We start from the raw sequence: 113764 nt of genomic DNA on the forward strand, positions 1-113764 counted from the left end.
GCGAATCGGCGGGAGCCTCGTAATCGGCGGGGGCCTCGTCGGGCGTGAACTCGTGCTCGGCGGGGATCGGTTGGGCGTACGCCTCGGGCGAGTGATCCCCGGCCGGGAAGGGCTCGGAATCGTAGGACCCGGTGTCGTAGGGCGAATGCTTGTACGTTTCAGCAGCCTCGTACGCGTCCGGCGCTCCGGGCGTGTCCCCGGCTTCGTACGCCCCGAGCGCGTCGTGCGTCCCGAGAGTGTCGTGCACCTCGGTGGTGCCGAACGCCTCATGCGTCCCGGTGGTCCCGGCCCCGTACGTCATGTCCTGGCCGCCGGAGTTCCACGCAGTCGCGTCGTACGCGCCGGTGTCGAAGGCCTGCGTCTCCCACGGGCCGGTCTGCTGCGGCTGGTTCCAGGCGGTGGCGTCCCACTGGCCGCTGGTGTCGGGACCGGACTGGGCCGGGATGTCGGCGGAGAGGTGCTGATAGCCGCCGGTGGACCACATCGCCGTGGTGTCGTAGCCGCCGGTCTCGTACCCGCCTGTGTCGTACGCGGCCTGGTGCTGCGCGGCGTACGGGTCGTAGTTCAGCGTCTGCTGTGTGCCCGTCGTGGCCCACTGGCCGGTGTCGTACGAACTGCCGGGCATGTCGCCGAAGAGCGGGTCGGACGCGAAGCTTCCGGTGTCGGGACCGGCCGCCGCATAGCTGCCCGTGGTGTCGAAGCTTCCGGTGGAGAAGCCGTCGTATCCGGCATAGGCGCCATGCGGGGTGCTCTGCTGGTCATACGCCGCGTAGGGCGCATAGTCGGCGGGTGCCGAGGCCGGGGGTGTCGAGCTCCCCGACGGGTGACGGTCGTTCACCAACTTCTCTTTCGCCTCGGCAGCAGGGGGCAGAGCAGTGCGGCGACTGTACCCGGCGGTATGCGGGCGCGACAATCTTCGTCAGGTTTCACGCTCTCAGGAAACGGGCATTCGGACGTCTTTCGGCGGACTGCGGGCACAGCTTTGGCCCTGCGTTCGAAGTCCGTTCGACAAATTCGCTGCTCCGCGAGGTGCGGAACCACCCCTCAGGCCACGGTCAGTCCGTTCTCGGCACCCGTCGCGGGGGCTCCCGGGGAAGGCAGATCGAGGGCCTGGCGGATTCCTGCGGCGACCGCGGGGTGCACGGGCAGGGCGAGATGACCGATACCGGAGACTCGTACGTTCTGCGCGATCAGGTCGGGATGGTTGACGCAGGCCGTTTCGAGGGGGGCCATCAGCTGGTCCAGGTCGCTCCAGAAGCTCACGAACCGCGTCCGGCACTCCGGCGCGGGCTCGCGCAGCTCCTCGATCACGTCCGAGCCGGGGCGCATCTGGCGCACGATGGGGTGCGCGTCGGCCAGCGGCACGACCCGCGTTCCCTCATGTGGGGTACCGAGCGTGACCAGTGTGCGCACGCGGGCGTGGCCGCCGAGGCGCTGCGCGTAATAGCGGGCTATCAGGCCGCCGAGGCTGTGCCCGACGATGTCGACCTGGTGATGGCCCGTGCGCTCGCAGATCTCCTCTATGTGGCGGCCGAGCAACTCGGCGGCGGTGCGGATGTCGCACGTGAGAGGGGAGTAGTTCAGGGACTCCACGTGCTGGCCGCCGTGCTGGGCCAGGGAGCGGCGCAGCAGGACGAAGACCGAGCGGTTGTCGATGAAGCCGTGCAGCAGGACGACCGGCGGCCGGCTCTCCGAGGGGAGCCGGGGGGCGTCGGACGGCGGCAGTTCGGCGGCGATCCTGCGTTCCTGGACGATGCCCGACGGGTAAAGGAGGAGGTGGCCGGCGAGGATCGCCACCTCGAGTGCGGTCGCTTTCAGCAGAGCCATGGAGAGTCCCGCCAGTCTGGCGGGCGAGATAAGGCACGGCGGACGAAAGGGCAGGACCCTCGTGATGGTCATGGTCGACCTCCCGGTCGGCACGCGAGAGGACGGCTCTGTCCCCCGTGTGCCCGTAGTGGGGAGGCGTGGCAGAGGCCGTACGGCGGTGCGTGGTCAGCGCCGGTGGCGCCCTGCATACCGGCGCGATCGCCGATGTGCCGCGTCACCACGGCGCGCGGAAGCGGACGGCGCGGTGGCACGGCGACCTCGTTGCGGCTCCCCTTGCGCCGTCCCCGGGGCGGTCCGTGGACCGCTGTATGCGGGAGTGGCGCGCAGCGAACGTGTCCCATCGTGTGATTTCCCCCTCGCTCCACACCGTGAAACTGCCGGGTGCGAGATGCTGGGGATAACGTTCGTTCACTTCCCCGGCCGGTGCGGCACGGGATACCAGTGCTCGGACAGATGGATATCGGTACATGGAGGCAGTGATGGGTGTGGCAGCCGGTCCGATCCGCGTGGTGGTGGCCAAGCCGGGTCTCGACGGTCATGATCGCGGGGCCAAGGTGATCGCGAGGGCACTGCGTGACGCGGGTATGGAGGTCATCTACACCGGCCTGCATCAGACGCCCGAGCAGGTGGTGGACACCGCGATCCAGGAGGACGCCGACGCGATCGGTCTGTCCATCCTCTCCGGTGCCCACAACACGCTCTTCGCGCGCGTGATCGAGCTCCTCAAGGAGCGTGACGCGGAGGACATCAAGGTCTTCGGCGGCGGCATCATCCCCGAGGCGGACATCCCGCCGCTCAAGGAGAAGGGCGTCGCGGAGATCTTCACTCCCGGTGCGACGACGGCGTCGATCGTGGACTGGGTACGGGCGAACGTCCGTCAGCCCGCGGGAGCCTGACGGCCGACGCGCCGCGGCGGGGGCGTCCGGCCTGGCCGGCCTTCCCCGCTCCGGGGTGACGGTGTCCGGCTTTCGCTGCTCCAAGCCTTGCGCCGGGGTGAGGGCTGATGGCTGCTTTCGCCTCGCGGAGGGCGCGGCGAGTGCAGAGGGCGCGGAGAGCGCGGAGAGCGCGGAGGGTGTTGAGGCGCAGCCGTCGGCTGGGGCAGCCGGGTGCCTCAGCTTCTCGGTGGGGTTGCCTGACATCACGGCACCTCCCGGTTTCCCGGCGCCGTGCCCGGCCGCCACGGCTCCGCGCCCAGCTCCGCCCGCATCGCCGCGCGTAGACGCAACGTGCTGACCAGGCGCTGGAATGCCTCCGACCAGTACCCGCCCGCGCCGGGCGACGCGTCCTCCGGTTCGTCCGGTATCGCGGTCAGTACGTCGAGACGGACCGCCTCCGCCGGGTCCAGGCAGCGCTCGGCGAGGCCCATCACGCCGCTGAAGCTCCAGGGGTAACTCCCGGCGTCGCGGGCGATGTTCAGTGCGTCGACCACGGCCCGGCCCAGCGGCTCCGACCAGGGCAGCGCGCACACGCCGAGCAGTTGGAACGCCTCCGAGAGGCCGTGTGTCGCGATGAACCCCGCGACCCATTCGGCCCGCTCCCCGGCCGGTAGCGCGGCGAGGAGTTTCGCGCGCTCGGCGAGCGACGCCGCGCCGGGTCCCGCCGCATCAGGAGACGAAGGGGGCCCGAGCAGCGCACGCGACCAGACCGCGTCACGCTGCCGCACGGCCGCGCGGCACCACGCTGCGTGCAACTCGCTCTGCCAGTCGTCGGCCACGGGCAGCGCCACGATCTCTGCGGGGGTCCGGCAGCCGAGCCGCTCCGGCCAGATGCCGAGCGGGGCGGCCTCCACCAGCTGGCCCAGCCACCACGACCGTGCGCCCCGGCCGGCAGGCGGCTTCGTGATGACGCCGTCGCGCTCCATGCCGGCGTCGCACTCGTGGGGCGCCTCCACCGTGAGCGTCGGCATGCTCTTCGTGCCCTGCGCAAGGTCGATGGCCACGCAGGACGCCGCCCGGTCCGCCATACGGGCGGCGAGGGCGGACGCGGGGAGCGCGGAGAGGAGCTCGGCCGCCGTGGCGCGGACGTTGCGGCTGCGGTCGGTGAGGGCCTGCTCCAGGAACGGCTCGTCCGCGTCGCACAGTTGCGTGCGCAGGGAATCGAGGAACATCAGGCGGTCCTCGGCCCGCTCCGTGCTCCAGGTCGCGGCGAGCAGATCCCGCGCCGCCGCCGGGTCATGGGCCCGCACCGCGCCGAGCAGGGCGACGCGTTCGGCGAAGAGGCCCTCCTCCCACAACTGTGTGACCAGCGCCTTCTCCTCCGGGGCCGGCAGGGTGACCCCGCCGCCCGGAGCGGAGCGGAGTGCGAACTTCCAGTCCGGGTTGAGCCGCGCGAGCCACAGGGCCCGCGGTCCCGCGAAGGCGAGGGCCTGCGGCCGGAGGTCGGTGCGTCCACGGGCCGCGTTCAGGAGGGCCGGGAGCAGTTCGGGCGGTGCCGCGAAGCCGCGGTCGTTGGCCATCGCCAGCCACTGGGGCAGCAGTTCCATCAGGTCGGGCACCGCGCCCCGGCGTCCTCCGCTGCCCGCGCCGGGGTGATCGGTGAGCAGGGTGGCGAGCCTGCGCCGGGCCGTGGGCGGCACCGGGGGCCTGGGGTCGTCCGCGGCGGGCTCGGGAAGCGCGGCGGCGGGCGCGGGGCGGAGTCCGGCTCTGCGCCTGAGGGTCTGTACGGCTGCCGCGTCCAGGAGGGCGGCCGGCGCGGCCTTGTCCCCGGTCCGTACGGGGGGTGTGCGGCGGTCGGTGCCGAGGAGCGCGGCGGTGACCAGGTCTTCCCAGGGGGCGACGGTCGCTTCGGTGAGTGCGGTGGTGCCGGTCATGTGGACTCCTCTCTCGGGCGGATCTCCCGGTTCTCGGGTGAACCTCCCGGTTCTCGGACGGATCCGGGTTCGCGGGTGGATCCCGCTCTTCGGGCCGATCCCCGTTCTCCGGTGGGTACCGGTTCCTCGGTGGGTCCCGGTTCTGCGGTCACTCGCGGTTCTGCGGTGGGCCTCGGTTCTCCGGTCGATCCCGGTTATCCGGTAGGCCCCGGCTCTTTGGTGGGTCCCGGTCCTAGGGCGGGCCTCTCGGTCCTTCGTGTGGATCTGCCGTCCTGGATCTGCCGGAGGACGTTGCTCTGCACTTGTGGCGCTTTCTGCGGGTGCTGTCAGCGGGTGCTGCGGTGCTGTTGCTGCCGCAGTGCTCCGCCCGGCCCTGCGCCGCGCTGTGCGGACCCGGCTCCGCGCATACGCGGCAGAGCTCTCTGGGCGCACATCGGTGACCACAGGGCGGTGGCGGTGCGACGGCGGTGAGGCGTGGTGCTCAGCACAGGGGCACCGCCTCTCCCACTCCGCGCGGCCAGGCCGTCAGAGGGGTGAAGCCCTCGTGGCCACACTCACCGAAGACCGTCACGGGAGCGCCTCCGGAGAGTGACACCAGCCGCCACAGGCCCGCTCGAGCCGCCGCGGAAGGGGTGATGGGCAGGGCCATGCCGCCTTCCGCATCCGCCAGTTGCCAGCCGTCGGACGCGGGGCCCTGGAGCGGGGTCGGTATCACCTCGCCCAGCGTCACCGGCCAGGAATCCAGCCACGGGTCCTCCCTCAGCACCTCGCCGTAGAGGTGCGTGGCCTGTTCCGTTCGTACGCCCGGCGGACGGGCCGCCGTCGACGCGGGGGCACCGAACTGTTCGCCCAGATCGGCCCGTAGTTGCCCGGCGCCCGGATACGCGGTCAGCTCGGCGTCCAGCGCGAGGCCGACCGGCAGCGCGAGCGCGGGCGCGCGGCCCGCGGCGCCGTACGACAGGAGCAGGGCCGTCCGTCCCGACTCCGCGCCGTACAGCCATATCCGGCGGGTGGTGAGCTTGCTGTCCGCCGTGTCGTACTGCGCGAGCACCAGCCAGTGGTCACGCACCGGCCCGCCCGCAGCCGACGTGGGCAGGCCTATGCGGGAGCGGACCGTGGCCGCCAGAGCCTGCGGCAGTTGCTCGCGGCGCAGCCAGCCCTGGTCGAGGAGGTGGAGGAGCGCACACTCCTCCAGCATCCGCACCGGCCAGCCCGGCCCGGAGGAGGGAATCGCGCCCAACTCCCGCACCCTCGCGGCCAGTCCGGGAGCTTGCGCGTCGACCATGCGGGCCGCCGTCTCCTCCCACAGCCCGTACCCGGTCTGTTCTGCGGAGGCCATGCCGCCGCGCAGCAGATCGGAGAGGCGCTGCTCCAGCTCCGTCACCCCCGCCGTGACCCGCTCGGCCCGCCGCTCCGCCCTGCGGCGCGCGGCCTCGGGATCAGCGGGCGCCGAGCCGGGCGCCGCGTCCGAAGTCCGCTTCGTCTCCGCTCTCTTACGGCGCCCCGTCAGCCACTCCTCCGCCCAGGCCGGCGGCTGCCCGTCCGGCACGGCACCGACCGTCCCGTCCTCGCCCGCCCAGAGCAGCAGCAGTCCGAGCGCGTGTTTGCACGGGAACTTGCGGCTCGGGCAACTGCATTTGTACGCCGGCCCCGCGGCGCCGGCGATGTCCGCTATGTCGACGACCGTCTGATACGGCTTGCTGCCACTTCCCTTGCACAGGCCCCACACCGTCCCCTCGCCCGAACTGCCCGCCTCCGACCATGGGCCGGCGACGCCGAGTTTGCTTCCCGCCTTGCGTGACGGGGCGTCAGGTGCCAATGCAAGGACCTGATCCGCCGTCCAGCGCACCCCCTGCTGAGTCATGTAATCGAAGGTAGATCCCACCACTGACAATCGGCCCCTCGCTCGATGTCTGCGCAGGTCAGCGGCGTGCGGAGGTCGATTGTCAGTGGCGTGGTGCACGGTTGGAATCACATCCGGGCCAGATGCGCTCGGACGAGTTGGAGGGGGATCGCTCCATGACCGTGTCCGTCGATTCGACGACCTCGACGACCGAGAACCAGCCCGCGCCCGTATCCACATCCACACCCGAATCCACACCCGCGTCCGCGGCCGTGCCCGCGGGTGAGGCGGAGGCGCTGCGACCGCATGCCGAGCATGCTTTCGCCGCCGAACTGGCCGCGCTCGCCGCACAGGACGACCGGCCCCGGCCTGCCCGCTGGCGGCTCTCGCCATGGGCGGTCGCGACCTATCTGCTCGGCGGGACGCTGCCCGACGGGACGGTGATCTCGCCGAAGTACGTAGGCCCGCGCCGCATCGTCGAGGTCGCCGTCACCACCCTCGCCACGGACCGCGCCCTGCTCCTGCTCGGCGTGCCGGGCACCGCGAAGACCTGGGTGTCCGAGCATCTGGCGGCCGCCGTCAGCGGCGACTCGACGCTGCTCGTGCAGGGCACGGCGGGGACGCCGGAGGAGGCGATCCGGTACGGCTGGAACTACGCGCAGCTGCTCGCGCACGGACCGAGCCGCGACGCGCTGGTGCCCAGCCCCGTCATGCGGGCCATGGCCGACGGCATGACGGCGCGGGTCGAGGAGCTGACCCGTATCCCCGCCGACGTGCAGGACACGCTGATCACGATCCTGTCGGAAAAGACACTGCCCATACCGGAGTTGGGACAGGAGGTGCAGGCGGTCCGCGGCTTCAACCTGATCGCCACGGCCAACAACCGCGACCGCGGCGTCAATGACCTGTCGAGCGCGCTGCGCCGCCGCTTCAACACGGTGGTGCTTCCGCTGCCGGAGAGCGCCGACGCGGAGGTCGACATCGTCTCGCGGCGCGTGGACCAGATCGGGCGCTCGCTCGATCTGCCCGCAGGGCCCGAGGGGATCGACGAGATCCGCCGCGTCGTCACCGTCTTCCGCGAGCTGCGGGACGGCGTCACGGCCGACGGCCGTACGAAGGTGAAGTCGCCCAGCGGCACGCTCTCGACGGCCGAGGCGATCTCCGTGGTGACGAACGGCCTCGCGCTGGCGGCCCACTTCGGAGACGGCGTGCTGCGGCCCGGCGATGTCGCCGCGGGCATCCTCGGCGCCGTCGTCCGTGACCCGGCGGCGGACCGCGTGATCTGGCAGGAGTATCTGGAGGCGGTGGTCCGTGAGCGGGACGGCTGGAAGGACTTCTACCGCGCGTGCCGTGAGGTGAGCGCGTGACGGGGGCGGGTGTGACGGCCGTGGGCGTGATGGGCGTGGGCCTGATGGGCGCGGGAGTGACGGTGGCTGGTTCGTGTGAGCGCGGGAGGGGCGGACATGGGCGACGAGGTGCGGGGGACGATTCGGGCTGGCGAGGGGCCGCTGTTGCTCGGTGTGCGGCATCACGGGCCGGGGTCGGCGCGTGCGGTACGGGCCGCGCTTGAGGCAGGCCGGCCGCGTGTGGTGCTGATCGAGGGGCCGCCGGAGGCCGACGCGCTGGTGGGGCTCGCGGCGGACGAGGCGATGCGGCCGCCGGTCGCGCTCCTCGCGCATGTGGTGGACGAACCGGGCAGGTCGGCGTTCTGGCCGCTGGCCGACTTCTCGCCGGAGTGGGTCGCCATCCAGTGGGCCGCGGACGCCGGGGTCCCGGTCCGGTTCATGGACCTTCCGGCGGCGCATTCGCTGGCGCAGGCGGAGGCAGAGGCGGAAGCGGGGGACGCGCCGGAGGGGGAGCCGGGCGAGCCCGGGGCTCCGGGGGACGCGGACGCGGTGCGGATCGACCCCCTCGCGGTGCTCGCGGAGACCGCCGGGTACGACGACCCCGAGCGGTGGTGGGAGGACGTCGTCGAGCACCGGGGCGGGGGCGGTGACGTATTCGCGCCGTTCGACGCGCTCGGCGAGGCCATGGGGGTGCTGCGCGAGGAGTACGGGACGGGCGGGCACGACCGTGACCTCGTGCGCGAGGCGTACATGCGGATCCAGGTGCGTTCCGCCCAGCGGGAGTTCGGGGCGGACGACGTCGCGGTCGTGTGCGGGGCGTGGCATGTGCCGGCGCTGCGGCAGAAGGTGACCTTGGCGGCCGACCGGGCGCTGCTCAAGGGGCTGCCCAAGGTGAAGGTCGACATGACCTGGGTGCCCTGGACACACCGCCGCCTCTCGCGGGCGAGCGGGTACGGAGCGGGGATCGCGTCCCCCGGATGGTACGGGCATCTGTTCAGCGCGCCGGACCGCCCCGTCGAGCGCTGGCTGACCAAGGTCGCGCGGCTGCTTCGGGACGAGGACAGGCTCGTGTCGTCCGCGCACGTCATCGAGGCGGTACGGCTCGCGGACACGCTCGCCGCGATGCGGGGGCGTCCGCTGCCGGGGCTAACTGAGACCACGGACGCGGTCCGTGCGGTGATGTGCGAGGGCTCCGACGTGCCGCTCTCCCTCGTGCACGACAAGCTCGTCGTCGGGGACGTTCTCGGGGAGGTGCCGGACTCCGCGCCTGCGGTGCCGTTGCAGCGCGATCTCACGCGGATCCAGCGGAAGCTGCGGCTCAAACCCGAAGCTCTGGAGCGGGAGTTGGAGCTCGACCTGCGCAAGGAGACGGATGCGGCGCGCAGCCGGCTGCTGCACCGGCTCCGGCTGCTCGGGATCGGCTGGGGCGAGCCGGCCGTGTCGCGGGGTAGCACGGGGACGTTCCGGGAGACCTGGCGGCTGCGGTGGGAGCCGGAGCTTTCCGTGCGGGTGGCCGAGGCGGGCGTGTGGGGGACGACCGTGGTGGCGGCGGCCACCGCCCGGGCGCAGTCCGATGCCATCGGTGCCGGGGCGCTCGCCGATGTCACGGCGCTGGCCGAGCGGTGTCTGCTGGCCGAGCTGCCGGACGCGCTGCCGGTGGTGATGCGGGTCCTGGCGGACCGGGCGGCGCTGGATGCGGACGTCGGGCATCTGGCGCAGGCGCTGCCCGCGCTGGTGCGGTCCCTTCGGTACGGGGACGTGCGGGGCACGGACACGGCCGCGCTCGGTGAGGTGGCCGTGGGACTTGCCGAGCGGGTGTTCGTCGGGCTGCCACCCGCGTGCGCGGGGCTCGACCAGGACGCGGCCCTCGAGATGCGGGGGCATGTGGACTCGGTGCACCAGGCGGTGGGGCTGCTGGGGGAGTTGGGTGGCTCGGGGTCTGCGGATGCGGCTTCGGCTGCGCCTTCGACCGCGGGTGCGGATACGGCTGCGGGCGCGGACACGGCTGCGAGTGCGCCTTCGGGGGATGGGGGGACGGCACGTTCGGGTGGAGCGTCCCTGGTGGGCGCCGGTATACGGGGCCGGTGGTTCTCCGTGCTGAGGGTGCTGGGGGAGCGGGACAGCATCGCCGGGGTGGTGCGTGGGCGGTGCGTGCGGATTCTGCTGGACGGCGGGGAACTGGCGGAAGGAGAGGCCGCCCGGTTCATGGGGCTTGCCCTGTCCCGGGGTACCGAACCGGCTGAAGCCGCCGCCTGGATCGAGGGGTTCGTGGGCGGTGGGTCCGGGGGCGGCATGTTGCTCGTGCATGACGAGCGGCTGCTCGGGCTTGTCGACGACTGGCTGAGCGGGGTTCCCGACCGGGCGTTCACCGACGTGCTGCCGCTGCTGCGGCGCACCTTCTCGGCGTACGAACCGGGAGTGCGGAGGACTCTGGGCGAGCTGGTGAGGCGCGGGCCGGCGGTCGGGAGCGGTTCCTTGGCCCTCGCCGGCGGGATACCCGGCTTCGGTCCGGAGCTTGACGCCGAGCGCGCGGATGCCGTTCTGCCGGTGCTGAGTCTGTTGCTCGGGGCTGAGATCGGAGTCGGGACCGAGGCCGGTTCCGGGGGCGGGGCCGTGCCCGGTGCCGGTGCCGGTGACGGCAGAGGTGACGGTAACGAGCTTGTGGGGGTGGGCTGATGATGCGGGACGAGCGTGACGTGGGCCGGGGAATGGCAGGGGGCGCGACCGCGGGGGCGGGGCGGGGAGCGAGGGCGGCCGTGAAGCAAGACGGGGCAGCGGGCGTTCCTAGGGGCGGTACGGCAGGCGGCGTGGCGCACGGCGGGGCGGTGGGTGCAGCTCAGGGCGTGGAGTCGGCCGTTGCTCGAGTCGGGGGAGCAGCAGACGCAGGGGGAACTGCGGCTCAGGACCCTGTAGGGGTGGTAGCAGAAGGAGGGGCGGGGGCCGTGGTCCGTGCTCGGGCAGCAGGGGCGGGGCGCGGGGAGGCGGAGGCTGCCGTGCGAAGCGGGGGAGCAGCCGGAGGACGAGGCGGAAGCGGGGGTGTGGTCGGAGGGCGCGGCGGGGCAGGGGGAGAAGTGTCAGAGGGCGTAGCGGGCGTTTCTCGGGGCGGGATGGCAGGCGGCGCGGTGCGCGGAGGGGTGGTTGGTGTGGCTCAGGGTGTGGGCGGTGGTGCTGGGGATGGTGTGGCGGATGTTGCAGGTGGGGGTGTTGGGGGCTCTGTGGGGGAGCGGATGCGGCGGTGGCGGCTTGTGTTGGGTGGGGGTGCCGGTGATGGGACGGGGTGTGAGCTCGCCGGGCGGGATGCGGCGATGGACGGGGCGCTCGGGGCGCTGTACGGGGGAGGGGGCGCGGGGAAGAAGGATCGGTCGCGGGATCGTTCGGCGGGGCTCGGGGCGTCCGCGCCGTCCGTTTCGCGCTGGCTCGGGGACATCCGGAAGTACTTCCCCTCGTCCGTCGTGCAGGTCATGCAGCGTGACGCGATAGAACGCCTCGGGCTGTCCACGCTGCTCCTGGAGCCGGAGATGCTCGAGGCCGTGGAGGCCGACGTGCACTTGGTGGGGACCCTGCTCTCCCTGAACAAGGCCATGCCGGAGACGACCAAGGAGACCGCGCGGGCCGTCGTGCGCAAGGTCGTCGAGGACCTGGAGAAGCGGCTCGCCACACGCACCCGCGCCACCCTCACCGGCGCGCTCGACCGCAGCGCACGCGTCAGCAGGCCGCGCCACCACGACATCGACTGGAACCGCACGATCGCGGTCAACCTCAAGAACTACCTGCCGGAGTACCGGACGATCGTGCCCGAGCGGCTCGTCGGGTACGGGCGGGCGTCGCAGTCCGTGAAGAAAGAGGTCATCCTCTGCATCGACCAGTCGGGCTCGATGGCCGCGTCGGTCGTCTACGCCTCGGTGTTCGGCGCCGTGCTCGGTTCGATGCGCTCGCTCAACACGCGGCTCGTCGTCTTCGACACGAACGTCGTCGACCTCACCGATCAGCTCGACGACCCGGTGGACGTGCTGTTCGGCACACAGTTGGGGGGTGGCACCGACATCAACCGGGCGCTCGCGTACTGCCAGTCGCAGATCACCCGGCCCGCCGACACGATCGTCGTGCTCATCAGCGACCTCTACGAAGGGGGGATACGCGACGAGATGCTGAAGCGGGTCGCGGCGATGAAGGCGTCCGGGGTGCAGTTCGTGACGCTGCTCGCGCTCTCCGACGAGGGGACGCCCGCGTATGACCGGGAGCACGCGGCGGCGCTTGCTGCGCTGGACGCACCTGCCTTCGCCTGTACCCCGGATCTCTTCCCGGAGGTGATGGCGGCGGCGATCGAAAAGCGCCCACTGCCCATACCGGACATGAATACGCATCAGTAACAGGGGGCTTGCGCAAGGGCGGGCGGCCCGTGCGAGGATCGGCGGGCTCAACTTCCGGAGTATTGCGCTCCGTGTATCACCGCCTCGCCCGCCCAGTACCGGCCGGGTGCCAGCCCAGTAGAGGAACTTCCTCGTCTTGACTTCCGCAGCCGTCGTTCTGCCCGGTGCCGCTGTGCGCATGCTGCGCGCGGTGGCCGGGCGGCGTGCGCTGCAAGTGGTGCTGTTGCTGGCCGGGTTGCTTGCGCTCGGGTTCCTCTGTGGTGAGCGTGCGCATGCGGTGGACGGCGTGCCGGCTCCGGAGCGTGTGGAGTCGGCGCGGGCTGCGGGGCCGGCGGGGTCGGCACAGCCGGTGCGTGAGCGGGTGGCCGAGTCTGTGCGGGACGGTCGCGAGACCATGCGGAACGGTCGTGAGGCCGTGCGCGAGGCGGCGGTCGAGCCTGCGGCCGATGCCGTGGAGCCCGTGGTCCGGAGCGCGCGGGGTGTTGTGCGGCCGGTCGTGGACGGGGTCACCGGAGTTGTCGAGGGCGCGCCCCAGCGGGTGCTGCCCGAGACACCCGACCTGCCGGGCGCGCCCGGCGTCCCCGGCAGCCCCGAGCAGCCTGGCCCCGGCCATGGTGCGGGCGCAGGTGACGAGGCCCGGGCCCCGAATGCCGGGCAGGGTGAGGTGACAGCGCGGGCGCACGAGGCTCGAGCCGAGTCCTCGTACGGCACCGGCACCGGCACCGGCATCACCTACGCAGCCGGTCAGCAGGCACGCGGCAGCGCGCCGTTCAGTGACGGCTTCGGCTCCGGCGCCTCCGACGAAGCGCGCCGCACCGGACACGGGCCCATCCCGTTCCCGTTCCCGTCCGCGCCCGGTGATCCGGGGCGGACGCTGGGCGGGCAGTCGGCCGGTGACGGGGGTTCGACGCGGCACGGCGATCCGTGTGCCGCCTCGTACGGCAGCCGTGCGCCGGTGCGGCTGCTGCCTGGTGCCGGGGCCGTCCAGGTCTCCGCGCCGGTCCGCGAGCGACACCGGGACATTCTCGAATTCCCTGGCTAGGGCAGCCCTTTCCCCGCGAAGACCTGCCGCGCGGGGGTGGCAAAGGTCTGCCCGCCGACCGGACACGGACACGTCCGGGTCGGTTTCATCGCCAGAATTCGAAGGATCTGAAGCACGCATGAACAAGAACATCCGTCGTTCCATCGTCATAGCCGCCGGTGTCACGGGAGCCTGGGCGCTCGGATCGGCCGTCGCCAGCGCGGACGAGCTGCCGCAGCACTCCATCGCCCTGCCGGACAACACGTCCGACGCGGTCGCCGACGTCACGGGAGATGTCGCTGACGTCACCGACGCTGCTGACATCACCGATGCCGCCGATGTCACCGACGTCCGGGGCAAGGCGAAGTCCGCCGCGGCCGACGCGAAGGCCACCGTCACCGACGTCCGGGACAGCGCGAAGTCCACCGTCGCCGACGCGAAGTCCACCGTCTCCGACGCGAAGGCCACCGCGCCGAAGCACGCCGCCCCCAAGGCCCCCGAGGTCACCACCCCGCACGTCACCACCCCGGACATCACCACCCCCGAAGACTCCGTCGACTACCTCTTCGGTCCTCTCTCCGCGTTCGCCTCGGACCTCGACGACACCAGGGCGACCGCCACCCCCATCGCCGACGAGACCGCCGAAGCCGTGCTGCCGCCCGTCGCCGCCACCGCCGTCGACGGTGTCGTGCCGGTGGCCGGGCAGGCGGTCGGCGACGTCTCCTACCTGGCGCAGGGCGTGGCCGGTGACGTGACGCCGTTCGCGGGCGGGGTCGTCGGCGAGGTCCCGCCGTTCGCGCAGGGTGTCGTCGCGGAGGACGTGCAGCCCTTCGCGGGCGGTGTCGTCGGTTCGGTCTCGCCGCTCGTGGAGACCGTCGCCGACCAGGTGCGGCCCGTCGTGCAGGGCGTCGGCGGCAGCGTGGACGAGCTGGCATACGGCGTCACGGGTGACGTTCGGCCGTTCGCCGGTGGTGTCGTCGGCCAGGTCTCGCCCTTCGCGCAGGACCTGACCGGCACCGTCGCCCCCGACGCGCGCTCCCTCGCCGGGAACGCCGTCACGGGCGTCCACGGCGTGGCCGACTCGGTCACCCCGAGCTACCTCTCGACGTACGCCGTCTGACAGCTGGAGCAACAGCTGGAGCAACAGCTGGAGTGAAGGCCGGAAAGACAGCTCGCGCGGCGGTGCGAGCTGTGGCTCCACCAGTCGTAACAGGAGCAAACGGGCGGTCCCTGACACCCCCGGGGGCCGCCCTTCCCCCGCTCGCATCCGTGATCTGTGACAGTCATCACCGCCCAAATGTGATCTGCGATTTAGGGACCTACGGCCCACGGCGATAACCTGCGAGACGGACATGCCGCGTATCGGACTCCGTCCTACGCCTCCCTTGTGACAGCGCAGTCACGTTGCCCTCCGCGGCACGCCCACGCAGACAGCTGACCACAAAGCAGCGAGATCGCAGCGAGATCACGGAAAAGGGACGGACGCGCGTGGACCTGTTCGAGTACCAGGCGAGGGACCTCTTCGCCAAGCACGGTGTACCGGTGCTGGCCGGTGAAGTCATCGACACGCCTGAGGCGGCGCGCCAGGCCACCGAGAAGCTGGGCGGCAAGTCGGTCGTCAAGGCACAGGTGAAGGTCGGTGGCCGCGGCAAGGCCGGCGGCGTGAAGCTGGCCGCCAACCCGGACGAGGCCGTCGCTCGCGCGACGGACATTCTCGGGATGGACATCAAGGGCCACACGGTCCACAAGGTGATGATCGCCGAGCTGTCCCCGGAGATCGAGGCGGAGTACTACGTCTCGTACCTCCTCGACCGCACCAACCGCACCTTCCTCGCCATGGCGTCGGTGCAGGGCGGCATGGACATCGAGGAGGTCGCGGAGAAGACCCCCGAGGCCCTCGCGAAGGTCCCGGTCAACGCCGTAGAGGGCGTGAACATCGAGAAGGCCCGCGAGATCGTGGCCCAGGCGAAGTTCCCGGCCGACGTGGCCGAGGGTGTCGCCGAGGCCATGGTGACCCTGTGGGAGACCTTCGTCGCCGAGGACGCGCTCCTCGTCGAGGTCAACCCGCTGGTCAAGACCAAGGACGGCCGCATCCTGGCCCTGGACGGCAAGGTCTCGCTCGACGAGAACGCCGACTTCCGCCAGGCCGACCACGCGGCGCTCGAGGACAAGGACGCAGCCAACCCGCTCGAGGCTGCTGCCAAGGCCAAGAACCTCAACTACGTCAAGCTCGACGGCGAGGTCGGCATCATCGGCAACGGCGCGGGTCTCGTCATGAGCACCCTCGACGTCGTCGCGTACGCCGGTGAGAACCACGGCAACGTCAAGCCGGCCAACTTCCTCGACATCGGCGGCGGCGCTTCGGCCGAGGTCATGGCGAACGGCCTGGAGATCATCCTCGGCGACCCGGACGTCAAGTCCGTCTTCGTCAACGTCTTCGGCGGCATCACCGCCTGCGACGAGGTCGCCAACGGCATCGTCCAGGCGCTCGAGCTGCTCAAGTCCAAGGGCGAGGAAGTCACCAAGCCCCTGGTCGTGCGCCTCGACGGCAACAACGCGGAGCTGGGTCGCAAGATCCTGAGCGACGCCAACCACCCGCTCGTGCAGCGCGTGGACACCATGGACGGCGCGGCCGACAAGGCCGCCGAGCTCGCGGCCGCACGGTGACATTGCGCGTCTCCGACACGACAAGGGACTAGGTAAAGAACAGCCATGGCTATCTTCCTCAACAAGGACAGCAAGGTCATCGTCCAGGGCATGACCGGTGCCACGGGCATGAAGCACACCAAGCTCATGCTGGGTGACGGCACCAACATCGTCGGCGGTGTGAACCCGCGCAAGGCCGGCACGTCCGTCGACTTCGACGGCACCGAGGTACCGGTCTTCGGCACCGTCGCCGAGGCGATGGAGAAGACGGGCGCCAACGTCTCCGTCCTCTTCGTGCCGCCGGCCTTCTCCAAGGCCGCCGTCGTCGAGGCGATCGACGCCGAGATCCCCCTCGCCGTCGTCATCACCGAGGGCATCGCCGTCCACGACTCCGCCGCCTTCTGGGCGTACGCGAAGTCGAAGGGCAACAAGACCCGCATCATCGGCCCGAACTGCCCCGGTCTCATCACCCCGGGCCAGTCGAACGCCGGCATCATCCCGGGCGACATCACGAAGCCGGGCCGCATCGGCCTGGTCTCGAAGTCCGGCACGCTGACGTACCAGATGATGTACGAGCTCCGTGACATCGGCTTCTCGTCGGCCGTCGGCATCGGTGGCGACCCGGTCATCGGCACGACGCACATCGACGCGCTCGCCGCGTTCGAGGCCGACCCTGAGACCGACCTGATCGTCATGATCGGTGAGATCGGCGGTGACGCCGAGGAGCGTGCGGCGGACTACATCAAGGCCAACGTGACGAAGCCGGTCGTCGGCTACGTCGCCGGCTTCACCGCGCCCGAGGGCAAGACCATGGGCCACGCCGGCGCCATCGTCTCCGGCTCCTCCGGTACGGCTGCCGCGAAGAAGGAAGCGCTCGAGGCTGCGGGCGTCAAGGTCGGCAAGACGCCGACCGAGACGGCGAAGCTTGCGCGAGCGATTCTCGCGGGCTGAGTTTGCCTGAACCGTTTTGAAGTGGGCCCGCATCTCTCTTGCGAGAGGTGCGGGCCCACTTTGCTTGCCTGTCTGCGGGCGGGCTGCGGCTGGTCGCGCAGTTCCCCGCGCCCCTGAAGGATGCGCAGTTCCCCGCGCCCCTGAAGGATGCGCAGTTCTCCGCGCCCCCGCAGGGGCTCTCCTCATCTCGCCAGCGGTGTCAGTCTCTCCGGGCCGTTCGGCAGGGCATCGCTGAGCTTCTTGTGGAGGATCTGGTCCTGGTACGTCAGGCTGCCCGGGCCCATTCTCGGGGGGACTCCGCTGATGGCCTTGCCGGGGGCCCTGGGCGGTTCGTAGTGCGTGGGGGCCGTTCGCAGGGTGAGGGCCGTCGCGCCGACGATCAGGGCGGTGAAGGCGATGGCCGCGCGGGTCCAGAAGCGGGCGCGCTGCTCGCTGCCGGTGCGTACCCGGCCCGGGTTCGGGGGCCGCAGCTTCTCCGCGCCGCAGAGCTCGCCGAGTCGCTGGTGCAGGGCGTCGGGCGTCGCCGCCTGTTCGGGGAGCTTCTCGGCGACGAGTTCGCGGGCGTGCAGCAGCCGGTTGGCCGTCGCGGGCGTGCTCGCCTCCGTCTCGGCCGCCGTCTCGGGCAGATCGAGGCCGACGCCGTCGTAGAGCAGCAGGGTGCGGCGCTGCGCGGGCGGCAGGCTCATCAGGACGTCGAGGAAGGCGCGGTCGTCCGGTGCGGCGGGCGGGGCGTCCGGCTGCCGGAGGGCGGGGCGCAGCCGGTGCCAGGGGGACATCGCGTACTCGTACGCCGCCGCGCGCACCCAGCTCTCGGGGTCGCGGTCGACGGCGACCTCGGGCCAGCGCTGCCAGGCGAGCTGGAAGGCGCGCTCCACGGATTCCTGGGCGAGGGTGCGGCGCCCGGTGAGGAGATAGGTCTGGCGTACGAGGCCGGGGGCGCAGGTCGAGCAGAGGGCGTCGAAGGCTTCCGCGGGGGTCGCCGGGGCAGCGAGCCCGGACGGCTCGGCCTGCGGGTCGGCGGCCTGAGCGGCGGCGGCCTGAGCGACTGCCGTCGTCGGCCCGGCAGACACATCAGCCCCGGCAGACACATCAGCCCCGACAGACGCATCAGGCACGGCAGACGCGACAGCCATGGCCGACGCATCAGCCCCGGCCGACACAGCGGGTTCCGGCCGGGTGTGGCCGTTCATCGCGGCGCCGACCGGGATGCGCGCGGGGGATTTGCCGCCCTTCGTGTCGAGGGCGGGCGGCAGATCCTCGGTCCAGCTGTTCCGCCGCGTCGAACGCTTGCCCGCTAGGGTCAGCTCGTTCGCGATCTCGGCGAGGAGCTCCGCGTACGCCGCCCGTCTGCGGCCGCGCGGCGTCGAGCGGCCCGACTCCCAGGAGCGGACCGTCTCCCGTGAGACGCCCACCTTCGCGGCGATCTCGGCCTGGCTGAGGGATTTCGCCGCGCGCAACCGCCGCCGTTCCTTGGGGGGTGGCAGCGGAGGGGGTCCCGCCTGGGGAAGGGGAGTCGAGCGCTTGGGGGCGGCAGGGCTCTGGGTCATGTGGGACTCTCCGCGCCGTGGGCCATGGGCCTTCGTGCGGCGGGCGGCCGGGCGTGACTGACCCGTCGTACGAAAAAGTACATAAACGTATATTGAGCGACACATCCGATATTCGCTTGTTACGGGGAGAAAGCGCGTGTCGTTGGGAGCATGGCGGCGTGACTCAAATCACCCACCGCAGCTCACCGTTGCCGCGCCTGCGGCCGCTGATCGAGCGGGTACGTGACCGCTCACCCGGACTGGCGACCTGCCTCTTCGGAGGGGCCGTCGCGGCCGGGCTCGGGCTCGGCTCGTGTGCCGTCCTGGTGATGGTCCTCTGGATCAGCTCGCCCTATCCGGACAGCGGGCCCAGCGGGGCGCTGCATGTCGCCGCCGCGGTGTGGCTGCTCGCCCACGGCACGGAGCTGATCAGGACGGACACGCTCTCCGGGGGGCCGGTGCCGCTCGGCGTCACGCCCATGCTCCTGATGGCCCTGCCGGGCTGGCTCGCGCACCGGGCGGCGCGGGACGCGGCGGATCCGGAGGAGCGGGGGATGGCGCCGCGGACCGCGTGGTGCGGGGTGGTCGGCGGCTACCTCCTGGTCGGCGTCGCCGCGACGCTGTACGCGGCCGGTGGTGAGCTGCGGCCGTTGTGGCCGAGCGTGGTCCTGCATGTGCCGCTGCTCGTGGGGGCCGCGGCGGCGGTGGGGGTCTGGACGGCGCTCGGCAGGCCGGGCGGGCCGCTGCCGCTCCTGGTGCGGGTCGGTCTGCGCGCCCTGCCGGCGGCCGTACGTCCCTTCTTCGTACGTCGCTACGTCAGCGCCGTCACGCGGGCCGGAGCGGCGGGGGCGGTGGTGCTTGTCGGCGGGGGAGCGTTGCTGGTGGCGTTCTCCCTCGTGCTGCACGGCGGATTGGTGCGGGCGTCGTTCGCGCAGGTCACGGACGTGTGGTCGGGGCGGTTCGCGGTGCTGCTTCTTGCCATGGCGCTGGTGCCGAACGCGGCGGTGTGGGGCGCGGCGTTCAGCCTGGGCCCCGGTTTCACGCTGGGCGCCGGGAGCGCGGTGGGGCCGCTCGGCGTGACCGCGGGGCCGCTGCTGCCCGCGTTCCCGTTGCTCGCGGCGGTTCCGGAGCCGGGGCCGGGGTCGCCGTTCACGTGGGCGGCGGGGGCGGTGCCGCCGGTCGCGGGGCTGGCCGTCGGGTGGTTCACGGCGCGGGCGGCGGCGCCTGTTCTCGGTCAGCGCGAGCGGGCGTGGACACGCAGGCGTACGGCGCTGGTGGCGCTGGTGGCGGCGGCGTTGTGCGGGGTGATTCTCGCGGTGCTCGCGGCGCTGGCGGGCGGGCCGCTGGGCGTGGCCGCCCTGGCCGACTTCGGTCCCGCGTGGTGGCTGACGGGGCTCGCGGCGCTGGGATGGACCGGGGCGGTGGGGGTGCCGGGCGCTCTCCTGGGCCGGGCGTGGCGTGTGCGGCCCCGCCGGGTGAAGCCGCCCCGGCCTCCGCGGTTCAAGCGGCGTCAAGCGAAACCGCCTCGCGCGAAGCAGCCGGGGGGTGTGCTGCGCCGGCTCACCCTGCGCAGGGCCGCTGCCCCTGAGGCCACGACACCGGGAGCGACCCCGCCCACGGCCGCGCAGCCCGCAGCCGCAACGCCTGGAACCGCGCAGTCCGCAGCCGCATCGCCCAACCCCGCATCGCCCGGAGCCGGGCAGCCCGAATCAGCGCCGCCCAAGGCACGCCGGGCCTGGCTCAGGCTGCCGAAGCCGCGCGTCCCCCGGTTGCGGGGCCTGCGCCCGCGTCGCCAGGACCCGCCGCCCCCGGTGCCTGCGGACGCGGAGCCGTTCGAGCCGTACGACTTCCTGCCGGACGCACCTGCCGTGGACACGGCGGACTGGGGCGTCGCGGACTGGCACGACGAGGCGTCCCGCGAGACCCGCTGGGCGGCCCTGCGCGACGCCACCGCAAAGGAACCCCCACCGGGCCCCTGACCCCCCACCCACCACTCGGCCGACCCCGGCCCTGCACCACCGGGCCGGGCCCCGCTTTATGCCGCCGGGCTGGTCCGCGGCCCTGCACTGCCTCGCCGGGCCCTGCTTTGTGCTGCCGGGCTGGTCCGCGGCCCTGCACTGCCTCGCCGGGCGCCGTCCTGCGCTGCCGGTCTGGTCCACGGCCCTGCGCTGCCTGGACGGCCCCGCCTTGCGCTGCCGGGCTGGGTCACGTCCCCGCACCACCTGGTCGAGTCCCGCCTTGCGCTGCTGGGCCGGCCCACGGCCCTGCACTGCCTCGCCGGGCGCCGTCCTGCGCTGCCGGTCTGGTCCACGGCCCTGCGCTGCCGGGCCGGGCCCCGCCTCGCGCTGCCGAGCTGGGTCACGTCACCGCGCCGCCTCGCCGGGCCCCTGCCCGGCACCCCCGCACCGCCCCGCCGGCCCACGGCCCAGCACCCCCGCACCGGGCCCCGCCCCGCCCCCGCCGAGCAAAGCCCCAACGCGGGGCAAGGGCAAGGCCCAGCGTCGAGCCCCAACACGGAGCAAGCCAAGGCCCAGCGCCAAGCCCCCCCCGGCAGCCGGGACCGGACTAATCGCGCTCGCTCAGAAGTGGGCGCAGCTGCTTGGGCAGGAGGTTTTCGCATTCCTGTTGTGACTGGCTCGTGAGCGCATCGCTCACGCACGTGTAGTAGTCGCGGTACACCAGCTGCGCCGCGAACGTCGCCGCCACCATCGCGAGCGCGAGCGACGCCGTCACCAGGCCGCTGATCGCCGCCGTCCGCTGCGGCTTCCCGCCCGCGGGGTCGGCCGCGGGCTGCTGCGCGGCGGGCGTCGTCGGGTCCGGCTGCTTCTGCTTGGCCCGCAGCGAGCTGATGCCCCAGTTCAGGGCGAGCGCGCCCAGGAGCAGGGCCACGTACCGCCAGCCGAAGAGCGCGAAGAAGAACGCCCACATGCCGGAGAGCAGTGCGTACCGCGCGCGGCGCTGGGCCGGATCGGTCGGGTCCCAGCGCATCCCGCTGCCAGGCCCTGACCCGGAGCCGGACGGCCCGTCGGGGCCCTGCTGGCCGGGCCGGTCGCCGAAGCCGCCGCCCTGGGAGCGGCCGGGCTGCCGGTCGCTCCACTGGCTGCCCCAGGGGGAACGCCCCTGGTCGTCGGAGCCGTCGGAGCCGTCGCCGCCGTTGCCGGGGCGGGGCCGCCACGGCTGGTCCGGCGTGCCCTCCGGCGGCGGCGCGAAGGGATTGTCGTCCTTCTTCCCCGAGCTCCCCGAGCTCCCCGAGCTCCCCGAGCCCGGCGATTCGGCGTCCCCGGAGTCGCCCGAGTCCGGGGAGGAACCCTGCGGAGGGGACGACGGGCGGCCGTCGCGCAGCAGCGTCGAGCCGCGCTCCCCTCCGTGCGTCAACCCGAACGCGAAGGACAGCGGGAGGCGGAGGCTACGGTCCGGCATCAGGTGTGCGTCTTCCCCTTGGTCGAGCGAGCTTCTTAACGGTGTCCGGGACGGTGCTCTGGACGGTGTGACGCCATGTGACGTCTTGGTGCAGACGCTACCTTCCGGCCGCGCCCCCGTCCCGTGAGGGGCCGCACCGTGTGCCGGTATCGTTGCTGACGGTCGGCCGCTTCGTAGAGTTCCCCGTATCGCGAGGCACGAAGCTTTTGTACGACCGTACAAAGCCTCGCCGCACAGAGCCTCACCGTGCAAAGCCGCACCGTACGAACACGCACCTCGCGAGAAAGGGCCCCGCTGTGGCCAAGAGCCCTGTGGCCAAGCGCCTCGTCGTGCTGGTCTCCGGATCAGGTACGAATCTGCAGGCTCTGCTCGACAAGATCGCGACGGACGGTGCGGCGGGCTACGGCGCCGAGATCGTCGCGGTCGGCGCCGACCGCGACGGCATCGTCGGGCTGGAGCGCGCCGAGAGCGCCGGGATTCCCACCTTCGTCTGCCGGGTGAAGGACCATGCGACGCGTGACGAGTGGGACGCGGCGCTCGCCGAGGCGACCGCCTCGTACGCACCCGATCTGGTCGTGTCGGCCGGGTTCATGAAGATCGTGGGGAAGAAATTCCTCGCACTGTTCGGCGGCCGGTTCGTCAATACGCACCCCGCCCTGCTGCCCAGCTTCCCCGGGGCCCACGGTGTGCGCGACGCGCTCGCGTACGGCGCGAAGGTCACGGGATGCACCGTCCACTTCGTCGACGACGGCGTCGACACCGGCCCGATCATCGCCCAGGGCGTGGTCCCGGTCGGGGATGAGGACGACGAGAGCGCTCTGCACGAGCGCATCAAGGAAGTCGAGCGAAGGCTGCTCGTCGATGTCGTGGGGCGTCTGGCCCGTAACGGCTACCGCATTGAGGGACGAAAGGTATTTATCCCGTGACCGCCGAAGGTACGCACGCCTCGCAGCGCCCCATCAAGCGCGCGCTCATCAGCGTCTATGACAAGACCGGGCTCGAAGAGCTCGCGCGCGGGCTGCACGAGGCCGGCGTCGAGCTCGTCTCCACCGGTTCGACCGCCGCGAAGATCGCCGCCGCCGGGGTGCCCGTCACCAAGGTCGAGGAGCTCACCGAATTCCCCGAGTGCCTGGACGGCCGGGTCAAGACGCTGCACCCCCGCGTGCACGCCGGGATCCTCGCCGACCTGCGTCTGGACGACCACCAGCGCCAGCTCGCCGACCTCGGCATCGAGCCGTTCCAGCTGGTCGTGGTGAACCTCTACCCCTTCAAGGCGACCGTCGCCTCGGGCGCGACGCCCGACGAGTGCGTGGAGCAGATCGACATCGGCGGCCCCTCGATGGTCCGCGCCGCCGCCAAGAACCACCCCTCGGTGTCGGTCATCACGAGCCCCGACCGGTACGCCGACGTGCTCGCCGCAGCCCGCACCGGCGGCTTCGACCTGACCGCCCGCAAGCGCCTGGCCGCCGAGGCGTTCCGCCACACCGCCGAGTACGACCTCGCGGTCGCCTCCTGGTTCGCGGACGACTACGCCGCCGACGACAGCTCGGACTTCCCCGGGTTCATCGGCAGCGCGTACGCCCGCAAGAACGTCCTGCGCTACGGCGAGAACCCGCACCAGGGCGCCGCCCTCTACGTCGACGGCAATGGCGGCCTCGCGGAGGCCGAGCAGCTGCACGGCAAGGAGATGTCGTACAACAACTACACGGACACGGACGCCGCGCGCCGTGCCGCGTACGACCACGACGACCCCTGCGTCGCGATCATCAAGCACGCCAATCCCTGTGGCATCGCGATCGGTTCGAACGTCGCAGAGGCGCACCGCAAGGCGCACGCCTGTGACCCGCTCTCCGCGTTCGGCGGCGTGATCGCCGTCAACCGCCCGGTCTCCAAGGAGATGGCGGAGCAGGTCGCCGACATCTTCACCGAGGTCATCGTCGCGCCGGAGTACGAGGACGGCGCCCTCGAAGTCCTCACCAAGAAGAAGAACATCCGCGTCCTGCGCGCCCACCAGGCCCCGGCCAACACGGTGGAGGTCAAGCAGATCGACGGCGGTGCGCTCCTCCAGGTCACCGACCGCCTCCAGGCCGAGGGCGACAACCCCGCCAACTGGACGCTCGCCACGGGCGACGCGCTGAACGCGGGCGAGCTGGCCGAGCTCGCCTTCGCCTGGAAGGCGTCCCGCGCGGTGAAGTCCAACGCGATCCTGCTCGCCAAGGACGGCGCCTCGGTCGGCGTCGGCATGGGCCAGGTCAACCGCGTCGACTCCGCGAAGCTCGCCGTCGAGCGGGCGGGCGAGGAGCGGGCGCACGGCGCGTACGCCGCCTCGGACGCGTTCTTCCCGTTCCCCGACGGCCTGGAGATCCTGACCGCCGCGGGCGTCAAGGCCGTGGTGCAGCCGGGCGGTTCGGTCCGTGACGAGCTGGTCATCGAGGCCGCGAAGAAGGCGGGCGTGACGATGTACTTCACGGGTACGCGGCACTTCTTCCACTGAGCACCAGCAAAAACCCACGGGCCGTGCCCCCTGTCGAGGGGGCACGGCCCGTGGGTGTGTATCGCCTGAAACGCCTCAGTAGCGAGGCCGGTTGAACCACGCGGTGCCGCTGGGCACGACCGGGGCGATCGTGATGATGACGGCGAACGTCACCCAGATCAGCGGGCCGATGATGGCGGTCGCCAGACCCGAGTCGAGGCCGATGAACAGCATGATCAGGCCGACGACGCCGCCGAGCGCGCCGTAGACGACCGTGGTGATCCGGACGCCCTGGCCGCCGCGGCTGAACTTCACGCCCAGCATGATGGAGAGGACCGCAAGACCGGCCGCGATGAGCGCGCCGATGACCGCGATACCGGCCACGGCGTCACCTGCCTCGCCCATGCCGGTGAGGCCCAGGTCCTCGCCGCTGTCGCCGGCGTCGCTCGCGATCGCACCCACGTAGAGGTAGATGATCGCGAAGAGGATCTGCACCGCCGAGATCAGGAACAGGAAGACGCGCGCGGTGACCAGGAGCCCCGGCATCGACTGCTGCATCATGTTGCCGCCCGGGTAGCCGGGGTAGGCCGGCTGCTGCGGGTAGCCGTAGCCCTGCTGCGGCGGGACGCCGGGAGGGGCCTGGGGGTAGCCGTAACCGGGAGCGGCCGGGGGCTGCTGGGGCGGCTGCCCGTAGGGGTTGTTCGGGTCGCCGTAACTCATGGCGGTCTTCCTCCGTCGGGTAGTGCGGGGACGACGCGGCACATCACGGAGGAAAGTTCTACAGATGCGGTCCGTCCCCCCGACACTGCCCGCGGCACTGTGTCGCATATCGTTCTTTAAGCCAGGCTTATTTGTCCAGCCGCATTCACTATGTGTTGTGCAAGTGCAACAGAGCTGGTCAGGTCCCGGGACACAGCTGGGACACAGCCGGGCCGCAGCGCCGCCCTGATTGGTACCGGGCGGGTCTCATCCGGGAAGATGGAGTCATGACCGCCCAGATTCTCGATGGCAAGGCCACCGCAGCCGCGATCAAGTCCGAACTGACCGCCCGCGTGGCGGCCCTGAAGGAGCGGGGCCTGACCCCCGGCCTCGGGACTGTTCTGGTCGGTGACGACCCGGGCAGCCAGAAGTACGTCGCAGGCAAGCACCGCGACTGCGCGCAGGTCGGCATCGCCTCCATCCAGCGCGAGCTGCCCGCCACCGCGACGCAGGAGGAGATCGAGGCCGTCGTCCGCGAGCTCAACGACGACCCCGCCTGCACCGGCTACATCGTGCAGCTCCCGCTGCCCAAGGGCATCGACGAGAACCGCGTCCTCGAACTCATGGACCCGGCCAAGGACGCCGACGGCCTGCACCCGATGAATCTCGGCCGCCTCGTCCTGAACGAGCCCGCGCCGCTGCCCTGCACGCCGTTCGGCATCATCACGCTCCTGCGCCAGTACGGCGTGGAGATCAACGGCGCCGAGGTCGTGGTCGTCGGCCGCGGTGTGACGATCGGCCGCTCGATGCCGCTCCTGCTCACCCGCCGCTCGGAGAACGCGACGGTGACGCAGTGCCACACCGGCACGCGCGACCTCGCCTTCCACCTCCAGAAGGCCGACATCATCGTGGCCGCCGCCGGAGTCCCGCACCTGATCAAGCCCGAGGACGTCAAGCAGGGCGCCGCGGTCCTGGACGTCGGCGTCTCGCGCGACGAGAACGGCAAGATCGTCGGCGACGTGCACCCCGGCGTCCGTGAGGTCGCGGGCTGGATCTCGCCGAACCCCGGCGGCGTCGGCCCGATGACCCGCGCACAGCTGCTCGTCAACGTCGTCGAGGCGGCCGAGCGCGCCGCGTCCGCCGCCGCGAGCTGAAACGGGAAAGGGTGAGCCCATGAGCGCAGAACCTGACCAAGGGGCATCGCGGGCCGACGTGACGGAGGCCGACGTGAAGGAGGCCGGGGCGGTGGAGGACACCGAGGCCAAGGGCGCCGTCAGCGCCCCCGCCCCCGGCGGTCCGAAGAAGACCACCCGGCGTTTCCCGCTCCTGACCCGGGACACCGCGCGCCCCGAGGGCGGCGGCCGCGCCGCGGGCGGCGACGCCCCCGCACCCGCCCGGCAGTGGCCGCTGCTCAGCGTGCTCTCGACGGTGGGGATCGGCCTGCTGCTCACGGCCTTCGACGTGTTCCGCGTCGGCACGATCCTGGTCGGCCTCGCGCTGATCGGCGGCGCCGTCCTGCGCTGGGCGCTGCCCGGCGTCGGCATGCTCGCGGTGCGCTCGCGCTTCACGGACATGGTCACGTACGGCGGCCTCGGGGCCGTCATCGTCCTGCTCGCGCTGATGGCGCAGCCGAACGGCATGCAGGTCCCGTTCCTCGACGGCATCCTGCACTTCACGATCAGCAGCTAGCGCCCGGACCGGCCCGCGGCGTTCGCTCGTCCTCTCCCCCGCGGGAGGACGAGCGCGCCGGTGCAAGAAGTTACGGCTGCGGGGGCGGGGGCGTCGTCCCGCGCCGGGTTGATGTCCGGGTACGCCCCGCGGAGTACGGCCGTGGTTCCTGCAACTTCCGCGGTACCGCGGAAGTTTGACGTATCGCTGCCCGCACCGGGGCTACGCTGCGGCGATGCGGATCCGCCCCCTCGTCGCCGACACGTCGATCGCGGTCGCCCTGACCACGGTCGCCGTACTCCTCGGGCAGGAGTCGGCGCGGCAGGGGTGGCCCGAACTCGACGCGACGGGCTATGCGTTGGTGGCGCTGGCCAATGTGCCCGCCGTGTTCCGCTCCAGGGCGCCGCTCGCGGTCCTGCTCCTGGTGCACGCGGCGTGGGTCGTCTATGTGACCGCCGGCTACTGGCCCGTCGTGAACACCTTCGCGCCCATGCTCGCCGTCTACACGGTCACGGCCCTGCGGCCCGCCCGCGTCTCCGTCCCCTGCGGCGTCCTGATGAGCGCCGTCTGGATCTACGCGGGCGTGGTGAGCGAAGGGTCGTCGATGGCGTCCGTGATCGGGCAGGCCATCGGCTTTCCCCTGGTCATCTGGCGGTTCGGGTACGTCGCCCGCCGGTCGGCCGAGCTGGCCAGGCAGCTGAAGCGCGAGCAGGACGAGCGGGCGCGGCGCGAGGTGGCCGAGGAACGCGGGCGCATAGCGCGGGAGTTGCACGACGTCGTCGCCCACCATATGTCCGTGATCTCCGTGCAGGCGGGGCTCGCGAAGTTCGTCTTCACCTCCGACCCGGCCACCGCGCACGCCGCGCTCTCCACCATCTCCGGCACCAGCGGCGAGGCCCTTGAGGAGCTGCGCCGCATGCTGCGGGTGCTGCGCGCGCAGGAGGACGAGGGCGACGGCGCGCCGGACGCCCCGATGCCGGGGCTCGCGCGGCTCGGCGAGATGGTCGAGCGGGTGCGGTCCGGGGGAGTCGCCGTCGACCTGCGCGTCGAGGGGACGCCGAGGCAGCTCGCGCCCGGCGTCGAACTCTGCGCGTACCGCGTGGTCCAGGAGGCCCTGACCAACGTGCTGAAGCATGCGCGGGGCGCTGGTGCTGCGGTCGAACTGCGTTATGAACCACAGCACGTGACGGTCTCCGTCACCAACGACGGGAAGGGGGTGATTCCGGACAGAGTGCGTACAGGAAGCGGCCATGGGTTGATTGGGATGCGGGAGCGGGCCAAGCTCTACGGCGGGACGATCAGCATCGGCCCGCTGAGCGAGGGAGGGTTCGCCGTGCGCCTGACCCTGCCGACCTCCGCTCAGGCCGCATCGCAGGGGGACGACGCGACTTAAAATGACCAGGGTGCTCGTGGTCGACGACCAGTTCCTCATCAGGGCGGGCCTTGTGGGGCTCCTGCGGGCCGCGCCCGGCATCGAGGTCGTCGGTGAGGCGGGTGACGGAGCGGAAGCCGTCGAACTCGCCGCGACGACCCGGCCCGACGTGATCCTGATGGACATCCGCATGCCCGGCATGAGCGGCATCACGGCCACCGAGAAGATCCTCGCCGAGGCCACCGAACCACCGCCGCGCGTCCTGGTCCTCACGACGTTCGATCTCGACGAGTACGTGTACGGGGCGCTGCGGGCCGGAGCGTCGGGCTTCCTGCTCAAGGATTCGGGGCCCGAGCGTCTGCTCGCCGCGGTGGCCGCCGTCGGCGGCGGCGACGCGCTCTTCGCGCCCAGCGTCACCTGCCGCCTGGTCGAGGCCTTCGCCCGGCAGGCCGGTCCGGTGGCCGGCGGGTCCGCCGAACCGCCGCCCGATCTGCGGTCGCTGACCCTGCGCGAGGTGGAGGTCCTGAAGCTGATCGCCACCGGCCAGTCGAACGCGGACATCGCGGAGCGCCTCTACATCAGCGAGGCCACCGTCAAGACCCACCTGAACCGCACGATGACCAAGCTCGACCTGGACAGCAGGGCGCAGGCGGTGGTGGTGGCGTACGAGACGGGCCTCGTCACGCCGGGCGGCGGCGGTCGCTGAACGCGACCCGCGACCCGCGGCCCGGCGGAACGAAGACGGCGCCCGTCCTCTCCCCCGTGGGAGGACGGGCGCCGCCGGTTGGTGGGGAGGCCGTTCCAACGAGATCCAGCGTCACGCCCTTACGAATTCCATACAAGGGCTGCCTTGTTCCTGTGGCACGGAGGTGACCATTCCGCCATGCTGTCCCCGACCCCGGAACAGCGATGGGACACTGGACGCCGGACCGCTGGGAGTGCGACGGTGCACGCCAGTGGCCCGAACGCTCCCGTACGCCCCCGGTCCGGGAACTGACATCCTGACTTCTGGCATCCCTTTGGGTAGCCCATGACAGGGAGCAGCGGGGGCTGCCTCATGGGCAGAGCGGGGGGAACCACGCGCGGGGGCAAGTTGGCACGTACGGGGGGAATAGGGGGAGTAATGCCTCGTTGGAAGGCGCTACCGGATGAGCTCGACCCGCAGGTCAGGGAGTTCGCCAGTCAGCTGCGCAGGCTCGTCGACCGAAGTGGCCTGAGCATCGCAGCGGTGTCCGACCGCACCGGGTACAGCAAGACGTCGTGGGAGCGCTATCTGAACGGGCGCCTCCTCGCCCCGAAGGGTGCGATCGTCGCGCTTGCCGAGGTGACGGGCACCAACCCCGTGCACCTCATCACCATGTGGGAGCTCGCCGAGCGCGCGTGGAGCCGCTCGGAGATGCGGCACGACATGACCATGCAGGCGATCCGGATCTCCCAGGCGCGGGCCGCGCTCGGCGAGCTGGGACCGAACCCGACCCAGAGCAAGGGCAAGGGCAAGGAGAACGGCGGCACGGCACGCAACGGCGCGCCGAACGCGGGTGCCGGTGCCGGCGTCGGTTCCGCCGACCGCCCCGGCCGCGGCGGCGGCAGCGTCACCGGGGTCGCGGGACCCGCGGGCGGCGCACCCGCGGCCCCGCCGCAGACACCGTCGTACGGACCCCCCGGCGCGGGCGGCGGCGACCTCGGAGTCGTCACGCCGCCCCCCGGCGCGCGGGGACCGGGCCGCGGCGGGGATTCCCCCGACCGGCAGCGGCGGCGCAGGAAGCTGACGATGTTCCTCGCGGGCGTCGTCGGCGCGCTCGTCGTCATAGCCGCCGTCATCTTCCTGACGGACTTCGGCAAGGACGACAAGGGCGACGAGAGCGCCAAGCCGTCGGCGTCGCCGAGCACCAGCGACAAGGACCTGCCCGCGGGCGTCGAGTGCAGCGGCAAGAGCTGCACCGGCAAGGACCCGGAGACCATGGGCTGCGGCGGCGAGCTGGCCAGCACGACGACACGCGCGACGGTGGGCAAGGCCCTGGTCGAGGTCCGCTACAGCAAGACGTGCGGTGCGGCCTGGGCGCGCATCACGCAGGCGGCGCCGGGCGACAAGGTCACGATCACCGGCGAGGGCGCGGCCAAGCAGAACGGCACCGTGAACGCGGACTTCGACGCGTACACCCCGATGGTGCCCGTCAAGGACGGCACGTCGGCGGAGGCGTGCGCCACGCTCAAGGCGGGCCAGACGGGCTGCACGAAGTAGGCGTTGCCCTGGACGGGCGGTAAAGGGGTGGCCCCGCCGGGGGGAGGGGGCGGCCACCACAGGGGGGGGGAGCGTGGTGGCCGCCCTGGGGGTGTGACCACTCCCGTGGGGGTACTGCTCCGTGTGCCCGGAGTTACGGGAGCCATGCCTGTCTCATTCCAAGATTTTTTACGAGGGTCCGGCAGGGCCTGCGGAGCGCCGCCGGGCAGCCGGAACGGATCTCTGTGGGGTGGGCCACACCCTCCCGGGGTCCGGGGTCAGGCGGGGCGCGATAGCCTGACGGCGGATCTCTCTTGATGCCAAGAGATCGATCATCGAGAGGCGATCGACGAGGGCGTCGGCAGGGGATCCAGCACAAGGGGCAGGGACCCCCACCGCCAGCTTTCTTACGGAGATCGCCATGACCCGCACTCCCGTGAACGTCACCGTCACCGGCGCGGCCGGCCAGATCGGCTACGCGCTGCTCTTCCGCATCGCCTCCGGCCACCTGCTCGGCGCGGACGTGCCGGTCAATCTGCGACTGCTCGAGATCACGCCGGCCCTGAAGGCCGCCGAGGGCACCGCCATGGAGCTCGACGACTGCGCCTTCCCGCTGCTGAACTCCATCGAGATCAGCGACGACCCGAACGTCGCCTTCTCCGGCGCCAACGTCGCCCTCCTCGTCGGCGCCCGCCCCCGCACCAAGGGCATGGAGCGCGGCGACCTGCTCTCCGCCAACGGCGGCATCTTCAAGCCGCAGGGCAAGGCGATCAACGACAACGCCGCGGACGACATCAAGGTCCTCGTCGTGGGCAACCCGGCCAACACCAACGCGCTCATCGCGCAGGCCGCCGCCCCGGACGTACCGGCCGAGCGCTTCACCGCGATGACCCGCCTCGACCACAACCGCGCGCTGTCGCAGCTGTCGAAGAAGACCGGCGCCCCGGTCTCCGACATCAAGCGCCTGACCATCTGGGGCAACCACTCGGCCACCCAGTACCCCGACATCTTCCACGCGGAGATCGCCGGCAAGAACGCCGCGGACGTCGTGAGCGACCAGGCCTGGCTCGCCGACGACTTCATCCCGACCGTCGCCAAGCGCGGCGCCGCGATCATCGAGGCCCGCGGCGCGTCCTCGGCCGCCTCCGCCGCCAACGCCGCCATCGACCACGTCCACACGTGGGTGAACGGCACGGCCGCCGGTGACTGGACCTCCATGGGTATCCCGTCGGACGGTTCGTACGGCGTTCCGGAGGGCCTCATCTCCTCCTTCCCCGTCACCACCAAGGACGGCAAGTACGAGATCGTCCAGGGCCTGGACATCAACGAGTTCTCGCGCACGCGCATCGACGCGTCCGTCAAGGAGCTCACCGAGGAGCGCGAGGCGGTCCGCGGCCTCGGCCTCATCTAGTACGGCCTGGCGTACGGCTCCGCCCGTACGCGCGCATCTTCGCTTCGCCCCCGGCAGCCGCTCGACCGGCAGCCGGGGGCGACGTGCGTCCCGGCCCGTGACGCTCGGCGATGCCGGTGAGCCTCACTCGTCCGACGGCTGAGAATTCACTTGTTCGTGGGGCATAGTCACCTTTCTGTGGCCCCGGCGCGCACTCTCCGTTACTCTCCAATTCCTCTTTGTGCAGGAGGAGTTGGCCATGGCAGGAAGTACCGAGGCCACGCGACTGCTGTGCGCCGGCGTCCACCTGGACGCGGTGTTCCGCAGAAGAGTCGTCTCAGAGCTCGTCGGTCACGCGGAGCGTCCCGTGGCGCCGCCGCTCGGCGCCGACGTGCTTCCGGTGCTCGCGCACGCGCTGCGCGCCCGGCGCGAGGAACTGTTCACGGCGCTGCTCCTGGCAGCCGTGTGGATCGGGTTCCTCGTCACCGACGCGGTGATGACCTGGGACGCCCTCGAGGACTCCCTGGGCGGCGAGTCGGGCGTCTCCGGCGCGGACCTCGCGCTGCTCGCCTTCGACCCGGACGACCTCGTCGACTCCGGCCCCGACGGCACGTTCGGCTCCTTCGTGCCGGGCGGCTGGGCGATCGCGTACGCCGTGGTGGTCCTGCTGCTCTGGTTCGCGCGGGTCGTCTCGGGCCGGGGCACGGACGGCGGAATCCTGCGGCAGATGGAGCTGCCCGCACCCCTGGCCTGGCTGCGGCGCAGGATCGGCTGGCTGGTCACCGCGTTCGTGTGGTGGTGCGCCGCGTCGTACGGCTTCTCCGCGATCTCCGTGATCAAGGACACCCCGTACCCCGTGATCTTCCCGCTGCTGATGGCGGCCGTGGTGTGGCGCCACCAGTTCCTGCGCAAGCGCACCCTGCGCACGCAACTCGCCCGCCAGGCCTTCGCCGAGACGCAGCAGCCCGCCATCCCGCGGCGGTTCTCCCGCATCGTCGACTGCATCCACCGCGAGCAGAACGCGCCCGTCACCCTCTACGACGCGAACCGCCCCTTCGTGGGCGCGGGCAAGCCCCGCAAGCCGTGGTCGGTCGTGCTCGAACTCCAGCGCGCCGAGACGGAGAAGGACGGCGGAATCGGCGTGGTGCCCTCCCCGCGGGCGTACGAACCGCTCGCCGCGCGCGAGGTCATCAAGATGATCGAGCCGCGCCTGAAGGACCTGCGCCGGTCCGCCGCCGCCACCAGCGTGGACCGCCTGCGGGACCTGGAGATCGAGGAGTTCGTCTACCTCCCCGCGGGCGCGGGCCGCGACGAACAGCTCTACACCGGTCAGGGCTACGAGACCGCCGGGCTCTACGACGCCGGGCAGGTCGCCCGGCATCTCGAACGGGCGGCGGGCGAGGGCGGCGAGGCGCGGCGGCACTTCCTGCGGATCCGGGTCGGCGCGTGGAACGAACAGGTCGTCGTCTCGCTCCTGGTCAGGGTGCACACGCAAGGAGGCATGCTGGTCCTCGAAGTGGTGCCGCACGTGCTCGGGCCGATCGTGCCCGAGTTCCGCGCGGTCGACACGATCGTGGCCAGTGAGCCGGAGGGCCCGGTCCGCGACGCCCTGCGGGCCTGCGTCGACGGACCCGCGGTGGGTGTGGCGGTCGGCATCGCGGCCCTGCGCGCACTGCCCTCGCTCATCCCCTCGTTCCGGCTCTGGCTGGCCCAGCCCGAGGACACGACCGAGCCCGCCGCGGCCCCCGCGCGCACCCTGCGGTCCCTGTGCGCCCGGCTCGGGCTCGGCGGGCCCGCGCAGCCGCCGCCGGACGCCCCGCTGGTCAGCCTGCGGCAACTGGCGAGCACCGACGACCTCTCGCTCTTCCAGGAGATGGACGTCGCCCGCTACACCCGCACCCTCCAGGACCGCATCGGCGAGGGCGTCCGCGACGCGCTGCGGGCCGGCGGCTTCCGCACGGACCGGCTCGAACAGAACATCACGCAGATCAACAACAGCGGGGTCTACATCTCGGAGATGTCCGGCGGCGCGCTCGCCACCGGCTCCAGCGGCCAGGCCACGCACACCACCGAGAGGAGCACGGCATGAGCGGCGACGGGGACACGGGCGGGGGAGCGCACGTCCAGATCGGTTCGATCACCGGCGGCTCGCAGGCCTTCGGTTCGCACGGCAAGGCCGAGTCCACCAACCACACGGTGGTGGTGTCCGACCCGAAACAGCAACAGCTGCTCGGCAAGGTCAGGGTGTTGCGCGGCGAGCTGAGCCGGGCGCCCGAGCTCACGGCCGACGACCGGGCCCTCGACGCCGAACTGGACGAGGTGGAGCGGGAGATCACCCGCGCGGGCCACGGCGGCAGCGGACTGCTCGGCAGGCTCCGTACCCGCCTGGAGCAGTACGGCGCCGCCGCCGCGACGGCCGCGTCCGTCACGGCGGTCCTCCAGGCGATCGCCCAGATCACGGGCTGAGTGACGAGCGGTGCGCATCTTCGACGACGACCGCCAGGAGTGGGTCGGCCTTGAGCAGGAACAGCGGATCGCCGAGCTGCACGACCGGGACGCGGTGCGTCAGGGCAAGGCGCTGCGCGGCGCCGTGACCGTCCTCGCGGTGGGCGGCCTGGCCTTCGGCGCCTGGGCGCTCGGCTGGAAGGACGAACCCCGGCCCACGGGGTACCTCACGGTGGTCGAAGGGGCCCCGCGGAGCACGGACGCGGATGCGGACGAAGGCACGGACGGGGGAGACATGGATGCCGAGGGCGGGGACACCGCGGCGCCTTCCCCCGAGGGCGTGCCGCCCGCTCCGTACGAAGAGGTGTCCGACCAGGAGGGCTACCGGCTCGCGGTGCCGCGGGGCTGGATCCGTGACGCGGTCACGGGCCAGGACTCGACGGTCGTCAACTACCGCAGCCCGAAGGGGGACCGGCGGCTCCAGGTGTACCGGGTCGCGGAGTCGTCCCCGTATGCGTCGCTGCGGCTCTGGCTTGACGCGGAGGGCAAGCCCGGCGGCTTCGACCAACTGGGCCCGGTGGAGCGCACGGACGACGGGGGCCGCCCCGCGGCCCGGCTCGACTACACGGCCGACCGGTTCAAGGGCGAGCCGGACATCGGCACCTGGCACGTCGTCGACCACCGCTTCCAGGCGGTGGACGGCGAGCTGTACGCCCTCGCGGTGTACGGCTCCGACGCGGACGGCAGGGACGACGAGGAGGACTTCATGACCACCGCGCTTTCGTGGTTCTGCCCTCCGGACGAGATCTGCCCCGAGCCGGGCACGCACTGACCGGCTGGCCGCCTGACTGACCGGCTGGCTATAGACACCCTTACATTGCGCACCTGCTCACAGATGTAGTACTTCTTATACATGAGCGAGCAGGTGCACAACAGGTTGGCGATGGTGCGCGCGGAGCGGAAAGTGTCGCGCCAGAGCCTGGCCGAGGCGGTGGGGGTCCACTACCAGACCATCGGCTACATCGAGCGCGGGCAGTACAACCCCAGCCTCGACCTGGCACTGAAGATCGCGGGGTTCTTCGGGCTGCCGGTGGAGGCGCTGTTCTCCCTGCAGCCGTTCCGCCCGCTCACGGACGAGGTCTACGGGAGGAGTCAGTGATGACACAGGGAATGACCGGGTACGACCGGCGGATGCTGGCGCTCATGAACCGCCGCGAGGGAGCGCCCATGTACGCCACCGCCGCGCGCAGGCGCCTCGCGGTCGGCGCCCACATCGCGCTGACCGTGGCGAGCGTCGCGGCCTGGCTGCTCACGGTCGTCGGCGACCAGCGCTGGGCGATGTGGACGATGCTCGCGCTCCTGCTGCCGTGGTGCGTCGCCACCGGCGTCATCAACGCCGCCACCCGCGGCCTCCTCGAACTGCGCGAACGCGCCCTCGACGAGCGGCAGCGCGCGGAGCGGGTCCGTGTCGCGGCACGCGCCCGGCAGATCATGCTGTGGCTGCTCCTGGCCGCCGCGGCCGGTGCGGGCATCGCCGCGCAGCAGGGCTGGGGCACCGAGGGGCTGCTCTTCCCGGTGCTCTTCACCGCTTTCGTCGTGCACTGGCTGATGCCGCTGTGGGTGGCGGGACTCGCCGTCCAGGACGACCCCGCGGACCTCGATTTCGACGCCGCCGACGAGTAGGAGGCGAGCAGGAGACGAGTGAGAGACGAGCGGGACGCGCAAAACAGTCCTTCCGCGTACCTTTCGTACCAAGTTCCTGCACGCGCAGTGACACAGAGCACTTTCGGTTATGTAATGCGCATGGTTTCTCTGCCTCAGGGCAGGTGGACCCGGCTCCCGCGGGTGACAGGCGGGGCGTATGACAGGAACGGAAGGCAAACGGGACGTGTCCGCACAACAGACCATCCATGTGGGCGGAGAGTGGCGAAACGCGCTCTCCGGCGCCACGCGCGAGATCATCGACCCGGCTGATGCCAAGCCGTTCGCACTGATCGCCGAAGGCGGCACCGAGGACACCGACGCGGCCATCGCCGCCGCACGCGAGGCGTTCGACCACGGACCGTGGCCCGCCACGCCCGTCGCCGAACGGGCCGCGCTGCTGCGCCGCGTGGCCGACCTCCTCGTACGCGACCGCGAGAAGATCGGGCTCCTGGAGAGCCGCGACGCCGGCAAGACCGTCGAGGAGGGCCGCGTCGACGTCGACTGCGTCGCCGACGCCTTCCGGTACTTCGCCGACCTCGTGATCGGCGAGGGCGCGGGCCGTGTCGTCGACGCCGGCTGCGACGACATCCACAGCGTCGTCGTGCACGAGCCGATCGGCGTCTGCACGATGATCACGCCCTGGAACTACCCGCTCCTCCAGGCCAGCTGGAAGATCGCCCCCGCGCTCGCCGCGGGCAACACCTTCGTCATCAAGCCGAGTGAGGTCACTCCGCTGACGACGGTCGCGCTGATCGAACTGCTCGTCGAGGCGGGCCTCCCGGCCGGTGTCGCCAACATCGTGACCGGCCCCGGCCACACCGTCGGCGCCCGCCTCTCCGACCACCCCGACGTCGACCTGGTCTCCTTCACCGGCGGCCTCGTCTCCGGCACCAAGGTCGCGCAGGCCGCCGCGCTCGGCGTCAAGAAGGTCGCCCTCGAACTCGGCGGCAAGAACCCGAACGTCGTCTTCGCCGACGCCTGCGCCACCGAAGAGGGCTTCGACACCGCCGTCGACCAGGCGCTCAACGCCGCCTTCATCCACAGCGGGCAGGTCTGCTCCGCCGGTGGCCGCCTCATCATCGAGGAGTCGGTGCGCGAGCGCTTCGTCGCCGAACTCGCCCGCAGGGCCACGAAGATCAAGCTGGGCCGCGGCACCGAGGACGGCGTCGAGTGCGGCCCGCTCGTCTCGCAGCAGCAGCGCGAGAAGACCGAGTCGTACGTCGCCTCCGCACTGGAGGAGGGCGCGGTCCTGCGCTCCGGCGGCAAGCGCCCCGAGCCCAGCGAAGTCCGCCCCGCGACCGGCTACTTCTACGAGCCGACCGTCCTCGACCAGTGCCACCGCGAGATGCGCGTCGTGCGCGAAGAGGTCTTCGGCCCGGTCCTGACCGTCGAGACCTTCCGCACCGAGGACGAGGCCGTGGCCCTCGCCAACGACACCGAGTACGGTCTCGCGGGCGCCGTCTGGACCAACGACGCGGGCCTCGGCCGCCGCATGGCGCGGCGCCTGCGCCACGGCACGGTCTGGATCAACGACTTCCACCCCTATCTGCCGCAGGCGGAGTGGGGCGGCTTCGGCAAGAGCGGCGTCGGGCGCGAGCTCGGACCCGCCGGGCTCGCCGAATACCGCGAGTCCAAGCACATCTACCAGAACCTCGCACCGCAGCCGGTCCGCTGGTTCGCGGGCTGAGGCCCGACTCACCGAAGCGTGCGCGGGGGCGGCAATCCCGTCGCCCCCGCGCACGTGTATGTCCGTACGTCCGAGCACCCCCCGCTCTATACGCGCAAGCACCTTGCACCACACCTCGCAGGAAGAGGAGCAGCACGCATGGCTGAGACCACCGAGTACGACTACGTCATCGTCGGCGGCGGTACCGCAGGGTCGGTGATCGCGTCCCGGCTCACCGAGGACCCCGGCGTGACCGTCGCCGTCATCGAGGGCGGCCCCAGCGACATCGACCGCGAGGACGTCCTCACGCTGCGCCGCTGGCTCGGCCTCCTCGGCGGCGACCTCGACTACGGGTACACCACCACCGAGCAGCCGCGCGGCAACTCGCACATCCTGCACAGCCGCGCCAAGGTCCTCGGCGGCTGCTCGTCGCACAACACCCTGATCTCCTTCAAGCCGCTGCCCTCCGACTGGGACGAGTGGGAAGAGGCGGGCGCCACCGGCTGGAACGCCAAGGCGATGGACCCCTTCTTCGGCAAGCTGCGCAACAACATCGTGCGCGTCGCCAAGAAGGACCAGAACCAGATCGCCACGGACTGGGTCGAGGCCACGAAGACCGCGCTCGGCGTCCCCGAGGTCGTCGGCTTCAACGACAAGCCCTTCGACGAGGGCGTCGGCTTCTTCGACCTCTCCTACCACCCGGAGAACAACAAGCGTTCCTCCGCGTCCGTCGCCTACCTCCACCCCCACATGGAGGCCGGCGACCGCCCGAACCTCCGCCTCTTCCTGGAGACCTGGGCCACCAAGCTGGAGCTCGACGGCACCACCGCGCGCGGCGTCCACATCCGTACGAAGGACGGGGCGGAGCAGCTGCTCACCGCCCGCCGCGAAGTCCTCGTCTGCGCGGGCGCCGTCGACACCCCGCGGCTGCTCATGCACTCCGGCATCGGCCCCGCCAAGGACCTCGAAGCACTCGGCATCCCCGTCGTGCACGATCTGCCGGGCGTCGGCGAAAACCTCCTCGACCACCCCGAGTCGGTCATCGTCTGGGAGACCAACGGGCCGCTGCCCGACAACTCCGCGATGGACTCCGACGCGGGCCTCTTCGTGCAGCGGGACCCGGACCACAAGGGCCCTGACCTCATGTTCCACTTCTACCAAATCCCGTTCACGGACAACCCGGAGCGCCTGGGCTACGAACGCCCGGAGCACGGCGTGTCGATGACGCCGAACATCCCCAAGTCCCGTGCGCGCGGCCGTGTCTATCTGACGTCCGCCGACCCCGAAGTCAAGCCCGCTCTCGACTTCAAGTACTTCGAGGACGATGGTGACTACGACGGGCAGACGCTCGTCGACGGCATCAAACTGGCCCGCAAGGTCGCGCAGGCCGAGCCCTTCGCCAAGTGGCTCAAGCGCGAGGTCTTCCCCGGCCCCGACGTCACCGACGACGCCGAGATCAGCGAGCTGGTGCGCAAGGCCGCCCACACCGTCTACCACCCGGCAGGAACCTGCCGAATGGGTGCTTCCACTGATGAACTTGCCGTAGTCGACCCGGAGCTGAAAATTCGGGGCCTCCACGGAATCCGAATCGCGGACGCATCCGTCTTCCCGACGATGCCTGCCGTGAACCCGATGATCGGAGTACTCATGGTCGGGGAAAAGTGCGCTGAACTGCTGACCAGGAGTGATGTCCGATGACCACCACCACTGACAAGACGCCCGCGGCCGAGTCCGCGGCACCCGTCTTCGCCGTCCGCGACCTGTGGAAGGTCTTCGGACCCAAGGCCGACCGCGTCCCCGGCAACGACGAGTACGCGAGCCTCTCCGCCGCCGAACTGCGCGAGCGCACCGGCTGCACGGCGGCCGTGCGGGACGTCAGCTTCGACGTCAAACGCGGCGAGGTCTTCGTCGTCATGGGCCTCTCCGGATCGGGCAAGTCCACGCTGGTGCGGACCCTGACCCGGCTCATAGAACCGACCAGCGGCTCCATAACCATGGACGGCCAGGACGTCCTCGGCATGGACAAGAACCAGCTGCGTGACCTGCGCCGCCACAAGGCCGCGATGGTCTTCCAGAACTTCGGCCTCCTTCCGCACCGTTCGGTCCTGGACAACGTCGGATACGGCCTGGAGATCCAGGGCGTGGCCAAGGCGGAGCGCCGGGCCAAGGCCATGGAGGTCGTCGCCAAGGTCGGCCTCGAAGGCCTGGAAGAGCGCCGCCCCACCCAGCTCTCCGGCGGCCAGCAGCAGCGCGTCGGCTTGGCCCGCGCCCTCGCCGTCGACCCCGAAGTGCTGCTCTTCGACGAGCCGTTCAGCGCGCTCGACCCGCTGATCAGGCGGGACATGCAGGAAGAGGTCATCCGCCTGCACCGCGAAGAGGGCCGCACGATGGTCTTCATCACCCACGACCTCAGCGAGGCGCTGCGCCTGGGCGACCGCATCATGCTGATGCGGGACGGCGCCATCGTGCAGCTCGGCACCCCCGAGGAGATCGTCGCCAACCCCGCCGACGACTACGTCCGCGACTTCGTCCAGGACGTCTCGCGCGAGCAGGTCATCTCCGTACGCCGTGCCATGCGCCCCGCCATGGGCGACGAGGCCGAGTCCGGTGCCGCGATCGGCCCGGACACGCTGGTCGTCGACGCGATCGAGGCCGTCGCGCGCAGCGGCGAGCACTGCCGCGTCGTGGACAACGGCCGCACCCTCGGCGTCGTCGACCACGAGCAGCTCCTCGCCGTGGTCGCGGGTCTCGACGCGGATCCGCAGGACAAGGCGGTGGCAGCCGTATGAGTGCCGCACCGACCTCCGTCCTGGAGAAGAAGGACGGCGTGTCCCCGCCGGGCCCGCCCGCCGAGGCCCCCGGGCCGCTCTCCGCGTTCCTGCGCAACCCCAAGGCGATCCTGATCCTGGGCGCCCTGCTCGTCGCGGTCGTCTCGGCGTTCGTCACCGCCAACGGCGTCTGGCCCTCTGACCTGACCTTCGACGTGCGCTCGCCGCTCGACGACGTCAACAACTGGATGGCGCAGAACCGCGACACCCACCCGATCTTCCTGTACTTCCTGCTGCACATCAGCAACACCTCTGAGTCCGCCGTCGACGGTGTGCTCAGCGGGCTCGAAGGCCTCGGGTTCATCGGTGTGACCGTCGCCGCCGTGCTCATCTCCTGGTACGCGGGCGGCGCGAACCTGCGCAAGCGCTCGCTGACCCTCGCGGGCATCGCCTTCGGCACGTTCGCCGTGATCGGTGTGCTCGACGTGTGGGCGGAGGCGATGGAGACCCTCGCCCTGATGGTCGTCTGTGTGGCCGTCGCGGCGCTCGTCGGTGTCCTTCTCGGCCTCGCCGCCGGGCTCTCCGACCGTGCCGAGCGCATCCTGCGGCCGGTCTTCGACACCATGCAGGTGCTTCCGGCCTTCTCGTACCTGCTGCCCTTCGTCTTGATGTTCGACGTCGGCACCCCGGCCGTCTTCATGGCCACCGTCATCTACGCCGCCCCGCCGATGGCACGGCTCACCTCGCTCGGCCTGCGCGGCGCCGACGCGGCGGCCCTCGAAGCCTCCCAGTCGCTCGGCGCCAGCGCCTGGCAGCGGCTGTGGACGGCCAGGCTTCCGCTGGCCCGCAAGCCGATGCTGCTCGGCCTCAACCAGACGATCATGATGTGTCTTTCGATGGTCGTCCTCGCCACGGTGGTCGGGGCCGGCGGTCTCGGTGACCCGATCTTCACGGCGATCTCCACCCTCGACGTGGGCATGGCCGTACCGGCAGGCGTCGCGATCGTCCTGATCGCCGTCTGGCTCGACCGCACGACCGCGGGCTTCGGCGAACGCGTCGACGACTCCGCGCCCGCCCGCAGCGCCTTCGCCACGCGCATCCTGTGGGCCGTCATGGCCGCGGTGATCGCGGGCGCCGCCGTCCTCGGCCAGGCGCTCGGCCGCACGGAGTGGCCGGAGAACTGGGTCGTCTCCATCTCCCAGCCCATCAACGAGGTCGTCGGCTGGATCGAGCGCGAGCTCGGCTCCGGCATCCCGGTCATCGGCGGCACCCTCACCTGGGCGAACGGCTTCATCCGCTGGGGCATCAACCCGCTGTTCGACGCCCTGCTCGCCACCCCGTGGTGGGCGGTGCTCCTGGTCGCCGGTGTCCTCGCCTACCTCGCGGGCCGCTGGCGCGCGGCGGTCACCGTCGTGCTCGCGCTGGCCGCGATCGGCGCGATGGGGCTGTGGAGCCGCTCGATGGACACGCTCTCGCAGGTGATCGCCGCCCTGGTGGTCACGCTGATCCTGGGCTTCGCCATCGGCATCCTCGCGGCCCGCGTCTCCTGGGTCGAGCGGGGCATCCGCCCGGTGCTCGACACCATGCAGACCCTGCCCGCGTTCATCTACCTGATCCCGATGATCGCGCTCTTCGGCTCCAACCCCGCGGCCGCCGCGGTGGCCTCGATCATCTACGCGCTGCCCGCCGTCATCCGCATCACGGCCCAGGGCATCCGCCAGATCGACCCCTCGGCCCTGGAGGCGGCCCGCTCGCTCGGCGCCTCCACCGGCCAGCAGCTCTGGCAGGTCCAGCTGCCGCTGGCCCGCCCCGCGCTGCTCGTCGCCCTCAACCAGGGCGTCGTCCTGGTCCTCTCCATGGTCGTCATCGGCGGCATGATCGGCGGCGGCGCGCTCGGCGTGGACGTGGTCAGGGGCCTCACCAAGGGCGACCTCGGTCTCGGCCTGACGGCCGGTATCGCCATCGTCTGCCTGGGTCTGCTCCTCGACCGCATCTCCCAGCCCGGCGCCGACGTCAAGGAACGCGCACTGCGCTGACGTACGTCCGCCCCGCGGAACTTCGCTCTCCAGCTGCTCTCCTGCTACGTAAGGGAACAATCTCGTGAACCACAACAAGCGGATACGTACAGCCGTCGTCGCCGGTCTCGGCGCCGTGTCCATGGTGGCGCTCAGCGCCTGCGGTGCCGCCGACACGAAGTCCTCCGGCAGCGCCGACGAGGTCACCATCACGGTCCCCTCGTGGGTCGGCGCGCGCGCCAACGCCGAGGTCGCCAAGAAGCTCCTCGAGGACGAGGTCGGCGTCAAGAAGGTCGACCTCCAGCAGCTCGACGAGCCGATCGCCTGGGACGCGCTCAACAACGGCAAGGCCGACGCGATCCTGGAGGACTGGGACGGCCAGCCCAAGAAGCAGAAGCTCTACATCGACCAGAAGAAGACGGTCGTCAAGGGCGGCGACCTGGGCGTCACCGGGCACATCGGCTGGTACGTGCCGAAGTACTACGCGGACAAGCACCCGGAGATCCTGGACTACAAGAACCTCAACAAGTACGCCAAGGACTTCAAGAGCAACCGCAGCGGCGGCAAGGGCGAGTTCATCGGCGCCGCCCCCTCGTACACCACGTACGACGAGTTCCTGATCAAGAACCACAAGCTGAACTTCAAGATCAAGGACACCGGCAACGAGGCCGCGCAGATCAAGGAGATCCAGCGCAAGTACGCCGCCAAGGAGCCCTTCATCAGCTACTGGTGGGAGCCCCTGTGGGCGAACGCCGACATGGACCTGGTCGAGGTGAAGCTGCCCGAGTTCAAGGAGGGCTGCAACGAGCCCGAGACCAAGACCGAGTGCGGCTACGCCAACACCCCGCTCCAGAAGTACTTCAACGCCGACTTCGCCAAGGACGGCGGCGACGCCGCGAAGTTCCTGAAGAACTTCAAGTGGACGACCGAGGAGCAGAACGAGGTCGCCATGTCGATCGCCAAGGACAAGATGTCCGGCGAGGCCGCGGCCGAGAAGTGGATCAAGGAGAACAAGGCGACGTGGGAGAAGTGGATCCCGAAGAAGTGACGTCGTCGCCGGCTGCTCGTCGCCGGCCGCTGGTCGCGGTGAGCGGCTGAGCGGGTCGTAAGGTGCCGGTGGTCCCGGGCGCATCGCGCGGGACCACCGGCACCTTCGTATCTGCCTGCGTCTGCCTACGTCTGCTTACGTCTGCTTCAGGCTCCCGGCGATCTCCCGCAACGCCTCCGTCGCGCGGATCAGCAGGCCGGGCCCGAACGTGATCCGCGCGGCGCCCCGTTCGCCCAGCTCCCGCAGGGACGGGCCATCCGGCTTCGCGGCCACGTTGACGGGGCCCTCGATGCCCGCCCGCAGCCGCGGAAGCACCTCGGGCGGCGCGAGGATCGGATAGACGCAGTCCGCGCCCGCCTCGACGTAAAGGCGCGCCCGCTCGATCGCCTTCGCCGGATCGCCGTCGCCCCGCACGAACGTGTCCACGCGGGCATTGACGAACAGTCGGTCGCCCGCGACGGAACGCACCTCGGCGAGCCAGTCCGCCTGCTCGGCCGGGTCCTTCAGGGTGCCGTCCGAGGAGTCCTCCAGGTTGCAGCCGACCGCGCCCGTCTCCAGAAGCCGCTCCACCAGCTCTTTCGGCGCCAGGCCGTAGCCGTCCTCGATGTCGGCCGACACCGGCACGGCCCCGGCGACCGACCGTACGATCCGGGCCACCGCCGCGAACATCTCGTCCGGCGGTACATCACCGTCCGCGTACCCGAGCGACGCCGCGACCCCCGCGCTCGGCGTCGCGAGGGCCGGGAACCCGGCGTCCACGAAGGCCCGCGCGCTGGCCGCGTCCCACGGCCCGGGCAGGACCAGCGGATCACCGGGCGCACGCCCGTGATGCAGCGCACGGAAGTCGTCCACGAGGCTCACGGAGTTCACGGAGCTCACGGCACATACCCTCCCGGCTCGGTGCGGCGGCTGACCATCACCCGGTTCCAGCTGTTGATGACGGTGATCACCCCGATGAGATGGGCGAGTTCGGCCTCGCTGAAGTGCTTGGCCGCCGTCTCGTACACCTCGTCGGGAACGAACCCTCCCCCAGAGCCGAAAGCCTGGGAGGTGCCCCCAGTCAGGACGGTGACCGCCTCCGTCAGCGCGAGGGCGGCCCGCTCGCGCTCGCTGAAGAGCGGGCCCGCCTCCGCCCAGGCATTGAGCAGCGCGATCCGCTTCACCGACTCACCGTTCTTCACGGCGACGTCCACATGCATGTCCAGACAGAACGCACACGCGTTGATCTGCGAGGCCCTGATCATCACGAGCTCGGCGAGCACGGGATCGCCGAGCCCTCGCTTGGCGGCGGCGCCCACACCGGCAAGGGCTGTCCCGACCGCCTTGTCCAGGTGGGAGGTCCGGGCGCTCACTTGTGGTCTCCGGCCTTGTAGTGGCCGGGCACCTGGCGGGTCGAGACGCCGAAGCGGTTCCACGCGTTGATCACTGTGATCGCGGCGATCAGCTGCGTCAGCTCCTGCTCCTCGAAGAGGGCCGCGGCCTTCTCGTACACCTCGTCCGGCACGAAGCCGTCCGTCAGGACGGTGATCGCCTCCGTCAGCTCGATCGCGGCGACCTCCTTGGCCGTGTAGAAGTGCTGCGACTCCTCCCACGCGCTGAGCTGGATGATCCGCTCCACGCTCTCGCCCGCCGCGAGGGCGTCCTTGCTGTGCATGTCGACGCAGAGCGCGCAGTGGTTGATCTGCGAGGCCCGGATCTTGACCAGTTCGAGGATCACCGGGTCGACTCCCTTACGGGCCGCCGCGTCGAGCCTGACCATCGCCTTGAAGACCTCGGGCGCGAGCTGGTGCCAGTCCAGGCGCGGGGTGTGCTCCTGGAGGTACTCGGGTGCGGGGGGTGCGGCGGGTGCGGGGGTGTTCTCGTTCGTCGTCATGCCATCGACCGTACGACCGGAATAGCCCACAGGTATGGTCCATTCCCATGGAAGAATCGTGGGCCACTTCGGGTGCCGGACCGGGCCGTGACGCGGGCCTTGACCTGGGCGTCGACCTCCACCTGGAGACGGCCGGTGAGGCGACGCACTCAGGCGTACGCAAGGGGCTCACGGACGCCCTGCGCGAGGCGGTGCGCGGCGGCAGACTGCCCCCCGGCACCCGCCTCCCCTCGTCCCGCTCCCTCGCCGTCGACCTGGGCATCGCCCGCAACACCGTCGCCGACGCCTACGGGGACCTCGTCGCCGAGGGCTGGCTCACCGCACGACAGGGCTCCGGCACCCGCGTCGCCGAACGCGCCGTCTCGCGCCCCGCCGAACCCGCACCGCGCCGCAGGGCCGCGGGCGGCCCCACGTACGACCTGAAGCCCGGCACCCCCGATCTCGCGTCCTTCCCGCGCGCCGCCTGGCTCAAGGCCGCCCGCAAGGCCATGACCGCGGCCCCGAACGACGCGCTCGGCTACGGAGACCCGCGCGGCCGCATCGAACTGCGCACCGCCCTCGCCGACTACCTCGCACGCGCGCGGGGTGTGCACGCCGACCCGGACCGCATCGTCGTCTGCGCCGGGTTCGCGCAGGGCCTGGCGCTGCTCGCCGGTGTGCTGCGGGCGAGGGGGCTGCGCGAGATGGCCGTCGAGTCGTACGGCCTCGACGTGCACTGGAATCTGGTGCAGCGGGCGGGGCTGCGGACGAGGCCGCTGCCCTTCGATGAACTGGGCACGTCGACGGGGGAGTTGAGCACGGTCTCCGGCACGGCATCCGGTTCGCCGAAGGCGGTGCTCCTGACGCCCGCGCACCAGTTCCCGATGGGGGTCCCGCTGCACCCCGACCGGCGTGCGGCGGCCGTCGACTGGGCGCGGCGCGGGAACGGGCTGATCCTGGAGGACGACTACGACGGGGAGTTCCGCTACGACCGGCAGCCGGTGGGCGCGCTCCAGGGCCTTGACCCCGACCGCGTGGTCTACCTCGGCACGGCGAGCAAGTCCCTCGCGCCCGGCCTGCGGCTCGGCTGGATGGTCCTGCCCGCGCCGATCGCCGCCGAGGTCGTCGAGGCGAAGGGGGGCGCGGAGTGGGCCTGCGGGGCGCTGGACCAGCTGACGCTGGCTGAGTTCATCACGTCGGGGGCGTACGACCGGCATGTGCGGGGGGCGCGGCTGCGCTACCGCCGCCGACGGGACCAGCTGATCGAGGCGCTCGCCGCGAGGGCGCCGGAGGTGCGGGCCACCGGCATCGCGGCGGGACTGCACGCGGTACTCGAACTGCCGCCGGGCACCGAACGCACGGTGGTCCAGGCGGCAAGCTGGCAACGCCTCGGCGTTCAGGGCCTCGCAAGCTTCCGCCACCCCGCGGCGCCACGCCTCGCGGAGAGGGACGCCTTGGTGGTGGGCTACGGAACACCGCCGGACCATGCGTGGGCGGGGGCGCTGGAGGCGCTGTGCAGGGTTCTGCCGTGAGGCTTGGCGGGGGCTCTTGGTGGCCGTTGATCACCGGCTCCGCCGAGTTCGTCCTCAAACGCCGGACGGGCTGAAATCTCTCAGCCCGGCCGGCGTTTGAGGCCATCTTGTACGGGGTCTGGGGCGGAGCCCCAGTTTCGGGAAGGGGCGGGATTGGGGGAGAGCCCCGCAGGGACAGCCCTACCGAGCCCCCTCCACCGCCCCGCCCTCCGCAGGAGCCGGCGCTTCACCGAACCGCGCCAACGCCAACGCCCCCACCACAGCAACCACGAACCCCAGTACGGCCAACCACTCCAACCCACCCCGAGTCCGATCCCCCAGCCACACCACCCCCACCACCGCAGGCCCCACCGTCGCCCCGATCACCATCCCCGCGGTAGCGGTCGTCACGGACCCCCGCTGCAAGGCGGACGTAAGGAGCAGAAACGCCGCACCCCCACCCACCACCAGGGCATAAGCAGCCGGATTCCGCACCAACGCCCCCGGCGAGACCCCGTCGATGAGCCGCACCCCCACCTCCACCACCCCGAACCCGAACCCCGCCCCGAGCCCCAGCGCCAACGCCCGCCCCCGCCCCGGCAACCGCCCCGCCACGGCCCCGAGCACAAGCACCCCCACCGCCACGCCCAGCAGCGCGTACCGCAGAGCCGTCGACCCGACGCCCTTCCCCTCGTCCCCGGAAGCGAGCCCCAGCATCGCGAGCCCCGCGCACACCACCCCCACGGCCGCCCACTCCACCCCGCTCAACCGCACCCGCAGCAGCCGCGAGGCCACCACCGCCGTGACGGCGAGGCTCGCGGCGAGCGCCGCACCGACGGCGTAGATCGGGATGGAACGCAACGCCACGATCTGCAGCAGGAATCCGAGCCCGTCGAGCCCGAGCCCCACGACGTACCGCCACTGCCGCACCGCGCGCAGCAGCAGCGCGGGGTCGACCCCGGAGCCCGTCCCCGGCGCGGTGGCGCGCGCGGCGATCGCCTGGAAGACGGAGGCCGTACCGAAGCAGACCGCTGAACCAAGTGCGCAAATCATCCCAAGAGACACGAAGTGACTGTAGAGGAGAGGGATTCCGCGCAGCCGGTTGGCGCGGCGCACGCACCCTTACCTACGCTGAATGCCGATCAAGTACACGACAACGGGGGCAGTACGAATGGCAGCGGAACAAGAACAGAAGACGCAGCGGCGCAGGCTGCGGTCCAGCACGGTCGTACTCGGCGGCATGGGTGTCCTCGCGGCGGCCCTGACCTCGTGCGGTTCGGAACCGGACAAGCGGTGCGTGGACCGCGACAGCTACGACTCCCTCACCGGCTACAAGATCGTCGCCGACAAGAACTGCAAGAGCGGCTCGTCCTCTTCCGGTTCCTCGTCCGGCAAGGCGCGCAAGTCCGGCGGCAGTTCGTACGGAACCGGCAAGTCGGGCCGCGTGGACGCCGACTGGTACTACGACGCCGACGTCGACGGCCGGCGCGCCGACTACGGCACCTTCAGCCGCAGCGAGGCAGTCGACCGCGACGGCTTCGGCTGCTCGGGCAGCGGCGGCGGCTGAGCGGGTCCACGACAGCGACCGACACCCGGACCCCGACAACCCGGAACCCGGACCCCGACACCCGGACCCCGAGACGGACCCCGAGACCCGAGGCCATGGAACGCCGTACCCTCACGCCCCGCCCCGGCTGGCAGCAGACCGTCGAGGACCAGGGGCTCATCTATCCCCTCACCCGCTACCCCGACGACTCCCTGCGCCCCTACTGGGACGAGTCCGCCTGCTACGTCTTCTCGCTGCCCGAGGTCGAAGCCCTCGAAGAGGTCGTCGAGGAACTGCACGCGATGTGCCTCGCGGCAGCCGAGCACATCGTCGAGCACGACCGCCTCGCCGACCTCGGCATCACGGACCCCCGGGTGGCCGAAGCGGTCACCGAGGCCTGGCACCGACGGGCCGAACTCCCGTCCCTCTACGGGCGATTCGACCTGCACTACGACAGCAGGAGCGGCGCCCCGGCGAAAATGCTGGAGTACAACGCCGACACCCCCACCTCCCTGGTCGAGGCCGCGAGCCCCCAGTGGTTCTGGATGGAGGAGCGCTTCCCCGGCGCCGACCAGTGGAACTCCCTCCACGAACGCCTCGTCGACGCCTGGAAGAAGCAGGCACCGCTGCTCCCGCCCGGCGGCCCGCTGTACTTCGCGCACTCGGCGGGCGACGAGCTCGGCGAGGACCTGATGACGGTCGCGTACCTGCGCGAGACCGCGCAGCAGGCCGGGCTCGCCACCGAGGCGATCTCCATGGAGGACATCGGCTGGGACCGTCTCTCGCGGCGCTTCGTCGACAAGAAGCTCGGCTTCATCCGCAGCTGCTTCAAGCTCTACCCGTGGGAGTGGCTGACCACCGACCGCTTCGCCCCGCACGTCCTGGAGACCCTCGACAACGGCGGCGGCACCGGTTCCACCCTCTGGATCGAGCCCGCCTGGAAGATGCTCCTCTCCAACAAAGCGCTGCTCGCGATCCTCTGGGAGCTGTACCCCGGCCACCCCAACCTCCTGCCCGCCTATCTGGACGGCCCGCGCGAGCTGGCCTCCGGCCGGGGCTACGTCGCCAAGCCGCTCCTCGGCAGGGAGGGTGCCGGAGTCACGATCCACCCGCCGGGCTCGGAATCCGCCGGGCCCCTCGTACGCGAGGAGGCCTGCTGCTACCAGGAGCTGGCGCCGCTGCCGGACTTCGACGGCAACCGTGTGGTGCTCGGCGCGTGGGTCGTCGAGGACGAGGCGGCGGGGCTCGGCATCCGGGAGTCGTCGGGCCTGATCACGGACGAGTACGCGAGGTTCCTGCCGCACGTGATCCTCTGAGGTGCGCACACAGCTCCGAGGTACGGGTGGGGCCAGGGCCAAATCCCGCTAGTACGCTGCCGTTTGATCGATATGACGCACTCGGAGGCGGAGCGAACATGTCCGACAGCAGGATCAACACCACGCAGCCTCACACGGCCCGGATCTGGAACTACTGGCTCGGCGGCAAGGACAACTACCCCGTCGACCAGGCCGCCGGGGACCAGATCCGCGCGCTGCACCCCGGTATCGGGGACTACGCGCTCGCCGACCGGCAGTTCCTCGGGCGCGCGGTCAGCCACCTCGTGACCGAGTGCGGCATCCGGCAGTTCCTCGACATCGGCACGGGCCTGCCGACCGCCGACAACACCCACGAGGTCGCCCAGCGCCTCGCCCCCGAGTCGCGGGTCGTCTACGTGGACAACGACCCGCTGGTCCTCACCCACGCCCGCGCCCTGCTCACCAGCACCCCCGAGGGCAGGACCGACTACCTCGACGAGGACCTGCGCAACGTCACGACGATCCTCGAACACGCGGCCAAGACCCTGGACTTCGACCAGCCGGTCGGACTGATCCTGCTCGGAGTCGTCATCTTCATCGACGACGACTCCGAGGCGTACGGCATCGTGCGCCGCCTGCTCGACGCCCTGCCCGCCGGCAGCCACCTCGTCCTCTCGCACACGATCACCAGCCCGGCGATGCCCGACGTGGACGAGGCGGTGGCGTTCTGGAACGAGAACGGCACGCCCAAGCTCACGCAGCGCACCCCCGAGCAGGTCACCGGCTTCTTCGAGGGCCTGGAGCTGCTCGCCCCCGGTGTGGTGTCGTGCAACCGCTGGCGCACACAGGACGCGACGGACGCCGAGGACGTGGCCATGTTCGGCGGGGTCGGCGCCAAGCGCTGAACCCCCGGTGCCGGGGGCTAGGCCAGCACAGAACGCAGTTGATCAAGCCCCCAGTCCAGGTCCTCCTTGCTGATCACCAGTGGGGGAGCGATCCGGATCGTCGAGCCGTGGGTGTCCTTGACCAGGACGCCCAGGCCCATCAGCTTCTCGGAGATCTCACGGCCCGTGCCGTACGACGGCTCGATGTCGACGCCCGCCCACAGCCCGCGCCCCCGCACCTGCGTCACCGCGCCCGTGCCGGTGAGCAGCCCCAGCTCGGCGTGCAGATGCTCGCCGAGCTCGGTGGCCCGCTGCTGGTACTCGCCCGAGCTCAGCATGGCGACGACCTCGAGGCCCACCGCGCACGCCAGCGGATTGCCGCCGAACGTCGAGCCGTGCTCACCCGGCTTGAACACCCCGAGCACATCCGCGTCCGCCACCACCGCGGACACCGGCACGACACCCCCGCCGAGCGCCTTGCCCAGGACGTACACATCGGGCACCACGCCCTCGTGCTCGCAGGCGAACGTCTTCCCGGTCCTGCCGAACCCCGACTGGATCTCGTCCGCCATGAACAGGACGTTCCGCTCGCGCGTCAACTCCCGTACGCCCGCGAGATACCCGGCCGGAGGCACAAGGACCCCGGCCTCCCCCTGGATCGGCTCCAGGAGCACGGCCACGGTGTTCTCCGTGACCGCCGCCCGCATCGCCGTCAGATCGCCGTACGGGACGATCTCGAAACCCGGCGTGTAGGGACCGAAGTCCGCGCGCGCCTCGGCGTCCGTCGAGAAGCTGACGATGGTCGTGGTCCGGCCGTGGAAGTTGTCGCGCGCGACCACGATCTTCGCCCGCCCGTCGGGCACGCCCTTGACCTGGTAACCCCACTTCCGGGCGGTCTTCACGGCCGTCTCCACGGCCTCCGCCCCCGTGTTCATCGGCAGCACCATCTCCTTGCCGCACAGCTCCGCGAGCCGCGTACAGAACTCGGCGAAGCGGTCGTGGTGGAAGGCCCGCGAGGTGAGCGTCACCCGCTCCAACTGCGCCTTGGCCGCCTCGATCAGCCGGCGGTTGCCGTGCCCGAAATTCAGCGCGGAGTATCCGGCCAGCATGTCGAGGTAGCGGCGCCCCTCGACGTCGGTCATCCAGGCACCCTCCGCCGACGCGACCACGATGGGCAGCGGGTGGTAGTTGTGCGCGCTGTGCGCTTCGGCCGAGGTGATGAACTCTTCGGTACTCGACACGGGGTCTCCGTTCGTCCTGCGGCAGGGGGCGGGTGTGGCGCCCAATTCCTATCGTCGCTCGGATCGTGGACGGGGAAACCCGCCGACGCGGCGTGCCCGCTAGGCTCGCCTCTACAGCACGGCGACTGGCGTACGGGGAACGGACCCCGGGGAAGCCGTGCGGGGCCAGACCTTCGAGGTGCCGACCGCCTGGGCACCCCGGGACCACGACCGGACACTGACCGCTCGCCCCGGAGGACGCCATGACTCACCCCTCTTCGCCCGATTCCCGGGTTTCCCCGAATCCCGCGGACTCGCCGAACATCCTTAGCCACCCCGCGCTCACCGCCGAGGACCCCGAACTTGCCGCCCTCGTCGCCGCCGAGGAGCAGCTCCAGGCCGACACCCTGCGCCTGATCCCCAGCGAGAACTACGTCTCCACCGCCGTCCTCGAAGCCTCAGGCACGGTGCTTCAGAACAAGTACAGCGAGGGCTATCCGGGCCGCCGCTACTACGAGGGCCAGCAGAACATCGACCCCGTGGAGCGCCTCGCGGTCGCCCGCGCCAAGTCCGTCTTCGGCGTCGAGCACGCCAACGTGCAGCCCTACTCCGGCTCCCCGGCCAACCTCGCCGTGTACCTCGCCTTCGCCGAACCCGGCGACACCGTGATGGGCATGGCCCTGCCCATGGGCGGCCACCTCACCCACGGCTGGGGCGTCTCCGCCACCGGCAAGTGGTTCCGCGGCGTCCAGTACGGCGTCCGCCACGACACGGGCCGCATCGACTTCGACGAGGTGCGCGATCTGGCCCTCAAGGAGCGCCCGAAGCTGATCTTCTGCGGTGGCACCGCCCTGCCCCGCACCATCGACTTCGCCGCCTTCGCCGAGATCGCCAGGGAGACCGGGGCCGTCCTCGTCGCCGACATCGCGCACATCGCAGGGCTGATCGCGGGCGGCGCCCACCCCTCACCGGTGCCGCACGCCGACGTGATCTCCACGACCACCCACAAGACCCTGCGCGGCCCGCGCGGCGCGATGCTGATGTCCCGCGAGGAGCACGCCAAGGCCATCGACAAGGCGGTCTTCCCCGGCCTCCAGGGCGGCCCGCACAACCAGACCACCGCGGCCATCGCCGTCGCCCTGCACGAGGCGTCCCAGCCCTCCTTCCGGGACTACGCCCACGCGGTCGTCGCCAACGCCCGTGCCCTCGCCGAAGCCCTGCTCGCCCGCGGCTTCGACCTGGTCTCCGGCGGTACCGACAACCACCTGATCCTGATGGACCTCACCCCCAAGGACGTCCCCGGCAAGGTCGCCGCGAAGGCCCTGGACCGGGCCGGCATCGTCGTCAACTACAACACCGTGCCGTACGACCCGCGGAAGCCCTTCGATCCCTCCGGCGTCCGTATCGGCACCCCCTCGCTGACCTCCCGCGGCCTGGGGACGCAGCACATGCCGACCGTCGCCGAGTGGATCGACCGGGGCGTCGCCGCGGCCCGTGCCGGTGACGAGGACGCCCTGACGAAGATCCGCTCCGAGGTCGCCGACCTGATGACCGCCCACCCCGCGCCGGGCCTGCCGGGCCGCTGATCAGGGGGGGGGCAGCCGGGCCCCGCGCAGGTCGTAGGCGCGGGCGCAGGTCGCGGGCGCAGGCCGAAGGTCACAGGTCCCGCAACTCCTGCCGAGGCCCGTCCTCATGGGGCCGCCGCCGCCCGCGCAGCCAGGCAAGCAGGGGCCGCCGCTCGGCGAGCGGCCCCCGCAGCAGCAGCGCTCCCGCAGCCCCTCCCGCGGCGCCCGGTATCGCCCACCACCAGTCCGTACCGCCGTCGCCCCGCGTGCCCTCCGCCTGTCTGGTGGCCGCCTGCCCGGTCCCGGCTTCCGGGGCGGGCGCCGACGGCGGGGCCGGGTCCGCCCCGCCCGCCCCGGAGGCCGGCCCCCGACGGCCGTCGTCCGAGGGCGCGCCCATGACCCCGAGCTTCTTGAACAGCGCCGTCAGACGAGCCGGGTCCTTCGCCTTGTGCCAGGTACCGGCCATCGACGCGACGTCCGTCGTCGTGTGGATCCACACGGTCCCGGCCTTCTCGCCGCCCTCGGAGCCCTCGCCGCCCTCGGAGCCCGGGGCCGCCGGATAGGCCCGGTCCACTCGCCCCGGCATCACGTCGTGCACCATCCACGTCACGTTGATCTGACGGCTGCCCTCGCTCAGGGAGAGCCCCGGCGGCTGCTCGCGCCTCCCCTCGCCCAGCTCACCGAGAGCGCGCTCCAGCTCGCCGTACTCCTTGTCGCTCACATGGAGCGCCGCGCTCTCCCCGCTCTCCGGCGAGACCACGAGGACGCTCGTCGGTCCGGCCGCCACCGCCCGCGGCGCTCCCGTCACCACCAGCGCGACCCCGGTCGCGAGCGCGGCCGTCAGCCCCGCCACCGACCCGCACATCCCCCTCGCCGTCCGTATCCGTGTCCGTATCCGTGTCCGAGACCGCATCCGCATGTACGAGCCCCCCCCGTCACTGTGTTCCTCGTCTCATCGGTAAATGATCGGCAACAGCCACGCCTTGAACGCCGGGCCGTCCCTGATTCGCCCCGATGAGCAGTAAGCCTTGCGCCGGATCACAAGATCGCGGCACACCCGTCACACGACTGTTTCCGAGCAATGAGAGACACCTGAGAGAATGAGTCCTATGGCCATTGATCGTCCTCGCGTGCTCTCCGGAATCCAGCCCACCGCAGGCTCGTTCCACCTCGGCAACTACCTCGGCGCGGTCCGCCAGTGGGTGGCGCTGCAGGAGTCCCACGACGCGTTCTACATGGTGGTGGACCTGCACGCGATCACGATTCCGCAGGACCCGGCCGACCTGCGTGCCAACACCCGGCTCGCCGCCGCCCAGCTGCTCGCCGCGGGGCTCGACCCCGAGCGCTGCACGCTCTTCGTCCAGAGCCACGTCCCCGAGCACGCCCAGCTCGCCTGGATCATGAACTGCCTCACCGGCTTCGGCGAGGCGTCGCGCATGACGCAGTTCAAGGACAAGGCCGCCAAGCAGGGCGCGGACCGCGCCTCCGTGGGCCTCTTCACGTACCCGATCCTCCAGGTCGCGGACATCCTGCTCTACCAGGCCAACCAGGTCCCGGTCGGCGAGGACCAGCGCCAGCACATCGAGCTGACCCGCGACCTCGCGGAGCGCTTCAACGGCCGCCTCGGCGAGACGTTCACCGTCCCGGCGGCGTACATCCTCAAGGAGACCGCGAAGATCTTCGATCTCCAGGACCCGTCGATCAAGATGAGCAAGTCGGCGTCCACCCCCAAGGGTCTGATCAACCTCCTCGACGAGCCCAAGGCCACCGCGAAGAAGGTCAAGAGCGCGGTCACCGACACCGACACCGTCGTGCGCTACGACACCGCGGAGAAGCCGGGCGTCAGCAACCTCCTCACGATCTACTCCACGCTCACGGGCACCGGTATCCCGGAACTGGAGCAGAAGTACGCCGGCAAGGGCTACGGTGCGCTGAAGACGGACCTCGCCGAGGTCATGGTCGACTTCGTGACTCCCTTCCGGGACCGCACCCAGGCGTACCTGGACGACCCGGAGACGCTCGACTCGATCCTGGCCAAGGGCGCGGAGAAGGCGCGTACCGTCGCCGCGGAGACCCTCGCCCGTGCGTACGACGCGGTGGGCCTCCTGCCCGCCAAGCACTGAGCCACGCAGCCCCCAGCCACAAACCCGAATACAGCAGCGCCCTCTGCCCGCCATCCGACCGACAGGAGTACGACGTGGGGACCGTAACGATCGGTGTGTCGATCGCGGTTCCGGAGCCTCACGGCAGCCTGCTCCAGGAGCGGCGCGCGGGCTTCGGTGACCCCGCGGCACACGGCATCCCCACGCACGTCACGCTGCTGCCGCCCACAGAGGTGGACGCAACGGCGCTCCCCGCGGTTGAGGCGCATCTGGGGGCCGTCGCGGCCGCCGGGCGCCCCTTCCCGATGCGGCTCTCCGGGACGGGCACGTTCCGTCCGCTGTCGCCGGTCGTCTTCGTCCAGGTGATGGCGGGCGGCGCGGCCTGCGGCTGGCTCCAGGAGCGGGTGCGGGACGCCTCCGGGCCCATGGCACGCGAGCTCCAGTTCCCGTACCACCCGCACGTCACCGTGGCGCACGGCATCTCCGAAGAAGCCATGGACCGGGCATACGAGGAGCTTTCGGACTATTCGGCCGAGTGGCCGTGCACCGGCTTCGCGCTCTACGAACAGGGCGCCGACGGAATCTGGCGCAAGCTGCGCGAGTTCGCCTTCGGGGGCGGCGGCCCGGTGGTGCCGCCCCAGGCCACGGCCCCGGCCGCGCAGAGCACGCTGCCCGCCCGCTGATCCGGGCCTGTACCTCTAGACCGGCAGCCGCCGGAACACCGCCCGCGGCGCGTGCCGCAGCGCCGACATGACTACCCGCAGCGCACCGGGCACCCACACCGTCTCCGAGCGCCGCCGCAGGCCCGTCTCGATGGCCTCGGCGACCGCCTCCGGAGTTGTCGCCATCGGCGCCTCCTCCAGGCCCGCCGTCATCTTGGAGCGTACGAAGCCGGGGCGGACCACCATCACGTGCACCCCGGTGCCGTGCAGCGCGTCGCCCAGGCCCTGGGCGAAGGCGTCGAGGCCCGCCTTGCTGGACCCGTAGATGAAGTTCGTGCGGCGGGCGCGCTCGCCCGCGACCGACGAGAGCACCACCAGGGCGCCGTGCCCCTGGGCCTGCAGCGACCGCGCGCACACCAGGCCCGCGGAGACCGCCCCGGTGTAGTTCGTCTGCGCGACCCGCACCGCCGACAGCGGCTCGTCCTCGTCGCGTGCCTGGTCGCCGAGGATGCCGAAGGCCAGCAGGACCATGTCGATGTCGCCCTCGGCGAAGATCTTGCCGAGCGTGGCCTCGTGGGACTCGGAGTCGAGCGCGTCGAAGGCGACGGTACGGACGTCCGCACCCAGCTCGCGCAGGCCCGCTGCGGCCTTCTCCAGGCCCGGCGAGGGACGCCCGGCCAGCCACACCGTACGGGTGCGCCGCGCGACCAGACGGCGGGCGGTGGCGAGGCCGATCTCCGAGGTGCCGCCGAGTACGAGCAGGGACTGGGGGGTGCCGAAGGCGTCCTTCATGAGGCCAACTCCTTGAGGTGCTAGAGGGCGAGGCGGCGCGAGAGGTCCGAGCGGAACACGCCGCGCGGATCGAGCTCCGCCCGCAGCGCGCGGAAATCGTCGAGCCGCGGATACATCGCGGCGAGCATCTCGGGCCGCAGGCGGGAGTCCTTGGCCAGGTAGACGCGGCCGTCGGACGCGGCGACCTCCTCGTCGAGCTCGTCGAGGAAGGCGCCGAGGCCCGGCAGGTTCGCCGGAATGTCCAGGGCGAGGGTCCAGCCGGGCATCGGGAAGGAGAGCCAGCCCGGATCGCCCTCTCCGAAGCGCTTCAGTACGGCGAGGAACGACGGGCAGCCGCGGTCCGAGATGCGCCGCACGATGCGTCGCAGGGCCTCCTCCTTGCCGTACCCGACGACGAATTGGTACTGCACGAAGCCGCCGCGGCCGTACACGCGGTTCCAGTGCGGGACGCCGTCCAGGGGGTGGAAGAACGTCGACATCTTCTGGAGCTCGCCCACCCGGAGGCGGGGTGCCTTGCGGTACCAGAGCTCGTTGAAGAGGCCCACCGACTTGCGGCCGAGGAGACCTTCGGGCAGGAAGCGCGGGGCGGACGGCAGCCGGCCGGGGCGGAACGTCAGCGGGGCGCTGCGCGCGCGTGGCGAAAGGGCGTCCAGGGGAGCGTGGTCGCCGCGCGTGAGCACCGCGCGGCCCATCGACGCGCCGCGCGCGAGGAGGTCGATCCAGGCGACCGAGTAGCGGTAGCGGTGGTCGGTGGCGGTGAGGCGGGCCATCAGGTCGTCCAGGTCGGTGGCGCGCTCCGTGTCGACCGTCATCAACGAGGTCTCGACCGGCTGGAGTTGCAGCGTCGCGGCGAGGATCACGCCGGTCAGGCCCATGCCGCCCGCCGTCGCGTCGAACAGGGCGCTGCCGCGCTCCACCGCCTGCACCGAGCCGTCCGCGGTGAGCAGCTCCACGGCCATCACATGGCGCGAGAACGAGCCGGAGCCGTGGTGGTTCTTGCCGTGGATGTCCGTGCCGATCGCGCCGCCGACCGTCACATAGCGGGTCCCCGGCGTGACGGGCACGAACCAGCCGAGCGGAAGCAGGACTTCCATCAAGTGGTGCAGGGAGACCCCGGCGTCGCACAGGACGGTGCCCGCGTCCGCGTCGATGGCGTGGATGCGGTCCATGCCGGTCATGTCGAGCACCGCGCCGCCCGCGTTCTGCGCGGCGTCCCCGTAAGCCCGCCCGAGGCCCCTGGCGATGCCGCCGCGCTCCCCGCAGGCCCTCAGGGCGGCCACGGCCTCCTCGGGCGAACGGGGGCGGATCAGACGGGCGGTGGAGGGTGCGGTGCGCCCCCAGCCCGACACGGACACGGTCTCGGGCGTCGTCGCGGTCGCGGAGGCGGCGGTCGGAGCGGAGTCGGCAGGCATAGGCGTGACCGTATCGCCCAAGTAAGGGAGGTTTGCTCATATACATCTAGTCCCTCACCGAAATGGGTGATTGATGGAGTGTCGTCCTATATTGACGTAAATATTGAGAGGTTACCTAGGAGGGTCGGGAGGTCAGGTTTTCGAAGTCCCCGTAGAGGGAGGCCACATGCACGACATGGACCGCCGGCTCCTGTCGGCCCTGCGCGACTGCGGCTCCGACGCGCGCGTGGCCGCCGCCGCACGGAGCCTGTCGCAGGCCGGCGAGCACGCCGCCCTCTGGCTCCTCGCGGGGCTCGCGGGCGCCGCGGTCGACCGCGAACGGCGCGGCACGTGGCTGCGCGCCACGGCGCTGACCGCCGCGGCGCACCTGGCGAGCATGGGCCTCAAGCGCGTCGTACGGCGCCCGCGCCCCGGCGGCGACCCGGACGCGCAGCCCCTCGTCAGGACCGCGGGACGGCACTCCTTCCCCAGCTCGCACGCCACTTCGGCCGCCGCGGCCACCGTCGCCTTCGGCGCGCTGAGCCCCGTCGGAGCCCGCGTCGTCCCGCCGCTCGCCGCCGCGATGTGCGTCTCGCGGATGGTCGTCGGCGTCCACTACCCGAGCGACGTGGCGGCGGGCGCGGCCCTCGGCGCCGTCACCGCGCGCATCGGCTCCTCCTGGATGAACGGGGGCCGTACGCGTGGCTGACGAAACCGCCCTGCTCGAACGCCCCCGGCCGCCGCAGCCGTCGGGGCCGAACTCCCTCGCCCTGCCGCTGGGCCTCCTGAAGACCGCGCGCCCCCGCCAGTGGGTCAAGAACGTCCTGGTCGTCGCGGCCCCCGCAGCCGCCGGCGAGCTCTTCTCGCGCCACTCACTGATCCAACTCCTCCTGGTGTTCGCGCTGTTCACGGCCGCCGCGTCCGCCGTCTACCTGATCAACGACGCGCGCGACGCCGACGCCGACCGCGCCCACCCCACCAAGTGCCGCAGACCGGTCGCCGCAGGCCAGGTGCCGGTGACGGTCGCCTACGCGACCGGCGGGCTGCTCGCCGTGCTCGCGCCGCTGGCCGCCGCGGTGTTCTGCACACCCCTGACGGCGGCCCTTCTCGCCGCCTACGTAGTGATGCAACTTGCCTACTGCGTCAGCCTCAAGCACGTCCTCGTCGTCGATCTCGCCGTCGTCTCCACGGGCTTCCTGATGCGGGCGATGATCGGGGGAGTGGCGCTCGGCATTCCGCTCTCGCGCTGGTTCCTGATCACCACGAGCTTCGGCGCGCTCTTCATGGTCTCCGCCAAGCGCTACTCCGAAGCCGTCCAGATGTCCGGGAGCTCCGAGAAGCTGGGCGCCACGCGCGCGTTGCTCACCGAATACACCACCGGCTACCTCCGCTTCGTCTGGCAGCTGGCCGCCGGTGTCGCCGTACTCGCGTACTGCCTGTGGGCCATGGAGAGCGGCGGCACCGCGAACGGCAGCACGCTGCCCTGGCGGCAGCTGTCGATGGCCGCCTTCGTGCTCGCCGTCCTGCGCTACGCGGTCTTCGCCGACCGGGGCACGGCGGGCGAGCCCGAGGACGTGGTGCTGCGCGACCGGGCGCTCGCCGTCATCGGCCTGGTGTGGATCGCGATGTACGGCCTCGCGGTCGCCGACTGGTGAGCGCCACCGGGGCGAGTGCCCTCAGGGAGCGGCTGCGGGCCATGGGCCCCGAGCTGCTCGGCTTCGCGGCCGCCGGGATCTGCGCGTACGCCGTCGACCTCGGCCTCTTCGTCTGGCTGCGCGGGCCGGCCGGCCTTGACCCGCTGACCGCCAAGGCGCTGTCCTTCGTGGCCGGCTGCACGGTCGCGTACGCGGGCAACGCGCTCGGCACCTACCGGCGGCACGAGGGGGCCGGAGCGTCGCGGGCCGCGCGCCTGCGGCAGTACGGGATCTTCTTCGCCGTCAACATCGCCGGCGCCGTGGTGCAACTGCTCTGCATCGCGGTGTCTCACTATGGCCTTGGCCTCACCTCACAACGCGCCGACACTGTCTCCGGTGCGGGCGTCGGCATGGCACTCGCCACAGTCCTGCGTTTCTGGGGTACCCGGACCTTGGTCTTCCGTACAGCGGGCAGGGAGGCATCATGGACTGGCTGAAAAAGCTCCCCGGTATCGGACCCCAGGTGGAGCGTCTGATGCGCACGCACGCGTGGAGCGCGTACGAGCGGCTCGACACCGTGCACTGGACCCGCCTCGCGGCCGCGATGACCTTCATCAGCTTCCTGGCGCTGTTCCCGCTGATCACCGTCGCCGCCGCGATCGCCGCGGCGACGCTCTCCAAGAGCCAGCAGAACAAGCTCGAGGACACCCTCTCCCAACAGATCCCCGGCATCGCCGATCAGCTGGACCTGGACGCGCTGGTCGCCAACGCGGGCACCGTCGGCCTCGTCGCGGGCGCTCTGCTGCTCTTCACCGGCATCGGCTGGGTCGGCTCGATGCGGGAGTGCCTGCGGGCCGTCTGGGAGCTGGAGGACGTCGAAGAGAACCCCGTCATGCGCAAGATCAAGGACGCCGGGGTGCTCTTCGGGCTCGGCGGCGCGGGCCTCGCCTCCGTCGCCGCGTCGACCCTCGCGTCGACCGCCGTGGGCTGGAGCGCCGACCTCGTCGGGGTCTCCGAGAACGGCTGGGGCGGAGTGCTGCTCCAGGCGGTCGCGTTCGCCATCGCCGTCTTCGCGGACTTCCTGCTGCTGCTCTACGTCCTGACGCTGCTGCCGGACGTCCAGCCGCCGCGCCGCCACCTGATCACCGCGGGCCTGATCGGCGCGGCCGGATTCGAACTGCTCAAGCTGCTGCTAGGCGGCTACATCAAGGGCGTCGCGGCGAAGAGCATGTACGGCGCCTTCGGCGTGCCCGTCGCGCTGCTCCTGTGGATCAACTTCACGGCGAAGCTCCTGCTGTTCTGCGCCGCCTGGACGGCGACGCGGCAGCAGCGGCGTACGGAAGAAGAAGATCAGCGACAGGAGCAGCAGGACGAACGGGACCAGCAGGACCAGCGGGAGCAGGCAGACGGCGAGGGCGTCAGCGGCGGGTCTTCCGCCGCACCAGGTCCGGCAGCGGCATCCGGCGGCTGATCACGAACCACCCGGCGGCGATGAGCGCGAGGACGCCGCCCACGACGCCGAGCGCGATGCCGACACCACCGCCCGACGCCTTGTCGGCGGAGTGCGCCACCTTCTTCGCCGAGTCCGCCTGGCTCTTGCCCGCTCCGGGAGCGCCCTTGCCGCTGCCCGTACCGGCACCCTTCGGGGCGACCAGTTCGCCCACCGGGTCGACCTTGCCCGAGGCCGCGAAGCCCCAGTCCAGAAGGCGCTCGGTCTCCTTGTAGACCGCGTGCTGCTCCCCGGAGTCGGGGTTCATGACGGTCACCAGGAGCACCTTGCCGTCGCGCTCGGCGACACCGGTGAAGGTGTTGCCCGCGTTCGTCGTGCTGCCGTTCTTGACGCCCGCGATGCCCTTGTAGGCGTCGAGGCCGATGTCACCCGTAAGAAGTCGGTTGGTGTTCTGGATCGCGAAGGACTCGCGCTTCTTCTTGCCCTTGTCCTTGCCCTTCGTGATCTTCTTGGTCTCGCCGGGGAACTTGGCGGTGGCCGTCGAGCAGTACTCGCGGAAGTCCTTCTTCTGCAGCCCTGAGCGGGCGAACAGCGTCAGGTCGTACGCGGAGGAGACCTGCCCCTTCTCGTCGTAGCCGTCGGGGCTGACCACGTGGGTGTCCAGGGCCTGCAGCTCTTCGGCGTGCGACTGCATGTCCTTGACGGTCTGCGGGACGCCGCCGTTCATCGCCGAGAGGACGTGCACCGCGTCGTTGCCCGACCGCAGGAAGACGCCGAGCCACAGGTCGTGGACCGAGTACGTCTCGTTCTCCTTGACGCCGACCATGCTGCTGCCCGCGCCGATGCCCGCCAGGTCGGAGAGCTCGACCTTGTGCTCCTGCGACTTGGGGAACTTCGGAAGGACCGTGTCCGCGAAGAGCATCTTCAGGGTGCTCGCCGGCGGCAGCCGCCAGTGCGAGTTGTGCGAGGCGAGCACCTCGCCCGTCTCGGCGTCGGAGACCATCCAGGAGCGCGCCGAAAGCTTCTTGGGAAGCACGGGCGCGCCCGCCTTCAGACTCACCTGGGTGCCGGGCTCGCCGAGCTTGGCGCCTCCGACGGTCGACATCGACGCGGGCGGCTTGGGTTTGTCCCCGCCTCCCGGCTTGTCGTCCGCCCATGCGGGAGCTGTGGTCGACATGGTCAGCAATGCGGCGGAAGTGACCAACAAGGCGGTCTTTTTTACGGCAGGCACGGCGAAGAACGTACAGGGCGTCGCTGAGGAAGTCGCCGCCGAGGTGGTCTGTGTCACGGCCTCCCCGCGCCGCTCCCCGTCCCGCTCCCCACCCCGGCGCGACCGCGGAATGGAGGCTCGCGATACTGAAGGCATGAAGCTCAGCCGCCCGGTCTCCTGGTTCCTGCTCGCCTTCGGGGTGTGGAGCTGGTTCATCTGGATCACTTTCGTCAAGAACCTGTGGAAGGACGGCAGTGGGCTCGCCTTCGATGACGCAGGCGACCCGACCGCGTACTTCTGGGTGCACCTGACGCTCGCCGTCGCCTCCTTTGTCTTGGGGACGGTGGTAGGGGCCATCGGGTTGCGCGGAGTCCGTGCTCTGCGCCGTACGTCATAACTGTTCGAACACTGCCGAGGGGCGCGCTCCGTGGTCATCCTGTTCGTGTTGGCCGGTATCGCCGCGCTCGCGGCCCTTGCCGGAATGCAGTGGTACGCGTGGCGTCGCCTGGTGCGGGACACCACGGCCCGGTCCGGGTTCGCCCGGCGCGCGGGCGCGGTGGTCTTCGTCGCGGGGCCGCTGCTGATGTTCGCCGCGGTCGCCAGTGAGCGGGCCGGGGCGCCGTTCTGGCTCCAGCAGGTCCTCGCCTGGCCGGGCTTCATGTGGATGGCGCTGTCGATCTACCTGGTGCTCGCGCTTCTGGTGGGCGAGCTCGTACGGCCCTTCTTGCTGCGGCGCCGTTCGAAAGCGGCCTCTACGGAGGATGCGGGTTCCGTGGAAGCCCCCTCCGTAGTGCCGGAAAAGCCCTCCGTAGAGGCGCAGGCTCCCTCCATAGAGGCCTCCGAAGAGGACCCCGTAGAAGACCCCGCGCCCGCTGCCCCCGCCCCCGCGGAACCGCGCCCGGAACGGGTCGCCCCCTCGCGCCGCCTCTTCGTCTCCCGGATCGTCGGCGGGACCGCCGCCGCCGTCGCCGTCGGAACGGTGGGCTACGGAACGTACGGCGTCCTGCGCGGCCCGCGGGTGAAGCGCGTCACCGTGCCGCTGGCCAAGCTGCCGCGCGCGGCGCACGGGTTCCGGATCGCGGTGGTCAGCGACATCCACCTGGGGCCGATCCTCGGGCGCGGCTTCACCCAGCGCGTGGTCGACACGATCAACGGCACCCAGCCCGACCTCATCGCGGTCGTCGGCGACCTGGTCGACGGCAGCGTCGAGGACCTGGGGCCCGCCGCCGCGCCGCTTGCGCAGCTGCGCGCGCGGCACGGGACGTACTTCGTGACCGGCAACCACGAGTACTTCTCGGGCGCCGGACAGTGGGTCGATCACGTACGCGAACTCGGTCTGCGCCCCCTGGAGAACGCCCGCACCGAACTGCCCGGCTTCGATCTCGCGGGCGTGGACGACGTGGCGGGCGAGAGCGAGGGGCACGGGCCCGACTTCGGCAAGGCCCTCGGCGACCGGGACCGCTCGCGGGCCGCTGTCCTGCTCGCGCATCAGCCGGTGGTCATCCATGACGCCGTCAAGCACGGCGTCGACCTCCAGCTCTCCGGGCACACCCACGGCGGGCAGCTGTGGCCGGGCAACTTCATCGCCGATCTGGCCAACCCGACGCTCGCGGGACTGGAGCGTTACGGCGATACGCAGCTGTATGTCACGCGGGGCGCCGGTGCGTGGGGGCCGCCTGTGCGTGTTGGGGCGCCGTCCGACGTCACGGTCGTCGAACTGGCCTCCCGCCGGGCATAATCGCGCACCGGTTCGACGCTGTATGAGCCTGGCTGGATACAGCCGGGCCAGAGGGTGACGGTGTGACACCGAACGCTTCCTCTGCGCAGCATTAAGTGTCGGAAGTGTGCGCGGTTCTTGGTGCTTTGGTGTGCCATAGGGGGAAACGTTGTTGAGGCGTCACGCTTTCCGGCTGCCACCGCATCCGGCATCGGTCTCGCTCGCCCGGCTCCGCGTGCACGACCATCTGGCCGCCTGGGGGCACAAGGAGGAGAGCGCGGCGCTCGACGACGCGGTACTCCTCGTCTCGGAGCTGGTGACGAACGCCGTCTGCCACGGGCGCGTCCAGGAGCGGGAGTTCGAGGTCGCGATCACGGTGCTCTCCGACGGCGACTGCTTCATAGAGGTCTCCGACGAGAGCCCGGCCAGCCCGCAGATGCGGGAAGTGGGCCCCCTGGAGGAGAGCGGCCGGGGCCTGCGCCTGCTCGACAACATCGCCGAGGCGTGGGGGGTCTGGCAGCGGGGGCGGCACGGGAAGACGGTGTGGGCACTGGTCCGGTCCTAGGGCCCTTCCGGCGGATCTCCGGCCTTTCCGCCCGTCCCCGGCGCCTCGCGGATCACCCCGCGGGCAGCGTCACCGTCACCGTCAGCCCCGCCCCCGGCGCCGTCTCCACCCCCACCTCGCCGCCGTGCGCCGCCACCACCCCCTGCACGATCGCCATGCCGAGCCCGCTGCCCGCACCCCCGCCCGCGCGGAAGAACCGGTCGAACACACGCACAGCGTCGTCCTCCGCGAGCCCTGGCCCCCGGTCGGCGACCCGCAGCCGCACCACCCCGTCCCGCCGCTCCACGCCCAGCGTGACCGGCGCATCGGCGGGCGTATGGACGCGCACGTTGGCCAGGAGATTGCCGAGCACCTGACGCAGCCCGGACTCGTCGGCGCGCACCAGCACCGCCCCGTCGGCGCTCACCGTCAGCGGCCGCTCCGGCTCCTGCACCCGCAGATCGTCGGCGGCATCCCGTACGAGCCGGCTCAAGTCGACGTTCGTGAAGCGCAGTTCCGGCTGCTGGTCCAGGCGGGCCAGGGTGAGCAGCTCGTCCACGAGGCGGCCCATCCGGTCCGTCTCCGCTATGACGCGGCTCCACGCGCGCGTGCGTTCCGCCGGATCGCGCAGCATCCCCTTGTCGTACAGCTGGAGATAGCCGCGGATCGCCGACAAGGGCGTACGCAGTTCGTGCGAGGCGTCGGCGACGAAGCGGCGCAGCTGTGCCGAGCTGCGTTCGCGGGTGTCGAAGGCGGACTCGACCTGATGGAGCATGGAGTTGAGGGCGACACGCAGCTGCTCGGTCTCCATGGCCGGGGCGCGGCTCGACGGCACGCGCCTGGTCAGATCACCTTCGGCGATGGCCGACGCGGTCTCGACCATGTCCTCCAGAGGGCGCAGCCGGTGGTGCGCGGAGATCATCGTCAGGACGGCGAGCAGCCCGAGCAGGACCACTCCGAAGGCGGCGTCGAGCTTGAGCGCCTTGTTGATGCCCGATTCCACGTCCTCCGTGTCCGCGGCCATCAGAACCGTCGTGCCGTCGGCGAGCCTCGCGCCCACCATGCGGTGCGCGTCGCCGTCCAGCGTGACGTCCTGCGGCTCGGCCTCGTCGGCGATCGCCGCGGGGTCGTCGACGGCGGCGGCCAGGGTGCGCTGGCGCGAGGTCGGGGCGAGCGTGCCGATGGCTATGGGGTCGCCGTGCCGGTCCACCGCCACGAACAGGGTGTCCCCGCGCGGCAGCACGCTCGCGCTCTCCCTGCCGTCCGGCGAGAGCTTGTCGAGGGCGATCCCCAGCTCACTGAGCTGCTCGACGTCCTTCATGGTGAGCCCGGTGCTCAGCAGCGAACTGCGGGACTGCGCCAGCTCGGCGTCCACGTTGTCGAGCAGATAGTGGCGCATCCCCATGACACTGACGCCGGTCGCCACGATCACGCCGAGGGCGAGCAGGGCGACGTTCACCCACGTCAGCTTGGCGCGCAGCGAGCTCATGCCGCGGTGCGCACGCCTCATGCCAGGCCGTATCCGACACCCCGCCGGGTCGTGATCACCGGTGGGCCGAGGGCGTTCAGCTTGCGCCGCAGATAGCTGATGTAGGTCTCCACGACCGTCGACTCGGCCGGGTGTTCGTACTGCCACACATGACGCAGAAGCTGCTCCTTGGGCACCACACGTCCGCCGTTGCGGACCAGGAAGCGCAGCAGGGCGTACTCGGTGGGCGTGAGCTGCGCCGAGCGCCCCGCCCGGCGCACCACGTACGTCGTCTCGTCCAACTCCAGGTCGCCGTGACGCAGCGGCGGGCGCTGGGGGAGTACGTCGTCGGACCTGGTGCGGCGCAGGACCGCGCCGATGCGGGCGATGACCTCGTCGATGTTGAACGGCTTGGTGATGTAGTCGTCGCCGAATCCGAGGGCGCCCACGACCTCCGCGGGCGCGTCCCGCGCGGTCAGGAAGAGCAGCGCCGCTTCGGGGTGACGGTCACGGAGTTCCCTGGCCAGGGCGCGGCCGTCGCCGTCCGGCAGCATCACGTCGAGGAGCGCCACGTCGGGCCGGGTGCGCCCGGCGAGCGCGAGGGCGTCGCGCACCGTGCCCGCCACCATCACGTCGAAGCGGTGGTAGCGCAGGGCGATGGCGAGCACGTCGGCGATGCTCGGCTCGTCCTCGACGACCAGGACGGTGGCCGCGGCGACTGGGCCGGTGGCCGCGGAGACCGGGCCGGTGGCCGCGGCGCCCGGACCCGGCGGTACTCCGACATCTGTTCCCTGCTGGCCTTCGGCGTGGCTCATGCCCCCAGTATCGGCGCGCTCGTTGTACGAAGTCCCGGGCCGTGCCTTGGAGTTACTTGAGAATCATGGCCGCGCCGCCCTCCAGCGGCGCGGCGCCGCCGATGCTGAGGCTCCTGAACGCATGGACCCGGGGGACATGACGACCCTGACGACCCTGAGGACACGGAGGAGGAGTGGATCGTGGCGGCATTGGCGCGGTGGTGTTATCGGCACCGCCTGGTGGTCCTTGTGCTGTGGGTGGGAGCCCTGTTCGGTCTGGGGGCCGCGGGGACCTCCGCGGGTACCGACTACTCGAATGTGTTCTCCCTGCCGGACACGGATTCGAAGCGCGCGTACGACCTGATGACGAAGGCGTTCCCGGAGAGCTCCGGGGACACCGACACGGTGGTCTGGCGCGTCGACGGGGGCGCGTCGGCCCGTGACGCGGACGTACGTTCGCGTGTCGAGCCCGCGCTCAAGGAGATCGCCGGCATGAAGGGTGTCGGCGAGGTGGTGAGCCCGTACGCGTCCGGGGAGGCGGGCTCCGCACAGATCAGCGGGAACGGACGCATCGCCTACGCCAGGGTGACCTTCGCCGAGGAGGCGAACTCGGTCCCCAAGGATCTCGTCCAGGACGTCGTAGACACGGCACAGGCCGCCGAACGCCCGGGCCTCCAGGTCGAACTGGGCGGCCAGGCGATCACCCGCATCCAGGAGCCGCCCACCGGCATCGCCGAGATGGTCGGCATCGCGGCCGCAGCCGTCGTCCTCTTCCTGGCCTTCGGCTCGCTCTTCGCGATGCTCCTGCCGATCGTCATCGCCGTCTTCGGAGTCGGCCTCGGCATGCTGTCGACGATGCTGCTCAGCCACGTCACGGACATCCCCGAAGTGGCCCCGCTGCTCGGCTCGCTGATCGGACTGGGCGTCGGCATCGACTACGCGCTCTTCATCGTCACCCGCCACCGGCGCGGCATCCTGCGCGGCATGAAAGCCGAGGAGTCGGCGGTACAGGCCCTGAACACCTCGGGCCGCGCGGTGCTCTTCGCGGGCGGCACGGTGTGCATCGCGCTCGCCGGGATGCTGGTGATGAACATGCGCTTCCTGGACGGCGTGGTCATCGCGGCCTCCCTGACGGTGGTCCTGAGCGTCCTCGCCGCCATCACCCTGCTGCCCTCGCTGCTCGGCCTCCTCGGCCCGCGGGTGCTCAGCCGCAAGCAGCGGCGCCGCCTCGCCGTGACGGGGCCGGAGCCCGCAGAGGCGAGCGGCCTCGCTGCGCGCTGGTCCTCGTACGTCCAAAGGCGCCCGCGCTCGACGGCGGCCCTCGCCTTCGTGGTGATGGCCTTCCTCGCGCTTCCGCTGCTCTCCCTGCGGCTCGGCGCGACCGATCAGGGCAACCACCAGGAGTCGACGACGACCCGCCAGGCGTACGACATGCTGGCCGACGGGTTCGGCCCGGGATTCAACGGCCCGCTGCAAGTAGTGGCCGAAGAAGCCGACACCGGCGGTCTGGTGGCGACCATCCGCGAGACGGAGGGCGTCGCGACGGTGGCGGCGACCCCGCCCGCGGACGGCATCTCGGTCATCAACGTCGTCCCGACCACGTCTCCCCAGTCCGAGGAGACCGACCGGCTCATCGACCGGCTACGGGGAGAGGTGATTCCGGAGGCCGGGGTCGAGGCCCACGTGGGCGGCGTCACCGCCGTCTTCAAGGACTTCGCCGCGGTGACGGGCGACCGGCTGCCCTACTTCGTGGGAGCGATCATCGCGCTCGGCTTCCTCCTGCTCCTCATCGCGTTCCGCTCCCTCGTGGTGCCCCTGACGGCGGCCCTGATGAACCTGATCGCGGCCGCGGCGTCCTTCGGCGTCCTGGTGGCGGTCTTCCAGTGGGGCTGGGGAACGGAGCTCATCGGCGTCGGCAAGGAGGGCCCCATCACCGCCTTCCTGCCCGTCATCATGCTGTCGCTGCTCTTCGGGCTCTCGATGGACTACCAGGTGTTCCTCGTGAGCCGCATGCACGAGGAATGGGTGCACACGAAGGACAACGCCCGCGCCGTGCGGGTGGGCCTCGCCGAGACGAGCAGGGTCATCAACTGCGCGGCCCTGATCATGATCTGCGTCTTCTCCGCGTTCGTCCTGAGCGGCGACATGGAGGGCGCGATGGCGGGCATCGGCCTCGCGGCGGCGGTCGCCCTGGACGCGTTCATCCTGCGCACGGCGCTCGTCCCGGCCGCCATGCATCTGCTCGGCCGCGCCAACTGGTGGCTCCCCGCGGGCCTGGAGAAGCGCCTTCCGCACCTGGCGGTGGAGCCGCGGGAGGAGCCGGAGGGGCCGGAGGGGCCGGTAGCGACGGCGCCCGTGCCCCACGCGCGCGTGGAGGAGCCCCACGGCGAAGGCGGCGCCTCCATGCCGCACGGCGCCTCCGTGGTGCACGGTTTCATCCGCACGGCGGAGGGCGAGCCGGTGGAGGGCGCGGTCCTGACCCTCCTCTCCAAGGGAGGCACCCGCCTTGACCGCGTCACTTCCCTCGCGGACGGTTCGTACATCGTCGCGGCTCCGTCCGCGGGCGCGTACCTTCTCGCCGCGACGGCTCCCGGATACGCGGCCCGCGCGCGGCACGTCATGGTCGCGGACGGACCGCTGGTGTACGACGTGGAGCTGGCACAGGGCGAGATGGACGCGGTGAACTAGCCGGCCCAGGTCAGACGGCGGCCCGGACCCTCGGCAGCCCCGTAACGGACATCACGAGCGAGTACAGCGAGGTCGTCGCCGCGATGAAGAGGCGGTTGTTCTTCGCCCCGCCGAAGGCGATGTTGGCGACGGCCTCGGGGACGGTGATCCGTCCGATGAGGGTGCCGTCGGGGTGATAGCAGTGCACCCCGTCCTCCAGGGCCGCCGCCCACAGCCGCCCCTGGTCGTCGAAGCGGATGTTGTCGAAGCCGGACTCCTTCGACTCGGCGAAGACGGTCCCGTCCGACAGGGCCGTCCCGTCCTCGCGCACGTCGAAGGCGCGGATGTGGCGGGCGCGGGAGTCGGACACGTACAACTGCCGCTCGTCGGGCGAGAAGACGAGGCCGTTCGGCCCTTCGAAGCCGTCGGCGACGATCCGCACGGCACCGCTCACGGGGTCGAGCCGGTACACGTTGCAGGCACCGATCTCGGCGGGCGCCCGGAACCCCTCGTAGTCGCTGGTGATCCCGAAGTCGGGGTCGGAGAACCAGATCGACCCGTCCGAGCGGACCACGGCGTCGTTCGGACTGTTGAACCGCTTGCCCTCGAAGCGGTCGGCGAGGACGGTGACGCTGCCGTCGTGCTCGGTGCGGGTGACACGGCGGTTGCCCTGCTCGCAGCAGATCAGGCGGCCCTCGCGATCGAGGGTGTTGCCGTTGACGTAACCGGCGTTCGAACGGAAGACGCCTACCGCGCCGGTCGCCTCGTCCCAGCGCAGCAGCCGGTCGTTAGGGATGTCGCTCCAGACGAGCTGGCGCCAGGCGGGCAGGTAGAGCGGCCCTTCGGCCCACCGGCAGTCGTCGTAGAGCACTTCGAGTTTGGCGTCCCCGTTGGCACACCGCCCGGTACGGAAGCGCTCGTCCAGGACCTCGTACGACGTCGGGACTTTCTGTGAAGGCATGACGACTCCTGTCTTACGGAATGAGGATACGACCGAATGACATCCTGTAGTACGAGGATATTGGAGTACGACATAGGATCAACGTCAAGGATGGCCGGATGGATGACGGGAGCGCAGCTGATGGATGACACCGACCGGGAGTTGCTGGCACTGCTGCAACAGGACGCCGCCCAGTCGTACGCGAACCTGGGCAGGGCGGTGGGTCTGTCGGCGGGCGCGGCCCACGAACGGGTACGGAAACTGCGCGAGCGCGGGGTGATCCGCCGCACGACGGTCGAGGTCGACCCGGCAGCCGTGGGCCAGGGCGTGCTGGCCTTCGTCATGGTCGACTCGACGGCGTGGATGGGTGACCGGGCGGACGACTTCGCCGCGCTCCCCGAGATCCAGGAGGCGCACGTCATCGCGGGCACGGCAAGCGTCCTGGTCAAGGTCCGCACGTCGACCACGGAGCAGCTTCAGGACGTACTGCGGCGGCTGTACGCGATCGACGGGGTGAGCGGGACTCAGGCGACGGTATCGCTGGAGACGTTCTTCGAGAGGCCGGTATCACCGCTGGCACCAGGGGCGCCGGGGGCGGCCTGAGGGGTGGTGGCGTGCGCCCCGAACCGACGCACTCCAGGCACCGCCGCCGTCCCCGCGCACGCGACACCCACCACGACCGCGGCGATCCACAGCGGGGCCGCCGTACCCCACGCGTCCGCCGCGAGCGGCGCGAGCACGTACGCCACGGGCATCGCGGCGAGTGAGAGCAGCCAGTCGTACGAGGTGACGCGGGCCCGTACGCCGGACGGTATCGCCGACTGCACCGAGGTCTCCCAGGCGGGGCTGAGAAAGCCGAGGCCCGCCTGCGCGAGCCCGTACGCGGCGATCACGGCCGGTGCGGGGGCCTCGGCGGCGAGCAGGGCGAGGGGCAGGGCGTACGTCGCGAGCCCGAGGTTCGCCACGAGGACCGGACGCTTGGGCCGCGCACGCCCGGCGAGCAGCCCGACGGCGCCCGCCTGGAGGATCGCGATCCAGGTCCCTTCGCCGCCCAGCTCCTCGACGGCGAGGAGGGGGCCGAGCGTGATGAGGACGGCGGTGGCGCCGTTCCAGGCGGAGTGCGCGACGAGGCTGGTCCAGTACCAGTCGCGGCTGCGGACCTCGTGCCAGCCTTCGGCGAGGTCCTTGCGCAGCGAGCGGTGGTCGGACGGTTCCGTCGCGACGGCGGGCCGGGTACGGACCGCCGCGAGGAGACAGGCGCTGACGGCGAAGGAGGCGGCATCGAGGACGAACGCCCAGCCGGGCCCCGCGAGCCAGATCACCCCGACATCGAGGGCGCGGTCACCCGCATAAAGAAGCTCACCGTGTACCTGCGCCGGGTCCGCGAACAGTCCCTGGTCGACTTCGACCTGGAGCGCCACGAGTTCGACACGCTCCACAAGCTGGCAGGCCGAGGCGGCCGGCCCCTCGGAACTGGCCGCAGACCTGGACCTGGCCCCGGCATCCGTGACGGGCCGCCTGGACGGCCTGGAGAAGCGAGGCCTGCTCCACCGCACCCCGCCAAAGACGGACCGCGCCCCCGGGAACCTCGATTCGCCTAACTCCGCGCCAACTCGGGCCGCTTGCGATAGTCGGTGAACCCGATGACGTTGCCCCACGGGTCGGCGACCTCGACGGTCCACCCGGTGGCCACGGAGGCGGCGGGGGCGAGCGGCTTGATCCCGGAGGCCTCCAGGGCCCGCCCGGCGGCCCGCGCGTCCCCCACCTCGAGCCACACGCGCGGCGCGGACCAGGCCACCGGCCGATGCTCGACCCCGTCCTCCACCCGCAGCAGAATCCCCGGCGTCTCCTTGCCCACCTTTAGGATCGCGAGCCCGATCTCATCGATCCGATGCGTCACGGGAAATCCGGCCCGCCCATAGAAGCTGACGGCTTCTTCGAGATCACCGACGGGAAACAGAACGTTGTCGAACCCGAGGAGTTCGGTGGATGGCACTTCGGCCGACTGCTCCCCGACCGACTGCTCAACGGATTGACGAACGGACGGTTCAACGGACAGGCCGACCGACTGGTTGTCTGACATTCCGTCAGAGTAAGTCGACCGCCCCGTTTTCAACCGTACTGTCGCTGTTTGACCGCCACATGGACGCGGGCGTCACTCGGCTGGGGTCCATGGCGCCATCTTTCAGCCGGCGATCTGCTCGACCGTCACGCTCGGCGCAGAGGCCCTGGCGTTGAGCGAGTTGCCGGAGGTGCCGCCTGACGGGCCGGGGGGCGCGTGGTCGTTGTCCTCGCCGAACGCGTGAGCCGCCGTGCGAATACCAATGTCGTGAGTACGGGAAGAGACCTCTTCAGCGACAAGATCACTTGTCGCAACCCCCGCGCACCGTCTCGAGCGAAACGGTGCTCCAGACGCCGTCGGACGTCTTCTTCAGGGTGGTGCGGTACTGGAGAACGGGGTTCACGTCGTCGGGTGTGCCCGTCTTCTCCTTGGTCTTGCGGTCGAGGGTGTAGCCCTTGCTCTCGTCCACGCAGTAGAAGAGCACCCCGCCGCCGGTGTCCGAGATGCTCACCTGCGGGTTGAAGACCCTGGCCTTGCCGATCAGGTTGTGATCGTTGTCCACGTACCCCTTGATGTACGTCCTGGACGATGTCAGCGCCTGCTGCGAGTTGTAGAAGCTCACCGCCTTGGACTGCGGGGCCGAGTCGATGATGGCCAGATACTCCGCCTTCAGGCGCTCCCTGCCGTCGTCCAGAATCGCCTGCTTCTTCGGATCGCTGTTCTGCCACCCGGCGAAATCGGCCTTGAAAGAGCCAGGCAGTTCCACCTCCGGTCGCTTCGCCGACGGGCTCGCGGAGGCCTTCGAGCCACCGCCCCCCGCCCCCTCGATCTTGTCCGAGGAGTCCCTACTGCCGCCCCCCGATCCGCACGCGGTCAACAGCAGGGCCGCGGACGCGGTGAGCGTGGCCGTCAGGAGCCGGATGGGGCGGCGGTTCACTCGCGACTCTCCCGTGGGGGTGGGGGAACGAAAAGCAGGGATGGTTGCACGCCGCGCAACACGCGCGGCCGTAGTCGTCAGGGACTGCGGAATTCGCCGGGGAGGGGTTCCCGCACGCGTTGCCTCCGGCGCTCTTCCGATGCGCCGAAAGCAGCGAAGTTCTCGCGGGCTTCGCTCAGGGTCACGTGATTTGGCCCTCCGACGTATGCGTCGGCGTTGTGATCGTCCTGCCCGGAATCCTCCCACCCGCAGGTCGGGCAGATTTCGAACCATCCTCGGGCTTCGAGGGTGCGGAACATGCAGCATGGGCACGCGAGCTTGCCTCTTGCGCCGCCTGATCGGCTCCCCATGCCTCCCTCTCGTCCTTGCTGTGACTTCGTCTATCGGTTGACCGACTGGACTTCCTCGACGTCAATTGCCTGCGTCCCGTCGAACGTTCCGTTCGGGAGGTCCCCGCCGGTTCCGCCGCTGCCTTCCCAGGAGATTTCCCAGGTCAGGGATGCCTTCATCTGGAACGGGGTGCCGTCGGTGGCGCGCAGGTAGGCGATGCCGCATGGCGGGTCCTGCTTCGAGGAGCCCTTTGTGTACGGGGTGCCGATGCTGCCGTCGTCGTTGATCTTGCAGTCGCCCGAGGCCGGGAAGGTCGTCGCGTCTCCCGTGCCGGGTTCCAGGTGGAGGGCGACGGGCTTGGCGGTGGTCTCCGCCCACAATCCCGTACCGGGCAGCTCGGCACGGACCTTGACGTCCTCGAACGTGCCCTTGTCCAGCCAGACCCAGGTCGGCATGTTCACCTTCGACGTGGCTTCCGGCTTCAGCTCGACCTTGGTGTCGGGGACCTTGATCTTGTTGTAGGCGTAGCTGGCCAGGACCTTGGGCGTGGGGGAGTTCGGAATGTCGGGAACCGTGTCGGCGTTCTGCCAGAAGAGGTTCTGTTCGCAGTCACGTGCCTCGAAGGTGTCCTCGACATCGGGGTTCATCACCCCTCGCCAGAACATGCCCTTCTTGCCGATGTTGTAGTTCTTGTACCCCTCGGCGCCGTCCGACTGGGTCTTCCCCTTCTCATAGTGGTCCACCATGAGTTCCTCGCCCCAGCCGAGGGACGGCGTCACAGGGACGGTCCCGGCATCGCGGCCTTCACCGTTCTTGACCTTCTCGACACCGGCCTTCAGCTCCTCGGGCGTCGCCACCGGCTCGTACCAGCAGGACGGAGGCTTCCAGTTCGGGTCGACCGGGGTGACGGGCTTGGCGGCAGAGCCGCCCCCCTTGCCGCCGCTGACCTGCTCGACGGTGACGCTCGTTCCTCCGGCCATGAGCGTATTGCCCGAGGCCCCGCCGGCGGGCTTGTTGGCCGGCGGCGCCGGCTGCTTGCCGGGATCGTCCTCGCCCCACGCGTATGCGTTGGGGGAGAGCGCGACGAGCACTGCGGCGGAGGAGGCCAGCAGTGCGCCGAGCCGTGCGGTCTTGCGCATGGGCATCAGCAGCCCCCGCGCTTCGTCGTGGACGAACTCGTCTTCCAGACACCGTCCTTGGTGCGGTCGAGCCGGGTCTGGTACTGCACGCGCGGGCTCTGGTCCTTGGGCGTACCCACGACTTCCTTCGTCTTGAGGTTCTTCGTGAACCCCTTGCTCTCGTCCATGCAGTAGAACAAGATCCCCGAGCCCGTGCTGTTGATCCGTACCTGGGGCTTGGAGATCCGTGCTTCGCCGGTCAGGGTCAGGTCCTTGTCGACGAACCCCTTGATCCACTTCTTGGACGACGCCTCCGAGGTGGGGTTGTTGTAGAACTTCACGTACGACGCGTCAGGGTCGCCCTCGATGATCGCGGCGTGATCGGCGCGCAGCGCCTCCTTGCCGTCGTCCAGGATCGCCTGCAGCTTCGGGTCGCTGTTGGTCCAGCCCGCGAACTCCATCTTGAACGAGCTCGGCAACGTGATGGTCGGACGTCCGGCCTTGCCGGACCCGTCCGAAGGGTCGGCCGAAGCGGAAGCCTTCGAGCCCCCGCCCCCCGCCCCCTCGATCTTGTCCGAGGAGTCCTTGTCGTCGCCCCCCGATCCGCACGCGGTCAACAGCAGGGCCGCGGATGCGGTGATCGCGGCCGTCAGGAGCCGGATGGGGCGGCGGTTCACTCTGGACTCTCCCGTGGGGTGGTGGTGCGTGTGAGTGTGAGGGGGGAAGTTGCAATTGAACACACGTTATCCGCGCGGCCCTTGAGGACACCAACCGGATACCGAGGACCTTTGCCCTTGGCGGCACAGAAAGGTGCGGGGCCTGCTCCCAAAAGGGAACGGGCCCCGCACCAGGCCGCCTCACTCACTTGCAGGCGCCCGGCTCCGTCTGGACCGTCGTGGTCTTCCAGACGCCGTCGTCGGACTTGCTCAGCTTTGTCCGGTACAGCACCAAGGCCGTCTTGGCGGGAGTGTGGGTGACTTCTCCGGTCTTGCGGTCCTTGGTCGAACCCTTGCTTTCGTCGACGCAGTAGAAGAGCGTTCCGGAACCGTCGGGGCTGATGCGCGGCTGCGGCCGGTAGACGCGCCCCTTGCCGATAAGGGTCAGATCGTCGTCCGTGAACTGCTTGATCCACGTAGTTCCGGTACGCAGTGCGTCACTGGTGTTGTAGAAGGTGAAGCCGTCGTACTGCGGGTCCCGCTTGATGATCGCGGAGTACGAGGAGAGGAGGCGTTCCTTGCCGTCATCCAGGATGGCCTGCAGCTGCGGGTCGCTGTTCTTCCAGCCCGTGAAGTCGACCTGGAAAGACTTGGGCAGCTTGATCTCCGGCCGCTTGGTTCCGTCCGGCTGCGACGTTGCGTCGGCGGAGGCCGACGCCTTCTCGTCCCCGTCACTTGCCCCTCTGGCCGTGTCGGCAGTGCCGTTGTCGCTGCCGCCCGAACCGCACGCGGTCAGTAGCAGGGCAGCGGACGCGACAATCGCGGACGCCATGAGACGGGTGGGGCGGTTCACTCTGGGCTCCCGTTCGGGGTGGGGGGGAATGCGAGTGAACCCACGCTATCCCTGAGTCTGGGACAGCAGCCCGCAGCTGCCGCCGTCACCCCTCGGCAGCAGTGACGTCGACTCCGAACGCAGGCGCGGCCTCTGGCTTCTCCGCGGCTGCGCCGACGACTGGGGGCATTACCTACTGGTCAACGGGCTCCGCGTCACCGGCGGAAAGGGGGTCTGGGCGGAGTGGCGCGCGCCGTACTCGAATGAGTGAGGCGCCGGGATTTCCGCTCGGTACTCTGAGGCGCAACGCGAGACTCCGTCGCATGGGAGCAATCATGAGCGCCGCATCCGAGAACGGGCTCGAGGAAGAGTCGGCGTACCGCTGGCCGATCCCGCCCGCCGAGGGCTGGACCGCCGACGACCTCGACCGGATTCCGGGCCTCCCGCCGCACACGGAGTTGATCGACGGGAGTCTCGTCTTCATGAGTCCGCAGACCCGGTTCCACATGCGTTGCATGCGCCTGTTGGAACACAGCCTCCTCCAGCAGGCGCCGGAGCATCTGGATGTCGACCGGGAGTTCACGATCAAGCTGGATGCCAGGAACCGTCCGGAGCCCGACATCCTGGTGGTTCCTGTCGAGGCTGCCACCGGTTCGAATCAGACCTGGCACAAGCCGGAAGACGTCCTCCTCGCCATCGAAGTCGTCTCCCCCGACTCCCGCGAGCGCGACCGTGAAGTCAAGCCCCGCAAGTACGCGCAGGCAGGCGTCCCGCACTTCTGGCGTGTCGAGCAGGACGAGGAGAAGGGGCTCCCGGTCGTCTACGTATTCGAACTCGACCCGGCCACGAAGGCCTACGGACTGATCGGCATCTTCCACGACTGGCTCAAGGTCTCCGCGCCCTTCGCCGTCGAGATCGACCTGACCGCCGTCGACCGCCGCCCCGGGCAGCCGCGGCCCTGACCGCGAAAGCCCTGACGGCGAAGGCCCCGTCCCCGGTGCGAAACCAGGAGCGGGGCCCACGTCAACGTACAGGCGAGAAGAGAAAGAAGATCAGAAGCGGCGCGTGATCAGCGCGCGCTTGACCTCCTGGATCGCCTTCGTGACCTCGATGCCACGCGGGCACGCGTCCGTGCAGTTGAACGTCGTGCGGCAGCGCCACACGCCGTCCTTGTCGTTCAGGATCTCCAGGCGCTGCTCGCCCGCCTCGTCACGCGAGTCGAAGATGAAGCGGTGGGCGTTCACGATCGCCGCCGGGCCGAAGTACTGGCCGTCGTTCCAGAAGACCGGGCACGAGGACGTGCACGCCGCGCACAGGATGCACTTCGTCGTGTCGTCGAACCGCTCGCGGTCCTCCGGCGACTGCAGGCGCTCGCGCGTCGGCTCGTTGCCGGACGTCACCAGGAACGGCATGACGTCGCGGTACGCCTGGAAGAACGGGTCCATGTCGACGACCAGGTCCTTCAGGACCGTCAGACCCTTGATCGGCTCGACCGAGATCGGCTTGGACGGGTTGATGTCCTTGATCAGGGTCTTGCAGGCCAGGCGGTTGCGGCCGTTGATGCGCATGGCGTCCGAACCGCAGATGCCGTGCGCGCAGGAGCGACGGAAGGTCAGCGACCCGTCCATGTCCCACTTGATCTTGTGAAGGGCGTCGAGGACACGCTCCTTCGGGTCGATCTCGATCTCGAAGTCTTCCCACGTCGCGTCCGCCGAGACCTCGGGGTTGAAGCGGCGGATGCGGAAGGTGACCGTGATGTACGGGGAGTCGGCGAAGCCGGCCTCGGGCTTGGCGTCTTCCTTGTCGAGGGTCGGGGTTGCCATCAGTACTTACGCTCCATCGGCTGGTAGCGGGTCTGCACGACCGGCTTGTAGTCGAGTCGGATGGACTCGGCGCCGTCGTCGCCTACCTCGCGGTACGCCATGGTGTGGCGCATGAAGTTGACGTCGTCGCGGTTGGGGAAGTCCTCACGGTAGTGACCGCCGCGGGACTCCTTGCGGGCCAGGGCCGACTGCGCCATGACCTCGGCCAGGTCGAGCAGGTTGCCCAGCTCGATGGCCTCCAGGAGGTCGGTGTTGAAGCGCCGGCCCTTGTCCTGGATCGAGACGTTGAGGTAGCGCTCGCGGAGCTCCGCGATCTTCTCCACCGCCGTCTTGATCGTCTGCTCCGTACGGAACACCATGACGTTGGCGTCCATGGTCTCCTGCAGCTCCTTGCGGAGCTCGGCGACCCGCTCGTTGCCCGTGGCGTCGCGCAGGCGCTCGACCTGGGCCACGACGAGCTCTTCCGCGTTCTCGGGGAGCTCTACGAAGTCGTTCTTCGCCGAGTACTCCGCCGCCGCGATGCCCGCACGACGTCCGAAGACGTTGATGTCCAGGAGTGAGTTGGTGCCCAGGCGGTTGGCGCCGTGGACCGACACGCAGGCCACCTCGCCCGCCGCGTAGAGACCGGGGACGACCGTCGTGTTGTCGGCCAGGACCTCGCCCTCGACGTTCGTCGGGATGCCGCCCATGGCGTAGTGCGCGGTCGGCTGGATCGGGATCGGGTCCGTGTAGGGCTCGATGCCGAGGTACGTGCGCGCGAACTCCGTGATGTCCGGAAGCTTGGCGTCCAGCTGCTCCGGCGGGAGGTGCGTCAGGTCCAGGTACACGTGGTCGCCCTCGGGGCCGCAGCCGCGGCCCTCTCGGATCTCCGTGTAGATGGAGCGGGACACCACGTCTCGCGACGCGAGGTCCTTCATGACCGGCGCGTACTTCTCCATGAAGCGCTCGCCGTCCTTGTTGCGGAGGATGCCGCCCTCACCACGGGCGCCCTCCGTGAGAAGGATGCCCATGCGCCAGATGCCGGTCGGGTGGAACTGGAAGAACTCCATGTCCTCCAGCGGCAGACCGCGGCGGTAGCAGGCCGCCTGGCCGTCACCCGTGAGCGTGTGCGCGTTCGACGTCACCTTGAAGAACTTGCCGGTGCCGCCCGAGGCGTAGACCACGGCCTTCGCCTGGAAGAGGTGGATCTCGCCGGTCGCCAGTTCGTAGGCGACGACGCCCGCGCTCTTCTTGACGCCGTCGACCTCCACCAGGAGCTGGTCCAGGACGTAGAACTCGTTGAAGAACTCCACGCCCTCCTTGATGCAGTTCTGGTAGAGCGTCTGGAGGATCATGTGGCCGGTGCGGTCGCCCGAGTAGCAGGCACGGCGGACCGGGGCCTCGCCGTGGTTGCGGGAGTGACCGCCGAAACGGCGCTGGTCGATCTCACCCTTGGGCGTACGGCCGAAGGGCAGGCCCATCTTCTCCAGGTCGAGGACCGCGTCGATGGCCTCCTTCGCCAGGATCTCGGCGGCGTCCTGGTCGACCAGGTAGTCGCCGCCCTTGATCGTGTCGAAGGTGTGCCACTCCCAGTTGTCCTCCTCCACGTTGGCGAGCGCGGCGGCCATGCCGCCCTGCGCCGCGCCCGTGTGGGAGCGGGTCGGGTAGAGCTTCGTCAGGACCGCGGTGCGGCTGCGCTTCGTCGCCTCGATGGCCGCGCGCATGCCCGCGCCGCCGGCGCCGACGATGACAGTGTCGTACTTGTGAATCTTCACTGGGTTCGCCTCGGCTTTAGCGGATGTTCGGGTCGAAGGTGAAGATCACCAGCGTGCCCAGAAGGATGGTGAACACCGTGGCGGTGTACAGCAGGCCCTTGAGCCACAGGCGCGTGTTGGCGCGCTCCGCGTAGTCGTTGATGACCGTGCGCAGGCCGTTGGCTCCGTGCAGCATCGCGAGCCACAGCATCAGCAGATCCCAGACCTGCCAGAACGGCGAGGCCCAGCGACCCGCGACGAACGCGAAGCCGATCTTGCTCACGCCGCCGTCGAGCACCAGCTGGATCAGCAGGTGGCCCAGGACCAGGACGACGAGGACGACGCCGGACAGGCGCATGAAGAGCCATGCGGCCATCTCGAAGTTGCCGCGGGTCGAGCGCGGGGTCTTGGAGGTGCGCTTGCGCGGGGCCTCGATGAGGGGGGCCGGGTTGTCGGCGTCGTAGAGCGAGGCGCCTTCGACGGGACCCACTCCGGACTTCTCGAGCGTGGTGTCGGACATGTCTGGCGTCAGCTCCCGAAGACTTCGCGGACGGCGTGGCCGAGGACCGGGTAGAGCGCCCCCACCATCAGGACGACCCAGATGCCCACGACGGTCCAGAGCATCTGCTTCTGGTAGCGCGGGCCCTTCGACCAGAAGTCGACGGCGATGACACGCAGGCCGTTCAGGGCGTGGAAGAGGATGGCGGCGACCAGGCCGTACTCAAGGAGTGCGACGAGGGGCGTCTTGTAGGTGCTGACGACATCGTCGTACGCCTCCGGGGAGACGCGGACGAGAGCGGTGTCCAGCACATGCACGAACAGGAAGAAGAAGATGAGGACGCCGGTGACTCGGTGAGCCACCCAGGACCACATTCCTTCCCGGCCGCGGTACAGCGTTCCAGCCGGCACGGCAGAACCCTCCGGGAGCGGGGATTGGGGCCGGCCGGCTTGGGTGGTCGGACTGGCCCGGCCGGGTACGGTCCACCGGCCGCTCGTCATCGTATCGACGAGTTGTCGGTTCGCTCGCGCGGGGTAGCCAGGTGTGATCAAACAGGCAATCAAACAGGCACGTACGGGCTATTCAGGTCGTGCACCAGTCGGGTGAGTCGGCCGCGGGCCAGTTTCCTCAGTTCTTCGGTCGCCAGGACCCGCTCTTCCTCCGGGTCGTTGGTGAGCCGCGCCCGGATTCCGGCGAGGAGATGGTCCAGGGCCTGGCTCGGCGGGACGTCGTCCAGACAGATCACGAAGACGTGGCCGAAGCGGCTCTCGTACGCGGCGTGCGCGGCGCGCAGGGCGGTGTGGGCCGCGCTGTAGGTGCCCTGCCTGGGGAGCACGGGACGCAGAGGTTCGCAGGCCAGGGCCTCGGCGAGGTCCGCGAGCGGGAGGTCGTACGCGGCTTCGTCACCGGCGGCGAGCAGCGACTCCAGATCGGGGTACGGCCGGTGGGCGACCAGGCGGCGGGCCCAGAGGTGGCTGCCGCAACAGGTGAGCAGCGCGGCTTCGGCGGCGCCGGGTTCTGCGGCGTTCAGTTGCTCCGGGACGGGTGGCGAACTGTGCGGTGGCAGCGGAGGCTCCAGGGCAGGGGGCATCGATGAGGGGCTGTGGGGGTTTTGTCGTAACGCTAGCGAGGTGTGGTGACCAGTGGTGGACGGATGCGTTAAATATCACCCGGATGGGAGAGTTTCGGTCCGCGTGGTGGACGGGTCGGCGCGGGCCCCGCTTTACCGTGGGCGGATGCTGGCTCTGACTGCTGATGTCCGTAGCGCCCATCTGCCTGATGCCCGTAGCGTCCACCTGCCTGATGCCCGTGGCGTCCACCTGCCTGATGTCCCTGGCGTCCACCTGCCTGATGGGCCCCACCGGCCCCGGGGCGGCGACCAGTGATCCCCCGCCGTCTCGCCCTCGCCGCAGCGGCGGTCGCCGCCGGGGCCGCTGCCCTGACCGTGGCCGTCTGGCCGGACGGCGGGGACGGCGGGGACGGGACCCCGTCCGCCGGTACGTCCGCGCCGGCCGAGAGCAGGTCCGCGTCCCCGACCCCCTCGAAGTCGTACGCCCTGTCCGAGACCCCCGCCACCATCCCCGCCGTACGCGAGCACGAGGCGGCGCGCGGGCCGGGGTGGAAGCCCGGGGACGGCGGGCGCGTGGTCGTCGGTGACGACGAGCTCGCGGACGAGGGCAAGCTGCTCGCCGGTGAGCTGAAGCTGGAGTACGCCGGGGACGCCGAACCCCGCAAGGGAGACGTGGAACTCGCGCTCACCCCCTCGGACGCGGACGCCTCCGAGGGCAGGGACGAGTCGTACACCCTCTCCGTGAAGGCGCGGCGGGTGAAGATCAGCGCCCCGGAGGAGGCGGGCGTCTTCTACGGGACCCGCACCCTCAAGCAGGAGGTGCACGGCGAGAGGACCGCGCCCGAAGGCGTCGTACGCGACCGGCCCGCCAAGCCGCAGCGCGGTTTCATGATGGACATCGCGCGCAAGCACTTCGACGCGAAGTGGATCGAGGACCGCATCCGGGAGATCGGCGACCTCAAGTACAACCAGCTCGGCCTGCACTTCTCCGACGACCAGTCCTTCCGCATCGAGTCGGACTCGCACCCCGAGATCGTCTCCCGCGACCACCTCAGCAAGGCCCAGGTCCGCCGCATCCTCAAGCTCGCCGCGAGCCGTCACATCACCGTCGTGCCCGAGATCGACTCGCCCGGCCACCTCGGAGCGGTCATCGCCGCGCACCCCGACCTCCAGCTCCGTGACACCCGCGGCGTCGCGTCGCGCGGCGCGGTCGACATCTCCAAGCCCAAGGCGGCGGAGATCGTCGACGACCTCCTGGAGGAGTACGCGGACCTCTTCCCCGGCCGCTACTGGCACCTCGGCGCCGACGAGTACCAGGCCCTCACGGTCAGCAACCCGGAGGCCAGCTATCCGCAGCTGGCCGCCGCGGCCCGCGAGAAGTACGGCTCCGGCGCCCGTATCCAGGACCTGGCGACCGGCTGGCTCAACGACCGCGCCGAGACCATGCGCCCCTACGAGCGCGGGCTCAGGGCATGGAACGACGGGTTCTTCCGCGGCGGCACCGAGAAGGCCGACGACGACATCGACGTCGCGTACTGGACCGGCAAGGAGATCGGGGCGAGGGAGCCGACGGAGTATCTGAAGGAGGGCCGCGACGTCCTCAACTACAACGACGAATACCTCTACTACGTCCTCGGCGAGCCCAACACCTTCCGCTATCCCACCGGGCAGCGGATCTACGAGCAGTGGACCCCGCGCGTGATCCGCGGGACGAAGCCGGTGAGCGCGCAGTACGACGACCAGATCCTCGGCGGCTCCTTCGCGGTCTGGTGCGACCTGGCGAACGCGCAGACGCAGGAGCAGGTGGCGCGGGGGATCCGGATGCCGCTGCGGGCGACGATCCAGAGGCTGTGGGACTCCCGTACGCCGAGCCCGTCCTGGGGAAATTTCGTGAAGCTGGCAGACCAGGTGGGATAGGTTCCGTTGGCCGCCGGCGCCCTGGGGAGGGACGCGGGCGGCCTCTGCTGTCCCGCCTTGCCGCGGCATGCCCTTCTTGTCGCGTCACGGCTGGGTTGTCCTGATGAACCTGTGGGGGGTTGCTCAGTCATGCTGTGCACGGAATGTCAGTTCAATACGGCGACCACGTCGGAGGGCCTCTGCGACGTCTGCGTCGTGGCGGCCGCTCACTCGAAGCCGGCGCCACGCTCCGGATACAAGTCCGACGGGCGCCCCGCGTACCTCCGCTCGCCGGTCGCGCTCGGCCGGGCGACCGCCGCGCTGCTCGGGGTCGTCATCGCCGCCGACCTGTACTCGCTGTGGGCGGGCACAGTCGTCCAGGGCGTGACGGAGGATCTGCTCGGCGCGGACTACGGGGTGGGCTACGAGGCGGGCTACGCGGCGGCGGACCTGGTCAGGGACGCCGAGCGGGCCGACACGCTGTACGCCGCGTCCGGCTGGTTGCAGACCGCCGCGCTCGTGGCCACCTGCGTGGTCTTCCTCTGCTGGTTCTACCGCGTCCGCGTGAACGCCGAGGTGTTCGAGCCGCACATCCACGGCAAGACGCGCGGCTGGACGGTGGGCAGTTGGTTCGTGCCGATCCTGAACCTGTGGATCCCGCGCCGGATCGCCCTGGACATCTGGGACGCGAGCGGCGACCGATCGGTGGCCCTCGACCGGACGCTGATCCTCGGCGACACCTCGGCGCGCGCCACGCACCCGCTGATAAACGGCTGGTGGACGCTGTGGGTGGCGAGCATCCTCGTGGGGCGGTGGGCGTCGACGAACTACTGGGGCGCGGAGGAGGCCGAGGAGATCGACGCGGCGGTGTCCCGGCTGATGTTCGCGGACGTCATCAACATCGCCGCCGCGGTCATGGCGATCCTCGTCGTTCTGCGCCTGACGCGGATGCAGGACACGAAGGCCAGATCGGGTCCGCCGACGGGCGGGCACGTCCCGGCCTGAGCGGCTTAAGCGGCCTAAGCAGCCTGAGGGGTCCACCAGTTCCGTTTTCGGCTCTTTGGCGGCGAACTGGTGGCGAACTTGCTTACATCTGTGGTGTATTCGGCCAAAGCCGACCACGGCCGTTTTGTGCGGCCGTCGAGCGCAGTTGAGCAGAGTCGAGCACACGGGGAGACGCGAGCATGGGCTACTGGGGCTATTACGTCGTGGGCAGGAGCGAGCGTCCGCTCGTCGAGCTCGCGGCCGTTGCGGGCGTGCGGGACGAGCTCAGCCTCCTCGTGCAGCGCGACGACGGCTGGCAGGTGTGGGAGGTGCCGGGCGGCGACGGCACGCGCGATGTCGGCAACATGAACACCCTTGCCCTGGAGACAGGTTCGCCCGCCCTCTTCGGGTACGTCATGGACAGCGACTGCGTGGTCGTGGAGGCGGCGGCCCCGGAGAGCGGCGCGTGGACGACGTGCCTGGCCCGCGAGGCGATGAACGGCTACCTCGGCGACGACGGCCTGAGCATCGACGACTACTTCCTGGAGCCCCGCGACGCGGCGGACCGCGCGGTGTCGTGGGCGGCGGAGGCGGGCAGCACGGTGACGGCGGGGCCGCTCCTCGACGTACTGAACGCCGCGGCCGAACCGTCGGCCGAAGAGCTCTTCTTCCGCTTCCTGGGGCGGCTCGGCGTGGTGCCGCAGTGACGTTCCGGGCGGTCCGGGCGCAGTAGGGGACGTGCAACGTCACCTGCACTGTCGCACTGTCCGCAACGGAAGGCGTACACCATGGGCGGCCCGGGTCCGAGTCTGGTCGAGCTGATAGCCGACGCCGACGAGAGGGGTCTCGCGGCGAGCGGGCTCGCCTGCCTCGACCGGTGCGTACCGCTCCTGGGCGGCGGGGACGAGGTGCTGCGCCCGCTGTGGGGGTGCCTCGCCGAGGGCAGCGCCTGGGACGTGGCGCTCGCGGAGGCGCGGGTGACGCTGGGCGGCGCTGACGTCCTTGAGGACTCCTCCGCGGACGAGGCGGTCACCCTCGCCTACCGCATGCTGGGCGCCACACCCTCCCGGCGCACCGCCGCCGAACTGCGGGAATGGGCCGACGCGTGCTCCGTCGCGGCACTGCAGATCCACCGCCTCCTGGACACGGTGCCGGACGGCACGACCCGGCTGCACGCACGACGCGAGGGCCGCACGGAGGGAATGTCCCCGCTGGTCGCCGCGGAGCTGAGACGCCAGATACGGATCCTGGAACTCCTGGCGAACCCCACGACGGAAACCGCGGGCCTGCGCCAGGCACTCGACGTCTCCACCGAGGGCCGCCGAGTCCTCCGCGCGGTCGTCTCACGCCGGGTACGGGGGAGCCGGGTCTAACGGGGCCCGGCCGGTCGCCGTCCGAGTTCCCCCCGCAACACCGAGCGCCGTGCTGCTCCCCGGAGTTGAGGGGAGCGGCACGGCGCCAAGTTGCCGGGTCGGGGTTACGGCGTCAGGGATTCGCCCAGGTGGGCTGCCGTGGGGGTACCCAGTTGGGTGCGGCCGTAGTAGGTGCCTGTTGTTGTCGAGACGCCTGATGCGGTGCTGTCCAGCTGGAGGATCGTGCCGTTGCCCTCGTCCTCGCCGTCCACGCCGATGGCGAGGTCAGCGCGGCCGTAGCCCGACAGGTCCGTCAGGACCACCGAGGAGCCGAGGCGGTCCGCCGACTCCGTGGAGCCCGTGATGCCCTCCGTGTCCTGGGTGAAGGCCTGGGCGCCCGTGCCCGTCAGGCCCGATGACGTGCCCTTGAGGAGGAGCGACGTGCCCGCGTCCTTCCGTGATGTGCCGGATCGCGTGATGTCCTCGTTCGGGGCGCCCGTCAGGACGTCCGCGTAACCGTCCAGGTTGAAGTCGCCCGCCGAGACCGACCAGCCCATCGCGTCGCCCGACTCGGCGGCGCCCGGTACCCCGGACGTGTCCTGGTGGATCGTCTTCATGCCGGTGGTCGTGAAGCCCGTCGACGTGCCGGGGACCACCGTCACCTGGCCGCCCGCGTGCGCGCCCGACTCGGCCGTGTACGGCTGGCCTATGACCAGGTCGTCGTAGCCGTTGCCGTTCACGTCGCCGACCGCCACCGACCGGCCGCCCTTGACGGAGAGCGAACCGACCCTGCTCAGGCCCGACTTGGTGCCCTTGAACCACTGGACCTTGCCGATGCCGGCCTGATCGCGGTAGGTCAGCGCCACGTCCGCGTAGCCGTCACGGTTGAAGTCGCCGGACGCGGCATCGGCGTACGAGATGGCCGTGTCGCCCGACGTGAGGGTGCCGCCGACCTCGTTGCCCGCCTTGAAGCGCGCCGCCCACGTGCCGCCGGTGCCGGTGGACGCCGCGAAGACGTCCGCCTTGCCGTCCGCGTTGAAGTCGCCGACGGCCACCGCGGAGCCGAACTTGGCGCCGGGGTAGTGGAAGTCGTCCGCGAGCTGCATGTCCGTGCCCGAGGTGAACTCCGGGCCGTAGAGCATCGTGACCGCGCCGCGGTCCTTGTTCGTGGTGTCGTCCTCGCCGGGCGCGCCGATCGCCAGGTCCGCGTAACCGTCGCCGTTGATGTCGCCCCAGGCCGTGGCCGCGGCCCAGTTGTCGCCCGCCTCCGAGACGCCGGGGACGCCGGGGCTGGACTGGGTGAGGGTCTTCTTGGAGCCGCTGACCGGGCCGTCGAGGCCGCCGGGGACGACCGTCAGGCTGCCGACGCCGCCCGAAGTCCTCGGCGTGCCCGCCACCAGGTCCGTGATGCCGTCACGGTTGAAGTCGGCGGTCGGGATGGCGGAGTTGCGGCCCGCGCTCGTCGCGTAGCGGCGGATCTCGCCGAGCTTCGAGTAGAGGTTCTTGCCGGGGCAGGCCGTCGCGAAGCCGTCCCGGTGACCCGAGATCGTGTTCAGGGAAGGAGTGTCGCCCTTCTTCCACACGCCCGTGTCGTCCGCCGCGGTCAGCGTGACCTTGCCCGACGGGTCGCCGCCGTACTGGCCCAGCTTCCAGGCCGCCGCACGGGCCACCGACTGAAGGGCGGCGCGCGTCGGCTTGCCCGCCGGTTTGTCCGAAGCGGGATCGCCCTCGAAGTCGCCGAGGACCGCGATGCCCGCGGACTCACCGTTGAAGCCGTACGTGTGCGCGCCGCGCACCGGCAGATCGGTGCCGCCGCCGCGGCCCTCGAAGACCTGGCCGCACTTGTCCACGAGGAAGTTGTAGCCGAGGTCGTTCCAGCCCTCGGTCTCCACGTGGTACGTCATGATGCCGCGGACCAGGGACGCCGACTGGGCGCAGCTGTAGTCGTTCGTACCGACCGTGTGGTGGACGAAGACCGCCTTGACCTTGTCTATGTACTCCGGCGGATCCTCGACCTGCGACTCGTCCGCGCCCCATCCCGCCCTGCTGATCATGGGCGGCTTGGTGACCGTGGAGGGGGGAGCGGACGGGACGACCGTGGGTTCCGGTTCGGGGGATGCGGAGGGCGTGGGGGAGCCGGTGGTGGGCTCCGTCGGTGTGGGTGACGTCGGGGTGGTGGGGTCCGGGGCGGACGGGGGCGGAGTGGTCGGCTCCGGCGACCCGGCCGGGTCGCTCGGCTCCGGGGATACTGTCTCGTCCGCCGCGAACGCCGCCGGCGCCATCGCCGAACCGTCCAGCGCCGGGTTCTTCGCCTCCTTGGACGTCACGCCCGGGTCCACGAGGTTGACCTCAAGCCCCTTGGGTAGCGCGGCACTCGAGGTGCCGTCCGCCGCGACCACGCGGACCTCTACGCCGTCCGACGGGCCCACCCACAGCGGCTCGGACGCGGCACGCATGCCCGCCTCCGCCTTCTCGGGCAGATGCAGCTCCAAATCGAGGTGCTGCCAGCCGGTCCACTCGCCGCTCTCGGCGGAGCGCGTACGGACCTCGGCCGTGCCGTCGAGTTCCTTCGTCACGCCGGTCCACGAGACACCGAGCAGCGAGAACTGCTTCGTCGACGTGCGCGGCAGCTCCCTCTCCTTGGCGCCTGCGGTCTTCAGCGCGATGTCGTGCACGCTCACCGGGCGCTTGTCGCGCGCGACGCCGGCGGGCAGATCCCCGGTCGACGGATCGGCCATCGCGTACGTGACGGCCCCCGCACCGCCCAGCACGACGGCTCCGATCGTCAGCCACGCCCTGCGCTTGAGACTCAGCGGTCTGTACGCGTGCGTCACTCGCGCCGACTCGCGCGTTCCGCGCGGTTTCCGCGGGCTCAAATGCCCCACCCCTTAGCGAAGTTACCGAAGTTGTCGAAGTCACCGATGTTGCCTGTTGGCCCAGTTGGCCACAGCGAGTGCGTACGACTGCCAGAAAGGCCAAACGGTTGTATGCGGAAGGGTGAAATGTGACGTGACGTATCCCGCACCCGCGAGGTGTGACGTACGGGCGGGACATTGCGCTGGGTCAGCTGACAGCTGTGAAGGTCTTCCGGGGTGGCCTGTGACATTTCCGTGCGCCCTGGCGCAGCTCAGCGTGGGGGGACGGACACGGTGAGATGCGCCGCACAGGTACGGATGGGAAAGCGTGGGTCGAGGAGGGGAACCCCGTCGCGCACGGGCGCGTGACGAGGAGCTGGGCGCCGCGGTCGCGCGGGCACAGGAGGGTGACGAGGCTGCCTTCGCGGTCGCGTACCGCCTGGTGCAGCCGGGGCTCGTCGGCTATCTGCGGGGCCTGGTCGGCCACGACGGAGAGATCGCCGAGGACATCGCCGCCGAGGCCTGGCTGGAGATCGCGCGCGACCTGGGGCGGTTCCGCGGCGACGGGGCGGGGTTTCGCGGCTGGACGGCGACCATCGCCCGGCACCGGGCGCTCGATCATCTGCGGCGCCAGAAGACCCGGCCGCGGCCGTCCGCCCTCGACCAGGACATGTTCGACCTGCCCGGGCCGCACAGCACGCCGGAGCAGGCGCTCGAGTCCATTTCCACGGAGCGGGCGCTCGCGCTGATCGCGGGGCTGCCGCGGGATCAGGCGGAGGCGGTGTTGCTCCGGGTCGTCGTGGGGCTCGACGCTCCGGCGGCGGCGCGGGTCCTCGGCAAACGTCCCGGGGCGGTGCGGACCGCTTCTTACCGGGGGCTCAAACGCCTTGCGGAGCAGTTGCGGTGGGGAGAGCCGGGGTGACGGGGGAGCCGGAGCGGGAGCGGGAGCGGTATCCGATGGGCGTGGACTCCGGGAATCCTGTTGCCGCGCTTCTCGCGGAGGCGGTGCGGGGCGGGCAGGTCGACGCGGAGGCCCAGCGCAGGGTGCTTGCCGCGTTTCGCTCTGCGCGACGGGCCCGGCGGTCGTCCTTGCCTACGCGGCCGGGGGACGACTGGCGCTGATCTCTGGCCGGGGGGCCTTGGGGGATTTGGGTGCGGGTGGGTGGGGGTGCTCGCGCAGTTCCTCGCGCCCCTTGCGGGGCTGGGCTGTTGTCTTTTGGGTGCGGGTGGGTGGGGGTTTCTCGCGCCGTTCCTCGCGCCCCTGACGGGGCCCATGACTGCCTGCAGGTGGAGGCGAGAGGCGCAGTAGGGCCCGAGGTCGTGGTCGCGGGGCAAGGGGAGTCTGGTTGAGGCCCCTGCCAAGGTGAGCGGCCGGGGTCGCCACCCCCCACAGGAGAGACCCCGGCCGTCACGCGGACGGACCGCACGCGGCCCGTATTCCCTTCAGCGCCGCGCGTGCGTTTTCTGTCACACCGCGTTCTGTCACGCGCTAGTTGCACGTTGTACCAAACATGGACGTGAGCCCACTTCAGCCCGTAGCGTGCTGCTTCGCGCCAGGCTGCGGGGGCAGGACCGCAACCGGTGTAGGCGCATAGGGAGTAGTTGTGCTGGGGGACGACGCGGAACTGACCGCCGCGGTGCTTGCGGCGCAGGACGGGGACGAGACCGCGTTCCGGACTGTGTACCGCGCCGTGCACCCGCGGCTGCTGGGCTATGTGCGGACGCTGGTCGGAGACCCGGACGCGGAGGACGTCGCGTCCGAGGCCTGGCTGCAGATAGCCAGGGACCTCGACCGCTTCAGCGGCGACGCGGACCGGTTCCGCGGCTGGGCCGCACGCATAGCCCGCAACCGCGCGCTCGACCACATCCGTATGCGCGGCCGCCGCCCGGCGATCGGCGGCGACGAGACCGAGCTCACCGGAAAGCCGGGCGACGCGGACACCGCGGACGAGGCGATGGAGTCCCTGGCCACCACGGACGCCCTCGCCCTGATAGCGCAGCTCCCGCAGGACCAGGCGGAAGCCGTCGTGCTCCGGGTGGTCGTCGGCCTGGACGCCAAGAGCGCGGCCCAGACCCTCGGCAAGCGCCCCGGCGCGGTCCGCACCGCCGCCCACCGCGGTCTGAAGCGGCTCGCGGAACTGCTCGGCGCCGACGACCCGCCCAGCGAGGGCCCGTCCCTCGACGCCGTACCGCCCCAGAGGGAGCGGCGACGGCACGCGGTGTCACCTGCTGGTGTGACGCATTCGCGTGTCCGGGCGCAGAAGGACATGTGATGGCCGACGAGGATTACAGGTGGCTGGACCGCGACGCGGCGGAGCGTTTGCTGAGCGGTGAGCCCTTCGACGGCACCGAAAGCGGAACCGCAAACGGAACCGAGAACGGCACCGAGAACGGCACCGAACACCGCACCGAACACCGCACCGAACACCGCACCGGACATTCCCCCGGACACGGCACCGACTGCCACGCCCGCGAGCAAGCCGCACGACTGGCCAAGGCCCTGGCCGCACTGACGCCGGACGAACGAGCGGGCTCCGTCGTACCCGCCGACATTTCCGCCGAACTCCCTGGTGAGGCCGCCGCGCTCGCGGCATTCAGGGAGGCTCGCGGCCCGAAGGCGCGGGTGGCTTCTACGCGCGTGGGAGCGGGCGAGACGGTGCATATCGGGCGCCCGGTCGAGTCCCCGCGCCCCGCACGCTGGGCCCGCCCCATGCGCTACGGCCTCGCCGCCGCCCTCGCCGGCTGCATGATCGGCGGAGTCGCCGTGGCCGCGGGCACCGGCGTCCTCCCCTCGCCGTTCGGCGACCGGGACAAGCCGGGCCCCGCTGCCTCCGCGTCGTCCGTCGCCTCCCCCGAGCCGCTCATGTCCCCGTCCGGCGGTCAGAGCAGCGCCCCGGACGTCGAGCCCGACGACGTGACCACCACCCCGCAAGAGCCCTCGACCGACCCCGGAAACAGCGCCCCGCCCCCGCAGGCCGAGGGCTCGTCGGGCGCGTCCAAGGGCGGCGACGGCGCCACGAAGCCCGGTTCCGGCGATCCGCAGCGCGAGAACGAGGCCGGGGGCTGGTACCGCAAGGTCGTCGCCGCCTGCCGCGACTACCGCAACGGAGATCTCCAGGGCGAGAAGAGGCGCCGCCTGGAAGAGGCCGCCAAGGGCTCCCAGCGCGTCACCGAGTTCTGCGGCCGGGTCCTCGACGGCTCGGGCAACGACCGCGAGCACGAGGGCGGCGGCAACTACGGCGGCAACGGCGGCAACGGCAACGGCAACGGCCATGGCAACGGAGGCGGTGACGACGACGGCGACGGCGACAACGGCGACGGTGACGGCGACGGCTCATGGGGCGGCGGCAACGACCACTGGGGCAACGGCGGCCTCGCCCCCGCCCCGCCCGTGAAGAGTCCTTCGGTGCCGCAGACGCCCACCCCGAGCGCCTCGTACAGCGCCGGCCCCGTACTGCCCGACCACGCGTCCTAGCCGCTCACGGCCGGTCGCCGGAGCCGGTGCCTGAACGCGGTCCTGGCTGGGTGTGACGTTTTTTGAAGCAGTGACGCAGTAAGAAGTGAGCCGACTGGTCATCGGCCCGCGCACGAGCCAGGGGTTCCCCCCGTACCTTTGGCTCCGTGCCACCAGCGTGGGCGGGAGACGTTCCCCCGATCCCGCCCACGCTGATTAATCCGGCCCTTGCCCCGCTCGCGGGCGACCGCCTCACTTGTAGACGACGACCTTGTCGCCCTTCCTGACCTCCGCGAACAGATTCGCGATCTTCTTCTCGTCGCGTACGTTCACGCAGCCGTGCGATGCGCCGGTGTAGCCGGTCGCCGCGAAGTCCGTCGAGTAGTGCACGGCCTGGCCGCCGCTGAAGAACATGGCGTACGGCATGGAGCTGTCGTACAGCGTCGAGACGTGGTGGCGGGACTTCCAGTAGACGCTGAACGTGCCGTCGCGCGTCGGCGTGTACTGCGAGCCGAAGCGCACGTCCATCGTCGACATGACCTTCCCGTCGATCATCCAGGTCAGCGTGCGGCTCTCCTTGCTGATGCACAGGACGCGGCCGGTCATGCAGGCCTTGGCGGGCTTGGACGGCGGGATGCCGCCCCCGGAGTACAACTCGTACTTCGTCGGCTTGTCCGTCATGTCGAGCAGCCGCTGCCAGGTGACCGTGTCCGTCGTGCCCGTGCCGGGCAGCCCGCGCTTCTCCTGGAAGCCGTGGACCGCGGCGGCCGTGGACTTGTCGTACGTGCCCGTCGGATCCGCGTAGATCCACTGGATCTGCCGCAGCCTGGCCTGCAGTTCCCGCACCTGGTCGCCGCGCTGGCCGGGCGCGAGCAGAGTCTTCGGGGCCGGCTTCGGGGTCGGCGACTCCCCGGACTCCCCGGACTTGCCGTCCGGCTTCCCGGACGGCGCATCGGAGCCGCCCGCGTCGGAGCCCTCCGCGTCGGAGCCGCCCTGCTGCGTCTTCGTGGGCGAGATCCGGACCGGCCCGTCCTGTCCGTTCGCACCGTCGGCCTGCGCCTTGCACCCGCCGACCAGAGCGACCGCGACCACGGCCCCTACGGCTATCGCACCTTTGTGCACAACGACCCCCGCCATCGCTCCACTGCTCGACAGACTCGCTGAGAGTGTTCCCCGCGAGTGACCACTCCTGAACGTTGCCCCATGCTGGACTGGAACCGCCATACCGGACAGGTAACGGGACAGATATCGGGACAGGTAACGGAGAAGATTCTCCGGCAGGAGGCACAGAGCGATGGCGCGTGAGTCGGAGTCCGGGCTGCCCGTCGAGCCCGTGTACGGCCCCGAAGATCTCGAAGGCTGGGATCCCGCGACGAAGCTGGGCGCCCCCGGCGCCTATCCGTACACCCGCGGTGTCTACCCGTCGATGTACACCGGCCGCCCCTGGACGATGCGCCAGTACGCCGGGTTCGGTACGGCCGTCGAATCGAACGCCCGGTACAAGCAGCTGATCGCGAACGGTACGACGGGCCTGTCCGTCGCCTTCGACCTGCCCACGCAGATGGGCCACGACTCGGACGCGCCGATCGCGTCCGGCGAGGTCGGCAAGGTCGGGGTCGCGATCGACTCGATCGACGACATGCGGGTCCTGTTCGGCGGCATCCCGCTGGACAAGGTGTCGACGTCGATGACGATCAACGCTCCCGCCGCGCTGCTCCTGCTCCTGTACCAACTGGTCGCGGAGGAGCAGGGGGCCGACGCCGGCGGGCTGACGGGCACGATCCAGAACGACGTGCTCAAGGAGTACATCGCGCGCGGCACGTACATCTTCCCGCCCAAGCCCTCGCTGCGCCTGATCGCGGACATCTTCAAGTACTGCCGGGCCGAGATCCCGAAGTGGAACACCATCTCCATCTCCGGCTATCACATGGCCGAGGCGGGCGCGACGCCCGCGCAGGAGATCGCCTTCACGCTCGCCGACGGCATCGAGTACGTGCGCACGGCGGTCGCGGCGGGCATGGACGTCGACGACTTCGCGCCCCGCCTGTCCTTCTTCTTCGTGGCCCGTACGACGCTCCTGGAGGAGGTCGCCAAGTTCCGTGCCGCGCGCCGGATCTGGGCCCGCGTGATGCGCGAGGAGTTCGGCGCGCGGAACCCCAAGTCGCTGATGCTGCGCTTCCACACCCAGACCGCCGGGGTCCAGCTCACCGCCCAGCAGCCCGAGGTGAACCTCGTCCGGGTCGCCGTCCAGGGCCTGGGCGCGGTGCTCGGCGGCACCCAGTCGCTGCACACGAACTCCTTCGACGAGGCGATCGCGCTGCCGACCGACAAGAGCGCGCGCCTGGCCCTGCGCACGCAGCAGGTCCTGGCGTACGAGACGGACGTGACGGCCACGGTCGACCCGTTCGCCGGGTCGTACGTCGTCGAGAAGATGACCGACGACATCGAGGCCGCGACCCTCGGACTCATGGAGCGCGTCGAGGACATGGGCGGCGCGGTGGCCGCCATCGAGCAGGGCTTCCAGAAGGCGGAGATCGAGCGCAGCGCCTACCGCATCGCGCAGGAGACCGACTCCGGCGAGCGCGTCGTGGTCGGCGTCAACCGCTTCCAGCTGGACGAGGAGGACCCCTACGAACCCCTCCGCGTCGACCCCGCCATCGAGGCCCGGCAGGCGGCCCGGCTCGCGAAGCTGCGGGCGGAGCGCGACCAGGGGGCGGTGGACGCGGCGCTCTCGGCACTCAAGGAAGCGGCGAAGGGCGACGCCAACGTCCTCTACCCGATGAAGGACGCGCTGCGGGCGCGGGCGACGGTGGGCGAGGTGTGCGACGCGCTGCGGGAGGTGTGGGGGGCGTACGTGCCGACGGACGCGTTCTGACGGGTGGGGTGTTGCCGGGGTGGCAGGTGAGATCAGGGTGTCCGCTGGGCGGACACCGCGTCCCCCATGTCGTACGTGCGTGCGACACTCCGCACCATGCTGGGTGTCACCGATCTTCCGACCTATCTCGCGGGCCTCGCCCTGATCATTCTGCTTCCGGGGCCGAACTCGCTGTACGTGATCTCCGTCGCCGCGCGCCGCGGCGTACGCACCGGCTACAAGGCCGCGGCCGGAGTGTGGTGCGGTGACACCGTCCTGATGACGCTCTCGGCCGCCGGAGTGGCCTCGCTGCTCCAGGCCAACGCCATCCTCTTCGGGATCGTGAAGTACGCCGGTGCCGGCTATCTGACCTGGCTCGCGGTGGGAATGCTGCGGGCCGCGTGGGGCATGTGGCGCGCACGGCGCGAGCAGATCGCGGAGCAGGCGGAGAGCGCGCCTCAGGAGAAGGGCGAGCGGCCGTTCCGCAGGGCCCTGGTGATCAGCCTGCTCAATCCGAAGGCCATCCTCTTCTTCATCGCCTTCTTCGTGCAGTTCGTCGACCCGGGGTACGCCTACCCCGCGCTCTCCTTCCTCGTGCTCGGCATCCTCGCCCAGGTGGCGAGCGTCCTCTACCTCACCGCCCTGATATTCGGCGGCACGAAGCTGTCGGCCGCCTTCCGCCGCCGCAAGCGGCTCTCGGCGGGAGCCACTTCGGCGGCGGGCGCGCTGTTCCTAGGGTTCGCGGCGAAGCTCTCGCTCGCCGGCGGATGAGCGGCCGGTGGGGCGGCGGCCTCAGTGATGCCAGGCCGCCCCGCCCACGTTGTGGATCATGCGCTGGAGCACCTTGAGGGTGCGGACGTACTCCTCGTCCGAGATGCCCTCGTGGATCTCCGCGCGGGTCTTCTGCTGGCGCGCGGCGGTGTCGTCGCGCAGCCTGCGGCCCTCGTCGGTGATGCGGAGGCGGCCGGTGACGTCCTCGGTGAGCAGGGCGCGGTCGTGCAGGGTGCTGATGTCGTGGTGCAGGGCTCCGTCGCCGACGTTCAGGTAGCCGCGCAGGGTGCCGATCACGGCTTCCTTGTCACGGCCGTCCTCGGCGACGATCTGGTTCAGGATCCACCACTGGGGCTGGGTGAGGCCCGCCTCCGCGAGCATGGTGCGGATGTGGTGCACGACGGCCTCGCCCGCGGCGGACGCCCAGTAGCCGATGGGCTGGTCGACGAGGTCCTCGTCGCTGTGGGAGTACGTGAAAGTGTCCATGCCCAGAACGTAGAACCTCAACTTTGCTTGAGGTCAACCGTCTTCGGCGCACCTCCGTGGATCAACTTGAAGTAGTCCGTCAGCGCCGGGCCCGTCGCCTCATCGCCCGCCCAGCCCACGTACCCGTCGGGGCGCACCAGGAACAGCCCCTTGCCGTAGGGCGCGTAGGCCTCGACGCGGTGTACGTGCACCAATTCCCCGTCCAGCGCCGGGATCTCCGCGTCCGTGCCCACCGCGAGCAGCGTGAAGTGCGGGCCCCTGAACAGGTCGAACAGCCTGCCCCCTGCGGCAATCGGCCCGTCCGGCGCGCGATCGCCCGCCCGCAGCGCCCCCTCCGGGAGGCCCGTACGGGTCTCCGCCGCCAGGGAGCTGTCCCGGTAGCCCAGGCCCAGTTGGCGCGTGGCGTCCCCGCGCCGCTCCTCGCCCCGGTGGACGCGGGTGGAAAGGCCCAGCATCCGCGCGGCATTGGGCAGGCGCTCGGCCTCGTAGGTGTCGAGCAGGGCCGCGGGCGCGCCGCCCCGCAGGACCGCGCCCAGCTTCCAGCCCAGGTTGTACGCGTCCTGCACGCTGGTGTTCAGGCCCTGCCCGCCCGCCGGTGAGTGCACGTGCGCCGCGTCTCCGGCGAGGAAGACGCGGCCCTCGCGGAACCGGTCCGCCATCGCCGCGCGCGGCCGGAAGTCGGAGGCCCAGCGCACCTCGGTCACGTCGTCGGCGGCCAGATGCGTACGGGCGGCGACGACCGCGCGCACGCCGTCGAGCGAGGTGTCGGGGCCCGTCCCGTCCGTGAACTGCGCCGTCAGCTGGAAGTCCGCCGTGCCCGCGAGCGGGCAGATCGCCAGGAAGCCTCCGCCCTCGGCGGCGGGCGGGAACATGTGCCAGTTGTCGCGGTCCAGGGCGGGGATGCGGACGTCGGCCACCAGGACCGGGTTCGGGTCGACGGTCTCGCCCGTCATGCCGATGCCGAGCGCCGCGCGCACGGTCGAGCGCCCGCCGTCCGCCGCCACGGCGTACGCGGCGCGGACGGTCCCGCCGTCCGCGAGCCGTGCGGTGACGCCCTCCTCGTCCTGGGTCAGCTCCGTCAGACCGGCGCCGAACCGGATGTCGTCGCCGCCGAGTTCCTTGAGGCGGGCGTACAGGATCTCCTGCGTGCGCCATTGGGGGACCATCAGCGGCCGGTTGTACGGGGCGTCCGGCGTCGGCTCCACCTCGTCGAACATGCGGTGCTCGCCCTGCCGCTCGCCGTCCCGCCAGATCATGCCGACCGGGTAGGTGCCGCCCGCCGCCTCGGCCGCCGCGATGATCCCGAGGTCGTCGAAGACCTCCTGGGTGCGGGGCTGGATGCCCTTGCCGCGGGAGCCGGGGAAGAGGGCGTCGGCCCGCTCGACGACCAGGGTGCGCACCCCGCGCCGCACGAGATCGCAGGCGAGGGTCAGTCCGGTGGGCCCGGCGCCCACGACGAGCACGTCCGTCAGCAACAGGGATGGGGCGTCCTTAACGCTGTTAAGTTCCATGTCCCGGAGCCTGCACTTAACGGTGTTAAATTGTCAAGGTGGCTACGACACCCCTGGACCGCACCCGCGTGGCGGTCACCGCCCTGAAGCTCCTGAACGAGACGGGCCTCGACGGGCTCTCCCTGCGCGCCATCGCCAAGGAACTGGACGTCAAGGCGCCCGCTCTGTACTGGCACTTCAAGGACAAGCAGGCGCTGCTCGACGAGATGGCGACGGTGATGCTGCGGCGCATGAGCGAGGACTTCGCGGCGGACGAACTGCCCGGCGCCGACTGGTCGGTCACCCTGGCGGCGGCGATGCGGGGCCTGCGGCGCCATCTGCTGATGTACCGCGACGGCGCGAAGGTCTACAGCGGCACGCACTTCACCGACATGTCGTACGCGGCCCCCATGGAGGCCCATCTGCGCAGGCTCACCGACGGGGGCTTCACGCCCGGCGGCGCGGCCCGCGCCTGGCTCACGGCGTACAGCTTCACGATCGGCTTCGTGATCGAGGAGCAGTCCATGGGCCCCGACCCGGCGAAGGAGGAGGGCGGCTACGACCTGGCGGCGCGCGCGCAGCGCCTCGACGGTTATCCGCTCGCGGCGGCCGCCGGCGACGAACTGTTCCGTGACTTCGACGCGGGGTTCGAGAAGGGCCTGGCCGCGGTGGTCGCCGGGATCGGGGCGACGATGCTCGAAACGTAGTCTGGGCCCATGAGCGACGACCCGGCCACGAGTGAAGCCCCCTCCGCAGGCGAAGACCCGGCAGAGGTCCTGGGCCGCCTCGTCCAGGAGTTGGCGGACGCGATAGGCGAGGCGCAGGACGTCATGGGCGAGGCGATGGACGTCGCCCGCGCGGCGGCGGGCGACGCCGATTCCGGTACCGGCGGAGCTACTTCCGGGTCATGAGCCCGCCGCGGATCAGCGGTGTGAGCCGCTCCTCCACGAAGCGGTTCAGGAGCCACGCGAGCAGCAGCATCGCCGCGATCGTCAGACCGAAGGTCGCGTACGACGGGAGGCCGAGCCCCCGGTGCAGTGCGGCCACCGTCACCCAGCCCAGATGCTCGTGCACCAGGTAGAACGGGTACGTCAGGGCTCCCGCCACCGTCAGCCACTTCCAGTCGACCCGGTGCAGCGCGCCGAGCGCGATGAGCAGGACCGCGGCGAAGCCCGCCGTGACGACCGCGATGATCCCGAAGGACGTGCGGTAGGAGAAGAAGTCCGGGTTCGGGGCGTGCCAGAGGCGGTCCACCGCGTAGTGCTGGCCGATCAGCCAGCTCGCGCCCACGATGCCCCAGGCCGTGAGGTCCCTGCGGTCACGGTGGACGAGGTAGATGCCGATGCCGCCGATGAAGAAGGGCGCGTACTCGGGCATGAGGACGAGGTCGAGCAGCGGCTCGTTCGCACCCTCCGCGATCACCGCGGCCAGGGTCCACACCGCGCAGAACAGGATCACGCGGGCCCGGTTCGCGCCCGGCAGGACGACGCAGAGCGCGAAGAGGGCGTAGAAGCGCAGCTCGGCCCAGAGCGTCCAGCAGACCCCGAGCACCCGGTCCACGCCGAGCGGCTGCTGGAGCATGGTCAGGTTCACCAGGGCGTCGCTGGGCGAGACCGCCTCGTACGCCACCACGGGCAGCGCGAAGACCGCCGTCACCAGCACGATCGCGGCCCAGTACGAGGGGAAGAGCCGCGAGACGCGGGAGGCGAAGAACGCGCGCAGCGGACGGCCCCAGCCGCTCATGCAGATCACGAAGCCGCTGATGACGAAGAAGATCTGCACGCCGAGGCAGCCGTACGCGAACCAGCTGTGGGCCGTGGGGAATTGCAGCTGCGGAGAGTTGCCCCAGGCCTCGGAGATCTCGCCGTCACGGCCGCCGTAGTGATAGGCCGCGACCATCAGGGCGGCGATGAGCCGCAGCCCGTCCAGGGCCCTGAGCCGGGGCCGCGCACGCTTGGTCGCCGAGGGGGCCGCAATCGTGCGTGCGAGGGCAGGGGGCGTATCCGCTCCCGGCGAGTGCTTCGGGAGCGTCGTTGTGGGAGAGGTCATCCGAGTGCGGTCCGCTTGATGGAGCGCTTGACCGAGCGGGCGCGGCGCGCGACCCGGCGTACGGCCGCGTTGCGCGGGATGAACGAGAGCTGCGAGGGCAGCGCTCCGGGCAGGGCGAGGGCCGTGAGGCGGCGCCGCTTGAAGTAACGCCAGGTGTGCGGGGTGAGGTGCGTCGAGAGGTAGCGCTCGGCGGCCGTGCGGCGGCGCGGGTAGATCTGCGGCTGCATGGCGAAGCCCACGGCGACGAGCAGTTCGCCCAGGTCGGCGACCGGCATCCCCGGCTGGCGTCCGGTGACCGCGCCCTTGTCGGCGAGGTCGGGGAGCAGCGCGTCCACGATGGTGACCGGGACGCGGTTGCTGTTCTGGTAGGGCGCGAGCCGCTCCAGGAGGGTCTCCGTGCCGGTGCGGGCGACCGGCAGGCCGTACAGCGCGGAGGCCGTGAGCAGCGCGGTCGAGAAGCAGCCGACGACGAGCGCGGGCCGCATCCGCTGGTACAGGACCTCGGCGAGGACCGGCGAGTCGAGGACGGTCAGCTCCACGCCGATCGCCTCCGCCTCCTTCTCCAGCATGCGCGACCAGCGGGCCGGAGCGGTGGGATGCGGCTTGAACACCACGCGCGTATGGCCGAGTTCGGCGGCGCCGCGCACCATCCGTACGTGCAGCTCCTCCTCTTCCTCGGCGGTGAGGATGCCGAGGGCGGAGAGGTACTGGCCCAGGAGCAGGGCGGGTTCGGCGATGTCCGGGACGTCGGTCTCGGTGTCGGCGAGACGGCCGAGCACCTTCACGAACGTCTCGGTAGGCACGATCTCCGGCTCGACGTCGAACTCGGTCAGGAGCAGCGGGGTCAGGCCGGGCACCAGGTCCAGGTGCAGGAGGCGGCGCACCCGGGTGCCGACCAGGGGGTCGATCTTGTTGCGGGTCGGGCCGTAGCTCATCAGGCCGTCCGCGTAGACGTCCACGGGCGCGCCCGTGAAGATCTGCGCGAGGGCCAGGGCCGGGTTGACCTGGATCGATTCGACGGCGAGCTCGATGTCGTCGTCACCGAGATCCCACAGGAGCCGGATGTAGCGCTCCCACAGCGGGAGGTCGTCGGCCCGCGGGGCCCAACCGCCCGGATGGAAGGGGGAGATGGCCTCGTTCCAGGACCGTACGTCGTCGAAGCGGTCCCGCAGGCGCTCGAAGCCCGGCATCTCGTCCACGGAGAGGGTCGTCTCCGGCGTCGCCGCGTTGTTGCTGACGAGCAGCAGCCGCCGGTCGGCGGGGCCGAAGCTGTCGGCGTCGATCGCTGCGGCGAGCGTGGCGGTCCCGTACAGCGTGGACGCCATGAAGATCTGCGTCGTGGCCATTACGCGGCCACCTCCGCCGACACCGGGCGCCGGCGAAGGCGGCGCAGGCGCGTGGCCCGCTGTATGTCCATGGAGTCGAGGGCGTCGTCGAGAACGCCCTGCGGCATCCGCTTCAGGGCGGCCGCACTCAGTGACTTCAATTTCCGCGCCACTTGTGGCTCGAACCTTTCGATGGATCCCAGATGGTGGGAAATGATCGCGCAGTAAGTACGGACTGCCTTCGGCAGGAGTTTGTCCGCGTCGCGGTCCTCGGCGGTTTCACGTACCACCTGGTCGAATGCCCGGATGAAATCGAGCTGGCGTACGTCACCGATCTGGGTCAGTGACGAAGCGACCCCGCGCCGGTAGAAAACGCCGAGCAGACCCACCGCGGCGAAGGATTCCGCCTCGCGGTGCAGGCGCCAGATCCAGGGCCGGTCCTCCGCGGTGCGCAGGCCGTCCGTGAAGTGCAGCAGACCCTGATCGGCCAGGCGCCGGTGGTAGATGCCCGCCCAGGCGTACGCGTAGTCGACGGACGTCGAGCGGTCGGCGGGCAGGATGACGTCCCGCGGCGGCATGACGACACCGCGCCTGCCGTGCGGGACACGGTGGACGCTGCGGGCCCGCGCGGTGCACTGCACATGGTCGGTACGGACGAAGTCGCAGCCCAACTCCTCGATCGCGGAGACGAGTTGTGCGTAATAACCGGGCGCGAGCCAGTCGTCACCGTCCAGGAAGGTGAGGTACTCGCCGCGCGCCGCGTCAAGGCCCGTGTTGCGGGCGGTCGCGAGACCGCCGTTCGTCTCATGTCTGAGATGGACGGCGCCGGGCAGTTCGCGCGCGGCACGCTCCAGGATCTCTGGAGTCTCGTCCTTCGAACAGTCGTCGACGAGAATGAATTCGAAGTCGTCGCGCGAGTTCGCTCGCAGACTCTTCAAGGTGTCGGGCGCGTATTGCTGCACGTTGTAGAACGGCACGATGACGGAGAGCTTAACCACGTGGGTGACGTTAGGTGTCGGCCCGGCATTCGTCTTGGCCGATGGTGAGATGCCAGGTGAACGACGCATGGCGGAATGGTTAACCTGCCTGCCCACCGGCGGTTTCCCGGCCTGATTCGCCATTCGTCGGCATTCTGTTAACCGTTTGTTGCATCTGAGTTGGGCCGCCAATCTCAATGCCTTCCTAGCGTCTTGGCTGTGCCAGCAAGCAACAGCGGGACGACACGGATCACCGTGCTCGCCGACTCCGACACCCGGTGGAAATGGGGCGCGCTCACCGCGAGCCGCCTCACCGCCGAGGGCGCGGACACACGCCTCGACGGACGCCTCCTCCGCGGCCGGGCCACGCCCACCGTCCGCCAGCTCGAAGAGGTCGGGGTGCGCGCGGACTCCCTCCGCGAAGTCACCGCGATCGAGTTCCTGCGCGAGGTCGAGCGCGAAGCACCCGACGTGATCGTGCTCGCCCTCGTGGGCGGCGCGGTCCAGGCGGTCCTGCACGGACTCGCCCGGGTGGCGGCGGACGCCGCAGGCTCCGGAAAGCGCCCCGTCGTCGTCACCGGCTACGTCGGCGTCGTCTACGAGAAGCTCGCCGACGGCCTGCTGCTCCGGCACGGCGCGGACGTCGTCCTCGCCAACTCCCGCCAGGACGCGGAGCGTTTCCGCGCCGTATACGAGGGAGTGGGCGCCGACGCGTCGGGCGTCGTGGAGAGCGCGCTGCCGTTCCTCGGCGGCGCGGCCTATCCCGGAAAGGACCAGAAGCACGACCCGTACACGGTCGTCTTCGCGGCACAGCCCTCCGTGCCCGACAGCCGCGCACACCGCACGTACCTGCTGCGCCGCATGGTCGAGCACGCACGTCTGCACCCGGACCGCGAGGTCCTGATCAAGCTGCGCAGCAAGCCCGGCGAACACACCACGCACATCGAGGAACTGCCCTACCAGAAGCTCGCCAAGGGCGAGGACCTGCCGCCCAACTGCCGTCTCGTGTACGGCAACATGGGCGAGGTTCTCGACCGCACCGACCTGCTCGTCACGGTCAGCTCCACCGCCGCGCTCGAATCCCTGCACCGCCGCATCCCCACCGCGGTCCTCACCGACCTCGGGGTGCGCGAGGCGCTGGGCAACCACCACTTCATCGGATCCGGATGCCTGGCGTCCTGGGACGAGATCGACGCGGGGTACAGCCCCGAGGCCGCTCCGGAGTGGGTCGCGCGGCAGGGCGTCGCGCCCGACGGGACGTACGAGAAGGCCTTCGACGCGGCACGTGAACGCGTGGCGTCGCTGCTCGCCAGGACCTCGCTGCCCGCGATCGCCCCGTACTACAGCCTCATCACCGCCCCCGGATACCTCCCCGGCATCCTGGCCCGCCACCACCTCGGCCCGGACGGCGCCCCGCTGCCCGGTGTCCCCGCCGCGGACCGCGAGCCGGGACCGGTGCGCCAGGCCGTCCGCAGCGCGGCGCGCGGCGCCTACCGGCACGGGGTGCAGCGCGTGGCCCCCGTCATCCGGCGGATGGGCGAGCTGTGATCCCCCCGCAAGGCCTCCCCCGACAAGGCACTCACGGCATCCCCCAAGGAGCCCCCATGTCCCACCCCCACCCAGCGGGAACCCACCAAGGCGGCGCCTCCGCACCCCGCGTCCTCGCCGTCGTCCCGGCCCGCGGCGGCTCCAAGGGCGTGCCCGCCAAGAACCTCGCCCCGGTCGGCGGTGTGCCCCTGGTGGCGCGCGCCATCCGCGAGTGCCTGGCCGCGCGGCTCGTCACGGACGTCGTCGTCTCCACGGACGACCACGTGATCGCCGAGGCCGCACGCGCGGCCGGCGCCGAAGTGGTCCTGCGCCCCGCGGCGATCGCCGGGGACACCGCGACCAGCGAGGCCGCGGTCCTGCACGCGATGGACGAGCACGAGGCGCTGCACGGCAAGGCGGTCGACGTCGTCCTGCTCGTCCAGTGCACCAGCCCCTTCATCGTCCGCGAGGACGTGGACGGCGTGGTCGGCTCGATCGTCGACGGCGGCGCCGACACGGCACTGACCGTGGCGCCCTTCCACGGCTTCGTCTGGCGCGACGCCGACGACGAGCCCGCGGCCCTCGACGCGCGGCGCACCGGCGAGGTGGGCGGCACCACGAAGGTCGCCAACGCGACCGCGACCGACGGCGGTTACGGCGTCAACCACGACAAGTCCTTCCGCCCGCGCCGTCAGGACCGCCCCCAGGACCTCCTGGAGACCGGCGCGGTCTACGCCATGGACGTGGCCGGCTTCCGCGAGCACAAGCACCGCTTCTTCGGCCGCACCGAACTGGTCCGCACGGACCCGGCACGCGTCCTGGAGGTCGACGACCCGCACGACCTCGCCCGCGCCCGCGCCCTCGCGCCGCTCTTCGACTCCGGCCGGGCCGACGCGCTTCCGACCCGCGACGACATCGACGCGGTCGTACTCGACTTCGACGGCACCCAGACCGACGACAGGGTGCTGATCGACTCCGAAGGACGGGAGTTCGTCTCCGTACACCGCGGGGACGGCCTCGGCATCGCGGCCCTGCGGGACGCGGGCATCCCGCTGCTGATCCTGTCCACGGAGAAGAACCCGGTCGTCGCCGCGCGGGCCAGGAAGCTGAAGCTTCCCGTCCTGCACGGCATCGACCGCAAGGACCTCGCACTCAAGCAGTGGTGCGAGGAGCAGGGCATCGCTCCCGAGCGCGTGCTCTACGTCGGAAACGACGTCAACGACCTCCCGTGCTTCGGCCTCGTCGGCTGGCCCGTGGCGGTCGCGAGCGCCCACGACGTCGTACGCGGCGCCGCACGCGCGGTCACCGCACTCCCCGGTGGTGACGGCGCGATCCGAGAGATCGCCGCATGGATCCTCGGCCCCTCCCTCAACAAGTAAGGAAAGTTCTGCCATGAGCTCCACGACCCCCGCGATCTCCAACTCCCGTCTGCGCACCTTCGGTTCGAAGACCGCAGGCCCCGGTCAGCCCGTCTACATCACGGGTGAGATCGGCATCAACCACAACGGCGAGCTCGACAACGCCCTCGCGCTGATCGACGTGGCCGCCGACGCCGGCTGCGACGCGGTCAAGTTCCAGAAGCGCACCCCGGAGATCTGCACCCCGCGCGACCAGTGGGACATCGAGCGCGACACCCCCTGGGGCCGGATGACGTACATCGACTACCGCCACCGCGTGGAGTTCGGCGAGTCCGAGTACCAGGCCATCACCGAGCACTGCAAGAAGCGCGGCATCGACTGGTTCGCTTCCCCGTGGGACACCGAGGCCGTCGCCTTCCTGGAGAAGTTCGACCTCCCGGCCCACAAGGTCGCCTCGGCCTCGCTCACGGACGACGAGCTGCTGCGCGCCCTGCGCGCCACCGGCCGCACGGTCATCCTCTCCACCGGCATGTCGACCCCGAAGCAGATCCGCCACGCGGTCGAGGTCCTCGGCTCGGACAACATCCTGATGTGCCACGCCACGTCGACGTACCCGGCGCAGGCCGAGGAGCTCAACCTCCGCGTGATCAACACCCTCCAGCAGGAGTACCCCAACGTCCCGATCGGCTACTCCGGCCACGAGACGGGCCTCCAGACCACCCTCGCGGCGGTCGCGCTCGGCGCCACGTTCGTCGAGCGCCACATCACTCTGGACCGCGCGATGTGGGGCTCCGACCAGGCCGCCTCCGTCGAGCCCCAGGGCCTCACCCGCCTCGTCCGCGACATCCGCACCATCGAGGCCTCCCTCGGTGACGGCGTCAAGAAGGTCTACGAGTCGGAGCTCGGCCCGATGAAGAAGCTGCGCCGCGTCGCGGGCGTCGTCGCCGAGGCGGACGCGGCCGAGCGCGAGCCGGTCGCGGTCTGAGCGCGCGGACGCTCCTGACGGGGCCTCTCACCGGGCCCCCTCACCAGGCCCCTCCACCAGGACAGGACACGGTCATACGACGATGAGCCCCCGACCCGCCGGGCCGACGGCCCCCACTGCTGCGGCGCCGCCCACCACGCTGGCGTTCGTAGAGAGCCCTGTGCAGCTCCTCAACGTCCTTGAGTGGGCGCATTCGGCGGGGGCCACCGGCCCGGCCGGGGGTCTCACCGTCGTCGTCCTCTCCCCGAACGACCCCATGACCCGCGGCCAGTTGCGCCGCATGGCCCAGCTGGCCCGCGACGAGGGCCTGAACGTCCGCTGGGAGGAGGCGCGCGGCGGCGCGGCTGCTCCCTTCCAGACGATCGGCGGCCTCGCGGGCGCGCTGCGGGCGGCGGACCGGATCGTCATCGGCGACCCGTTCTCACGCTACGTACAACTTTTGCTGACCATCACGCGGGCCCGCTCGCTGGTAGTCGTGGACGACGGAACGGCCACGATGGAGTTCGTGGCGCAGCTGGCGGCGGGGGAGCGGCTGGTGCGCTGGCACCGGCGTGGCGGCCGCCCCGGCATCCGTGACCTGGCCTTCGCCCCGATCTCCTCCTCGGCCCGCCGCCGTCTGACGCCGGGCGGCAAGCGCACGGTGGAGATCTTCTCCTCGATGCCGATCGACTCGGCGCCGGCGGGGGTGCGGATCACGTCGAACACGTTCGCCTGGACGCGGGAACGCTTCGGCCCTCCTCGCGTCTCCAAGGGCGCGGACCTGGTGGGTACGTCCCTCGTGGAAACAGGAGTGGTGGACCCCGACCGCTACGTGGAAGCGGTCCGCTCCCTGTCCCGCGCACACGGCGCCACACGCTACTTCGCCCACCGCCGCGAAAGCGCCGAGAAACTCCACCGCCTGGCAGTGGAAACGGGCCTCCAGGTGGTCCGCCCGGATCTGCCGCTGGAACTGATCGCCCGACGGGGCCCGATCGGCAGCACAATCCTGAGCTTCCCCTCGACAGTGGTCCACACCCTCCCCCTGGCCCTGGCGGGCACGGAGGTCCGGGTAGCGGTCTGCGACATCGACCCGGCCTGGCTGACGGAAAACGCCTCGCCACGAGCAGAGGGCTTCTTGTCGGGCGTCACAGGGACGGCCCGAGACGTACACCGCCTGGCGACGGTGGCTTCCCCACCTACGACCCAGGGGATCACGGCTACGGCGTGAGGCCCGCCTTGCCCGCCGCGATGAGGGCGGCGGGGGTGTCGCCGGGGGCTATGTATACGCAGGAGGAGCCTTCCTCACTGTAGGCGCACTCCATAACACGCGCGCCCCCCTCCCTTCCGAACGCAACTTTGCCAAGTAGGTCCTCTACCCCCCCAGGGCCCTCCAGGCCGATTGCACAAAAGTCCCGCCCCCATCACCCTCAGCGGCCCACCTCGTGGGACTTTCCTGCAATCCGCCCCCCGGACCCGCACCCCATGCCCCTCCCGGCCCACGCCGATGGACGTATGCGCATGATCTAGGCCCCCCGTGGTACCTGTGGAGTGGCCCAGCCACATCCGTGACCAGGCGTGAGCGAGAGGCCGCCCGGATTCCGTACGGATTCCGTCCGGAGTCCGTACGGAAGGGGCGGGGAAGGCGGACGTACGCATATGACCAGTGCCTTATCCCCTGAAAAAGCGGAGAGTTTACCCATCTCAAGTAGCGCTCATGCGCCACGCGGCCACTTTTTCTTACCCTATCGGGCTGAACTTTTGTTGATCGTGGGTCAGTTGGTCCCTGGCTCGCCCTACCCTTCAGAGGGTGAACCAACTGATGTCACGAGATTCCGAGCGAGAGTCCGGGCGAGGGCCCGAGCGAGATTCAGAGGCCGATCTGCCCGGCGAAGCCGCGGGGGGCGCCCCCGGGGAAGCCGCGCTCCCCGGCACACTCCCGGCCGCCCTGCGCAGCGAACTCATCGCCTTCCGCCGCGACTTGCACATGCACCCCGAGCTCGGTAACCAGGAGTTCCGTACGACCGCGGCCCTCAAGGCCCGGCTTGAACACGCCGGCCTGCAGCCGCGCGTACTCGACATCGGCACGGGGCTCGTCTGTGACATCGGCACCGAGCAGTGGGACGGCGTACGCCCCATGCTCGCCCTGCGCGCCGACATCGACGCCCTGCCCATCCCGGACACCAAGCTCGGCGTCCCGTACCACTCCACCGTGCCCGACCGCGCCCACGCCTGCGGGCACGACGTGCACACCACCGTGGTGCTCGGGGCCGGTCTCGTCCTCGCCGAGCTCGCGAAGCAGGGGCAACTGCCGCAGCCCGTACGGCTGATCTTCCAGCCCGCCGAGGAGGTCCTGCCCGGCGGCGCGCCCGACGCCATCGAGTCGGGAGTGCTCAACGGCGTGGGGCGCATCATCGGCGTGCACTGCGATCCGCGCGTCGACGCGGGGAAGATCGGGTTGCGGCACGGGCCCATCACCTCCGCCTGCGACCGGCTCGAGGTCTCGCTCGACGGCGCCGGTGGGCACACCGCCCGGCCCCACCTCACCACCGACCTCGTCACCGCCGCCGCCAAGGTCGCCACCGAGGTCCCCGCCCTGGTCGCCCGGCGTATCGACGCCCGCTCGGGGCTCGCGGTGACCTGGGGCCGCATCGAGTCCGGCCACGCCTGCAACGTCATCCCGCAGCACGCGGAGCTCTCCGGCACCGTCCGCTGCCTGGACCTCACCGCCTGGCGGCAGGCCCCGGACCTGGTGCACGGCGCCATCCAGGAGATCGCCGACCTGTACCGCGCCAAGTCCGAGGTGAACTACATCCGCGGGGTCCCGCCCGTCGTGAACGACCCGGACGTGACCGACCTGCTGCGCGACTCCATGGAGCTGCGGCGCGGCACGCAGTCCGTCGAGGACACCGAACAGAGCCTGGGCGGCGAGGACTTCTCCTGGTACCTGGAGCACGTGCCCGGCGCCATGGCCCGCCTCGGCGTCCGTACGCCCGGCGAGCGCACCGTACGCGATCTGCACCAGGGCGACTTCGACGCGGACGAGTCGGCGATCACGGTGGGCGTCGAGATGTTCACCGCGGCGGCGCTGCTCGACGGCACCTACCGGTAACCACCGCTATCGGCCGGTTACGACGGACCCGTTCACCCGGACGTAACCGGCCCTCGGCACGAATAGGTAACGGCAGCGCGAAACCCCGTTCCCCTCCCTTTCTACGCGCGTTACTGTGCGCCGCAAACAGGCCCCGCCAAGGGTGCTTTGGGGAACGTAAGGGGTGCGTCCTATGCGTCTTCGTCGAGGATCTCGTGGAACCGGTGGGTCCGGTGGAATCCGGGGAGCCCGGGCATCAAGGCTCTCCCAAGTGGCCGTGGCGGTGGCGTCCCTCGCCCTCGCGGCATCGGCGTGCGGCAAGACCAGCAGTGAGGCCTCCTCGGACGACGAGGGCAAGGGCGACAAGGCCGGGGGCTCTTCGAAGTACGACGACAAGGGCATAGGTCTCGCGTACGACATCGGCGGCCAGGGCGACCAGTCGTTCAACGACGCCGCCTTCGCCGGCTACGAGAAGGCGCGCAAGGACTTCAAGATCGGCGGCGTGGACATGGAGCCGGGCGACGGCGAGTCCAGTGCCGACAAGGTCCAGCGGATCGAGCAGCTGGCCAAGCAGGGCTACAACCCGGTCGTCGGCGTCGGCTACATCTACGCGCCCGCCATCAAGGAGGTCGCCGAGAAGTTCCCGAAGACCACCTTCGGGATCATCGACGACAACACCGTCAAGGCCGACAACGTCTCCGACCTCGTCTTCCACGAGGAGCAGGGGTCGTATCTGGCCGGTGTCGCCGCCGCGAAGGCGACCAAGGCCGATCATGTCGGGTTCATCGGCGGCGTGGACATCCCGCTCATCCACAAGTTCGAGGCGGGCTTCGTACAGGGCGTCAAGGACACGAACCCCAAGGTCAAGATCGAGAAGCAGTATCTGACGGAGAAGCCCGAGGACGGCGGCTTCTCCAGCCCCGACAAGGGCCAGAACGCGGCCAGCGGCCAGATCGAGGCGGGCGCCGACGTGCTCTACCACGCGGCGGGCCTCTCGGGGCAGGGCGTGATCCAGGAGGCCGGCTCGCAGAAGGTGTGGGCGATCGGCGTCGACTCCGACCAGTACAAGCAGAAGGCCCTGGCCAAGTACAAGGACTACATCCTCGGCTCGGCCCTCAAGGACGTCGGCGGCGCGGTCTACGACCTGACGAAGTCGGTCGTGGAGGGCAAGCCGATCACCGGCGAGCAGCGCTACGACCTGAAGTCGGGCCGCGTCGGGTTCGCCGACACGAACCCGAAGTACACGGCGATGAAGGACGTGGTCGCCGCCGTGGAGAAGGCCGAGAAGGACATCGTGGACGGCAAGGTCACGGTCAAGACCACGCCGTAGCCCGAGCCGTAGCCCGAGCCGTGGCCCGAGCCGTGGCCGCGCCCTGACCCGTCGCGGCCGACGTAATGACAGGTGGGGCGCCCCTCGCGCGAGTCCATGCGTGAGGGGCGCCCCACATTGCGTACATGCTCGCGCAACCTCGCGGCCACAGCTCGATAACGGACGGGACAGAAGGGTTCTTATGTCAGGTCTACGCGCGTTACGCTGCGGCGAAATCAGCGCCAGGTGAGGCGCTCGTACGTGCTTGTGCTTGCTTGTACATAAGGAGTTCCTCTCTATGCGCCGGGTTTCCCGAATTGCCGCAGCGGGCGTCGCGACCGCCGCACTCGCCGTATCCGCCACCGCCTGCGGCGGCACGTCCAGCGATGCCGCCGGTTCCAAGAACGACGGCAAGAGCAAGGGCGTCGCCATCGCGTACGACGTCGGCGGCAAGGGCGACCAGTCCTTCAACGACGCCGCGACGGCCGGTATGGACAAGGCTGCCACAGAGCTGAAGATCGGCAAGAAGGCCGTCGAGCCGAGCGACGGGGAGTCGGACGCCGACAAGACCCAGCGCCTCACCGAGCTCGTCAAGCAGGGCTACAACCCGGTGATCGGCGTCGGTTACGCCTACGCCCCGGCGGTCAAGGAGGTCTCGGCGAAGTACCCGAAGGTCACCTTCGGCATCGTCGACGACGAGACCGTCAAGGCCAAGAACGTCGCGGACCTCGTCTTCAGCGAGCAGGAGGCCTCGTACCTCGCGGGCGTCACCGCCGCCAAGACGACCAAGAGCAAGACCGTCGGCTTCGTCGGCGGCGTGGACGTTCCGCTCATCCACAAGTTCGAGGCCGGCTTCACCCAGGGCGTCAAGGACACGAACCCCAAGGTCAAGGTCGTCAAGCAGTACCTGACGGAGAAGGCCGAGGACGGCGGCTTCACCAGCCCCGACAAGGGCAAGACCGCCGCGCAGGGCCAGATCGAGGACGGCGCCGACGTGGTCTACCACGCGGCCGGCCTCTCCGGTCAGGGCGTCATCGAGGCCGCGGCCGCCAAGAAGGTCTGGGCGATCGGTGTCGACTCCGACCAGTACAAGCAGGACGCGCTCGCCAAGTACAAGAAGTACATCCTGACCTCCGCGACGAAGGATGTCGCCGGGTCGGTGTACAACCTGGCGAAGTCCGTCGCCGACGACAAGGCCGAGGGCGGCGTCGTCCGCGCCGACCTCAAGTCCGGTGGCGTCGCGCTTGCCGACTCGAACCCCGAGTTCAAGAAGAACGCCGACCTCCAGGCTGCCCTGAAGAAGGCCGAAGAGGACATCACCAGCGGCAAGATCAAGGTCAAGTCGACGCCGTAACGGCAGCCGTCACCGGTAGCAGCAAGACCGGAAGTACCGGCAAAGACCAGCCGTGACGACGGCCCCGGCGACCGCTTCGACGGCGTTCGCCACAGCCGTAACAACAGCGTGATGGTCGCGGAACGGGGTGTGGGGGACGATGGTTTCCCCCGCGCCCCGTTCGCGCGGCCCACAGCTCAACTCCCGTCGAACCAGGGGCGCTACGCGCGTAGGTGGCCCCTTTCCTGAGGATTCCCGAGGAGAGTGCGCCATCGACGCGTCCACCCGCCCCGACAAAGGCAAGTCCACCGCCAAGGCCGTTGCCGTTGAACTCACCGGCATCACCAAGCGCTTCCCCGGCGTCGTGGCCAACCACGACATCCGCCTGATCGTCCGCAAGGGCACCGTGCACGCCCTCGTCGGCGAGAACGGCGCGGGCAAGTCCACCCTGATGAAGATCCTCTACGGCATGCAGAAGCCGGACGAGGGCACCATCTCCGTCGACGGCACCCAGGTGACCTTCTCCAGCCCCGCCGACGCCATCGCGCGCGGCATCGGCATGGTCCACCAGCACTTCATGCTCGCCGACCAGCTCACGGTCCTGGAGAACATCGTTCTCGGCAGCGAGAAGCTGCACGGCATCGGCGCCGCCGCCCGCCGCAAGATCGCCGAGATATCCGAGCGTTACGGCCTCGGGGTCCGCCCCGACGCCATGGTCGAGGACCTCGGCGTCGCCGACCGGCAGCGCGTGGAGATCCTCAAGGTCCTCTACCGCGGCGCCACCACGCTGATCCTCGACGAGCCGACCGCGGTCCTCGTGCCGCAGGAGGTCGACGCGCTCTTCGACAACCTGCGCGAGCTGAAGTCCGAGGGCCTGTCCGTCATCTTCATCTCCCACAAGCTGGGCGAAGTCCTCTCCGTGGCCGACGACATCACCGTCATCCGGCGCGGCACGACCGTCGGTACGGCGATCCCCTCGGAGACGACCCCGCGCCAGCTCGCCGAGCTGATGGTGGGCAGCGAGCTGCCCACCCCGGAGACCGCCGAGTCGACGGTCACCGACCGGGCGATGATCGAGGTCGAGGAGCTCAAGCTGCTCGCCGAAGGCGATTCGGGCCGCGCCCTCCTCGACCACATCTCCTTCACCATCCACGAGGGCGAAGTGCTCGGCCTCGCGGGCGTCGAGGGCAACGGCCAGACCGAGCTGATCGACGCCCTCATCGGCCTCAAGCACGCCGACTCCGGCGTCATCCGCATGGCGGGCAAGGACATCACCGACCTCGCCACGCGCCAACGCCGCGAGCAGGGCGTCGGCTACATCCCCGAGGACCGCCACCGCCACGGCCTCCTCCTGGAGTCGCCGCTCTGGGAGAACCGCATCCTCGGCCACGTCACCGAGAAGCCGAACGCGAAAGGCTTCTGGCTCGACCCCAAGGGCGCGCAGGCCGACACCCGGCGCATCGTCGAGCAGTACGACGTCCGCACCCCCGGCATCGACGTCACGGCGGCCTCCCTCTCCGGCGGCAACCAGCAGAAGCTGATCGTCGGCCGCGAGATGAGCCACAAGCCCCGCTTCCTGATCGCCGCCCACCCCACCCGCGGTGTGGACGTCGGCGCGCAGGCCCAGATCTGGGACCAGATCCGCGAGGCCCGCCGGGAAGGACTCGCCGTCCTGCTCATCTCGGCGGACCTGGACGAGCTGATCGGCCTCTCCGACACCCTCCGCGTGATCTACCGCGGGCGGCTCGTCGCCGACGCCGACCCGGCCACCGTCACGCCCGAGGAGCTCGGCTCGGCGATGACCGGCGCGGCATCCGGCCACCTCGAACACGTGGAAGAAGAACCCGAAGAGGGCTCTGCCGAGACTTCGGAGGACGAGGCCCGATGAAGAAGTTCGACAAGGAGCGCGTGCTCCTCGCGGTGGCCGGACCGGTCATCGCACTCGTCGTGGCCGTGGCGCTGACCTCGGTCGTGCTGCTCGCCTCGGGCAAGAACCCGATCGAGCCGTACACCCTGATGCTGGAGCAGATCAGCTACTCCGACGTCCAGGTACTGACCATCAACCAGGCCGGGATGTACTACCTGGCCGCGCTCGCGGTGGCCGTCGGCTTCCGCATGAACCTGTTCAACATCGGCGTGGACGGGCAGTACCGCCTCGCCG

Annotated in this window: 101 protein-coding genes, 2 pseudogenes and 1 riboswitch (2 of these 104 only partly in view); of the genes and pseudogenes, 65 read left to right on the forward strand and 38 right to left on the reverse strand. The window is 70.7% G+C overall.

All coding sequences use genetic code 11. The features are described 5' to 3' along the window. Positions 1-838, reverse strand: partial view of a M23 family metallopeptidase gene (locus tag ABZ906_RS34485; RefSeq protein WP_361389670.1) — the 5' portion only. 836 nt of this gene lie to the left of the window's left edge; the window shows 838 of its 1674 coding nt (coding positions 1-838); the start codon lies at positions 836-838; its stop codon lies off the left edge, out of view. Between the two features lie 206 nt (positions 839-1044). Beyond that, positions 1045-1899, reverse strand: coding sequence for an alpha/beta fold hydrolase (locus tag ABZ906_RS34490; RefSeq protein WP_361389672.1), 855 nt, complete (start codon positions 1897-1899; stop codon positions 1045-1047). A gap of 407 nt (positions 1900-2306) precedes the next feature. On the opposite strand from ABZ906_RS34490, the gene ABZ906_RS34495 reads away from it, so the two are divergent. Continuing rightward, positions 2307-2723, forward strand: coding sequence for a cobalamin B12-binding domain-containing protein (locus ABZ906_RS34495; protein WP_361182230.1), 417 nt, complete (start codon positions 2307-2309; stop codon positions 2721-2723). 242 nt (positions 2724-2965) lie between these two features. On the opposite strand, the gene ABZ906_RS34500 is transcribed toward ABZ906_RS34495, so the two are convergent. Together ABZ906_RS34500 and ABZ906_RS34505 are read right to left on the reverse strand one after the other, a co-directional pair. Beyond that, a complete protein-coding gene (locus tag ABZ906_RS34500; RefSeq protein WP_361389674.1) occupies positions 2966-4636 on the reverse strand; it encodes a DUF5691 domain-containing protein in 1671 nt (556 codons plus the stop codon). A gap of 481 nt (positions 4637-5117) precedes the next feature. After that, entirely contained in the window at positions 5118-6500 is a 1383-nt protein-coding gene (locus ABZ906_RS34505; RefSeq protein WP_361389676.1) for an SWIM zinc finger family protein, read from the reverse strand. A 155-nt stretch (positions 6501-6655) separates the two neighbouring features. Between ABZ906_RS34505 and ABZ906_RS34510 the strand changes: the two genes are divergently transcribed. The 7 genes from ABZ906_RS34510 to sucD all read left to right on the forward strand — a co-directional run bounded on the left by ABZ906_RS34510 (position 6656) and on the right by sucD (position 16813). Next, the gene (locus ABZ906_RS34510) at positions 6656-7846 is read left to right on the forward strand and encodes an AAA family ATPase (protein WP_361389678.1); all 1191 of its coding nucleotides are present in this window, start codon (positions 6656-6658) and stop codon (positions 7844-7846) included. A 96-nt stretch (positions 7847-7942) separates the two neighbouring features. Next, positions 7943-10501 (forward strand): DUF5682 family protein, encoded by a 2559-nt coding sequence (locus ABZ906_RS34515; RefSeq protein WP_361389833.1) that lies wholly within the window; start codon positions 7943-7945, stop codon positions 10499-10501. A 551-nt stretch (positions 10502-11052) separates the two neighbouring features. After that, positions 11053-12195 carry a VWA domain-containing protein gene (locus ABZ906_RS34520; RefSeq protein WP_361389835.1) on the forward strand — a complete coding sequence of 381 codons (1143 nt, stop codon included), beginning with the start codon at positions 11053-11055 and terminating at the stop codon, positions 12193-12195. Positions 12196-12331: 136 nt separating this feature from the next. Further along, positions 12332-13237, forward strand: coding sequence for a hypothetical protein (locus ABZ906_RS34525; RefSeq protein WP_361389680.1), 906 nt, complete (start codon positions 12332-12334; stop codon positions 13235-13237). Positions 13238-13355: 118 nt separating this feature from the next. Continuing rightward, positions 13356-14336, forward strand: coding sequence for a hypothetical protein (locus tag ABZ906_RS34530; RefSeq protein WP_361389682.1), 981 nt, complete (start codon positions 13356-13358; stop codon positions 14334-14336). A 368-nt stretch (positions 14337-14704) separates the two neighbouring features. Beyond that, on the forward strand, positions 14705-15883 hold the full coding sequence (sucC, locus tag ABZ906_RS34535) for an ADP-forming succinate--CoA ligase subunit beta (RefSeq protein WP_361182216.1): 1179 nt from the start codon (positions 14705-14707) through the stop codon (positions 15881-15883). 45 nt (positions 15884-15928) lie between these two features. Further along, on the forward strand, positions 15929-16813 hold the full coding sequence (gene sucD / locus ABZ906_RS34540) for a succinate--CoA ligase subunit alpha (RefSeq protein ID WP_361389684.1): 885 nt from the start codon (positions 15929-15931) through the stop codon (positions 16811-16813). A gap of 182 nt (positions 16814-16995) precedes the next feature. Here sucD and ABZ906_RS34545 read toward each other — a convergent pair whose 3' ends face one another. Then, complete coding sequence (locus ABZ906_RS34545; RefSeq protein ID WP_361389686.1) at positions 16996-18360, reverse strand: helix-turn-helix domain-containing protein; 1365 nt, start codon at positions 18358-18360, stop codon at positions 16996-16998. Positions 18361-18518: 158 nt separating this feature from the next. On the opposite strand from ABZ906_RS34545, the gene ABZ906_RS34550 reads away from it, so the two are divergent. Then, a complete protein-coding gene (locus tag ABZ906_RS34550) occupies positions 18519-20318 on the forward strand; it encodes a DUF6350 family protein (protein ID WP_361389688.1) in 1800 nt (599 codons plus the stop codon). Positions 20319-20904: 586 nt separating this feature from the next. Here the strand turns inward: ABZ906_RS34550 and ABZ906_RS34555 are convergent. After that, positions 20905-21759 carry a hypothetical protein gene (locus ABZ906_RS34555; RefSeq protein WP_361389690.1) on the reverse strand — a complete coding sequence of 285 codons (855 nt, stop codon included), beginning with the start codon at positions 21757-21759 and terminating at the stop codon, positions 20905-20907. Between the two features lie 296 nt (positions 21760-22055). On the opposite strand from ABZ906_RS34555, the gene purN reads away from it, so the two are divergent. Both purN and purH read left to right on the forward strand, forming a co-directional pair. Next, positions 22056-22685, forward strand: a complete 630-nt coding sequence (purN, locus tag ABZ906_RS34560) for a phosphoribosylglycinamide formyltransferase (protein ID WP_361182208.1) — start codon at positions 22056-22058, stop codon at positions 22683-22685. Next, positions 22682-24253 carry a bifunctional phosphoribosylaminoimidazolecarboxamide formyltransferase/IMP cyclohydrolase gene (gene purH / locus ABZ906_RS34565; RefSeq protein WP_361182207.1) on the forward strand — a complete coding sequence of 524 codons (1572 nt, stop codon included), beginning with the start codon at positions 22682-22684 and terminating at the stop codon, positions 24251-24253. Before purN ends, purH begins: the two co-directional genes overlap by 4 nt. A gap of 75 nt (positions 24254-24328) precedes the next feature. Here the strand turns inward: purH and ABZ906_RS34570 are convergent, their stop codons facing one another. After that, complete coding sequence (locus tag ABZ906_RS34570) at positions 24329-24952, reverse strand: hypothetical protein (RefSeq protein WP_361182206.1); 624 nt, start codon at positions 24950-24952, stop codon at positions 24329-24331. Between the two features lie 266 nt (positions 24953-25218). Here ABZ906_RS34570 and ABZ906_RS34575 point away from each other — a divergent pair, with 266 nt between their 5' ends. The 16 genes from ABZ906_RS34575 (at position 25219) to ABZ906_RS34650 (ending at position 43228) form a co-directional block, all read left to right on the forward strand. Further along, positions 25219-26085, forward strand: coding sequence for a bifunctional methylenetetrahydrofolate dehydrogenase/methenyltetrahydrofolate cyclohydrolase (locus tag ABZ906_RS34575; protein ID WP_361389691.1), 867 nt, complete (start codon positions 25219-25221; stop codon positions 26083-26085). Positions 26086-26104: 19 nt separating this feature from the next. Further along, a complete protein-coding gene (locus ABZ906_RS34580; protein WP_361182203.1) occupies positions 26105-26620 on the forward strand; it encodes a DUF3017 domain-containing protein in 516 nt (171 codons plus the stop codon). Between the two features lie 214 nt (positions 26621-26834). Then, positions 26835-27992, forward strand: coding sequence for a sensor histidine kinase (locus ABZ906_RS34585; protein WP_361389693.1), 1158 nt, complete (start codon positions 26835-26837; stop codon positions 27990-27992). A 1-nt stretch (position 27993) separates the two neighbouring features. After that, positions 27994-28677, forward strand: coding sequence for a response regulator transcription factor (locus ABZ906_RS34590; RefSeq protein ID WP_361182200.1), 684 nt, complete (start codon positions 27994-27996; stop codon positions 28675-28677). A gap of 417 nt (positions 28678-29094) precedes the next feature. Next, complete coding sequence (locus ABZ906_RS34595) at positions 29095-30213, forward strand: XRE family transcriptional regulator (protein WP_361389695.1); 1119 nt, start codon at positions 29095-29097, stop codon at positions 30211-30213. 400 nt (positions 30214-30613) lie between these two features. Then, entirely contained in the window at positions 30614-31603 is a 990-nt protein-coding gene (locus tag ABZ906_RS34600) for a malate dehydrogenase (protein ID WP_361182196.1), read from the forward strand. 238 nt (positions 31604-31841) lie between these two features. Then, positions 31842-33671: a hypothetical protein gene (locus ABZ906_RS34605; RefSeq protein WP_361389697.1), complete on the forward strand. Its 1830-nt coding sequence runs from the start codon at positions 31842-31844 to the stop codon at positions 33669-33671. Continuing rightward, positions 33668-34048 carry a hypothetical protein gene (locus tag ABZ906_RS34610; RefSeq protein WP_361182193.1) on the forward strand — a complete coding sequence of 127 codons (381 nt, stop codon included), beginning with the start codon at positions 33668-33670 and terminating at the stop codon, positions 34046-34048. The genes ABZ906_RS34605 and ABZ906_RS34610 overlap by 4 nt, the downstream gene beginning before the upstream one ends. 10 nt (positions 34049-34058) lie before the next feature. After that, on the forward strand, positions 34059-34859 hold the full coding sequence (locus tag ABZ906_RS34615; RefSeq protein ID WP_361389699.1) for a hypothetical protein: 801 nt from the start codon (positions 34059-34061) through the stop codon (positions 34857-34859). 81 nt (positions 34860-34940) lie between these two features. Next, entirely contained in the window at positions 34941-35186 is a 246-nt protein-coding gene (locus tag ABZ906_RS34620; RefSeq protein ID WP_361182189.1) for a helix-turn-helix transcriptional regulator, read from the forward strand. Beyond that, positions 35186-35710, forward strand: coding sequence for a hypothetical protein (locus ABZ906_RS34625; protein ID WP_361389701.1), 525 nt, complete (start codon positions 35186-35188; stop codon positions 35708-35710). Before ABZ906_RS34620 ends, ABZ906_RS34625 begins: the two co-directional genes overlap by 1 nt. A 178-nt stretch (positions 35711-35888) precedes the next feature. Continuing rightward, positions 35889-37418 (forward strand): aldehyde dehydrogenase family protein, encoded by a 1530-nt coding sequence (locus tag ABZ906_RS34630; RefSeq protein WP_361389703.1) that lies wholly within the window; start codon positions 35889-35891, stop codon positions 37416-37418. Positions 37419-37556: 138 nt separating this feature from the next. Beyond that, positions 37557-39095 carry a GMC oxidoreductase gene (locus ABZ906_RS34635; protein ID WP_361389705.1) on the forward strand — a complete coding sequence of 513 codons (1539 nt, stop codon included), beginning with the start codon at positions 37557-37559 and terminating at the stop codon, positions 39093-39095. Then, positions 39092-40186, forward strand: a complete 1095-nt coding sequence (locus ABZ906_RS34640) for a glycine betaine/L-proline ABC transporter ATP-binding protein (RefSeq protein WP_361182183.1) — start codon at positions 39092-39094, stop codon at positions 40184-40186. Before ABZ906_RS34635 ends, ABZ906_RS34640 begins: the two co-directional genes overlap by 4 nt. Further along, a complete protein-coding gene (locus ABZ906_RS34645; RefSeq protein ID WP_361182181.1) occupies positions 40183-42201 on the forward strand; it encodes an ABC transporter permease subunit in 2019 nt (672 codons plus the stop codon). Before ABZ906_RS34640 ends, ABZ906_RS34645 begins: the two co-directional genes overlap by 4 nt. 64 nt (positions 42202-42265) lie before the next feature. After that, on the forward strand, positions 42266-43228 hold the full coding sequence (locus ABZ906_RS34650; RefSeq protein ID WP_361182179.1) for a glycine betaine ABC transporter substrate-binding protein: 963 nt from the start codon (positions 42266-42268) through the stop codon (positions 43226-43228). 135 nt (positions 43229-43363) lie between these two features. Here ABZ906_RS34650 and ABZ906_RS34655 read toward each other — a convergent pair whose 3' ends face one another. The 3 genes from ABZ906_RS34655 to ABZ906_RS34665 are packed head-to-tail and all read right to left on the reverse strand — an operon-like array spanning position 43364 to position 45101. Further along, on the reverse strand, positions 43364-44089 hold the full coding sequence (locus ABZ906_RS34655; RefSeq protein WP_361389837.1) for an isocitrate lyase/phosphoenolpyruvate mutase family protein: 726 nt from the start codon (positions 44087-44089) through the stop codon (positions 43364-43366). Positions 44090-44103: 14 nt separating this feature from the next. Next, positions 44104-44580 (reverse strand): carboxymuconolactone decarboxylase family protein, encoded by a 477-nt coding sequence (locus ABZ906_RS34660; RefSeq protein WP_361389707.1) that lies wholly within the window; start codon positions 44578-44580, stop codon positions 44104-44106. Beyond that, a complete protein-coding gene (locus ABZ906_RS34665) occupies positions 44577-45101 on the reverse strand; it encodes a carboxymuconolactone decarboxylase family protein (protein ID WP_361389709.1) in 525 nt (174 codons plus the stop codon). The genes ABZ906_RS34660 and ABZ906_RS34665 overlap by 4 nt, the downstream gene beginning before the upstream one ends. A 47-nt stretch (positions 45102-45148) precedes the next feature. Here ABZ906_RS34665 and ABZ906_RS34670 point away from each other — a divergent pair, with 47 nt between their 5' ends. Further along, a complete protein-coding gene (locus tag ABZ906_RS34670) occupies positions 45149-46612 on the forward strand; it encodes a PLP-dependent aminotransferase family protein (RefSeq protein ID WP_361389711.1) in 1464 nt (487 codons plus the stop codon). 180 nt (positions 46613-46792) lie between these two features. Here the strand turns inward: ABZ906_RS34670 and ABZ906_RS34675 are convergent, their stop codons facing one another. Beyond that, positions 46793-47644 (reverse strand): hypothetical protein, encoded by an 852-nt coding sequence (locus ABZ906_RS34675; RefSeq protein ID WP_361389839.1) that lies wholly within the window; start codon positions 47642-47644, stop codon positions 46793-46795. A 118-nt stretch (positions 47645-47762) separates the two neighbouring features. Here ABZ906_RS34675 and ABZ906_RS34680 point away from each other — a divergent pair, with 118 nt between their 5' ends. The 3 genes from ABZ906_RS34680 (at position 47763) to ABZ906_RS34690 (ending at position 50337) form a co-directional block, all read left to right on the forward strand. Continuing rightward, positions 47763-48158, forward strand: coding sequence for a hypothetical protein (locus ABZ906_RS34680; protein WP_361389713.1), 396 nt, complete (start codon positions 47763-47765; stop codon positions 48156-48158). A 95-nt stretch (positions 48159-48253) separates the two neighbouring features. Then, entirely contained in the window at positions 48254-49453 is a 1200-nt protein-coding gene (locus ABZ906_RS34685) for a glutathionylspermidine synthase family protein (protein WP_361389715.1), read from the forward strand. Between the two features lie 98 nt (positions 49454-49551). Beyond that, positions 49552-50337 (forward strand): SAM-dependent methyltransferase, encoded by a 786-nt coding sequence (locus ABZ906_RS34690; RefSeq protein ID WP_361389717.1) that lies wholly within the window; start codon positions 49552-49554, stop codon positions 50335-50337. A gap of 17 nt (positions 50338-50354) precedes the next feature. Here ABZ906_RS34690 and rocD read toward each other — a convergent pair whose 3' ends face one another. After that, a complete protein-coding gene (rocD, locus tag ABZ906_RS34695) occupies positions 50355-51557 on the reverse strand; it encodes an ornithine--oxo-acid transaminase (RefSeq protein WP_361389719.1) in 1203 nt (400 codons plus the stop codon). Positions 51558-51668: 111 nt separating this feature from the next. After that, a riboswitch (ZMP/ZTP riboswitch) is annotated at positions 51669-51759 on the forward strand. A gap of 40 nt (positions 51760-51799) precedes the next feature. On the opposite strand from rocD, the gene glyA reads away from it, so the two are divergent. After that, positions 51800-53122, forward strand: coding sequence for a serine hydroxymethyltransferase (gene glyA, locus ABZ906_RS34700; protein ID WP_361389721.1), 1323 nt, complete (start codon positions 51800-51802; stop codon positions 53120-53122). Between the two features lie 70 nt (positions 53123-53192). Here glyA and ABZ906_RS34705 read toward each other — a convergent pair whose 3' ends face one another. Beyond that, complete coding sequence (locus ABZ906_RS34705; RefSeq protein ID WP_361389723.1) at positions 53193-53954, reverse strand: hypothetical protein; 762 nt, start codon at positions 53952-53954, stop codon at positions 53193-53195. A gap of 256 nt (positions 53955-54210) precedes the next feature. Between ABZ906_RS34705 and trpS the strand changes: the two genes are divergently transcribed. Both trpS and ABZ906_RS34715 read left to right on the forward strand, forming a co-directional pair. Continuing rightward, complete coding sequence (gene trpS / locus ABZ906_RS34710; RefSeq protein ID WP_361182164.1) at positions 54211-55224, forward strand: tryptophan--tRNA ligase; 1014 nt, start codon at positions 54211-54213, stop codon at positions 55222-55224. A 74-nt stretch (positions 55225-55298) separates the two neighbouring features. Further along, the gene (locus ABZ906_RS34715) at positions 55299-55886 is read left to right on the forward strand and encodes a 2'-5' RNA ligase family protein (protein WP_361182162.1); all 588 of its coding nucleotides are present in this window, start codon (positions 55299-55301) and stop codon (positions 55884-55886) included. Between the two features lie 15 nt (positions 55887-55901). On the opposite strand, the gene ABZ906_RS34720 is transcribed toward ABZ906_RS34715, so the two are convergent. Both ABZ906_RS34720 and ABZ906_RS34725 read right to left on the reverse strand, forming a co-directional pair. After that, the gene (locus ABZ906_RS34720; RefSeq protein ID WP_361182160.1) at positions 55902-56657 is read right to left on the reverse strand and encodes a decaprenylphospho-beta-D-erythro-pentofuranosid-2-ulose 2-reductase; all 756 of its coding nucleotides are present in this window, start codon (positions 56655-56657) and stop codon (positions 55902-55904) included. A 20-nt stretch (positions 56658-56677) separates the two neighbouring features. Next, complete coding sequence (locus ABZ906_RS34725; protein WP_361389725.1) at positions 56678-58069, reverse strand: FAD-binding oxidoreductase; 1392 nt, start codon at positions 58067-58069, stop codon at positions 56678-56680. A 166-nt stretch (positions 58070-58235) separates the two neighbouring features. Here ABZ906_RS34725 and ABZ906_RS34730 point away from each other — a divergent pair, with 166 nt between their 5' ends. Genes ABZ906_RS34730 through ABZ906_RS34745 form a run of 4 tightly spaced genes read left to right on the forward strand, consistent with a single transcriptional unit; the run spans position 58236 to position 61153 of the window. Further along, entirely contained in the window at positions 58236-58757 is a 522-nt protein-coding gene (locus ABZ906_RS34730) for a phosphatase PAP2 family protein (protein WP_361389727.1), read from the forward strand. A gap of 10 nt (positions 58758-58767) precedes the next feature. Further along, the gene (locus tag ABZ906_RS34735; RefSeq protein ID WP_361389841.1) at positions 58768-59703 is read left to right on the forward strand and encodes a decaprenyl-phosphate phosphoribosyltransferase; all 936 of its coding nucleotides are present in this window, start codon (positions 58768-58770) and stop codon (positions 59701-59703) included. A 41-nt stretch (positions 59704-59744) separates the two neighbouring features. Further along, positions 59745-60179 carry a GtrA family protein gene (locus tag ABZ906_RS34740; RefSeq protein ID WP_361182511.1) on the forward strand — a complete coding sequence of 145 codons (435 nt, stop codon included), beginning with the start codon at positions 59745-59747 and terminating at the stop codon, positions 60177-60179. Further along, positions 60167-61153, forward strand: coding sequence for a YihY/virulence factor BrkB family protein (locus ABZ906_RS34745; protein WP_361389729.1), 987 nt, complete (start codon positions 60167-60169; stop codon positions 61151-61153). The genes ABZ906_RS34740 and ABZ906_RS34745 overlap by 13 nt, the downstream gene beginning before the upstream one ends. Here ABZ906_RS34745 and ABZ906_RS34750 read toward each other — a convergent pair. Beyond that, entirely contained in the window at positions 61101-62309 is a 1209-nt protein-coding gene (locus ABZ906_RS34750; RefSeq protein ID WP_361389731.1) for a D-alanyl-D-alanine carboxypeptidase, read from the reverse strand. The two genes, ABZ906_RS34745 and ABZ906_RS34750, sit on opposite strands and share 53 nt — an antisense overlap. A gap of 187 nt (positions 62310-62496) precedes the next feature. Here ABZ906_RS34750 and ABZ906_RS34755 point away from each other — a divergent pair, with 187 nt between their 5' ends. The 3 genes from ABZ906_RS34755 (at position 62497) to ABZ906_RS34765 (ending at position 64624) form a co-directional block, all read left to right on the forward strand. Continuing rightward, positions 62497-62739: an SCO4848 family membrane protein gene (locus ABZ906_RS34755; protein WP_160506782.1), complete on the forward strand. Its 243-nt coding sequence runs from the start codon at positions 62497-62499 to the stop codon at positions 62737-62739. Between the two features lie 30 nt (positions 62740-62769). Continuing rightward, entirely contained in the window at positions 62770-64080 is a 1311-nt protein-coding gene (locus ABZ906_RS34760) for a metallophosphoesterase (RefSeq protein ID WP_361389733.1), read from the forward strand. A 148-nt stretch (positions 64081-64228) separates the two neighbouring features. Then, positions 64229-64624, forward strand: a complete 396-nt coding sequence (locus ABZ906_RS34765) for an ATP-binding protein (RefSeq protein WP_361182152.1) — start codon at positions 64229-64231, stop codon at positions 64622-64624. Between the two features lie 52 nt (positions 64625-64676). Here the strand turns inward: ABZ906_RS34765 and ABZ906_RS34770 are convergent, their stop codons facing one another. Together ABZ906_RS34770 and ABZ906_RS34775 are read right to left on the reverse strand one after the other, a co-directional pair. Next, on the reverse strand, positions 64677-66113 hold the full coding sequence (locus tag ABZ906_RS34770; RefSeq protein WP_361389735.1) for a HAMP domain-containing sensor histidine kinase: 1437 nt from the start codon (positions 66111-66113) through the stop codon (positions 64677-64679). After that, on the reverse strand, positions 66110-66886 hold the full coding sequence (locus ABZ906_RS34775) for a response regulator transcription factor (RefSeq protein WP_361389737.1): 777 nt from the start codon (positions 66884-66886) through the stop codon (positions 66110-66112). Before ABZ906_RS34775 ends, ABZ906_RS34770 begins: the two co-directional genes overlap by 4 nt. 189 nt (positions 66887-67075) lie before the next feature. On the opposite strand from ABZ906_RS34775, the gene ABZ906_RS34780 reads away from it, so the two are divergent. Continuing rightward, positions 67076-69553, forward strand: a complete 2478-nt coding sequence (locus ABZ906_RS34780; protein ID WP_361389843.1) for an MMPL family transporter — start codon at positions 67076-67078, stop codon at positions 69551-69553. Positions 69554-69563: 10 nt separating this feature from the next. Here the strand turns inward: ABZ906_RS34780 and ABZ906_RS34785 are convergent, their stop codons facing one another. After that, positions 69564-70493, reverse strand: a complete 930-nt coding sequence (locus ABZ906_RS34785) for an SMP-30/gluconolactonase/LRE family protein (RefSeq protein WP_361389739.1) — start codon at positions 70491-70493, stop codon at positions 69564-69566. A 120-nt stretch (positions 70494-70613) separates the two neighbouring features. On the opposite strand from ABZ906_RS34785, the gene ABZ906_RS34790 reads away from it, so the two are divergent. Then, entirely contained in the window at positions 70614-71075 is a 462-nt protein-coding gene (locus ABZ906_RS34790; RefSeq protein WP_361389741.1) for an Lrp/AsnC family transcriptional regulator, read from the forward strand. On the opposite strand, the pseudogene ABZ906_RS34795 reads toward ABZ906_RS34790, so the two are convergent. Beyond that, positions 70997-71794 (reverse strand): annotated as a pseudogene (locus ABZ906_RS34795) (MFS transporter); the annotation flags it as partial. The gene ABZ906_RS34790 and the pseudogene ABZ906_RS34795 overlap by 79 nt on opposite strands. Here ABZ906_RS34795 and ABZ906_RS34800 point away from each other — a divergent pair. After that, a pseudogene (locus ABZ906_RS34800) lies at positions 71753-72047 on the forward strand (MarR family transcriptional regulator); the annotation flags it as partial. The pseudogenes ABZ906_RS34795 and ABZ906_RS34800 overlap by 42 nt on opposite strands. 22 nt (positions 72048-72069) lie before the next feature. Here ABZ906_RS34800 and ABZ906_RS34805 read toward each other — a convergent pair. The 6 genes from ABZ906_RS34805 to ABZ906_RS34830 all read right to left on the reverse strand — a co-directional run bounded on the left by ABZ906_RS34805 (position 72070) and on the right by ABZ906_RS34830 (position 76428). After that, complete coding sequence (locus ABZ906_RS34805; RefSeq protein WP_361182143.1) at positions 72070-72555, reverse strand: VOC family protein; 486 nt, start codon at positions 72553-72555, stop codon at positions 72070-72072. A gap of 280 nt (positions 72556-72835) precedes the next feature. Continuing rightward, positions 72836-73471 carry a hypothetical protein gene (locus ABZ906_RS34810; RefSeq protein ID WP_361389743.1) on the reverse strand — a complete coding sequence of 212 codons (636 nt, stop codon included), beginning with the start codon at positions 73469-73471 and terminating at the stop codon, positions 72836-72838. Between the two features lie 77 nt (positions 73472-73548). After that, complete coding sequence (locus ABZ906_RS34815; protein WP_361389745.1) at positions 73549-73821, reverse strand: CPCC family cysteine-rich protein; 273 nt, start codon at positions 73819-73821, stop codon at positions 73549-73551. Between the two features lie 30 nt (positions 73822-73851). Next, positions 73852-74940, reverse strand: a complete 1089-nt coding sequence (locus ABZ906_RS34820; RefSeq protein WP_361389747.1) for a hypothetical protein — start codon at positions 74938-74940, stop codon at positions 73852-73854. A 5-nt stretch (positions 74941-74945) separates the two neighbouring features. Next, complete coding sequence (locus tag ABZ906_RS34825; protein ID WP_361389749.1) at positions 74946-75596, reverse strand: hypothetical protein; 651 nt, start codon at positions 75594-75596, stop codon at positions 74946-74948. Between the two features lie 184 nt (positions 75597-75780). Next, positions 75781-76428 (reverse strand): hypothetical protein, encoded by a 648-nt coding sequence (locus ABZ906_RS34830; protein WP_361389751.1) that lies wholly within the window; start codon positions 76426-76428, stop codon positions 75781-75783. 314 nt (positions 76429-76742) lie between these two features. On the opposite strand from ABZ906_RS34830, the gene ABZ906_RS34835 reads away from it, so the two are divergent. After that, the gene (locus ABZ906_RS34835) at positions 76743-77369 is read left to right on the forward strand and encodes a Uma2 family endonuclease (protein ID WP_361389753.1); all 627 of its coding nucleotides are present in this window, start codon (positions 76743-76745) and stop codon (positions 77367-77369) included. A gap of 90 nt (positions 77370-77459) precedes the next feature. Here the strand turns inward: ABZ906_RS34835 and ABZ906_RS34840 are convergent, their stop codons facing one another. The 5 genes from ABZ906_RS34840 to ABZ906_RS34860 all read right to left on the reverse strand — a co-directional run bounded on the left by ABZ906_RS34840 (position 77460) and on the right by ABZ906_RS34860 (position 81552). Continuing rightward, complete coding sequence (locus tag ABZ906_RS34840; RefSeq protein ID WP_361182134.1) at positions 77460-78230, reverse strand: succinate dehydrogenase iron-sulfur subunit; 771 nt, start codon at positions 78228-78230, stop codon at positions 77460-77462. After that, positions 78230-79984, reverse strand: coding sequence for a succinate dehydrogenase flavoprotein subunit (gene sdhA, locus ABZ906_RS34845; protein WP_361182132.1), 1755 nt, complete (start codon positions 79982-79984; stop codon positions 78230-78232). Before sdhA ends, ABZ906_RS34840 begins: the two co-directional genes overlap by 1 nt. Positions 79985-80000: 16 nt before the next feature. After that, positions 80001-80483: a succinate dehydrogenase hydrophobic membrane anchor subunit gene (locus ABZ906_RS34850; protein WP_361182130.1), complete on the reverse strand. Its 483-nt coding sequence runs from the start codon at positions 80481-80483 to the stop codon at positions 80001-80003. An 8-nt stretch (positions 80484-80491) separates the two neighbouring features. After that, positions 80492-80872, reverse strand: coding sequence for a succinate dehydrogenase, cytochrome b556 subunit (gene sdhC / locus ABZ906_RS34855; RefSeq protein WP_076684883.1), 381 nt, complete (start codon positions 80870-80872; stop codon positions 80492-80494). 149 nt (positions 80873-81021) lie between these two features. Next, entirely contained in the window at positions 81022-81552 is a 531-nt protein-coding gene (locus ABZ906_RS34860; RefSeq protein WP_361182128.1) for a 2-oxo-4-hydroxy-4-carboxy-5-ureidoimidazoline decarboxylase, read from the reverse strand. Positions 81553-81843: 291 nt separating this feature from the next. Between ABZ906_RS34860 and ABZ906_RS34865 the strand changes: the two genes are divergently transcribed. From ABZ906_RS34865 to ABZ906_RS34880, 4 genes are all read left to right on the forward strand, one after another. Continuing rightward, on the forward strand, positions 81844-83448 hold the full coding sequence (locus tag ABZ906_RS34865; RefSeq protein ID WP_361389755.1) for a glycoside hydrolase family 20 protein: 1605 nt from the start codon (positions 81844-81846) through the stop codon (positions 83446-83448). Between the two features lie 129 nt (positions 83449-83577). After that, complete coding sequence (locus ABZ906_RS34870) at positions 83578-84432, forward strand: DUF4328 domain-containing protein (protein ID WP_361389757.1); 855 nt, start codon at positions 83578-83580, stop codon at positions 84430-84432. A 179-nt stretch (positions 84433-84611) separates the two neighbouring features. Beyond that, a complete protein-coding gene (locus ABZ906_RS34875) occupies positions 84612-85118 on the forward strand; it encodes a hypothetical protein (protein WP_361182124.1) in 507 nt (168 codons plus the stop codon). A gap of 81 nt (positions 85119-85199) precedes the next feature. Next, complete coding sequence (locus ABZ906_RS34880; RefSeq protein WP_361389759.1) at positions 85200-85784, forward strand: hypothetical protein; 585 nt, start codon at positions 85200-85202, stop codon at positions 85782-85784. A gap of 104 nt (positions 85785-85888) precedes the next feature. Here ABZ906_RS34880 and ABZ906_RS34885 read toward each other — a convergent pair whose 3' ends face one another. Then, a complete protein-coding gene (locus ABZ906_RS34885) occupies positions 85889-88501 on the reverse strand; it encodes an FG-GAP-like repeat-containing protein (protein WP_361389845.1) in 2613 nt (870 codons plus the stop codon). Between the two features lie 445 nt (positions 88502-88946). On the opposite strand from ABZ906_RS34885, the gene ABZ906_RS34890 reads away from it, so the two are divergent. From ABZ906_RS34890 to ABZ906_RS34900, 3 genes are all read left to right on the forward strand, one after another. Beyond that, positions 88947-89540 carry an RNA polymerase sigma factor gene (locus tag ABZ906_RS34890; RefSeq protein ID WP_361182121.1) on the forward strand — a complete coding sequence of 198 codons (594 nt, stop codon included), beginning with the start codon at positions 88947-88949 and terminating at the stop codon, positions 89538-89540. 682 nt (positions 89541-90222) lie between these two features. Then, on the forward strand, positions 90223-90891 hold the full coding sequence (locus ABZ906_RS34895) for an RNA polymerase sigma factor (RefSeq protein WP_361182119.1): 669 nt from the start codon (positions 90223-90225) through the stop codon (positions 90889-90891). Next, positions 90891-92093 (forward strand): hypothetical protein, encoded by a 1203-nt coding sequence (locus ABZ906_RS34900; RefSeq protein ID WP_361389761.1) that lies wholly within the window; start codon positions 90891-90893, stop codon positions 92091-92093. Before ABZ906_RS34895 ends, ABZ906_RS34900 begins: the two co-directional genes overlap by 1 nt. A gap of 231 nt (positions 92094-92324) precedes the next feature. Here the strand turns inward: ABZ906_RS34900 and ABZ906_RS34905 are convergent, their stop codons facing one another. Next, the gene (locus ABZ906_RS34905) at positions 92325-93209 is read right to left on the reverse strand and encodes a L,D-transpeptidase family protein (RefSeq protein ID WP_361389763.1); all 885 of its coding nucleotides are present in this window, start codon (positions 93207-93209) and stop codon (positions 92325-92327) included. A 157-nt stretch (positions 93210-93366) separates the two neighbouring features. Here ABZ906_RS34905 and ABZ906_RS34910 point away from each other — a divergent pair, with 157 nt between their 5' ends. Together ABZ906_RS34910 and leuE are read left to right on the forward strand one after the other, a co-directional pair. Continuing rightward, positions 93367-94947 carry a methylmalonyl-CoA mutase family protein gene (locus ABZ906_RS34910; protein WP_361389765.1) on the forward strand — a complete coding sequence of 527 codons (1581 nt, stop codon included), beginning with the start codon at positions 93367-93369 and terminating at the stop codon, positions 94945-94947. 96 nt (positions 94948-95043) lie between these two features. Further along, positions 95044-95697, forward strand: coding sequence for a leucine efflux protein LeuE (gene leuE / locus ABZ906_RS34915; RefSeq protein WP_361389767.1), 654 nt, complete (start codon positions 95044-95046; stop codon positions 95695-95697). 21 nt (positions 95698-95718) lie between these two features. Here leuE and ABZ906_RS34920 read toward each other — a convergent pair whose 3' ends face one another. After that, positions 95719-96183, reverse strand: a complete 465-nt coding sequence (locus ABZ906_RS34920) for a MarR family winged helix-turn-helix transcriptional regulator (RefSeq protein WP_361182112.1) — start codon at positions 96181-96183, stop codon at positions 95719-95721. Positions 96184-96200: 17 nt separating this feature from the next. Further along, a complete protein-coding gene (locus tag ABZ906_RS34925) occupies positions 96201-97694 on the reverse strand; it encodes an FAD-dependent oxidoreductase (protein ID WP_361389769.1) in 1494 nt (497 codons plus the stop codon). A 38-nt stretch (positions 97695-97732) separates the two neighbouring features. Here ABZ906_RS34925 and ABZ906_RS34930 point away from each other — a divergent pair, with 38 nt between their 5' ends. Continuing rightward, a complete protein-coding gene (locus ABZ906_RS34930; protein WP_361389771.1) occupies positions 97733-98380 on the forward strand; it encodes a TetR/AcrR family transcriptional regulator C-terminal domain-containing protein in 648 nt (215 codons plus the stop codon). Between the two features lie 9 nt (positions 98381-98389). Beyond that, positions 98390-98584, forward strand: a complete 195-nt coding sequence (locus tag ABZ906_RS34935; RefSeq protein WP_361389773.1) for a hypothetical protein — start codon at positions 98390-98392, stop codon at positions 98582-98584. Here ABZ906_RS34935 and ABZ906_RS34940 read toward each other — a convergent pair. The 3 genes from ABZ906_RS34940 to ABZ906_RS34950 are packed head-to-tail and all read right to left on the reverse strand — an operon-like array spanning position 98568 to position 102045. Continuing rightward, a complete protein-coding gene (locus ABZ906_RS34940) occupies positions 98568-99722 on the reverse strand; it encodes an acyltransferase (protein WP_361389775.1) in 1155 nt (384 codons plus the stop codon). The genes ABZ906_RS34935 and ABZ906_RS34940 overlap by 17 nt on opposite strands. Further along, the gene (locus tag ABZ906_RS34945) at positions 99719-101068 is read right to left on the reverse strand and encodes an alpha-2,8-polysialyltransferase family protein (RefSeq protein ID WP_361389777.1); all 1350 of its coding nucleotides are present in this window, start codon (positions 101066-101068) and stop codon (positions 99719-99721) included. The genes ABZ906_RS34940 and ABZ906_RS34945 overlap by 4 nt, the downstream gene beginning before the upstream one ends. Beyond that, positions 101068-102045 carry a glycosyltransferase family 2 protein gene (locus ABZ906_RS34950; protein ID WP_361389779.1) on the reverse strand — a complete coding sequence of 326 codons (978 nt, stop codon included), beginning with the start codon at positions 102043-102045 and terminating at the stop codon, positions 101068-101070. Before ABZ906_RS34950 ends, ABZ906_RS34945 begins: the two co-directional genes overlap by 1 nt. Before the next feature lie 198 nt (positions 102046-102243). On the opposite strand from ABZ906_RS34950, the gene ABZ906_RS34955 reads away from it, so the two are divergent. From ABZ906_RS34955 to ABZ906_RS34995, 9 genes are all read left to right on the forward strand, one after another. Beyond that, positions 102244-103572 (forward strand): DUF6716 putative glycosyltransferase, encoded by a 1329-nt coding sequence (locus tag ABZ906_RS34955; protein WP_361182102.1) that lies wholly within the window; start codon positions 102244-102246, stop codon positions 103570-103572. 56 nt (positions 103573-103628) lie between these two features. Further along, positions 103629-104930 (forward strand): acylneuraminate cytidylyltransferase, encoded by a 1302-nt coding sequence (locus tag ABZ906_RS34960; RefSeq protein WP_361389781.1) that lies wholly within the window; start codon positions 103629-103631, stop codon positions 104928-104930. Between the two features lie 34 nt (positions 104931-104964). Then, on the forward strand, positions 104965-105894 hold the full coding sequence (locus ABZ906_RS34965; RefSeq protein ID WP_361182504.1) for an N-acetylneuraminate synthase family protein: 930 nt from the start codon (positions 104965-104967) through the stop codon (positions 105892-105894). 82 nt (positions 105895-105976) lie between these two features. Beyond that, positions 105977-107101 carry a hypothetical protein gene (locus ABZ906_RS34970; protein WP_361389783.1) on the forward strand — a complete coding sequence of 375 codons (1125 nt, stop codon included), beginning with the start codon at positions 105977-105979 and terminating at the stop codon, positions 107099-107101. Positions 107102-107692: 591 nt separating this feature from the next. Then, a complete protein-coding gene (locus ABZ906_RS34975; protein ID WP_361389785.1) occupies positions 107693-108982 on the forward strand; it encodes a M20 family metallopeptidase in 1290 nt (429 codons plus the stop codon). A gap of 256 nt (positions 108983-109238) precedes the next feature. After that, on the forward strand, positions 109239-110291 hold the full coding sequence (locus ABZ906_RS34980; protein ID WP_361182502.1) for a BMP family ABC transporter substrate-binding protein: 1053 nt from the start codon (positions 109239-109241) through the stop codon (positions 110289-110291). A 277-nt stretch (positions 110292-110568) separates the two neighbouring features. Further along, the gene (locus ABZ906_RS34985; RefSeq protein WP_361182096.1) at positions 110569-111624 is read left to right on the forward strand and encodes a BMP family ABC transporter substrate-binding protein; all 1056 of its coding nucleotides are present in this window, start codon (positions 110569-110571) and stop codon (positions 111622-111624) included. Positions 111625-111763: 139 nt separating this feature from the next. Beyond that, positions 111764-113491, forward strand: coding sequence for an ABC transporter ATP-binding protein (locus ABZ906_RS34990; RefSeq protein WP_361182094.1), 1728 nt, complete (start codon positions 111764-111766; stop codon positions 113489-113491). Beyond that, positions 113488-113764 carry the 5' portion of an ABC transporter permease gene (locus ABZ906_RS34995; protein ID WP_361389787.1) on the forward strand. It continues 863 nt past the right edge of the window, so the window shows 277 of its 1140 coding nt (coding positions 1-277); its start codon is at positions 113488-113490; its stop codon lies beyond the right edge, outside the window. The genes ABZ906_RS34990 and ABZ906_RS34995 overlap by 4 nt, the downstream gene beginning before the upstream one ends.

It is taken from the genome of Streptomyces sp. NPDC046925 (genome assembly GCF_040644915.1).
In the GTDB taxonomy this organism is placed as follows: Bacteria; Actinomycetota; Actinomycetes; order Streptomycetales; family Streptomycetaceae; genus Streptomyces.

Excerpts from the sequence above, each read along its gene's own strand:
- ABZ906_RS34640 (WP_361182183.1), top strand. The coding sequence starts at position 39,092 with ATGACCACCACCACTGACAAGACGCCCGCGGCCGAGTCCGCGGCACCC.
- ABZ906_RS34620 (WP_361182189.1), top strand. The coding sequence starts at position 34,941 with ATGAGCGAGCAGGTGCACAACAGGTTGGCGATGGTGCGCGCGGAGCGG.
- ABZ906_RS34880 (WP_361389759.1), top strand. The coding sequence starts at position 85,200 with ATGGGCGGCCCGGGTCCGAGTCTGGTCGAGCTGATAGCCGACGCCGAC.
- ABZ906_RS34675 (WP_361389839.1), bottom strand. The coding sequence starts at position 47,644 with ATGATTTGCGCACTTGGTTCAGCGGTCTGCTTCGGTACGGCCTCCGTC.
- ABZ906_RS34665 (WP_361389709.1), bottom strand. The coding sequence starts at position 45,101 with ATGACGACGAACGAGAACACCCCCGCACCCGCCGCACCCCCCGCACCC.
- ABZ906_RS34490 (WP_361389672.1), bottom strand. The coding sequence starts at position 1,899 with ATGACCATCACGAGGGTCCTGCCCTTTCGTCCGCCGTGCCTTATCTCG.
- ABZ906_RS34860 (WP_361182128.1), bottom strand. The coding sequence starts at position 81,552 with ATGCCCCCTGCCCTGGAGCCTCCGCTGCCACCGCACAGTTCGCCACCC.
- ABZ906_RS34545 (WP_361389686.1), bottom strand. The coding sequence starts at position 18,360 with ATGACCCAGAGCCCTGCCGCCCCCAAGCGCTCGACTCCCCTTCCCCAG.
- ABZ906_RS34570 (WP_361182206.1), bottom strand. The coding sequence starts at position 24,952 with ATGAGTTACGGCGACCCGAACAACCCCTACGGGCAGCCGCCCCAGCAG.
- ABZ906_RS34670 (WP_361389711.1), top strand. The coding sequence starts at position 45,149 with ATGGAAGAATCGTGGGCCACTTCGGGTGCCGGACCGGGCCGTGACGCG.
- ABZ906_RS34935 (WP_361389773.1), top strand. The coding sequence starts at position 98,390 with ATGAGCGACGACCCGGCCACGAGTGAAGCCCCCTCCGCAGGCGAAGAC.
- ABZ906_RS34510 (WP_361389678.1), top strand. The coding sequence starts at position 6,656 with ATGACCGTGTCCGTCGATTCGACGACCTCGACGACCGAGAACCAGCCC.
- ABZ906_RS34910 (WP_361389765.1), top strand. The coding sequence starts at position 93,367 with ATGGCGCGTGAGTCGGAGTCCGGGCTGCCCGTCGAGCCCGTGTACGGC.
- ABZ906_RS34820 (WP_361389747.1), bottom strand. The coding sequence starts at position 74,940 with ATGCGCAAGACCGCACGGCTCGGCGCACTGCTGGCCTCCTCCGCCGCA.
- ABZ906_RS34590 (WP_361182200.1), top strand. The coding sequence starts at position 27,994 with ATGACCAGGGTGCTCGTGGTCGACGACCAGTTCCTCATCAGGGCGGGC.
- ABZ906_RS34635 (WP_361389705.1), top strand. The coding sequence starts at position 37,557 with ATGGCTGAGACCACCGAGTACGACTACGTCATCGTCGGCGGCGGTACC.
- ABZ906_RS34610 (WP_361182193.1), top strand. The coding sequence starts at position 33,668 with ATGAGCGGCGACGGGGACACGGGCGGGGGAGCGCACGTCCAGATCGGT.
- ABZ906_RS34495 (WP_361182230.1), top strand. The coding sequence starts at position 2,307 with ATGGGTGTGGCAGCCGGTCCGATCCGCGTGGTGGTGGCCAAGCCGGGT.
- ABZ906_RS34985 (WP_361182096.1), top strand. The coding sequence starts at position 110,569 with ATGCGCCGGGTTTCCCGAATTGCCGCAGCGGGCGTCGCGACCGCCGCA.
- ABZ906_RS34870 (WP_361389757.1), top strand. The coding sequence starts at position 83,578 with ATGCTGTGCACGGAATGTCAGTTCAATACGGCGACCACGTCGGAGGGC.
- ABZ906_RS34625 (WP_361389701.1), top strand. The coding sequence starts at position 35,186 with ATGACACAGGGAATGACCGGGTACGACCGGCGGATGCTGGCGCTCATG.
- ABZ906_RS34630 (WP_361389703.1), top strand. The coding sequence starts at position 35,889 with ATGACAGGAACGGAAGGCAAACGGGACGTGTCCGCACAACAGACCATC.
- ABZ906_RS34685 (WP_361389715.1), top strand. The coding sequence starts at position 48,254 with ATGGAACGCCGTACCCTCACGCCCCGCCCCGGCTGGCAGCAGACCGTC.
- ABZ906_RS34785 (WP_361389739.1), bottom strand. The coding sequence starts at position 70,493 with ATGCCTTCACAGAAAGTCCCGACGTCGTACGAGGTCCTGGACGAGCGC.
- leuE (WP_361389767.1), top strand. The coding sequence starts at position 95,044 with ATGCTGGGTGTCACCGATCTTCCGACCTATCTCGCGGGCCTCGCCCTG.
- ABZ906_RS34605 (WP_361389697.1), top strand. The coding sequence starts at position 31,842 with ATGGCAGGAAGTACCGAGGCCACGCGACTGCTGTGCGCCGGCGTCCAC.
- trpS (WP_361182164.1), top strand. The coding sequence starts at position 54,211 with ATGGCCATTGATCGTCCTCGCGTGCTCTCCGGAATCCAGCCCACCGCA.
- ABZ906_RS34730 (WP_361389727.1), top strand. The coding sequence starts at position 58,236 with ATGCACGACATGGACCGCCGGCTCCTGTCGGCCCTGCGCGACTGCGGC.
- ABZ906_RS34920 (WP_361182112.1), bottom strand. The coding sequence starts at position 96,183 with ATGGACACTTTCACGTACTCCCACAGCGACGAGGACCTCGTCGACCAG.
- ABZ906_RS34575 (WP_361389691.1), top strand. The coding sequence starts at position 25,219 with ATGACCGCCCAGATTCTCGATGGCAAGGCCACCGCAGCCGCGATCAAG.
- ABZ906_RS34900 (WP_361389761.1), top strand. The coding sequence starts at position 90,891 with ATGGCCGACGAGGATTACAGGTGGCTGGACCGCGACGCGGCGGAGCGT.
- ABZ906_RS34595 (WP_361389695.1), top strand. The coding sequence starts at position 29,095 with ATGCCTCGTTGGAAGGCGCTACCGGATGAGCTCGACCCGCAGGTCAGG.
- ABZ906_RS34815 (WP_361389745.1), bottom strand. The coding sequence starts at position 73,821 with ATGGGGAGCCGATCAGGCGGCGCAAGAGGCAAGCTCGCGTGCCCATGC.
- ABZ906_RS34925 (WP_361389769.1), bottom strand. The coding sequence starts at position 97,694 with ATGGAACTTAACAGCGTTAAGGACGCCCCATCCCTGTTGCTGACGGAC.
- ABZ906_RS34970 (WP_361389783.1), top strand. The coding sequence starts at position 105,977 with ATGAGCCCCCGACCCGCCGGGCCGACGGCCCCCACTGCTGCGGCGCCG.
- ABZ906_RS34770 (WP_361389735.1), bottom strand. The coding sequence starts at position 66,113 with ATGAGGCGTGCGCACCGCGGCATGAGCTCGCTGCGCGCCAAGCTGACG.
- ABZ906_RS34775 (WP_361389737.1), bottom strand. The coding sequence starts at position 66,886 with ATGAGCCACGCCGAAGGCCAGCAGGGAACAGATGTCGGAGTACCGCCG.
- ABZ906_RS34500 (WP_361389674.1), bottom strand. The coding sequence starts at position 4,636 with ATGACCGGCACCACCGCACTCACCGAAGCGACCGTCGCCCCCTGGGAA.
- ABZ906_RS34805 (WP_361182143.1), bottom strand. The coding sequence starts at position 72,555 with ATGTCAGACAACCAGTCGGTCGGCCTGTCCGTTGAACCGTCCGTTCGT.
- ABZ906_RS34530 (WP_361389682.1), top strand. The coding sequence starts at position 13,356 with ATGAACAAGAACATCCGTCGTTCCATCGTCATAGCCGCCGGTGTCACG.
- ABZ906_RS34975 (WP_361389785.1), top strand. The coding sequence starts at position 107,693 with ATGTCACGAGATTCCGAGCGAGAGTCCGGGCGAGGGCCCGAGCGAGAT.
- ABZ906_RS34790 (WP_361389741.1), top strand. The coding sequence starts at position 70,614 with ATGGATGACACCGACCGGGAGTTGCTGGCACTGCTGCAACAGGACGCC.
- ABZ906_RS34755 (WP_160506782.1), top strand. The coding sequence starts at position 62,497 with ATGAAGCTCAGCCGCCCGGTCTCCTGGTTCCTGCTCGCCTTCGGGGTG.
- ABZ906_RS34720 (WP_361182160.1), bottom strand. The coding sequence starts at position 56,657 with ATGAAGGACGCCTTCGGCACCCCCCAGTCCCTGCTCGTACTCGGCGGC.
- ABZ906_RS34960 (WP_361389781.1), top strand. The coding sequence starts at position 103,629 with ATGTCCCACCCCCACCCAGCGGGAACCCACCAAGGCGGCGCCTCCGCA.
- ABZ906_RS34905 (WP_361389763.1), bottom strand. The coding sequence starts at position 93,209 with ATGGCGGGGGTCGTTGTGCACAAAGGTGCGATAGCCGTAGGGGCCGTG.
- ABZ906_RS34750 (WP_361389731.1), bottom strand. The coding sequence starts at position 62,309 with ATGTCGACCACAGCTCCCGCATGGGCGGACGACAAGCCGGGAGGCGGG.
- ABZ906_RS34515 (WP_361389833.1), top strand. The coding sequence starts at position 7,943 with ATGGGCGACGAGGTGCGGGGGACGATTCGGGCTGGCGAGGGGCCGCTG.
- ABZ906_RS34835 (WP_361389753.1), top strand. The coding sequence starts at position 76,743 with ATGAGCGCCGCATCCGAGAACGGGCTCGAGGAAGAGTCGGCGTACCGC.
- ABZ906_RS34740 (WP_361182511.1), top strand. The coding sequence starts at position 59,745 with ATGGGCCCCGAGCTGCTCGGCTTCGCGGCCGCCGGGATCTGCGCGTAC.
- ABZ906_RS34725 (WP_361389725.1), bottom strand. The coding sequence starts at position 58,069 with ATGCCTGCCGACTCCGCTCCGACCGCCGCCTCCGCGACCGCGACGACG.
- ABZ906_RS34885 (WP_361389845.1), bottom strand. The coding sequence starts at position 88,501 with ATGGCCGATCCGTCGACCGGGGATCTGCCCGCCGGCGTCGCGCGCGAC.
- ABZ906_RS34940 (WP_361389775.1), bottom strand. The coding sequence starts at position 99,722 with ATGACCTCTCCCACAACGACGCTCCCGAAGCACTCGCCGGGAGCGGAT.
- ABZ906_RS34520 (WP_361389835.1), top strand. The coding sequence starts at position 11,053 with ATGCGGCGGTGGCGGCTTGTGTTGGGTGGGGGTGCCGGTGATGGGACG.
- ABZ906_RS34690 (WP_361389717.1), top strand. The coding sequence starts at position 49,552 with ATGTCCGACAGCAGGATCAACACCACGCAGCCTCACACGGCCCGGATC.
- ABZ906_RS34875 (WP_361182124.1), top strand. The coding sequence starts at position 84,612 with ATGGGCTACTGGGGCTATTACGTCGTGGGCAGGAGCGAGCGTCCGCTC.
- ABZ906_RS34745 (WP_361389729.1), top strand. The coding sequence starts at position 60,167 with ATGGACTGGCTGAAAAAGCTCCCCGGTATCGGACCCCAGGTGGAGCGT.
- ABZ906_RS34840 (WP_361182134.1), bottom strand. The coding sequence starts at position 78,230 with ATGGCAACCCCGACCCTCGACAAGGAAGACGCCAAGCCCGAGGCCGGC.
- ABZ906_RS34990 (WP_361182094.1), top strand. The coding sequence starts at position 111,764 with ATGGTTTCCCCCGCGCCCCGTTCGCGCGGCCCACAGCTCAACTCCCGT.
- ABZ906_RS34580 (WP_361182203.1), top strand. The coding sequence starts at position 26,105 with ATGAGCGCAGAACCTGACCAAGGGGCATCGCGGGCCGACGTGACGGAG.
- ABZ906_RS34585 (WP_361389693.1), top strand. The coding sequence starts at position 26,835 with ATGCGGATCCGCCCCCTCGTCGCCGACACGTCGATCGCGGTCGCCCTG.
- ABZ906_RS34555 (WP_361389690.1), bottom strand. The coding sequence starts at position 21,759 with ATGCCGGACCGTAGCCTCCGCCTCCCGCTGTCCTTCGCGTTCGGGTTG.
- ABZ906_RS34600 (WP_361182196.1), top strand. The coding sequence starts at position 30,614 with ATGACCCGCACTCCCGTGAACGTCACCGTCACCGGCGCGGCCGGCCAG.
- glyA (WP_361389721.1), top strand. The coding sequence starts at position 51,800 with ATGACTCACCCCTCTTCGCCCGATTCCCGGGTTTCCCCGAATCCCGCG.
- sucD (WP_361389684.1), top strand. The coding sequence starts at position 15,929 with ATGGCTATCTTCCTCAACAAGGACAGCAAGGTCATCGTCCAGGGCATG.
- ABZ906_RS34680 (WP_361389713.1), top strand. The coding sequence starts at position 47,763 with ATGGCAGCGGAACAAGAACAGAAGACGCAGCGGCGCAGGCTGCGGTCC.
- ABZ906_RS34645 (WP_361182181.1), top strand. The coding sequence starts at position 40,183 with ATGAGTGCCGCACCGACCTCCGTCCTGGAGAAGAAGGACGGCGTGTCC.
- ABZ906_RS34505 (WP_361389676.1), bottom strand. The coding sequence starts at position 6,500 with ATGACTCAGCAGGGGGTGCGCTGGACGGCGGATCAGGTCCTTGCATTG.
- ABZ906_RS34850 (WP_361182130.1), bottom strand. The coding sequence starts at position 80,483 with ATGTCCGACACCACGCTCGAGAAGTCCGGAGTGGGTCCCGTCGAAGGC.
- ABZ906_RS34945 (WP_361389777.1), bottom strand. The coding sequence starts at position 101,068 with ATGGCCACGACGCAGATCTTCATGGCGTCCACGCTGTACGGGACCGCC.